The 115,343-nt window shown below is 56.8% G+C and carries 100 protein-coding genes (1 of these 100 running past the window's edge); 43 read left to right on the top strand and 57 right to left on the bottom strand.

Annotated elements, in window-relative coordinates; genetic code table 11:
- Nucleotides 1-10: 10 nt before the first annotated feature.
- The 24 genes from C5Y96_RS05400 to C5Y96_RS05280 all read right to left on the bottom strand — a co-directional run bounded on the left by C5Y96_RS05400 (nt 11) and on the right by C5Y96_RS05280 (nt 29,982).
- The gene (locus C5Y96_RS05400; protein ID WP_146115523.1) at nt 11-307 is read right to left on the bottom strand and encodes a hypothetical protein; all 297 of its coding nucleotides are present in this window, start codon (nt 305-307) and stop codon (nt 11-13) included.
- Nucleotides 308-327: 20 nt separating this feature from the next.
- A complete protein-coding gene (locus tag C5Y96_RS05395) occupies nt 328-1,530 on the bottom strand; it encodes an NPCBM/NEW2 domain-containing protein (RefSeq protein ID WP_105350645.1) in 1,203 nt (400 codons plus the stop codon).
- Between the two features lie 5 nt (nt 1,531-1,535).
- Entirely contained in the window at nt 1,536-2,603 is a 1,068-nt protein-coding gene (locus C5Y96_RS05390; RefSeq protein ID WP_105350643.1) for a prenyltransferase/squalene oxidase repeat-containing protein, read from the bottom strand.
- A gap of 13 nt (nt 2,604-2,616) precedes the next feature.
- A complete protein-coding gene (locus tag C5Y96_RS27245; RefSeq protein ID WP_158261102.1) occupies nt 2,617-3,567 on the bottom strand; it encodes a hypothetical protein in 951 nt (316 codons plus the stop codon).
- Nucleotides 3,560-7,531, bottom strand: a complete 3,972-nt coding sequence (locus C5Y96_RS05375; RefSeq protein WP_105350637.1) for a hypothetical protein — start codon at nt 7,529-7,531, stop codon at nt 3,560-3,562. The genes C5Y96_RS27245 and C5Y96_RS05375 overlap by 8 nt, the downstream gene beginning before the upstream one ends.
- 22 nt (nt 7,532-7,553) lie before the next feature.
- Nucleotides 7,554-9,956: a hypothetical protein gene (locus tag C5Y96_RS05370; protein WP_105350635.1), complete on the bottom strand. Its 2,403-nt coding sequence runs from the start codon at nt 9,954-9,956 to the stop codon at nt 7,554-7,556.
- Complete coding sequence (locus tag C5Y96_RS05365; RefSeq protein WP_146115522.1) at nt 9,953-12,142, bottom strand: BatA domain-containing protein; 2,190 nt, start codon at nt 12,140-12,142, stop codon at nt 9,953-9,955. The genes C5Y96_RS05370 and C5Y96_RS05365 overlap by 4 nt, the downstream gene beginning before the upstream one ends.
- 58 nt (nt 12,143-12,200) lie before the next feature.
- Nucleotides 12,201-13,094 (bottom strand): DUF58 domain-containing protein, encoded by an 894-nt coding sequence (locus tag C5Y96_RS05360; protein WP_105350944.1) that lies wholly within the window; start codon nt 13,092-13,094, stop codon nt 12,201-12,203.
- The gene (locus C5Y96_RS05355) at nt 13,060-14,100 is read right to left on the bottom strand and encodes an AAA family ATPase (RefSeq protein WP_105350633.1); all 1,041 of its coding nucleotides are present in this window, start codon (nt 14,098-14,100) and stop codon (nt 13,060-13,062) included. Before C5Y96_RS05355 ends, C5Y96_RS05360 begins: the two co-directional genes overlap by 35 nt.
- A gap of 52 nt (nt 14,101-14,152) precedes the next feature.
- Nucleotides 14,153-16,639: a PQQ-binding-like beta-propeller repeat protein gene (locus tag C5Y96_RS05350; protein ID WP_105350632.1), complete on the bottom strand. Its 2,487-nt coding sequence runs from the start codon at nt 16,637-16,639 to the stop codon at nt 14,153-14,155.
- Nucleotides 16,640-16,809: 170 nt separating this feature from the next.
- Complete coding sequence (locus C5Y96_RS05345; protein WP_105350630.1) at nt 16,810-17,133, bottom strand: hypothetical protein; 324 nt, start codon at nt 17,131-17,133, stop codon at nt 16,810-16,812.
- 4 nt (nt 17,134-17,137) lie between these two features.
- Nucleotides 17,138-17,587, bottom strand: coding sequence for a DUF420 domain-containing protein (locus C5Y96_RS05340; protein ID WP_105350629.1), 450 nt, complete (start codon nt 17,585-17,587; stop codon nt 17,138-17,140).
- A 3-nt stretch (nt 17,588-17,590) separates the two neighbouring features.
- Nucleotides 17,591-18,775, bottom strand: a complete 1,185-nt coding sequence (locus tag C5Y96_RS05335) for an SCO family protein (protein WP_105350628.1) — start codon at nt 18,773-18,775, stop codon at nt 17,591-17,593.
- Nucleotides 18,772-19,629: an ABC transporter permease gene (locus C5Y96_RS05330; protein WP_105350627.1), complete on the bottom strand. Its 858-nt coding sequence runs from the start codon at nt 19,627-19,629 to the stop codon at nt 18,772-18,774. Before C5Y96_RS05330 ends, C5Y96_RS05335 begins: the two co-directional genes overlap by 4 nt.
- Nucleotides 19,626-20,564 (bottom strand): ABC transporter ATP-binding protein, encoded by a 939-nt coding sequence (locus tag C5Y96_RS05325; protein ID WP_233198789.1) that lies wholly within the window; start codon nt 20,562-20,564, stop codon nt 19,626-19,628. The genes C5Y96_RS05330 and C5Y96_RS05325 overlap by 4 nt, the downstream gene beginning before the upstream one ends.
- 12 nt (nt 20,565-20,576) lie before the next feature.
- A complete protein-coding gene (locus C5Y96_RS05320) occupies nt 20,577-21,020 on the bottom strand; it encodes a cytochrome C oxidase subunit IV family protein (protein ID WP_105350626.1) in 444 nt (147 codons plus the stop codon).
- 12 nt (nt 21,021-21,032) lie between these two features.
- Nucleotides 21,033-22,250, bottom strand: coding sequence for a heme-copper oxidase subunit III (locus tag C5Y96_RS27595; RefSeq protein WP_199188631.1), 1,218 nt, complete (start codon nt 22,248-22,250; stop codon nt 21,033-21,035).
- A gap of 33 nt (nt 22,251-22,283) precedes the next feature.
- Nucleotides 22,284-23,195, bottom strand: a complete 912-nt coding sequence (gene cyoE, locus C5Y96_RS05310) for a heme o synthase (RefSeq protein ID WP_105350625.1) — start codon at nt 23,193-23,195, stop codon at nt 22,284-22,286.
- Entirely contained in the window at nt 23,192-24,214 is a 1,023-nt protein-coding gene (locus tag C5Y96_RS05305) for a COX15/CtaA family protein (protein WP_105350624.1), read from the bottom strand. Before C5Y96_RS05305 ends, cyoE begins: the two co-directional genes overlap by 4 nt.
- Before the next feature lie 3 nt (nt 24,215-24,217).
- Entirely contained in the window at nt 24,218-26,032 is a 1,815-nt protein-coding gene (locus C5Y96_RS05300; RefSeq protein WP_105350622.1) for a cbb3-type cytochrome c oxidase subunit I, read from the bottom strand.
- A 6-nt stretch (nt 26,033-26,038) separates the two neighbouring features.
- The gene (coxB, locus tag C5Y96_RS05295; protein WP_233198788.1) at nt 26,039-26,722 is read right to left on the bottom strand and encodes a cytochrome c oxidase subunit II; all 684 of its coding nucleotides are present in this window, start codon (nt 26,720-26,722) and stop codon (nt 26,039-26,041) included.
- A gap of 197 nt (nt 26,723-26,919) precedes the next feature.
- Complete coding sequence (locus tag C5Y96_RS05290) at nt 26,920-28,218, bottom strand: c-type cytochrome (RefSeq protein ID WP_105350617.1); 1,299 nt, start codon at nt 28,216-28,218, stop codon at nt 26,920-26,922.
- 175 nt (nt 28,219-28,393) lie between these two features.
- Nucleotides 28,394-29,176 carry a carboxypeptidase regulatory-like domain-containing protein gene (locus C5Y96_RS05285; RefSeq protein WP_105350614.1) on the bottom strand — a complete coding sequence of 261 codons (783 nt, stop codon included), beginning with the start codon at nt 29,174-29,176 and terminating at the stop codon, nt 28,394-28,396.
- A 26-nt stretch (nt 29,177-29,202) separates the two neighbouring features.
- Complete coding sequence (locus tag C5Y96_RS05280; RefSeq protein ID WP_105350612.1) at nt 29,203-29,982, bottom strand: hypothetical protein; 780 nt, start codon at nt 29,980-29,982, stop codon at nt 29,203-29,205.
- Between the two features lie 534 nt (nt 29,983-30,516).
- Here C5Y96_RS05280 and purD point away from each other — a divergent pair.
- Nucleotides 30,517-31,812: a phosphoribosylamine--glycine ligase gene (gene purD / locus C5Y96_RS05275; protein WP_105350610.1), complete on the top strand. Its 1,296-nt coding sequence runs from the start codon at nt 30,517-30,519 to the stop codon at nt 31,810-31,812.
- Nucleotides 31,813-31,880: 68 nt separating this feature from the next.
- Here the strand turns inward: purD and C5Y96_RS05270 are convergent, their stop codons facing one another.
- From C5Y96_RS05270 to C5Y96_RS05250, 5 genes are all read right to left on the bottom strand, one after another.
- Nucleotides 31,881-33,926, bottom strand: coding sequence for a hypothetical protein (locus C5Y96_RS05270; protein WP_105350608.1), 2,046 nt, complete (start codon nt 33,924-33,926; stop codon nt 31,881-31,883).
- Between the two features lie 468 nt (nt 33,927-34,394).
- The gene (locus tag C5Y96_RS05265) at nt 34,395-35,096 is read right to left on the bottom strand and encodes an NYN domain-containing protein (RefSeq protein ID WP_146115521.1); all 702 of its coding nucleotides are present in this window, start codon (nt 35,094-35,096) and stop codon (nt 34,395-34,397) included.
- Nucleotides 35,097-35,152: 56 nt separating this feature from the next.
- Entirely contained in the window at nt 35,153-36,436 is a 1,284-nt protein-coding gene (locus C5Y96_RS05260) for a dihydroorotase (RefSeq protein ID WP_105350602.1), read from the bottom strand.
- Between the two features lie 71 nt (nt 36,437-36,507).
- Nucleotides 36,508-37,467 carry an aspartate carbamoyltransferase catalytic subunit gene (locus C5Y96_RS05255; RefSeq protein ID WP_105350600.1) on the bottom strand — a complete coding sequence of 320 codons (960 nt, stop codon included), beginning with the start codon at nt 37,465-37,467 and terminating at the stop codon, nt 36,508-36,510.
- A gap of 160 nt (nt 37,468-37,627) precedes the next feature.
- The gene (locus C5Y96_RS05250; RefSeq protein ID WP_158261100.1) at nt 37,628-39,271 is read right to left on the bottom strand and encodes an efflux transporter outer membrane subunit; all 1,644 of its coding nucleotides are present in this window, start codon (nt 39,269-39,271) and stop codon (nt 37,628-37,630) included.
- Nucleotides 39,272-39,660: 389 nt separating this feature from the next.
- Between C5Y96_RS05250 and C5Y96_RS05245 the strand changes: the two genes are divergently transcribed.
- Complete coding sequence (locus tag C5Y96_RS05245; protein ID WP_105350596.1) at nt 39,661-40,155, top strand: hypothetical protein; 495 nt, start codon at nt 39,661-39,663, stop codon at nt 40,153-40,155.
- Between the two features lie 69 nt (nt 40,156-40,224).
- On the opposite strand, the gene C5Y96_RS05240 is transcribed toward C5Y96_RS05245, so the two are convergent.
- A complete protein-coding gene (locus C5Y96_RS05240) occupies nt 40,225-41,916 on the bottom strand; it encodes an ABC transporter permease (protein ID WP_105350594.1) in 1,692 nt (563 codons plus the stop codon).
- Nucleotides 41,917-42,534: 618 nt separating this feature from the next.
- On the opposite strand from C5Y96_RS05240, the gene C5Y96_RS05235 reads away from it, so the two are divergent.
- The 3 genes from C5Y96_RS05235 to C5Y96_RS05225 all read left to right on the top strand — a co-directional run bounded on the left by C5Y96_RS05235 (nt 42,535) and on the right by C5Y96_RS05225 (nt 44,310).
- On the top strand, nt 42,535-43,539 hold the full coding sequence (locus C5Y96_RS05235; RefSeq protein WP_105350593.1) for a DUF1559 domain-containing protein: 1,005 nt from the start codon (nt 42,535-42,537) through the stop codon (nt 43,537-43,539).
- 2 nt (nt 43,540-43,541) lie between these two features.
- On the top strand, nt 43,542-43,991 hold the full coding sequence (locus C5Y96_RS05230; protein WP_105350592.1) for a carboxypeptidase-like regulatory domain-containing protein: 450 nt from the start codon (nt 43,542-43,544) through the stop codon (nt 43,989-43,991).
- Between the two features lie 127 nt (nt 43,992-44,118).
- Nucleotides 44,119-44,310 carry a hypothetical protein gene (locus tag C5Y96_RS05225; RefSeq protein ID WP_105350591.1) on the top strand — a complete coding sequence of 64 codons (192 nt, stop codon included), beginning with the start codon at nt 44,119-44,121 and terminating at the stop codon, nt 44,308-44,310.
- Nucleotides 44,311-44,369: 59 nt separating this feature from the next.
- Here the strand turns inward: C5Y96_RS05225 and C5Y96_RS05220 are convergent, their stop codons facing one another.
- On the bottom strand, nt 44,370-45,203 hold the full coding sequence (locus C5Y96_RS05220; protein WP_105350590.1) for an ATP-grasp domain-containing protein: 834 nt from the start codon (nt 45,201-45,203) through the stop codon (nt 44,370-44,372).
- A 159-nt stretch (nt 45,204-45,362) separates the two neighbouring features.
- Between C5Y96_RS05220 and C5Y96_RS05215 the strand changes: the two genes are divergently transcribed.
- The 3 genes from C5Y96_RS05215 to C5Y96_RS05205 all read left to right on the top strand — a co-directional run bounded on the left by C5Y96_RS05215 (nt 45,363) and on the right by C5Y96_RS05205 (nt 47,488).
- Nucleotides 45,363-45,722, top strand: coding sequence for a hypothetical protein (locus C5Y96_RS05215; protein WP_105350589.1), 360 nt, complete (start codon nt 45,363-45,365; stop codon nt 45,720-45,722).
- A gap of 72 nt (nt 45,723-45,794) precedes the next feature.
- Nucleotides 45,795-46,214, top strand: coding sequence for a hypothetical protein (locus tag C5Y96_RS05210; protein WP_105350586.1), 420 nt, complete (start codon nt 45,795-45,797; stop codon nt 46,212-46,214).
- Between the two features lie 92 nt (nt 46,215-46,306).
- On the top strand, nt 46,307-47,488 hold the full coding sequence (locus C5Y96_RS05205) for a Gfo/Idh/MocA family protein (RefSeq protein WP_105350583.1): 1,182 nt from the start codon (nt 46,307-46,309) through the stop codon (nt 47,486-47,488).
- Here C5Y96_RS05205 and C5Y96_RS05200 read toward each other — a convergent pair.
- The gene (locus tag C5Y96_RS05200) at nt 47,485-48,621 is read right to left on the bottom strand and encodes a GNAT family N-acetyltransferase (RefSeq protein WP_158261099.1); all 1,137 of its coding nucleotides are present in this window, start codon (nt 48,619-48,621) and stop codon (nt 47,485-47,487) included. The two genes, C5Y96_RS05205 and C5Y96_RS05200, sit on opposite strands and share 4 nt — an antisense overlap.
- A gap of 419 nt (nt 48,622-49,040) precedes the next feature.
- On the opposite strand from C5Y96_RS05200, the gene C5Y96_RS05195 reads away from it, so the two are divergent.
- Nucleotides 49,041-50,732 (top strand): leucine-rich repeat domain-containing protein, encoded by a 1,692-nt coding sequence (locus C5Y96_RS05195; protein WP_105350578.1) that lies wholly within the window; start codon nt 49,041-49,043, stop codon nt 50,730-50,732.
- Nucleotides 50,733-50,742: 10 nt separating this feature from the next.
- On the opposite strand, the gene C5Y96_RS05190 is transcribed toward C5Y96_RS05195, so the two are convergent.
- From C5Y96_RS05190 to C5Y96_RS05175, 4 genes are all read right to left on the bottom strand, one after another.
- Nucleotides 50,743-52,248 (bottom strand): sulfatase-like hydrolase/transferase, encoded by a 1,506-nt coding sequence (locus C5Y96_RS05190; RefSeq protein ID WP_105350576.1) that lies wholly within the window; start codon nt 52,246-52,248, stop codon nt 50,743-50,745.
- Nucleotides 52,249-52,558: 310 nt separating this feature from the next.
- Complete coding sequence (locus C5Y96_RS05185) at nt 52,559-54,019, bottom strand: sulfatase family protein (protein ID WP_105350573.1); 1,461 nt, start codon at nt 54,017-54,019, stop codon at nt 52,559-52,561.
- 17 nt (nt 54,020-54,036) lie between these two features.
- Nucleotides 54,037-55,611, bottom strand: coding sequence for a sulfatase family protein (locus C5Y96_RS05180; RefSeq protein WP_233198787.1), 1,575 nt, complete (start codon nt 55,609-55,611; stop codon nt 54,037-54,039).
- A gap of 84 nt (nt 55,612-55,695) precedes the next feature.
- Nucleotides 55,696-57,213, bottom strand: a complete 1,518-nt coding sequence (locus C5Y96_RS05175; RefSeq protein ID WP_158261098.1) for a sialate O-acetylesterase — start codon at nt 57,211-57,213, stop codon at nt 55,696-55,698.
- Nucleotides 57,214-57,494: 281 nt separating this feature from the next.
- On the opposite strand from C5Y96_RS05175, the gene C5Y96_RS05170 reads away from it, so the two are divergent.
- Both C5Y96_RS05170 and C5Y96_RS05165 read left to right on the top strand, forming a co-directional pair.
- Nucleotides 57,495-58,691: a substrate-binding domain-containing protein gene (locus C5Y96_RS05170; protein WP_105350570.1), complete on the top strand. Its 1,197-nt coding sequence runs from the start codon at nt 57,495-57,497 to the stop codon at nt 58,689-58,691.
- Nucleotides 58,692-58,850: 159 nt separating this feature from the next.
- Nucleotides 58,851-59,549 (top strand): CHAP domain-containing protein, encoded by a 699-nt coding sequence (locus tag C5Y96_RS05165; RefSeq protein ID WP_105350568.1) that lies wholly within the window; start codon nt 58,851-58,853, stop codon nt 59,547-59,549.
- Between the two features lie 67 nt (nt 59,550-59,616).
- Here the strand turns inward: C5Y96_RS05165 and C5Y96_RS05160 are convergent, their stop codons facing one another.
- Entirely contained in the window at nt 59,617-59,979 is a 363-nt protein-coding gene (locus tag C5Y96_RS05160; protein ID WP_146115520.1) for a hypothetical protein, read from the bottom strand.
- A 476-nt stretch (nt 59,980-60,455) separates the two neighbouring features.
- On the opposite strand from C5Y96_RS05160, the gene C5Y96_RS05155 reads away from it, so the two are divergent.
- Nucleotides 60,456-61,322, top strand: a complete 867-nt coding sequence (locus C5Y96_RS05155; RefSeq protein WP_105350564.1) for a neutral zinc metallopeptidase — start codon at nt 60,456-60,458, stop codon at nt 61,320-61,322.
- Nucleotides 61,323-61,393: 71 nt separating this feature from the next.
- Nucleotides 61,394-62,215, top strand: a complete 822-nt coding sequence (locus C5Y96_RS05150; protein WP_199188630.1) for an alpha/beta hydrolase — start codon at nt 61,394-61,396, stop codon at nt 62,213-62,215.
- Here C5Y96_RS05150 and C5Y96_RS05145 read toward each other — a convergent pair.
- A complete protein-coding gene (locus tag C5Y96_RS05145) occupies nt 62,212-63,675 on the bottom strand; it encodes a hypothetical protein (RefSeq protein ID WP_105350562.1) in 1,464 nt (487 codons plus the stop codon). The genes C5Y96_RS05150 and C5Y96_RS05145 overlap by 4 nt on opposite strands.
- Nucleotides 63,676-63,710: 35 nt before the next feature.
- Nucleotides 63,711-64,607 carry an alpha/beta hydrolase gene (locus C5Y96_RS05140; RefSeq protein WP_105350560.1) on the bottom strand — a complete coding sequence of 299 codons (897 nt, stop codon included), beginning with the start codon at nt 64,605-64,607 and terminating at the stop codon, nt 63,711-63,713.
- Between the two features lie 183 nt (nt 64,608-64,790).
- Between C5Y96_RS05140 and C5Y96_RS05135 the strand changes: the two genes are divergently transcribed.
- Nucleotides 64,791-65,753, top strand: coding sequence for a YHYH protein (locus C5Y96_RS05135; protein ID WP_105350558.1), 963 nt, complete (start codon nt 64,791-64,793; stop codon nt 65,751-65,753).
- Between the two features lie 23 nt (nt 65,754-65,776).
- Entirely contained in the window at nt 65,777-66,124 is a 348-nt protein-coding gene (locus C5Y96_RS05130; RefSeq protein WP_105350556.1) for a low molecular weight protein tyrosine phosphatase family protein, read from the top strand.
- A gap of 106 nt (nt 66,125-66,230) precedes the next feature.
- Here the strand turns inward: C5Y96_RS05130 and C5Y96_RS05125 are convergent, their stop codons facing one another.
- Nucleotides 66,231-66,731 (bottom strand): RDD family protein, encoded by a 501-nt coding sequence (locus C5Y96_RS05125; protein WP_105350554.1) that lies wholly within the window; start codon nt 66,729-66,731, stop codon nt 66,231-66,233.
- 105 nt (nt 66,732-66,836) lie between these two features.
- Between C5Y96_RS05125 and C5Y96_RS05120 the strand changes: the two genes are divergently transcribed.
- Nucleotides 66,837-67,586, top strand: coding sequence for a phytanoyl-CoA dioxygenase family protein (locus C5Y96_RS05120; RefSeq protein WP_105350552.1), 750 nt, complete (start codon nt 66,837-66,839; stop codon nt 67,584-67,586).
- A gap of 256 nt (nt 67,587-67,842) precedes the next feature.
- Here the strand turns inward: C5Y96_RS05120 and C5Y96_RS05115 are convergent, their stop codons facing one another.
- The 3 genes from C5Y96_RS05115 to C5Y96_RS05105 form a co-directional block, all read right to left on the bottom strand.
- A complete protein-coding gene (locus C5Y96_RS05115) occupies nt 67,843-68,565 on the bottom strand; it encodes a hypothetical protein (protein ID WP_105350550.1) in 723 nt (240 codons plus the stop codon).
- Between the two features lie 31 nt (nt 68,566-68,596).
- Nucleotides 68,597-69,418 (bottom strand): amidohydrolase family protein, encoded by an 822-nt coding sequence (locus C5Y96_RS05110; protein WP_105350548.1) that lies wholly within the window; start codon nt 69,416-69,418, stop codon nt 68,597-68,599.
- An 85-nt stretch (nt 69,419-69,503) separates the two neighbouring features.
- Complete coding sequence (locus C5Y96_RS05105; RefSeq protein WP_105350545.1) at nt 69,504-69,884, bottom strand: YkvA family protein; 381 nt, start codon at nt 69,882-69,884, stop codon at nt 69,504-69,506.
- Between the two features lie 244 nt (nt 69,885-70,128).
- On the opposite strand from C5Y96_RS05105, the gene C5Y96_RS05100 reads away from it, so the two are divergent.
- A complete protein-coding gene (locus tag C5Y96_RS05100; protein ID WP_146115519.1) occupies nt 70,129-72,435 on the top strand; it encodes a sulfatase-like hydrolase/transferase in 2,307 nt (768 codons plus the stop codon).
- Nucleotides 72,436-72,465: 30 nt separating this feature from the next.
- Nucleotides 72,466-73,029, top strand: coding sequence for a hypothetical protein (locus C5Y96_RS05095; protein ID WP_105350539.1), 564 nt, complete (start codon nt 72,466-72,468; stop codon nt 73,027-73,029).
- A gap of 548 nt (nt 73,030-73,577) precedes the next feature.
- Here C5Y96_RS05095 and C5Y96_RS05090 read toward each other — a convergent pair.
- The 3 genes from C5Y96_RS05090 to C5Y96_RS05075 form a co-directional block, all read right to left on the bottom strand.
- Nucleotides 73,578-74,258: a hypothetical protein gene (locus tag C5Y96_RS05090; RefSeq protein ID WP_105350537.1), complete on the bottom strand. Its 681-nt coding sequence runs from the start codon at nt 74,256-74,258 to the stop codon at nt 73,578-73,580.
- Nucleotides 74,259-74,385: 127 nt separating this feature from the next.
- A complete protein-coding gene (locus C5Y96_RS05085; protein WP_105350534.1) occupies nt 74,386-74,859 on the bottom strand; it encodes a hypothetical protein in 474 nt (157 codons plus the stop codon).
- 352 nt (nt 74,860-75,211) lie between these two features.
- Complete coding sequence (locus C5Y96_RS05075) at nt 75,212-76,426, bottom strand: argininosuccinate synthase (RefSeq protein WP_105350529.1); 1,215 nt, start codon at nt 76,424-76,426, stop codon at nt 75,212-75,214.
- A gap of 286 nt (nt 76,427-76,712) precedes the next feature.
- Here C5Y96_RS05075 and C5Y96_RS05070 point away from each other — a divergent pair, with 286 nt between their 5' ends.
- Both C5Y96_RS05070 and C5Y96_RS27970 read left to right on the top strand, forming a co-directional pair.
- Complete coding sequence (locus C5Y96_RS05070) at nt 76,713-77,522, top strand: hypothetical protein (RefSeq protein ID WP_105350527.1); 810 nt, start codon at nt 76,713-76,715, stop codon at nt 77,520-77,522.
- Between the two features lie 9 nt (nt 77,523-77,531).
- Nucleotides 77,532-77,654 (top strand): hypothetical protein, encoded by a 123-nt coding sequence (locus C5Y96_RS27970; RefSeq protein WP_261341380.1) that lies wholly within the window; start codon nt 77,532-77,534, stop codon nt 77,652-77,654.
- 13 nt (nt 77,655-77,667) lie between these two features.
- On the opposite strand, the gene C5Y96_RS05065 is transcribed toward C5Y96_RS27970, so the two are convergent.
- Nucleotides 77,668-78,792: a hypothetical protein gene (locus C5Y96_RS05065; protein ID WP_146115518.1), complete on the bottom strand. Its 1,125-nt coding sequence runs from the start codon at nt 78,790-78,792 to the stop codon at nt 77,668-77,670.
- A 134-nt stretch (nt 78,793-78,926) separates the two neighbouring features.
- Here C5Y96_RS05065 and C5Y96_RS05060 point away from each other — a divergent pair, with 134 nt between their 5' ends.
- Together C5Y96_RS05060 and C5Y96_RS05055 are read left to right on the top strand one after the other, a co-directional pair.
- Nucleotides 78,927-79,733, top strand: a complete 807-nt coding sequence (locus C5Y96_RS05060; RefSeq protein ID WP_105350523.1) for a hypothetical protein — start codon at nt 78,927-78,929, stop codon at nt 79,731-79,733.
- On the top strand, nt 79,730-80,461 hold the full coding sequence (locus C5Y96_RS05055) for a hypothetical protein (RefSeq protein WP_105350521.1): 732 nt from the start codon (nt 79,730-79,732) through the stop codon (nt 80,459-80,461). The genes C5Y96_RS05060 and C5Y96_RS05055 overlap by 4 nt, the downstream gene beginning before the upstream one ends.
- A 622-nt stretch (nt 80,462-81,083) precedes the next feature.
- Here the strand turns inward: C5Y96_RS05055 and C5Y96_RS05050 are convergent.
- The gene (locus C5Y96_RS05050) at nt 81,084-81,440 is read right to left on the bottom strand and encodes a hypothetical protein (RefSeq protein WP_105350518.1); all 357 of its coding nucleotides are present in this window, start codon (nt 81,438-81,440) and stop codon (nt 81,084-81,086) included.
- A 458-nt stretch (nt 81,441-81,898) separates the two neighbouring features.
- The gene (locus tag C5Y96_RS05045) at nt 81,899-83,326 is read right to left on the bottom strand and encodes a sulfatase (protein WP_105350516.1); all 1,428 of its coding nucleotides are present in this window, start codon (nt 83,324-83,326) and stop codon (nt 81,899-81,901) included.
- A 192-nt stretch (nt 83,327-83,518) separates the two neighbouring features.
- Here C5Y96_RS05045 and C5Y96_RS05040 point away from each other — a divergent pair, with 192 nt between their 5' ends.
- Nucleotides 83,519-84,325, top strand: coding sequence for a hypothetical protein (locus C5Y96_RS05040; RefSeq protein ID WP_105350513.1), 807 nt, complete (start codon nt 83,519-83,521; stop codon nt 84,323-84,325).
- 26 nt (nt 84,326-84,351) lie between these two features.
- Here the strand turns inward: C5Y96_RS05040 and C5Y96_RS05035 are convergent, their stop codons facing one another.
- A complete protein-coding gene (locus C5Y96_RS05035) occupies nt 84,352-85,230 on the bottom strand; it encodes an SDR family oxidoreductase (RefSeq protein ID WP_146115517.1) in 879 nt (292 codons plus the stop codon).
- A gap of 287 nt (nt 85,231-85,517) precedes the next feature.
- On the opposite strand from C5Y96_RS05035, the gene C5Y96_RS05030 reads away from it, so the two are divergent.
- The 3 genes from C5Y96_RS05030 to C5Y96_RS05020 all read left to right on the top strand — a co-directional run bounded on the left by C5Y96_RS05030 (nt 85,518) and on the right by C5Y96_RS05020 (nt 88,281).
- A complete protein-coding gene (locus C5Y96_RS05030; protein WP_105350508.1) occupies nt 85,518-86,585 on the top strand; it encodes a S1C family serine protease in 1,068 nt (355 codons plus the stop codon).
- A gap of 123 nt (nt 86,586-86,708) precedes the next feature.
- Nucleotides 86,709-87,887: a trypsin-like peptidase domain-containing protein gene (locus C5Y96_RS05025; protein ID WP_105350505.1), complete on the top strand. Its 1,179-nt coding sequence runs from the start codon at nt 86,709-86,711 to the stop codon at nt 87,885-87,887.
- Between the two features lie 115 nt (nt 87,888-88,002).
- Nucleotides 88,003-88,281, top strand: a complete 279-nt coding sequence (locus C5Y96_RS05020) for a DUF4404 family protein (protein ID WP_105350503.1) — start codon at nt 88,003-88,005, stop codon at nt 88,279-88,281.
- A 186-nt stretch (nt 88,282-88,467) separates the two neighbouring features.
- Here the strand turns inward: C5Y96_RS05020 and C5Y96_RS05015 are convergent, their stop codons facing one another.
- From C5Y96_RS05015 to C5Y96_RS05000, 4 genes are all read right to left on the bottom strand, one after another.
- Nucleotides 88,468-89,253: a hypothetical protein gene (locus C5Y96_RS05015; protein ID WP_105350501.1), complete on the bottom strand. Its 786-nt coding sequence runs from the start codon at nt 89,251-89,253 to the stop codon at nt 88,468-88,470.
- A 66-nt stretch (nt 89,254-89,319) separates the two neighbouring features.
- Nucleotides 89,320-90,573 (bottom strand): PQQ-binding-like beta-propeller repeat protein, encoded by a 1,254-nt coding sequence (locus tag C5Y96_RS05010; RefSeq protein ID WP_105350499.1) that lies wholly within the window; start codon nt 90,571-90,573, stop codon nt 89,320-89,322.
- A gap of 166 nt (nt 90,574-90,739) precedes the next feature.
- Entirely contained in the window at nt 90,740-91,765 is a 1,026-nt protein-coding gene (locus C5Y96_RS05005) for a YheT family hydrolase (protein WP_105350498.1), read from the bottom strand.
- A gap of 46 nt (nt 91,766-91,811) precedes the next feature.
- The gene (locus tag C5Y96_RS05000) at nt 91,812-93,650 is read right to left on the bottom strand and encodes a sigma 54-interacting transcriptional regulator (protein WP_105350496.1); all 1,839 of its coding nucleotides are present in this window, start codon (nt 93,648-93,650) and stop codon (nt 91,812-91,814) included.
- Nucleotides 93,651-93,990: 340 nt separating this feature from the next.
- Between C5Y96_RS05000 and C5Y96_RS04995 the strand changes: the two genes are divergently transcribed.
- The 9 genes from C5Y96_RS04995 to C5Y96_RS04955 all read left to right on the top strand — a co-directional run bounded on the left by C5Y96_RS04995 (nt 93,991) and on the right by C5Y96_RS04955 (nt 101,701).
- On the top strand, nt 93,991-96,120 hold the full coding sequence (locus tag C5Y96_RS04995) for a carboxy terminal-processing peptidase (RefSeq protein ID WP_105350494.1): 2,130 nt from the start codon (nt 93,991-93,993) through the stop codon (nt 96,118-96,120).
- A gap of 159 nt (nt 96,121-96,279) precedes the next feature.
- Nucleotides 96,280-96,651 carry a zinc ribbon domain-containing protein gene (locus C5Y96_RS04990; protein ID WP_105350492.1) on the top strand — a complete coding sequence of 124 codons (372 nt, stop codon included), beginning with the start codon at nt 96,280-96,282 and terminating at the stop codon, nt 96,649-96,651.
- Nucleotides 96,652-96,780: 129 nt separating this feature from the next.
- Entirely contained in the window at nt 96,781-97,530 is a 750-nt protein-coding gene (locus C5Y96_RS04985; RefSeq protein ID WP_315850640.1) for a PIG-L family deacetylase, read from the top strand.
- 48 nt (nt 97,531-97,578) lie between these two features.
- Complete coding sequence (locus C5Y96_RS04980; protein WP_105350490.1) at nt 97,579-98,517, top strand: glucosamine-6-phosphate isomerase; 939 nt, start codon at nt 97,579-97,581, stop codon at nt 98,515-98,517.
- A complete protein-coding gene (locus C5Y96_RS04975) occupies nt 98,518-98,955 on the top strand; it encodes a hypothetical protein (protein ID WP_105350488.1) in 438 nt (145 codons plus the stop codon).
- A 27-nt stretch (nt 98,956-98,982) separates the two neighbouring features.
- Nucleotides 98,983-99,399, top strand: a complete 417-nt coding sequence (locus tag C5Y96_RS04970) for a hypothetical protein (protein WP_105350486.1) — start codon at nt 98,983-98,985, stop codon at nt 99,397-99,399.
- Nucleotides 99,400-99,509: 110 nt separating this feature from the next.
- A complete protein-coding gene (gene mscL / locus C5Y96_RS04965; protein WP_105350483.1) occupies nt 99,510-100,016 on the top strand; it encodes a large conductance mechanosensitive channel protein MscL in 507 nt (168 codons plus the stop codon).
- Nucleotides 100,017-100,049: 33 nt separating this feature from the next.
- On the top strand, nt 100,050-100,706 hold the full coding sequence (locus C5Y96_RS04960; RefSeq protein WP_105350481.1) for a hypothetical protein: 657 nt from the start codon (nt 100,050-100,052) through the stop codon (nt 100,704-100,706).
- Nucleotides 100,703-101,701 carry an alpha/beta hydrolase gene (locus C5Y96_RS04955; protein WP_105350479.1) on the top strand — a complete coding sequence of 333 codons (999 nt, stop codon included), beginning with the start codon at nt 100,703-100,705 and terminating at the stop codon, nt 101,699-101,701. The genes C5Y96_RS04960 and C5Y96_RS04955 overlap by 4 nt, the downstream gene beginning before the upstream one ends.
- Here C5Y96_RS04955 and C5Y96_RS04950 read toward each other — a convergent pair.
- Nucleotides 101,638-102,267 carry a TetR/AcrR family transcriptional regulator gene (locus C5Y96_RS04950; RefSeq protein WP_105350477.1) on the bottom strand — a complete coding sequence of 210 codons (630 nt, stop codon included), beginning with the start codon at nt 102,265-102,267 and terminating at the stop codon, nt 101,638-101,640. The genes C5Y96_RS04955 and C5Y96_RS04950 overlap by 64 nt on opposite strands.
- A 175-nt stretch (nt 102,268-102,442) precedes the next feature.
- Between C5Y96_RS04950 and mddA the strand changes: the two genes are divergently transcribed.
- Both mddA and C5Y96_RS04940 read left to right on the top strand, forming a co-directional pair.
- Complete coding sequence (gene mddA / locus C5Y96_RS04945; protein ID WP_105350475.1) at nt 102,443-103,207, top strand: methanethiol S-methyltransferase; 765 nt, start codon at nt 102,443-102,445, stop codon at nt 103,205-103,207.
- Nucleotides 103,208-103,285: 78 nt separating this feature from the next.
- Complete coding sequence (locus C5Y96_RS04940) at nt 103,286-103,708, top strand: GNAT family N-acetyltransferase (RefSeq protein WP_233198786.1); 423 nt, start codon at nt 103,286-103,288, stop codon at nt 103,706-103,708.
- A 9-nt stretch (nt 103,709-103,717) separates the two neighbouring features.
- Here the strand turns inward: C5Y96_RS04940 and C5Y96_RS04935 are convergent, their stop codons facing one another.
- A complete protein-coding gene (locus C5Y96_RS04935; RefSeq protein WP_233198817.1) occupies nt 103,718-104,458 on the bottom strand; it encodes an MBL fold metallo-hydrolase in 741 nt (246 codons plus the stop codon).
- Nucleotides 104,459-104,995: 537 nt separating this feature from the next.
- Here C5Y96_RS04935 and C5Y96_RS04930 point away from each other — a divergent pair.
- From C5Y96_RS04930 to C5Y96_RS04915, 4 genes are all read left to right on the top strand, one after another.
- Nucleotides 104,996-108,703, top strand: a complete 3,708-nt coding sequence (locus tag C5Y96_RS04930) for a preprotein translocase subunit SecA (RefSeq protein WP_105350471.1) — start codon at nt 104,996-104,998, stop codon at nt 108,701-108,703.
- 72 nt (nt 108,704-108,775) lie between these two features.
- A complete protein-coding gene (locus C5Y96_RS04925) occupies nt 108,776-110,089 on the top strand; it encodes a 3-deoxy-D-manno-octulosonic acid transferase (RefSeq protein WP_158261097.1) in 1,314 nt (437 codons plus the stop codon).
- 268 nt (nt 110,090-110,357) lie between these two features.
- Nucleotides 110,358-111,491 carry a methionine adenosyltransferase gene (gene metK / locus C5Y96_RS04920; protein ID WP_233198816.1) on the top strand — a complete coding sequence of 378 codons (1,134 nt, stop codon included), beginning with the start codon at nt 110,358-110,360 and terminating at the stop codon, nt 111,489-111,491.
- A gap of 101 nt (nt 111,492-111,592) precedes the next feature.
- Entirely contained in the window at nt 111,593-112,459 is an 867-nt protein-coding gene (locus C5Y96_RS04915; RefSeq protein WP_105350466.1) for a hypothetical protein, read from the top strand.
- A 12-nt stretch (nt 112,460-112,471) separates the two neighbouring features.
- On the opposite strand, the gene C5Y96_RS04910 is transcribed toward C5Y96_RS04915, so the two are convergent.
- Nucleotides 112,472-112,975 carry a hypothetical protein gene (locus C5Y96_RS04910; protein ID WP_105350465.1) on the bottom strand — a complete coding sequence of 168 codons (504 nt, stop codon included), beginning with the start codon at nt 112,973-112,975 and terminating at the stop codon, nt 112,472-112,474.
- 269 nt (nt 112,976-113,244) lie between these two features.
- Here C5Y96_RS04910 and C5Y96_RS04905 point away from each other — a divergent pair, with 269 nt between their 5' ends.
- Both C5Y96_RS04905 and C5Y96_RS04900 read left to right on the top strand, forming a co-directional pair.
- On the top strand, nt 113,245-114,642 hold the full coding sequence (locus C5Y96_RS04905; protein WP_105350464.1) for a UTP--glucose-1-phosphate uridylyltransferase: 1,398 nt from the start codon (nt 113,245-113,247) through the stop codon (nt 114,640-114,642).
- A gap of 10 nt (nt 114,643-114,652) precedes the next feature.
- Nucleotides 114,653-115,343 carry the 5' portion of a mannose-1-phosphate guanylyltransferase gene (locus C5Y96_RS04900; protein WP_105350463.1) on the top strand. 386 nt of this gene lie beyond the right edge of the window, so the window shows 691 of its 1,077 coding nt (coding positions 1-691); the start codon lies at nt 114,653-114,655; the stop codon falls past the right edge of the window.

Genomic DNA, 115,343 nt, shown 5'->3' with positions numbered 1-115,343 from the left:
TGGGGCGAGGTTATCCTTGCCCCAGCTTTTTTGCGCAGTAGGTCAACACTTCCAGCAGAATCTCGTCTGGGCACTGCGGGTCATCAACGAAGAACCACCACTCGCTACACTGGGTGTTGGCAGAGAACCTGTGACCGCGATATCGGAAATCAAGCCACGCCTCGGTCACTCGATCGGAAACAAAACCGGTAACCTTCGCACCTGGCAGCCTGGCGATGTGATCGCGGAGCTGTTCGAAGGGGTAGCACTCTGGCAAAGCCCCGAAGTCACGCGAGCCATCATGCATGATGATATTGGTAAGCTTCATCGTATGCACCTCGCTGCGGTTCACTCCATCTCGAACCGGGCATCCATCCAGTTCGCATGGTCCAGGACGTCGGCTCCGTCGGCATACTCAACGACCAGGGCGACCCCTTTCATGCCTTGTACAGAAACATCGACATCCAACGGTGCCTGACCACCCCGAACGATCGGGCTCTCGTAGATCGTTTCCCACGACTTTCCTGTTTCACTGACAAAGACTTTAAAGATCACGCTGCCGGCACCATCGGTGTCGTCGTCGATGCCGACCTTCGCTTTCAGGCGGGCCGCTTGATTCTCGACCTTGTAAGCCAGACGCGAAGTCGCGTGCAAGCCAAGACCTTTCTGGCTGACGTAACCGTCGGACTTGAGTGTTCCCCCTTGGACGTTGCGGTCTTGGCGGTAGTCCCAGTTCGTATTCAAGAAGCCCAGGCTCTTGAAACCGATCGCTTCCAGATCACTTAAATAACGGACATCGGTCTCAATCGGGCGCAAGTAAGCCACGTAGACAAACGGGTTTTCCAGGGTGGAAGATCGCAGAGCAATGCCTTGGCTAAGACGCATCCGCAGGATGTCATCGGCCAGGGACAGTTCGGTGGCTAAAACCATCGAGCCATCGCGAAGTCCCACCCAAACCCCCTGCTCTACCGTCGGCAACTTGCCGGCCGATCGAGCGAAGTGAATCTCCGAGATCCGCTTGCGATCCAGTTTCAAAGCCTTATCGCCGATTTGAAACTCGACCGACAATGGAGTTAGCCGGCGAAACGTGCCGTCGATGTAATCGCCATTGGCCAGTAGCAACCGATCGCGTGTGCCATCGTAGGCATGAATACGATCGAGCGAGATTTGCGTTTTGTCGGGATCCAAGTAGGAACGAAGCAGGATTCCCCGCAACGGACGCATGGGAAACGTGAGTTCGTCCCACAAGCGGTTGTAGGCGTGCAGTTGCGTCCCTTCGGTACGAAGTTCCTTGGCCACGATACGAGAACCATCCTCGAACACCACAACGCCATCGTCACGAATCAAATGCGGGTTGCCAAACCGAACAACGCTGGTGGCGTTGATGTCACCGTCGCTGGTTTTCCAACGATCGATCGACGGGATCTCGGTGATTGCAACGTTCGCCTCTCGTTTACCGATGGCAATCAGAGGACCGTCAAGACGTGTCTGACCATAGGCGACGCCCGCAGCGAGTGCGATCCAAGCAAAGATGAAACTACGAGCAAGCAAAATGATTACTTCTGGAAGATAGGAAGATAGTTATTGGGAAGTTGCAGTACGATGCAAGCCATCGCAGTGCCGTATTCAGGACAGATAAAGTCGGTCCAGAAACCTTGGGCCGTCTGTCGTTCGGTCAGCACTTCGCGGATCATGCGGTAGTATCGATCCCACCGCTGTGTGCCCACGTGCCAAAACGCTTGAGCCGCATAATACTGGCCGTAGAAGAAATGGTTATTCCCACGGAACGTGCTTTCCTGGGGAAGGTTGTCGTCCAGATACTTCAGGGCCCGCTCGATCACTTCCCCTTCGTACATACCGGCGCTGTATAGTGCGACAACGCCAGCGGCCGAACGCGGAAACGCACTAGGGCCGCCACTTAGCATATAGCTGAAGCCCCCATCGGCGTTCTGACTGCGGGTAACGTAATCGATGCAGCGATCAACCGTTTCATTCGGGACGAAGATGCCGGCATTCCTGGCCGCACGCAAAGCCATCATCTGACAGACCGTTACCGAAATATCGGCTTCGCTACGGACCGGCTGATAACGCCAGCCTCCGTCGGCATTCTGCGTGTCGACAATCAGCTTGATGGCTGCTCGAACCGTATCGCGAAGCTCCGGAGCGTTGGTCATTCCGTAAACTTCCGCCAGGAACAGTGTCGCGAACCCGTGTCCGTACATGGGTCCATGCGTGCGCGCGTTGGGTAGCGCAACGAACCCGCCGCTTTGCGTGTTGGCCAGCAGATAGTCGAGGCAAGCGGAGATGTTCGCTCCATACGGTCCGCGATTGGGCGAACTACCGGCGGCCATGAATGCCAGGCCGGCCAGGCCGACGACCGCCGTATTCGCGCGGTAGCCATCGGCACCAAACGCGCCGCGTTGACTGCCATCCATCGTTTGCCGCTCGACCAGGTACTGCAGCCCCTGATCGATGCTCGATTGCACTTCGCGCGTGATCAGCCCGCGTGAGTTGCGCCGAGACGTGCCGCGCCACTCTTGTGCGGGCAACAGCGACCCCACACCGCAGCTTCCGGCGGCGGCTAAGGCAGACTTCAATAAAGTTCGGCGAGAATAATGGCTCATACGGCTTCGCTGCTTATTCTTCGATTTCGGCCAGCTTGCGGAAATACTCTTGGGTCAGTCGCTCGTACTTCGGCAGAAACCGCTCCATCGAGCTGTTGGAAATCTGCTTCCGCAAGTGCGGCGGCAAATTGCCCCAGGCCTTTTTGATCAATGCGTCTTGTTCCTCGGGCGAGATCGCCAGGACCTTGCCGTCGCGTACTTTGTCGCTGCTGTTTTGGGAGTCTTCGCTAGTCTTCCCTTCTTGCATCTGAGCCTGGCTGGGCTGCGAGTCCCCTCCTTGCTGCTGTTGTTGCTGCGACTGGCTTTCCCCTTGCTGTTGCTGCTGCGACTGCTGCTGACCTGATTGTTGCTGCTGTTGCTGTTGGCCGCCCTGCTGCTGATTCTGTTGTTGGTTTTGTTGCTGCTGGCTTTGCGACTGATTTTGCTGTTGCTGCTGTTGTTGATTCTGCTGCTGATTCTGATTTTGGGAGTTGCTATTGGATTGGTTTTGATTGTTCTGGTTGTTTTGCTGTTCCAGAAGCTTTTCGATCTCTTCGATGATCTCTTGCTGCATCGCAACCGTTTTCGATTCGGCCTGACCACCAGCGATTCGTTTTTGTACTTCTCGCATCAGTCCCCCGATTTTGGTCAGGGGATCTTCTCCTTGAATCTGTTCGGTCTGATCGGTTCCAAAGCCGCGTGGTCCTTCCGGTTTGGCCTTGGCCCCCCCTTCGCCGACATCTTTACCATCGGTCGGCGTGCCAGCATCAACGGGGGGCTTCGAGTCGTCCGGTGCCGCTTTGGCTTCGGCCGGAAGATCAAGATCGTCGAACAGATCGCTCCCCAGGTCGTTGAACAGTTCTTCGTCCAGCGAAGACATTCCGGCCCCGTCATCCTTCGCTTCCTGGGCGCGAACGGGGACCGTCATCATCGCGATCAACAGGCTGGCGATGATCCAACTGGTGGTGACAAATCGATTAGACATCGTTCTCTTCCTCCTGATCGGCGTCGGCAGGCTCGGTCGGTTCGATATCGGGCAGATTCTCAGGATCGAAGATCTCTTCTTCGGTGTTCTTGATCAAATTGAGCGTCATCTCGGAGAGTCGTCCCTGTTCCGCGGCAAGCCGCGACAGTTCGGCCTGGTCTGCCTCGTTGGCCTTTTTCTCAATTCTCTCGCCCAGTGTCTGGGTGCGTGACTTGAGGGCCTCTTGCATCATCTTCAACAGCCGTAACTGAGCCGTCTGGCTGATTCCATCCTGGCTACCTTGTTGCTGTTGCTGCTGGTCTCCTTGGTCTTGTTGCTGCTGGTCGTCCTGTTGCTGATCTTGGGAACCTTGCTGTTTCTCTTCTTCCTCCATGGCAGCGATCAACTGCTCGAGTCGCTGCACTGCTTCGTCGGCCAGTGAAAGCATTCTTGCGTCGATCTCGCCGGTGTCCAGCAACCGCGAAAGATCGGTCGTTACCTCGGCAGTCAATTGCAGTGAAAGGTGATACACTTCGGCCTTGGCAATCGACTCGGCGAAAGAGCGGATCTCGTCGGTCAGGGTCGCTTGTTCGAGCGAGATCCCTTCGAGCGTTTGTTTCTGGGCTTGAGAAAGTTGCCCGCTCTTCTTTTTGATCTCGTCCAAGCGAACCAGTTCATCTCGAATGCGTGTTTGGCGGATAATAAGCTGCTCGATCGACTGCTTCAGCTTGGCGGCCTGCTCTTGGGCCAGGTCTTGCTCGACCTGCTCTTGGCGATCCTCGAGCTCCTGCTGAGCTTCTTCCAGGTCTTTCTGTGCCTGGTCGATCTCGTCTTGAAGCTGCTGCGTGTCCATGTTCTGGGCATTCTTGGCGGCTTCCTCCAATCGCTCCGCCGCATCACGAACCTTTTCGGCCGCTTTCTGAGCGGTTAGTCGTTCGAGCTTGCGAGCCAGACGTTCAGCTTGTTCCTTTAACTGGTTAGCCTGTTGCTTCAGATTCTCGAGCTTTCGCTGTTGCGATTGTGGCGACTGCTGGTTCCCCATATCGCCAGACTGCATTTGGGCTTCCTCCGCTTTGCGCTGGAGTTCCTTCTGGCGATCTTGCAACTCTTCCAGTTCTTGTTGAGCTTCGTCCAGTTTCCGCTTCAATTCTTTCTTGTCGGTCTCGCGACGGTTTTGTAGCGTGTCGAGCACGTCCTCAAGCGACTTTTCAACCTGCTGCTGCGACTCTTTGGCGGAAGAGAGTTGGTTCTGTTCGATACGCTGCCCTGCTTGCCGCATTCGCTGCGAGACAGCCGCATCTCGGTTCTCGTTGATGGCGTCTTTGAGGGTGTTCGCGACCTCTTCGCTTTCCGGATCGTTCTGCATCATGTCTCGCATACGCGATTGAATGCGATCGAGTTCGCCGGCCAGGTCCGTTTGCTCTTCGGCCATCTGCTTCAAGTCGGCGCGGTCTTCCGGGGACATCCGTTCGACATCCTGCCCAATCGTCTCGGCTTGTTTTTCTTCCGTTCGCTTCTCAAGATCTTTCTGACGATTGGCCAAATCGCGCACATCCATCGCGAAGCGGCGGAAGGTATCCCACTTGTTCAGATCGTTCTGCCAGTCCTGCAGTTGCCCCGCGACCTTCTCTTGCCGCTTGCCAATCTGGTCTAGCTGCTGCTGGGTACGCTTGGGGTCCTGCTCGTTCGATTCCGACGAACCCTCGGTTGCCGGTGTCGCGGTCATCGGCTGGTCCGAAGGTTCTTCCCCTCCGGTCGGAGTCGTATCGCGATCGTCAGGCGTACCACTGTCTGGCTTTGCGGCGTTCTCTTCCGGGTTAGGTTGATTCTTATCGGCCCTCGTTGGCGTGGAATCAGAACCTGATTCATTGTCTGGGGTGTTTTCGTCCGAGTTGTTCTCGCCAGAGCGTTCCCCCATGGCGGTTTCCGCCGGAGTATTCTTGCCGGAAGGCTTGTCGGCAGATTCGCTTCCGCGTGGTGTCTGACGACGGAGCTGAGTGATTTCCGATTCGATGGGTGTCAATTCAGAATCAGCGATCGACTGAATCTTCTCTTGCAGATCCTGCAAAATCTCCGAGGCATCGTGATCGGTTTGGCGATTCTGCTTCAGCTCATCCAATAACTGGTCAATCAGCTTGGCGGCACTGTCGCGTCCGGCAACCAGCTTCTCGCGAACGTTCTTTTGGTTCTGTTCGCCGTTCTGCAGGTTAGCCAACTCCGCCGGTCCCAGTTGTGAGCCTTCTTCGAGCTTGATTTCCACGCTGCGCGTCTGCTGCCGGGCATCTTGCTGCAATCGGCGGGCCTCGGCAATCTTCGAGATGATCTCGCGCTGCTGCCGATTCACACGCTGGTCGAGTTGCTCCTGCGAAATGATCGTGATGATCCGTGGCAGGCTCGTTCCGGTTTGCGGGCGGTAGTCGGTGGCGGTGATCGTCAACTCCAGGATTGTCCCAGGCGTCAGACCTTCCAGCTGGGAGAAATCGAGGGAGTGGGTGATCTCTAAATCTTCCGAGAGCCCCATCGCCAGGTTGCTGGGTGCCGATTCGAAGGGACGTTCTTCCGGACCGGTAAAAAGCGACTGCTCGATGAGGACGGTGCTGTCGGCCTGCTTCTTGACGATCAACTTCACGTCCTGTGTCTGCAAGTCATCACGAACGCCTGCGGAAAGATCCAACAGGGCCGACAGCGTGAGCGACATATTGCGATCGGGCTGAACCCACGAAACGATGGGAGGCTTGTCGGCGATTACACGCACGGGGAAACGCCGCCCTTCGGCCTTCTTCAAGCCAGATTCAACCGTCACTTCGATCCAATAATTTCCACTAGCCGCCAGAATCGGCCCCTGGGCTGGCTCATTGTCCGCACCTTCCGGCGGTGTCGAAAAGCTGTAGCCATCTTCGCCAATCACCAACGGGAAGACTTCCGATTTGCCATTGGCCTCGAAGACAAACTCGGCCTGGGTGATCTTCTGATCCACTTTGCCAAATAGCTGCGTGGTCGTTCCTTCCAGGGCGATGATCGATCGCGGCGACTGGCTGGGTAGCCACCGTGTATATTCCGGTGGAACCAGCGTGACCTGCACGTCCGAGAACTTCGGCGGCTTAACCACATCGACCGCATGCCAGGTCATCGTGTCGTCGTCGCCACCTTCCACGCGAAACTCGAAAGCCCGCTGAATGCCATCTAACTGGTAAACCATCCGGTTGGCTTGCAGGTCTAGTTGCATGGGGTGCGTCATCGGTTGGCCATCCGATTCGTAGCGAACCTGAAGCTCGACCATCGCAGGCAGATTGTGATTGAGGTCTTCCACCTCGATCACCGCGCGGCCCCCTAACGGAACAATTTTCGGCGGGTCAATCAGGGCCAGGTTATTTTGTCGCGGCCACTCGATCGTGCTCCACGGCATTGCCAGCCGCGACACGGCGGTGCCGAACTGTTGTGGCGAAAAGAGCAAGACGGACAAAAACACGAAGACCACACCGCCAAGCGCATAAATAGCTTTGGTAGCAAGATGACGATTGAGGGCGACCGACAAATCGGTGTAGGTTAACGTATCGGCCATCTCAGCAATGTGCTTGCGGCGGAAATACGCCGAACTGCCGGCGGCGTCTTCCTCGTCCTGTTCCAGGAAGAACAAGGCGCTCGAAATCTTATCGCGCAGTTCGGGAAAGAACTGTTCAATCCGCTGGGCAATCTGCTGTAGCGAAGGGGCCCACTTCCACGCAGGGATAATCCACCAGACGACCGCGAACACCAGGCCGCCAAGCGTTACCAGCGAGAGAAACCAGCGAGTTCCGAAATCGTCTTGCCGCAACAGATAATCGAACAGGGCCATGCCCAACAGCAACAGCAGCCCGGCGGCGAGTCCCCACGCCGTGCCGCGCAGACGAACCCGCCGCATCGCACCACGGCGTGCTTCTTCGACCCGCTGGACCACCAGGTGGTGTACGGAGCGACTGTTCGATTTTTGTGCGTCGGATGCCATCCGTTCCGATCCTCGGGAAAAACTATACCAGGCCCATGCGTTTTCGCAGAACCCACTCACCAATTAATAGTGTGACGAACAATAGGGCAAGTTTCCAGGAATTCCAGAGCGGCTCAGGGGGCAACGTCTGAATTCTTACCTGTCGTCCTCGTGGTAGGGCTTCTAACAACGAGTCTGCTTCCAAAAACGAAAAATACTGCCCCCGGGTCGACGAGGCCGTTTGACGGAGTTCGGACAAGTCCATGTCCAAGCGGGTCATTTCTCCGGCGATCGGATCGACGGAGAAAAAGGTCGACGGGGGTTCGGTTGCCCCAGAATCGCCTCGCAGCAGTGGCTGCACAATCCACAACCGATGGTCGCCGGCGGTCAGCCCTGGAATGGTCGCTTCAAATAAATCTCGATTACCGGCTACGCGCGACATGGTGATCGTTCGTGTTCTTCCATCCGGCTTCTCGAGCGTCAGCTGTACGCCGTCGTCTTCAGGAGGTGCTTCGCTCTCGTCGAAAAATCGCACCCGAGCTGTCGCGGACTCGCCGGTTCGGTAGTTGGAACGATCAACCGTGATCTCGACGGAACCGTCCGAATCGAGCAAGCTGGAGCGTGCCAGGTAGCGGATTGTCTGCATCCAGAATTCGTCGTGATAGTCCCACCGCCACAGATCGTCACTCCCCAGGAACATCACCTTGCCGCGGCCGATAAACTGCTGCGTGAGGAAAGGCTGCTTCGATCCATCCGTCCTTGTCGCCGTAGCGAGTGTCTGGGCTCCTGGCTTGAGATGCTCGATCGGCACGTGCCAGTAAACCTGGTTCATGCCCCGCCATGCGGCGATCGTATCGGCCGGCATCTGGGTGACCTGCAGCGGCAACGTATTGAGCCCCAAGTCCGACAGTTCGACCGGTATAGGCTGGACGTAGGCCTGATCGGGGTCGGACCGCCGGGCATCATCCAACGAAAACGGCAGCAAGGCGGCCAGCGGTGTCGAGCGATAGTCCCACGGCATATAGAACTGCCCACCGACGAAGATCAAACCACCCCCTTTTACCTGCACGAAATCTTGCAGGTTCTGTAGTTGCTCGCGGCTGAGAAACGCCGGATTGACGTCTCCCATGATTACAACATCGTAGTCGAACAACTCTTCGCGCGTGCCGGGGAATGCTACCTGGGCGGTCTCGTCCTGGTCGGCATACGATTGATCGGCATCTTGCAGAATGGTAGTCAGCTCAAACGCTTTTTCATCCGCCCCAGATACCGGGCTACGTTTCAACTGCCGCTCGAGAAGCATCTTCAGAAAGCGGAACTGAAACCGCGGATACGCTTGAACGTACAGCACGCGAATGGTCGCATCGAGCACTTTCACTTTGCGCGTGACCGAGATATTGTCCTCTTCCGCGTCGCTCCCTTCGCGTTCGGCCTTCACGACGTAATTGAAGTCACCCACTTCTTCCGGACGGAATTGCAAGCGAATCTCGCGGGTAACGCGCGCGGCCGGCAGCGTTACGTTTTGCTCGTCGAGCGTTAGCTCCGGTTTTTCGCGATCGGCAACCGAAAGCCGAACCGATTCCCCTTCCATCCCTTGGGCGGAAAGACGTATCACGAACGAGAGCGTATCCCCCACAAACGCGATCGGATCGACCACCACTTCTTCAATGTGCAAGTCGCGGGAAAGCTGCTGACTGCCGATTCCAATCGGGAAGATCGGTACGCCACGCAGCGCCGCTTGCTGGGCACCTTCGGAAAGGTTCGGTCCTTCAATCGTTACACCGTCACTCAAAAGCACGATCGCTGCCGTGGGTCGGCCACGCTGCTGCTCTAAGATCTGCGACAAGCTGGTCCCCAGTCGACTGACCTGCCCTTCAGGTTTGGCCGATCGCAGTAAGTCGGTGAACTGATCGTCCGGCACGGTCAATGCTCGGCCTGATTCTCCCATCCAGTAGGTTCGCACGTTATAGCGATCGCGGAGCTTGGCCATCAACGATTCGTTGTTTTCCAAGAGTAGCGTGCGAGCCTGATTCCAGCGGGTCGGCTCGCCCAGGTTGGCGGCTTCCACGCGCGAACGAATCAGCGACTCGTCGCCAGGCGCAAACGTATCGAGATGCGACATACTTTCCGTATCGTCAACCGCAATCACCAGGTCGGGTGCGTCGGTCTGAAACGGCTGCTGCTGAAGGCCATACAGCATGAACAGCACAATGCCGACCAGTGTCAGGCGGGCAATCAACAGCACGGCCCACTTGGGAATGGCCCGCTGGATGTTCTCTTTGTGGTAGATCCAACCGAAGAAGAGGATCGCCGCGATGACCAGTACCAACGTAACCCAAGCCGCCCACGGCGGTGCCCACTGCAGGGTCACTTCCATGGTAGAATCGGCTGCCGGACTGTCATCCGCCAAGGTCCACCGAACGAATTGTCGCCATGCGTCGTTCATCGTGCGGCGGCCCCAAATCGATAGGCCAGAAAACTCTCGAAGAATAACAAACCCAATACCAGCACCAAGGCATAGCGGAACAGTTCAACCGATGCCGGCACTCCGGCCACCTGACCGGCGGCACTTGGGTCGAACCCACGATCCCCTGGCTGTAGCGATGGAGGTACGTTTTCCATCGCTACGCGGCTCAAATCACTTTCGCGCGTGTCGGCATTGACCGCGAACTCGACCTTTTCGTTCGCGCGATCAGAAAGGGACTTCGAGCGATAGATGCCAATCTGATCGGTTCCGTCAAACGCCCAGAACAAGCGGTCATCGCGTGCGACTGCTTCAATGCGACTGGTCTGATCATCGGGTAAAATGACCTCGATCAAGTTCGCCCCGGGATCTCCTTCAATCACCCCCTCAAACATGTCGCCAAGCTCTCGATTGCGGCGATCAAACTGCGAGGCGACGGCGAGCGAGAGAGACTCTTGCACCAGTGGCGGGAAACTGGGCCACGTCGGAAAAACAGTCCAGGCTTCGGGCGGATCAAGTGAACGATCGACCGAATCGGTACTAGCCGGCAAACAGAACACAATCACATTGCCACCCAACCGAGTCGCGACGGCATCATCTTTCTTGGGCGAAAGCGTTTGATAACGCGACGTCACAATGGCCGGATCGCCGGTCCCAAACCAAAGAGCCGTTTGCGCAGTTGAACCTGCTCCGACAGTAACCTTGAAATAATTCCACACCGGCGTGGTCAACAACCCACCGGCTTGCTGGCCACGAAAGGGTTCCAGGATAGGACTCTCGTATTGCCGTGGATCTAAAAAGTACTCGCCACGCGGAGACGGAAAATCCAGCTTGATATCAATCAACGGCAGCGCCCCATCTTTCCCCTTGGCAAGAGCCCCGTTGTAGCTGGCTGCCTGGACGCGGTCTCCGAGGAACATCACCAGCCCGCCACCTCGTTCGACAAACGTGCGAAGTATGGCGGCCTCGTCGGGGGCGATCTGGGCCACGTTGGATAGATAAACCGCATCGTACGAGAGGAGATCGATATCCATCAGGGCCGAAGCACTCATCGTCTCGACCTTGACAGGAGACTGGATCGAATCGGAGGGATCGAGGGCCAACTTCAAAAACTTGAGTGACGGGACATCGTCGGCCAGGCACAAAATCCGCAGCTGAGGTTTTACTTCCACCACAAGGTACCGGCGATTATCGGTAAGCAGCAGATCCTCTTCCAAACGAAACTCAACCGAGTGCGTACCTGCCTGGCTGAAGACTGTATTCATCTCGACCGAGACGACCTGGTTATCGACAAACGGCACCACCTTCTGCGAGACGAGCCGCCCATCGACCAGCATCTGCACGACCTGGCTGGGAAGCTCTGAGGCATTATCGCACGAAACGTCCACGCGAAACCGGGCCGACTGGTCAGGCGTCAAGTAGGGGGTCAACTGCGTCGCACCAATGATCGCACTGTTGGTTGTTTGCGGTTGTCCGACATCGAATGTTCGCACGACGGCCAGTTCTTCGATCTTGGCCAGTAGCTGTTCGTTGGTTTGCGTGGCCGCCTCCTTCCAGGTCACGTCGCCGTAGTCGGTCAGGATGCATACCTGGGCACGACGCAGGCGAGGAAAATCACGGGCAGCGATACGCAGCGTCCCTTCGATCTCGGCCAGGGCAAGGTCGAGCACGGCGACGCCTGGGTCGATCTCGATTTGCTCAAGTTCCCGCAGCACGTCACTCGGATCGAACGCTGGCTCGGAAATGATTCCTTTCGACGTGCGTCCCATCGCCAGCAGCGTGAACCCGTCTCCTTCGCCGGCTTCGCTGATGATCCGCCGAGCAAGTTCCTTGGCTTGATCCAATCGCGTCTGCCCTTGTTCGCCGTAGGCCATACTGTACGACTGATCGATCACCAGAACCGTATGCGTGGCCGATCCGGGACCGCCGAAGCCACTGATGCCGGAAGCGCCCGTGCAGGAAATATCCGCCAGGGCAATCGCAAAGAACAAGAGGATCGCGCAGCGGACCAGCAACAGCAACAACTGCTCGACTTGAATGCGGCGGCGGTTCTTCTTCATGGCCGCCAGCAGAAACTTCATCGCAGCCCAATCCGTTTCGCGATACCGACGACGATTCCACAGATGGATGAGAATTGGTGCCACGGCGGCCAATCCCCATAACAGCATCGTCGCACTGGATAAAGCGAAAGGGTTCACAGGCTAATAAACGTTTCGTTGAAGTGGGCTACACGAGCCGGGCATTGCGATGATTGAAAAAGTTCCGCAGCACGGCGTCGAACGGCTGGTCGGTTCGGATCTGAACGTAATCCATCTGGTTGGCAAGCGACTGGCTGCGCAAATCGTTGATGAAGGCCTCGATCTCTTCGCGATACGCTTTGCGAACCGAGACAGGGTCGGCCAACAACTCAGGAAAGGCTTCTAGTCCGTTAAACATGGTCGGGCGGTCGAAAGGGAAATCGAGTTCGGCCGGATCGAGTACTTGCATCAAAATGATGTCGTGCTTGCGAAACCGCAGGTGCTTCAGTCCGGCCATGATCGAGTCGACTTCGTCGAAGAAATCGCTCAACACGATCACTAAGCCTCGACGATTCAGCCGCCCGGATAGCTCGTGCAAAAGAGGACCGATCTGGGTTTTCTCTTTCGACTCGACCGATTGCAGCACGTCGATTACCTGCTGTAGCTGAACGGGGCTACCGCTAGGTGGGACCAGTGAACGAACTTGTTCGTCGAAGGTAACCAACCCAACAGCGTCTTGCTGCTGCAGAATCAGCCAGGCCAGCGTCGCCCCAATGCACTGGGCATACTCGAGCTTGCTCAGCGCGGTGCCGGTACTCTTGTAGCGCATACTCTCGCTGACATCGACCACCAGGTTGCAGATCAAGTTCGTTTCGTCTTCGAACTGCTTGATGTAGTACTTATCGGTGCGGCCGAGAACTTTCCAGTCGAGGTAGCGCAAATCATCCCCCGGCGCGTAATCGCGGTGCTCGGCGAATTCGATCGAGAACCCACGATGCGGGCTACGATGCGAGCCGGCGATCAGGCCTTCAACGATGTGCTTGGCCCGAAGCCGTAGCCCCTGGACCTTAGCCAGCGTCTGAGGATCTAAAAGCGTCGACAAATTGCTGGTCCTCTACCGTGGTAGGAATGGTTTCCAAAAGCTGCTGAACGACATGATCGGTGGTGATGCCTTCGGCGTCGGCGTTGAAACTGGTCCGAATACGGTGCCGCAGGACCGGCAAAGCAACGGCCTTCACGTCGTCGGTTGTGGCGAACTCGCGACCGTGCAAAATGGCCCGAGCCTTGGCACCTAGCACGAGGAATTGGCTGGCTCGCGGACCGGCCCCCCACTGAATGTACGGTTCCATCTTCGATGGAATGTCGTTGCCACGGCGCGTCATACGCACCAGACGAATCGCGTACTGAGCAACGGGGTCGGCCACCGGCACACGCCGCACGACTTGCGAGAGTTGAATGATCTCTTCGCCGGTCAGTAGTGGCGAGATCTCGGTGCTGATATCGGCGGTCGTCCGTTTGACGATTTCTAGCTCTTCCCGTTCTGAAGGGTAATCGATCCGCACGTTGAACATGAATCGATCGAGTTGTGCTTCCGGCAGCGGATAGGTCCCTTCCTGCTCGATCGGGTTTTGCGTGGCCAGCACGAAGAACGGCTTCGGCAACGCATGCTTCGAGCCACCAGCGGTGACTTGTTTTTCCTGCATCGATTCGAGCAAAGCGGCCTGGGTCTTGGGGGGCGTGCGGTTGATTTCGTCCGCCAGGATCACGTTGCTGAAGATCGGCCCAGGAATGAAGCGATAGGCACGCTCGCCGGTGCTGCGATTCTCTTGAATGATTTCGGTACCGGTGATATCCGACGGCATCAGGTCCGGCGTGAACTGGATCCGGTTGAACTCCAGGTGCAATGCACTGGCCAGCGAGCGGACCATCAATGTCTTCGCCAGGCCAGGAACCCCTTCCAGCAAACAGTGACCGCCAGCAAAGAGGGCGATCAACAGCTGTTCGACGACTTCTTCCTGACCGACAATCACCCGGCCGATTTCGCGTTGCAGAAGTTCGTATGCCTCGGCCAGTCGGGCGGCTGCGGCGGCATCATTTTCGCTCGTCATTCGATCGTAGTCCGTATGAATTCAATTGCGGAAATGGATAAGGCGACTCTATCTACTTATCGTTCTTGGTTGGGGCTTTTTTAAAGGAAGGTTCCGGCGGGTCGAGCAGGAGCGATGGCGAGTAAACCGTCATGCGGCTGGGAGAAGCAACGATCATCTGCCCACCGGCGACAACGATATTGCCTCCTTCTTCTCCGTATTGCAGCAGATCCACCGGCAAGGCCGCTTCTTTCACCGCGCCGCTTGAATCGAGCTGCGCCCCGAGGCGGAATATCTTATCACGCGTCGGCCAATAAACTTGATCTCCCACCAACGCTCCGCGTCCGTACCCGCGATCGCGGAACATTTGATTGACGTTGGGGAACTCGGCCCGGATCTTGCCGGAGTGCAGTTGCACCCAGAACAACTGTTCGCCGCTGACTAGCACGTCATCTTTCGTCGCTCCCAAAAGATGTAACGGCTCAAGACCACCAGGCACCGTCTGCCAGACCAACTGCCCCGTGGCCGCATCGAGAGCCAGTAAACGCTCGCAGTCGAGGGGCATCGTGACCACAAGCCCGCGGGTAACAATGCAGGGGTTCACGTTTCGCTGCACAAGCGAATGTGCCAACTCCAACCGATCGGGAATCAACCTCCGACGTGGATACCGCGTTAGCCATAGCATGTCGCCACGATCGGCTTCCAACGCCGCAATGACACCGTGATTGGTGTTGTAATACAGAACCCCATCTTTCAGTGTCAGCAAGTTGTGCGAGCGAAAGCCATACTCACCGTCGGCAACCAGGCCGCTTCCGTAGGGCTGTGTCAAACAGATCGTTCGACGCCATAGCATCTGCGAGGTGGTCCAGTCGAAACAGGCCACCGCCGACTCGTCGCGTACGCCCGACTTGATCATGCCGCAGTACAGGCGGTTCCCTTGCAGGATTGCCGTACCTTCAAACGACCATGGGCCGGAAAGCTCGGTCACCGGTGGAATTCGGGCTTCGAGCTTTCCTTCCTTCCGCATATCGAATACGACCATATCGGCCGGATCTTGAAACTGCGACTGCACGTAAGGGACACCGATGGCAGTTGTTCCCAACCGCGCGACCAGCTTGGTATCGTCCGACGAAAGGGTGAAGCGATCGGGGCCGAGGGCAGGCAATAGCTTCAGCGACATGGCCGACAAAGGGGAACCACGCCGGCGGCCACGCATGTTGAAATCGAAGTCGAGTCGTCGACCGCTGGTATGAAACGCGCCATAGTCGAGTTCATCTTGATCGAAAAACTGCGAGCCTTCCGTGGGAAACGCCGGGAGGCCACTCTCAAGCTGAAACGCACGAACGCGTTCTTCATCGGCGACGATAACGTTACCATCCAGCACGACAGGATACGTACTGAGCAAGCCCTCTGAGGATTCGGCCACCAAGGGGATACGCTGCGTTTCCTTCTCTTCACCAAAGCTGTTACGCCCTGACGGACGCGACAACGAATGGGTCTCTAACGAAACGCTCCAATTGGGTTTGTACGTCTTGGCCTGCTTCGGCAAGTCGGCCTTAGCCGTACGTGCATACGAGCCGGCAAATGTCAGCCAACCTTTAGAATACTGCGATGCATGTTCTCCGGGCGACGAAGTCAACAGCTTGGCAAGAAACTGAGCGTAGTTAACGTCGCGTCCCCCCAGGTACCCTTGGGCATCGGGATTCAGTTGCCGTAGCAGCTCGAGTTCGACCGCTGCGCGATCGCTGCTTCCCTCCAGCCACGAGGCCAGGCACAGCCGAGCCCAGACAGCAGCAGGGGCGACGTCGCTATCGGGAATGGTCGCCAGGGAACTGGAGGCCTGGTTTGCATCCAACAGGCTTTCGATGTAATCGCGGTGCTTGCCCCAGTCGACACCATCCACGGCCACCCAAATCGGCTGCCCTGGCATGGCCAGCAAAACACCTTGGGGGTCGTCTGGAGTTCGATAACGCGGAGAGATTCGTTCCCAGGCCGTCCGGGCTTCGTTAAATCGACCTTGTTCGAGAAGCAGATCTCCCAGTTGCAGCAGCGCCTCGTCGGCGTGACGACTGAGAAAGTACGTATTGATTGCAGCGGAAAGCTCGGCCGGGTCGCGAGAGGCCATCGCAGCGTCCAGGTCATCTTTGGCCAAGGAATCGATCCGCGTGCGGTACGCCTCGAGGAACTCAGGTATCTGCCGCGAATACTCCGAGATGCGGCGACGCAGGTACGTCTTCAGTTCGACGTAGTAGACATACTCGCTTCCCAGATCTACCTGGTCGCTACCCTGGGCAATGAGTTCATTCCCGTGGCTGCTGATAAGGCGTTCGAGGGTGTCGATCGCGTCCTGCCATTTTTGCTGCTGCAGTTGCTGATCGACCTGGGCCAGCAGGTTCTTGGTGTCATTCTTGGTTTCGGGAAGCTCGACGGTCAGTGAGAATTCGGCCCGCGCGAATACATCCTGAACCTGGCCCAAGGCATGTGTCGCGCCCAGGAGCAAGAAGGGAAGGACCCAAACAAGTCCTGCAGATCGCGATGTCAGCGTTGGCCTAGGTCTCATGCACTCGCTATTCCTGACGAAAATTGCCTTCGCCTTACAGTATAGAAGCCGCCACAGTCCCGGAAAAGCAAAGCGTCAGCCTGGAACTTGCGATTCCACCAACTATTGGGGGAAAGGGTGCCAGTTAGAACGGCTGATTTCTAGAGAAAAGACACGAAGAACCCGCCGGACTAGTCAAACGCAGGGGGCTGGGTAGGAATACCCTGCTTTGCTTTTTTCAGTGCGATCTCGCTCAGTTCGTCGGCGGACAGTTCCTTTCGCTCGGTCGCGGGCCTACGCAGGTAGCAAACCACAATGTACGAGAAAAAGCTTGCCAGCAGTACATAGGGCACGATCATCATGAACAAGATACTGAACGCATACGCGCTGACGTAGTTATCGCTCAGGCCATTTTTGCACGTAGGACACGCCCAGGCCCACGAAGGGGCTCCCAGCACCAACAGCAAAGCTGCGGCGTATATCGGTTTGACGAAGATGGCTTTCAGGGCGTTCATGATCCTAAGCCGCGACCTCAGGCGGGAAGAACTGATACAAACAAAGATAAACCAAGACGCCGGTAATGGAAACATAAAGCCAGATCGGAAAGGTCCATATGGCAATTTTACGGTGCGCTTCCCGGCGATCTTTGAGGCCCAGGTAGATGGTAATGACGGCCAGAAAGGGGACGACCGCTGCCAGCACCACATGGGTCAGCAGCATCCCGTAGTAGCTGTAGCGAATCCAACTGGCCGGATACTCGGGAAACGTCTTGCTGTGACCTTCCATCAGCGCATGATAGACCAGGTAACACACCAGAAACACGACCGACACGCCGAAGCAGCCCAGCATCGTCCATTTGTGTGCATTGACTTTACCCATCTTGATCAGCACGAAACCGACCACCAGCAGCAATGTGGCCAGGCCGTTGAGCGATGCGTTCACATGGGGTAACAGCGATACCAGGTCCACGCGTTAATCCTTCTTCTCGGTTTCAGTTGTGGAAGCATCTTCCTTGGCTGGCGGCAGTATTTCCTCCAGCGTCTTATGCAACGACTCCATCTGATCTTTCTGGCTGGTGCGGAACGAGTCGATCACCTTGCCATCACGCCCCACCAAAAAGACGCGGTCGCTGTGATACTGTGGCTCGACCTTGATGTCGAAGAACTCGTTGCCGATCTTCTGGATGTCATCAAACTTGCCGGTGCAAAAGTACCAATTATCGGGATCGGCCTGGAAGCGTTCGCCATAGCCAGCCAAAGCGGCCGGCGTATCGTTATCGGGATCGCACGTGATGCTGACCAGCTTCAAACCGCGATCTTTGAATTCGTTTCGCAGCTTGGCCTTTTCCATATTCTGCATGATGCAGCTGCCGGGGCACGACGTGTAAAAGAAGCTACCCAGCCAGATATCCCCTTCAAGCGACTTGCTATCAAACGGCTGGTCCAGGCTGTCGGTCAACTGAAAGCTTTCCATCGTCTGCTTGCGTGGCTCTTCTTTCGCAGCGACTTCTTTCGTGGGTTCCTCTTTGGCCTCGGGCTCGTAGGGCTCGGCCAGCAGCTGCTTCAGTAATTTCTTCGCGCGGAGGAAGTCGGTGGCATCGGTGGCTCGGAAGGTCCCGCGCAGCTTTCCCTGCTTATCGATCACCATCAGGCGATCACTGTGCGTTTGCGTCTCGAAGGCAACCTGGAACGACCCTTCGGTGATCTCTTTCAGTTGATCCATATCGCCGGTCAGAAAGGTCCACACCCCAGGCTCGGCCTGAAACGACTCGGCGTATTGTCGCAGCACGGCTGGCGTGTCGTTATCGGGATCACAGGTGATGCTGACAAACTTGACGCCATCGTCGGCGAACTCTTCCTGCAAGATCGCGATCTGCTGATTTTGCATCTTGCAGATCGATGGACACATCGTGAAAAAGAAACTGGCGATCCAGACATCCCCGTCCAGAGATGCCGTATCGAACGTTTCTTCCTGGGCCGACATCAACTTGAAAGGAGCGATCTCTCGGTTCAACTCCAGCTCAGGCCCTTCGGCCGCGTGATCGTCGACCGGCATGCTGCCGCCGCCAGGAGCCCGATTGTAAGCTGCCCAGAACATGGTCAACCCCAACAGGATCAACAGTACGGCTGAAACAAAGATTCCAGTGGTGGGTTTCATATCCAATCTCCTCGCCTCGTTTTTCCTGCCGCACGACAGGCCAAGGCGAACATGACAATGGCAAAAACTATGGTAATCGTTACCCCAAGCCCCACGCTGGGCAACCAAAATTGCCCAGTCGTCTGCCCACCCAAAAAGCTTGGAGCGGTTTCCGCATGCAGAATTTGTCGAATGGCCCCCAGGGCATAGGTCACTGGATTGAGCGTCATCACCCAGCTTAACGCCCACTGCCCGAGCGAAGAGGTGTTGGTGGGAATCGGAAAGAACGCTCCCGACAACAGCCACATCGGCATCAGCAGCAAGTTCATCACCGCATGAAATCCCTGCGTCGAGTCCATCCGCCATGCCAGCCAGAACCCCAGCGACGTCAGCCCGATGCCGGCGACCACCAAGATTCCAAAGATAGAAACAAGCTGCACGGCATTCATGTGGATACCCACGAAGTAACCCAACAGCAGAAAGATCATGGCCTGGCCGACGGCGAGAATCGTTCCACCGAGAACCTTTCCCAACACCATCGACCATCGCGGTACGGGAGAGACCAGCACCGATTGCAGGAAGCCTTCGTTGCGGTCTTCGATGATCGAAATCGTGGCGAAGATCGCCGTGAACAGCACGATCAGCAGCAGCGTGCCAGGGAAGAAGTAGACGGTAAAGCTTTCGTCGGCACCTCCCTGCCCTGACGCCCGAAAGACACCGGTCAGCCCGGTACCAAACAACAGCCAGAAAATAATCGGCTGACCAATCGCCCCGATAATTCGGTTGCGCTGCCGCAAAAACCGCACGATCTCGCGGCGACAGAGCGACCACGCAGCGGCAAACGGCATAGGGGTAGCGGTAGCTTCGGAGGTCATGACTTTACCTCCTCGGTAAACTGCCGGCCGGTCATAGCGATAAACACATCTTCCAGCGAAGGCTTGGCCAGCGTGATCGCATCGACCAGGTCGCTCGCCGTTTGCATGATCATGCGAATGGTCGCGGGACCATCTTCCGTTTCCAAACGAACCAGTTCACTGACTTCCGTAGCACTCAGATTCAGCTCGTCACGCAGTTTTTCAATGAGTGCTTCGGGCTGACGCGAACGGATCGTGATCGTAGCTCCGCCGATCTTGTCCTTCAAAGCATCAGGCGTATCGAGTGCGACGAGCTGGCCTTGATCGAGGATCGCAATTCGATCGGCTTTCTCGGCTTCTTCCAATAGGTGCGAGGTAAGAATGACCGTAACGCCTTGGTCGGTACGCAGGAACTCAAGGTACCGCCACATCGCCTGCCGGGCAGCCGGATCGAGGCCTGTGCTGGGTTCATCCAGTAGCAAGACCTTCGGCGAATGCAGCATCCCCTTGGCTAGTTCGACACGACGTCGGAGACCGCCTGACAGGTCCTCGACGATGTCCTTCTTACGGTCTTCCAGTTCCAGCTTATCGAGCAGCAATGCCGTTCGTTCTTTGAGCAGCGCACCGGTGATTCCGTACAAAGCGGCCTGCTGATGGATGTTCTCCAGCACGGTCAGTTTTTTATCGAGGCTGGGCATCTGAAAGACGACCCCAATCTGCTGACGGACCTCGTGCTGATGCGTACGAACGGATCGGCTCAGGATATTGATCTCGCCATGCGACAGCGGCATTAACGTGGAAAGCAGGCGAAACAAAGTCGACTTACCACCGCCGTTAGGACCGAGAAAGACGAAGATTTCACCGGGATCGATCGACAGGGTGACCTCGTTGAGCGCTTGCCGCTTCCCATAGAAATGGGAGACGTTCTCGATCGATACGGCGCGCGGGGAGATCATTCGCAGTTCAACTTAGTGAGCGGCAGGTGCATGGTCTAACGCGGCGGCATCGTCCACCTGGACATGCGGCACCGGGGCATGCAGCCAGCGGCTCTGCGAGTACTTTTCCGTTCGCAAGCCGATATCGGGAATCAGCATACAAGCCAGGAAGATAGCCATCATGCCAGCCGGAACAGTCAGCACCCATTTCCAATTGGCTTCCCACAAAAGGTGCATGAAGAACAGCATCACCAGCAGGGCCTTGCCGCACGAAACGGCCATCATGAAGGCCATGCTCACATGAGGCGGAATGGCCGTACGCCACCAATCGAAATACGTTAGAAACGAGCACGTCGTCAGCAGGCACAGCGCCACGAAGACCACCCAGTACTTCAAGTTCCCGGTGGTGGCGTGCAGCTCTTCATCGTTATGCAAATGCTGGTCGTGCGCCGGCGGATGGGTGTTCGGATCGCTCACGGATTCACTTCTTTAAAACAGGTACAACAGCGGAAAGAGGAAAATCCACACCAGGTCGACGAAGTGCCAATACAAGCCTGCGTTTTCCAGGTAATGCGACTTGCTGATATCCAGCGTGCTGAACAGGACCAAGGCGAAAATGATCAAACCCACCACCACGTGCAGGGCATGAAAACCGGTCAGCAGAAAATAGGTGCTGGCCCACATGTTGCCGCTCGGTAACACGAAGGGAAGCTTCATCCATTCCATTTCATGCCCAATACCATGGTTCAGCAGATGGGCATCGTCGGCAAGCAGCAGATCGAGAAACGCAATCCGCTCGCGCATCGGCTTGGCATCTTGTTCCAGTTTGGCGATCTCTTGCATCAAACCACCCAGTTCGACACGCATCTCGCGCAGCTGGTCCTCGGGGGGTGCTTCTTCTCCATCCGCCGGCGGCTTGAGCTTTTCCGATATCTCGGTCTTGCGGGCATCCTTGGCCTTCAAGTCTTCTTCGACCTTGGCCAATGGGCCTGCGATGGATGCTTTTTCGTTACGCATCCGCGTGGCCTGATAGTCGGACACTTCGTGATGCTGCACGGCATAAGCCAGCGATTCAAGAATGGCATGGGCCTCGATTGGATTGTCGGTTTGCGTGGCCGTTCGCGCGGCATGAGCGACACCGCCGGTCAGCATCGTATCGATGAAGTCCACACGAGTAACCCCTTCGAGAACTTCTTCGCTCTTCTGCTCGTCGGAGAGGCCTGACTTGAGGTTCTCGAGCCGCACTTTAAGTGCGGATACGTAGTAGACGTCTGGTTGATCGTAAAGCCGGCGGTTTTCTTTGGTCGGAAAAATCCCGTGGGCGAACTTCTCTTTGTATTCGTACGCCTTGACGCCCAAAAAGACACAGCCAAGCACGAACGTCACCAGCAGCCACTTCTTGGCTGCGCCGCTTTGATTCTTGCGAGCGGCTTCCAGGCTGAGCACAATCGACAAGCTACTGCAGATCAGCACAAACGTGTTGAACGCGCCGATCGGCTCGCTCAGGTACACGTCGTGCTGTGTCGGCCAGGAACCGGTCGGGGCACCAAATCGCAGCACCACGTACGCGCCGATCAGGCCGGCGAAGAACATGATTTCTGTCGACAAAAACAGCCACAGACAAAGCTTGCCAAGCGACAGCGGCAACGCCGGGTGGTATTCCAGCTGAATGTGACCGTGATGATCTTCAGGTTGAGAATCGGACATGCGGGGTCAGTCTATCTGAGGTTCTTTTTTCCGTTAGACGCTGCTGGGCAAAATCACCAGCAATGCCAGTTGGCAGGGCAAATAGATCAACGAGGCAAACAACAACTGCCGAGCCGTCTTGTCGTCGCGCGAGGTGAAAAAACGCCACGAGGCGACCAACATAAAGACGCCCCCCAGCAGCGAAAGCAGCATGTAGAAAACGTTGGGCGTCGCGATCTGACCGATACCAGGCACCACGCTAACCAGCAGCAAGGCCATCGCACCGGAGACGGCCTGAATACCGGCCTTCGTGCCGCTGCCGTCGACAACGGACCACATCTTCATGCCCCCTTGGGCGTAATCTTCGCGATACAGCCAGGCAATGGCCATAAAATGCGGGAACTGCCAGAAGAACAGAATCGCAAACAGGGCAACCGCTCTCAGGTCGAGCACCGGGTTCACGGCCAGCCAACCCATCAGCATCGGCAACGCCCCGGCAATAGCGCCCACCGTGGTGTTCCACGGCGTCACCTGCTTCATCGGCGTGTAAATGAACACGTACAAAATCCAAGTCAGCGCCCCGATCAGGGCCGGCATGACACCCACCGTTGCCAGCAAGTAAGAGATACCCACCGAACCGAGCAAGGTGCCAAACAAGGCACTCGCGTAACGCGACAAACGACCACTGGGAATCGGACGCTGGGCGGTGCGATTCATGCGTCGATCGGCATGCACTTCCAGGCATTGATTCCAAACGCAGCTACTGGCCGCCACCAAGGCCGTTCCCACGATTACATGAATCAACCGCGCGACGTCGGGCTGGCCGTTGCTGGCACAGTAGGCGGCAATCGCCACGCATACCAACAACAGTACGGCGATCTTGGGCTTGGTCAGCTCCAGATAGTCGCTCATTTGCTGCTTTACGCGGGCCTTACGATCGGTCAACGTGGCAGGACCACTACTCATGCCATCACCTCTTTGCCCGGGTTTCGGGTGTGCTTGGCGGGGGAGGAATTCGCTTGTGAGGAAGCGATGGAATAACACCGCAGACAATAGGCGACCAGCATCACGCTACACGCCAGAATTAACGATCCAACCGCGACGTGCCCCGTCACGATCATCGACTGCAACGCACTTTCCCACTGCACGACAAAGCTACCGAAGTAGGCCCCGCCTGGCAGGAAGGTCGGCCAGCCGTATTTGACGGTATAGGCGGCGATGCCGAGCACGATCTGCCCAACAATCAGCAGCACTGCGAAAGTCGAAGTGAAACGAATGCTGCGCTGTCCCTGTGAATCTCGCCAGGCGGTAAAGCAAATCGCAATCGCACTGACCACCACCAAAAACGCCGTGATCACATGAAACAACAGCGCCGCACGAAACGCACCGTGAGTCATTGAAAGAGGGACATGTCGAATCAGCGAACCGAGCACGATCTGCAGAAACGCCACGACCATAAAGCCGATAGAAAGCCGCAAGTAGCTTCCGCTCCGCGACGAATCGAGCGGGGACATCAACCGTAGCCGCTTCGAGGTGAAGCATTCCAGATAAACCAGGAAGCCAAAAAACAGCGGCCCCACGCAGCCATGCACGCGAGCAATGGTGGTTTTATCCCATACCACGCGCAGTCCACCGAGTACGCCTTGCGAAAGGACCAACACCAGGGCAATCACCCCCAGCCAGATCAGCGACTTGTCTTTTCGCCAGATGGCCAGCACCAAAAAGGCAATGCACAGCATGCCAACCGTCGAAGCCAACAACCGGTGACCATGTTCCAGAAACAGGTCATACGGCCCGAATACCCACGTCTGCCACGGATACAAAAACATGTTGTATCCATAGGTCGACGGCCAATCCGGCACGGCCATGCCGCTTTTGGTCGTGGTTACCAGACCACCGATCCAGATCAGTGGAAAGGTCGCACAGACCAACAGCATCGCCAGGCGATGTGGCCAAGGGGACTCGGATTGAACAGGAGTGGGCATAAGTTAGTGATTCACCATCGTCGCAGGCTCGTCCGTATCGCCGCGTTGGTTTGGTGGTTGGGTTTGTGGGTAGTAGTCTTCATCCACTTCCGGCGAGTTGTACTCGTACGGGCCGCGGTAGACGATCGGCTGGAAGTCGAAGTTGCCATGGCCAGGAGGACTCGGTGCTTGCCATTCCAGGCCGTTGGCATGCCAAGGATTTCGGCCTGCTTTGGGGCCGAAGAAGATGCTGTAGAAGAAGTTCACGATGAAGAAGATCTGACAAGCAACCATCAAGATGGCACAGATCGTCATGAACTGGTTCATCGGCAGCAAGTGCCGGAAGGTCTCGTAGTGGTACGGATCGGCCAGACGCCGTGGGAACCCGACCGCTCCCAGAATGTGCATCGTAAAGAACGTGCCGTTCATAAACAGGAACGTCAGCAGGAAGTGAACTTTCCCCAGCGGTTCGTTCATCATCCGGCCGAACATCTTCGGGAACCAGAAGTAAATCGCCCCGAACACGGCCATTGCCGTGCCACCGAACAGCACGTAATGGAAGTGAGCGACGATGAAGTAGGTGTCGTGGATGAAAATATCAACCGGCGTGGCGGCCATGAAGATGCCTGATAAACCACCGATGACGAACATCAATACAAATGACAACGCGAACAGCATTGGCGTGGTGAACTGGATCTTGCCGCCGTAGATGGTGCCGAGCCAGTTGAACGTCTTCACGGCGCTCGGCAACGCGATCATCATCGTGGCGACCATAAAGGTCATGCCCAGTCCGGGGTTCATGCCAGAGACAAACATATGATGTCCCCAGACAATAAAGCCCAGGCCGGCAATCCCGCAAATCGCGTACACCATCGGTTTGTAACCAAACAATGGTTTGCGAGCAAAACAAGCCAGGATATCCGAGACCATACCCATCGCCGGCAGAATCATGATGTACACCGCCGGGTGCGAGTAAAACCAGAACAAGTGCTGCCACAACAGCGGCTGACCACCACCGGCGGCCATTTCCGAGTTGTTCACGATCAGCCCTTCCGGCACAAAGAAGCCGGTTCCGAACATACGATCGGCCAGTTGCATGAAGCCAGCGGCCGTCAGCACCGGCAGAGCGAATGCCTGAAGCAGGGCCGTGATGAACATGCCCCAGATCGTCATCGGCAGACGCATCATCGTCATGCCAGGAGCACGCATCTGAATGATGGTCGTCATGTAATTGACCGAGCCCATCATCGAACTGATACCCACGCACGTGAGCGCGATCAGCCACATCGTCTGGGCGAGCCCGCTACCGGGTGCCGCTTCGCTAATCGATGACAGAGGCGGGTAACTCGTCCAACCACTGGAAGCCCCGTTGCCGGCTACGAAAAAGCTCCCCCCAAAGAACAAGAACGCTGGCCACATCACCCAGTAGCTCAGCATGTTGAGCGTGGGGAAGGCCATATCGTCCGCACCGATCATCAGCGGAATCAGGTAATTGCCAAACGCACCGGCCAAAATCGGGATGATCACCAGGAACGTCATCACCGTGGCATGCATGGTGAAGAGCATCGTGTAGAACTCTGGCGAAATCTGTCCCCCTTCCGCCGAAAAGAGCATCGGCCCGATCACCGGCATATCGCTCCAAGGCCAGGCCAATTGCCAGCGAATACCAATCGCCAGCAGGCCGCCGATCAGGAACCACAGCAAAGTGGAAAACAGGAACTGCAGCCCGATCACTTTATGATCGCGCGAGAAAACATACGTGGTAATGAACTCGCCAACGCCGAATTCGTTTGATGTGTGGGCGTGAGTCGCTTGCCCATCCGCGGTGATGCTGCTCATCGTTTCTTACTCTGCCTCAGCCAGCGAATACTCGGACAATTCTTGTTCGTCATAGGCCTTCTGGAGCCACGCGCGGAAGTCGCTTGCCGACTCGACGGTGATTCGGCCTTTCATCTTGTAGTGTCCCCAGCCGCACAGTTCAGCACAAACGATGTCGTACTTCCCGTCCTTCACCGGCTTGAACCATAGGAACTGCTTCATACCAGGGACCACGTCCTGCTTCTCTCGGAAGTTCGGCAGGAAGAAGCTATGCAGCACGTCTTCGCTGGTGATCTCAAGCACCACTTCTTCGTCGCGAGGAACGTGCAGGTCATTCGTCGTATAAAGATCGTCTGGCGTATCGAACTGCTTGTCGTCGCCAGGATATTGAATCTTCCATTCAAATTGACGACCGATAACCCGTGCCATCGCCGGCTTCGGTTGGCCGTTCTCGAGCATGGGCCGTCGCATGCGTGCCCCGGCCCAGGCATCCATCTGGTAGATCGCCAAAAACAAAATCACCACGGCCGGAATCACCGACCAGATGATTTCCAGCAGGTGACTTCCATGCGAGTACCACACAGGCCCATCGTTCTTCTTCTCGTCGTATTTCCATAGGAACCAGAACATGGCCAGGCCGGTGCCGATAAAGACCAGGCCGGTCATCCACAGAATCACGTAGAACAAGTGATCGATGCTATTATCCGCCACGACCAATTCAGGAAACCAATGGCCTTCCAACGGATACAACCCCATGGCCGACCATACAAATATGGCGACCCCCAGGATTGGGACGCTAAGAAAAAGCAGACTCCAGAATCTTCCCACCAGGGACTCTCCTACTTCCAGCCTTGGCTGTTTTATTCAACAGGCAAACCAGGTTGCCTGGCTGTGTATCACGGTATGAACTAATTGCGGACGCGAACGTTTTCTTGCTCGTGCTCAGGAGGTTTACTCAAGGTGTCGTACGGCAAGCCTTTGCGGACATAGTCGACGACATGCCAGATCTCTTCCTCGGAAAGCTGCTGGGCCGCCGGCATCTTGGCCCCTTCAATTCCGTTGCGAATCCGCCAGTACACATCGACCGGACGACGACCACCCCGGAAATTACCCATCCGCAAGTTGCGCGGATCAAGCTTTCGCGGCGGCAAAGCGCCCAAGGCCAAAAACTCTTCCAAATGCTCAGGAGCTTTCGGATCGAAATATTCTTCCGTCCAGTCGTCGTAGAACATCTCAGCCGTTTGACCATCCCCCAGGCCCGATTGACCGTGGCAGGTCGCACAGCCACCTTTGTTGAAGAACAAATCTCGCCCGGCAGCTATCGATGCCGCAAGTTCCGACTCAGGCTTCTCAGGGACTTCGGTCACGTTGTCGATGGCGAATGCCCACCCTTCGACGATCGGCTCAAGAAACTCTTCCAGCACTACTTCCGGATCGGTCAGTTCCTGGATCGCCCCTTCCAGATCTTCTTTCTCTTCCTGAAGATCTTCCGGCGAGAGACTGGCGACGTATTCCTGTTCTTCCTTGCTGCGCTTCTCGGCCGGCTTCACCACCGCCGTATCGAGGTCGGAAAACTCCAGCAGCATGTTCCGCTCGAGTTCACCTCGCAGGGAAAGGTATTTCACGTACTGCACGAGAGCTTCGACCTCGTCTTCCGGCAGCAGGGCAAAGCTCGGCATCGCCGTGCCTGGCACGCCGTTGACCAGCACGCGTTTCAGATCGTCGTGTGTCGGTGGCGAGCCGGTCTTGGTCGACTTCCACTTGTACTTGCCGCTCAGGAAGTTGCGTGGATAAGGATTCAGAAACGCGGCCGTGGGGCCAGCGCCGTTACCGGTGATCCCATGACAATGGACGCAGTGCTGACGGTAGAGACCGCGCGGGCTGCCATCTTCATCGCTGCCGTAGGGGCCAGCGGCCATTTTCAGATGTTCGAGGTCCATCACCTCTTCAATATCGGCGACGTCCGGGACTTTGGGATCGTCAGGCGTGCCGAACGTTTCGTCAAGGATCTTGGCGATCGGATCGATCTGATACGTTTCATCCAAGTTCGCACCCAGCGAAACCTCGGACTTGTGCATCGCGATCCGGTTCAACTCGAATTGGGCTGGCTCCGAAGAGCATCCGACGATTGCCCCAACCAGAGCGGCCAAGACCAGGCCTCCCGCCCAGTGTCGCCCGCCAAACTCAGGGGCCTGGCTGATTCGCATTGTGTGTTCCAGTTTGCCGACACCTACATGGGTGACGGTCTGCTGCCTACGGAAACGATATTGGAAAACGGTCTCTTCCCGCCTTCTCCCAACATGGAGAACCGATCGCTCGGTCCCAAAATAAACAAGCGCGGGTCCGTGAAGACGCCACGCTCAAAGTGGATTTGGTTTGGCGTTATTTTAGCAAGTTGGCATCGATCATGATGTCTCCCAGGTCGTTCTGCCCTGGTTTGACCTCGATTTCGATAACCCCCTTGCGGTCTTTGACGACCTTGCCACCCAGGTTCATCTCTTTGATGTTCCCTGGTTTTTCATGCCAGACTTGGAACTTGTGGGTTCCCACTGGCAGATTCTCGATCGTGAATTTGCCGTCGTCGCCAGAGACCGCCATGTAAGGGGATTCTCGAATGACGATCTTGGCCGCCATCCAAGGGTGAATCGCACAACTGGCGTTCATTGGATAGCGTTCTTCGGCTTGGAATACGTGGGGCTGCATGCCGTTAATGGGAACCAGGAAATTGATCCCTGGATTCGCAAAGCCTTCCACTTTGAAATTGTGTGGAATGGGATCAGCATTGACAAACTGAACCGTTTGCCCTGGCTGGACCATCGCGACATGCGGTTCGTATAGACAGCCTCGGTTGGCTACCTGAACCGGCAGCTTCCGCAGCGGAGCGTACATGGGGTGCGGTACCGGGGCTTGCTGACCACGATCCAAGTACAGCCAAAGAGCGACGTCTTGCAGCTCACCCTTCGGACCAACACGCAGTTGCGGATTGGCCAGGGGACCAGCACAAACGACAGCCACCGCAGGCGGCATCGCAAACGGTGCCGGAAGAGCCACGGCCCCCTTAACGACAAAACGGCCCGTGACTGTTCCCCACTGCTGCGCAAACAAATCCTGGGCAAAGATGCCCAGGACCGTCAATGTCAAAATTACAGCAATGGATCGTCGCATCGGATTGGTTCCGAGAAGGTTTCAGCTTACTTCAGGTCGCCGGCGTCGATGGCGATATCACCCAGGTCGTTGTCGCCTGCTTTGACGGTGATTTCCAGCAGACCCTTACGATCTTTGACCTTCTTACCACCAATGGTCATTTCCTTGATGGTACCGGGAACTTCGTGCCAGACTTGCAGCTTGTGCTCGCCGACCGGCAGGTTCTTGATCTCAAACGAACCATCTTCGCCGGTCACGGCCATGTAAGGCAGTTCGCGAACGACGATCTTGGCCGACATCCAAGGGTGGATCGAGCAGCTGGCGTTCATCGGGTAACGTTCTTCGCTGTCGAACTTGTGTTCGAAGACGCCGCCAACGGGAACCAGGTTGTTCATGCCAGCGTTGGCGAAACCTTCCACCTTGAAGTTGTGCGGAATGGGGTCCGAGTTCGTGAACTCGACCGGCTGACCAACCACGACCATTGCGACGTGGGGGTCGTACAAACAGGCCTTGTTATCTACCACAACGGGTGCTTTCGCGGCAGCGGCGTAGTCAGGGTGAACGGGCGGGGCCTTGTCGCCACGATCCAGGTACAACCACAGAGCCACGTTTTGCAGGCCGTTCTTTTCGCCAACCAGGATCGACGGATCTGGCAGTTTAGGACCGCAGAATTCGGCGTCCTTGGTTACTTCCATCGCCGGCAAAGCAGCAACGTCGCCAGAGACCACGAAACGTCCTTTGACCGTGCCCCATTCCTGAGCGACGGCACTTTGTGCACAAATGCCGACAACAGCCAGCAGCATCAATCCAAGTTGTGTCAATTTCATAAGTTACTCCTTAGTTGGACTCTTCTCTGGAGGTGGAAGGTTAATTAGCGGCCACGAGATGCGAGAAAGTCCAACGCCCGGGGGGACGTATCGCTGCATCTCACATTATATGTATTCATGTTTCTCGTGCCCGAGTTTTCTGTCGCACCCGAATGAGGGGAGCGCATTCCGTTTAATTTACGGCAGTTACAGCGCCAGTTCCACCCCCTTGGAGATGGTTTCAGACGACTGCAAAAGTTCACAAAAACAGGGAGATCTGCTAACAGCAGAGGGAGGCAGGCTGCGGAAAAAGCGGTCAGGCAGGATGCTTTTGCATATTGCCTGTTTTACCAGACCTTAATCCGGAAACAAGCACGATGATCTAACACTTACCGTCACTTTTTGCCGGAACCTGCCCCCAATTTTGACAATTACGTCTGATTTCGCCCAAGATGACCGATTTGCCCTAGGTGGTGAGCGACAAGGCGTAAATTTGCTACACTGCGAGATTGCTTACCCCGGTTGTTTTAGCGCCTTCACAGCGGCAACGATGCTATGAACGTATTGGTCCTCGGTTCTGGCGGACGCGAACACGCGTTGGCCTGGAAGTTGTCACAAAGCTCACGCGTCCGAAATGTGTTTGTTGCCCCTGGCAACGCCGGCACCCAGATCGACGCCGAGAACGTCCCCATCGCGGAAACCGATTTCGCCGCCCTCGCTGCGTTTGCCAAGCGCAACGAAGTCGGCCTGACCATCGTTGGCCCTGAAGCACCGCTGGTTGCCGGCGCGGTCGACTACTTCCGCGAGCAAGGCCTGAAGATCTTCGGCCCCAACAAAGCCGCCGCCCAGCTCGAAGGAAGCAAGTCGTTCTGCAAGCAAACCCTCCGCAGCGCCGACGTCCCCACCGCCGACTACCGCGTCTTTCGCGAAGCCGACGCAGCCGCTCGCTACATCAAAGACCGCTTCCCACACGAGGGGGAAGACGTCAACGTGGTGATCAAGGCCGACGGCCTGGCCGCTGGCAAAGGGGTAACCGTTTGCGATACGGCCGAAGAAGCCCTAGAAGCGATCGATCAAATCGGCCGTCAGCGCGTGTTTGGCGATGCCGGCGCCCAGATCATCATCGAAGAACGTCTCGATGGCGAAGAAGCCAGCGTTCTGGCCATCACCGACGGTAAAACCATCCTCACGCTGCCACCAGCCCAAGACCACAAGCCTGCCTACGACGACGACCAAGGCCCCAACACCGGCGGCATGGGGGCCTACTCCCCTACCCCGCTGGTCACACCGCAAGTCATGGCCATGGTCGAAGAAAAGGTTCTGGTGCCGACCGTCCATGCGATGAAGCGTGCTCGGAATCCTTTCCAAGGGGTGCTTTATGCCGGCCTGATGATGACCAACCAAGGTCCCAAGGTCCTGGAATACAACGTTCGCTTCGGCGACCCCGAATGCCAGCCGATTCTGATGCGGTTGAAGTCCGACCTGGTCGACATCCTGGAGGCGTGTGCCGTTGGCGATCTCGAATCGATCGACCCGCCCGAGTGGGACACACGTCCTGCGGTATGCGTCGTGATGGCCTCGGAAGGGTACCCAGGTAGCTACGAAAAGGGGAAACCGATTCGCGGCCTGGAAGATGCCGCCAAGCTGGAAGACGTGAAGGTCTTCCATGCCGGCAACACGATGAAGGGGGACCAGGTCGTCACCAACGGCGGCCGCGTGCTGGGCGTCACTGCGATCGGCGACACCATCTCAGCCGCCAAGCTGAAGGCCTACACCGCCGTTAAATGCATTCGCTGGGACGGTGCCTGGTGCCGCAAAGACATTTCCGACAAGGCCCTGCGTCACTCGTAAGCGAGCAAGTCCTTTTCAGCGATCAAAAGAAAAAGGGGGGCGTATCACATGCGTCCCCCTTTTTCGTATTACCATCCCCACCAAGGATTAAACGGGAACCACTTGCTGGGCCCGAATCCGCGGAAACCAAACCGCGGGTGGAAGAACTCGGGGTTTTCGGGAGGACCGATCAGCGGCGTCTTCACCGGGGTCGCCACGCCAATGGCCTGCACCAGGCCATCACCACCAATGATGTCGGTCTTGGTTGAATCCAACTGCCAATTATTGCAGGTCCAGACATTTCCCGAAGCATCGATCTGCAGACCGGTGATGTGCTGGAACGAGGGATTCGAGTAGCTGAACAACACGTCGCCGCGATCGGTGCCACTTCCTTGCATCACGGTAATCGTCGGAGGCACACTCTGATCCGGCATTCCCCCAGGCGGATTGGTGAAGCTGGCAATCCAGATCTGGTTGCTACCATCGACCGCCAGGCCCCAGCCATGGGTCGTGGGATCGGCTTCATAATCGGTAGCCTGAAAGGTTTGTCCATCGATGAACGTGATCAAGTTCGATTCAAAATTGCTGATCCAACCGTTGCCACCCTGGTCGACAGCAATCGTTTTCGGCGAAGAGAAATCGCCGTGCTTTCGCAGCAACGACAGGTCAGGCGTCTGCCCCAGCCCCGGCGAATCGATCTGGGCAACCACCCGAATTCGGTTGCGACGATCCAGTTCCAGCACGCACACGTTCCCCACACCAACCGGAGCAAAACCGGAGTTGGCCACCCAGGCTCTTCCCTGGGCATCGATCGCCACGCTGAACGGCTTACGGACAATCAGCCCGTCGTTCTTTTTCTTAGGGAAGGTAATCGCCCGATTGCGATTGGCACCCAAAAACACGGTGATCGAACCATTGGAGAGAGGGTCGGACGAGTCCCCCATGTTCGTCACCCACAAGTTACCACGCTGATCGAACGCGATCCCCATCGACTTCACTGGTGGATCTTCGTCGAACAGGGTCGAAGGGAAATAGCGACGCAGCATCCCGCGTGGCGAGAACGAGACGACATCGCCGTTACCGAAGTTGGCGATCCAGCCGTTGTCGAAGCGATCGACCGCGGTACCATACCCGGAACCATTCACCAGCGGACTGACGATCGGGCTCCCGAGAATCGGCTGCCCCAAAGGACTCAGCACGGTGACCTGCTGGCCAGGATCGACATCGGGTGGCGAGTTGTTGAAGTTGTTGTTGACCCACACATTCCCCTTGGAATCGAAGGCCGTGCGTCCCGGCGCATTGAATCCACCTTCCGTGAAATGCAGCATCAAAATCCAGGCCATCGGCGGCTCGATTAACAGCGGAGCATACAGCGGCGACGACTGCGCCAGGGCCAACAGCGAACTGTTATCGAACGAAGCCGGGTTGCGGGCAATGTTGTGAATGGCCTCGAAGGTGTTGGTCGGTGCCGGCGAACCTACTGGCGTGGTAAGCGCGAACAACGTATCGCAAGCGGTGCCGGTATTGTCGGTAGCACAAGCGACAATCATATCGGCCAGTGCGTTCATCGTGACCAAAGCCTGGGTCGTTCGTGGATACTCGAGCAACGTACTGCCGTTGTTCTGATTCGAGACGACGGCCGCAGCCTCGCCGGTCTGCACGTCGACCAGGTTGGTCGTCGTGCCGAACGCGTTATCGAGCCCCGGCGAGAAACCGTAGATTTTGTGCCCGTCGATAAACTGGGCACAAGCAAACGCCGTGGCCACCGTCGTCAGTTCGTTCACTTGAACGGCGATCGAAAGGTTCTTTCCGACCTGCCCCAGCGCCGCGACCAGCACTAGCTCGCTATCGCCTGGCTCTCCAGCAGAGACCACGACATACAGCAGGTCGCCATGACTGGCCCCGCGATAGTTGACGCTGAACAAACCGTTCTCGTCGGTGGTACTCGTATCGAGCAAATGCGCACTTCCCCAGCCCGCTGAATACAACTCGACTGTGGCACTATCCAGTGGCAACGCACCTGCCGTCGCAAACCCGGTAATCTTGCGACCACCCCCTTTAGCCAGCGACACCTCAGGCAGTGCCAAACAGAATGCGGCGACAAGGATCATCGCGATCCCGAAAGAACGAATCATGGAAGCACCTCGCTGAAGCAATGCTAAACGGAGAGAGATTAAGTCATTGCAGCGAGCTTCCCTTCCCGCCTGGAGAAGACCGCGATACGGCAAACCACACCACGACCACTCATGGGGGATAGCCTAACTACGCCATCTAGCGATTTCAAATTCCTGCGTCTGTTTTTTCCGCGAACGAGAGGCTGGAACAAATGATCAATTGCGCCCGTTTTTTCATTTCACACCAGAGATCTGATGCGGGTGATCCGCTTACTGTAGACGGCAAACGCCTACGTTTTCCGTTGTTTCGCTCTACCTACGTTGCCGACAGGTGCGGACTTGCCGCAGCCAATCCTGAGAGGCCAGTTGCCGTATCGCGCGAAATTGGATCGACACATACCAATCGAAAGAGTGAACTCTTCACCGAATAGATGCCATGGTAGCGCATTCACGGCCTGATCAATTCAACGCCGGGACAACAGTACCTGCTTACGATTCGCCGAAGAATTCCTCGGCGATCTTTTTCAGATAGTCGTCTGAAAAGACGTTCGGCGCGGGCTTCTCCGATCGCTTCGCACCTGGCGAGTTCTTCTTGCCAGGCGTTGCCTTCGGCTCTGATGGTGGCTCGGCTACAGGAGAAACGCGTGCTGTCTCTTCCCGAGGTGCCAGCGCGTCAATATCGATCTTGCCGAAGAACTCGACCCACTGGTTCACCTCCGACTCAGGTATCGCCGGAGTACTTGGCTGCTTGGAAGGGGGTGGCTTCTGGGCTTCTGCTTCGCGGCGACGGGCACGTGTCTGCCGCATCAAGCGGTACCAGCTATCGCTATCAATCGCCTTGGCCTTCCGGCGACGGGCCGCACGCTGCACGCGATGATCGCTAGAGACAACCGTCAGCCGTTTGGGTGCGTGATGCTCTTGAATCAACTCTTCGATCATCTCGTCGGCGTCGGCATAGCCGCTGGCAAACCGCACGGTGATCTGGTGGTAGTTGTATACTCGCGGCAAACCTGGCGGAGCCTTGGCCGAGTCGAAAACAACGACCGTTTGCGTGAGTTCCTTCGGATCGATCACCGCCAGCAGAGCATCGAGCAGGGCCCTGCGTTCCCCTTCAAAAGAACCTTCGCCATCGACAGAACCGACCAGACCAGCCGCGAAAAGCAAATTGTATCCATCAATGATCAGCGGCATGGCTGCGCCATCTTCTCGGCTGCGAAAGGAACGTTCACGCAAGCACGATGCGCGGATTAGCTTTCATCGTAGCGGAACTTGGTCAAACCGCCTACGATCGTTTCCACGGCACGCCCGGTCAGTTGGACACCACCGAAGGGAGAGTTGAAACTCTTCGAGCGGAAGTTCGACGTATCGACCGTCCAGTTGGCATCGGGATCGATGATGGTCACGTCAGCATCGGCACCTGGCTTGAGGGTCCCCTTTTCCACACCCAGTACCTGGGCAACGTTGGTGGACATAGCCCGAATGATGGTCGGCCAGTCGACGTGCCCGGCATGGACCAGGTGCGTGCTGACCAGCCCCAAAGCGGTCTCCAAGCCAACCATGCCAAACGGTGCTTCGGTAATCGCACACATCTTCTTTTCGGAAGATCGCGGAGCATGCCCGCTGGCGATCACGTCGATCGTGCCATCTTTCAGCCCGGCAATGCAGGCATCGATATGATCTTGCGAACGCAGCGGCGGGTTGAGCTTCAAACTGGTGTGAAAGCCGCGCATGGCGAGGTCGGTCAGTGCGAACTGATATGCACAGATGCTGGCCGTGACCCCCACGTTGCGATCTTTGGCCCGCCGCAGGATATCGACCGTCCCGCTGCACGAAATGGCCAGCAAATGCAGCTTTCCGCCGGTGGCTTCACAAATGCGAATATCGCGAGCCGCCATCACATCTTCGGCCTCGGCCGGCATCGGCGCAAGCCCCAGCACCGTGCTTACAGAGCCATCGTGCATCACACCGTCGCGCGAAAGCTCGACCATCTCGGGGCGGTTGAGTACCGGACGACCAAACATCAGCGTGTATTCCAAGGCCCGGCGAAGCAGTTCCGGATTGGAAACAGGACGCTGCCCATCACTAAACGCAATCGCTCCGGCATTGTGCAGAATGCCGATCTCGGCCATCTCTTCCCCTTGGCGTCCACTACTGACGCAGGCAACCGGAAAGACGTTGCAGTGATCGGCCTCGGATGCCTGGCGACCGAGGTACGTCACCGCGGCGGCACTATCGACCGGTGGATTCGTTTCGGAAATGGCCGCGATGGAAGTGAACCCGCCGGCCAGCGCCGCGTAGGCTGCCGATTCAATCGTTTCATCTTCCTCGAAACCAGGCTCACGAATCTGCACATGCAGATCGATCAGCCCCGGCACAACCAGCTTGCCGGTCGCATCGATCACCTTCATATCGGACTGAGGTTCGACGTCGATCGCGGCGATGCGTCCCTCTTCGATCAACAGGTTGGTGACGCGGTCGATGTTTTGGCTGGGGTCGATGACTCGCCCGTTTTGTATCAGCGTTTTCAGCATGGTTTCACGTCCAGTCCCTTCCCCCTTCACCGGCACAGGAAGGTGTGGTTCTTTCTTAGATTCAGCCCAAATCAACTGGCGCGGCCGGCACTAAGCAGCCACATGGCCGCCATGCGAACCGCCAAACCGTTATTCACCTGATGCAGGATCACCGAATGCTCGCCGTCGGCAACCTCCGGGGTAATCTCGACACCGCGGTTGATCGGCCCGGGGGCCATGATCAAGATGTCTGGCTTGGCCCGCTGCATCCGCTTTTGGTCCATGGCATACAGCAGTGCGTACTCGCGAACCGATGGAAACGGACGCGTGTATTGCCGCTCGAACTGGATACGCAGCAGGTTCAACACATCGCAACGCGGCAGGATGGCATCCAGATCGTGCGAAACTTCCACCCCGTATTCTTCCCAGCGGCGGGAAACGAGGGTTGAAGGACCACACACGATAACCTTGGCTCCCAGCTTTTGCAGACCCCAGATATTCGACCTGGCGGTCCGGCTGTGGGCGATATCCCCGACCAGGGCCACGGTCTTGCCGCTCAAGTCACCACGATGCTGACGGATGGTGAGGATATCGAGCAGGCCCTGGGTGGGATGCTCGTGAGGACCGTCACCGGCGTTGATCACCGAAACATCCAGGTTCTCGGCCAGCATCTGCGGCGTACCGGGGGCTTTGTGCCGGCAGACGAGCGTGTCGATGCACATCGATTGAATTGTCTTGGCTGTGTCCAGCAACGTTTCCCCTTTGGAGAGACTGCTGCTGGATGCCGAGAACTCGATGACATCGGCTCCCAGTCGTCGGGCAGCCAGCGAGAAGCTGGTGCGAGTACGTGTCGAGTCTTCAAAGAATAGATTGACGCTCGTGCGACCGGTTAACAGCGGCAGCTTATGGCGGCAATCTTGGGTGGATTCTTTGAACGCTTGAGCAACGTCGAGAAGAAGGTTGATTTCGTCTGACGTTAAACTTTCCAAATCGAGCAGATGCCGCTTTGTCCAGCGGCCCACGAAGGGCTCGAGAAAACCAGGCGTCTCCATGGAATCCCAGATAATATAAGCGTAAGGGGCCGGTTTGCGTTGGGGCAAATTCTACGGATTCCGCAGCTTACTCACAACCTGGGGCGCGCGAAAAAGGACGGCTGAAGCAAAATTCGCACCAGCCGTCCTTGGATTTAGCATTCCACTGAAGTCATACGACTTAGTTACCCCCTGCCGCCGGCGGTGGCAAAGCATCCGCAGGCAGCAAAGCGTCCTTCGGCACGGGAATGTTTGGGATCAGGTTGTCATCCAGTGGGATGTCCTGGTCGTTGTTCCCATTGGGGTTGGCCGGGGTCGGCTCGATGATTTCCCCAGCCGGCACAGCGGTCGGATCAGGTGCGACCGCGAATGGATCGACCCAACCACCACCCAGGGCCTTGTACAACGAGACCACGGCCAGGTAGATATCCCCCTCTGCGGCGGCTGCCTGGTCGTCCAGTTCTGCCTGGAAACGCTGAGCGTCTAACAGCGTCTGGAACGGGATGATCCCCCCCTTGTACTGTTCTTCGGAAATCTCGGCCGCGGCACGAGCCGCCAAAGCTGCTTCGCGAAGGCTCTTTGCCCTTTGAATGCTATAGCGGTACTGCGATAGCGAGTCTTCCACTTCCTGAGCGGCCGTGATGACCTCGTTCTGATAGTAATAAACCAGCCCACGCCAGCGAGCTCGCTGAGCTTCGATGTCGCTGCGGACACGTCCGAAGTCCAGAAGTCGCCATCGCATGGCAGGACCAGCCGCATAGGCGATACTGTCGGTCGTAAACCAGCGGTTGAACCTGGTCGAGTCGACGGTGAACGTACCGGTGATCGTGAAGCGTGGATACAACTCCGAAACCGCCACGCCAATACGTGCCGCTTGAGCCGCCAGTTGACGTTCGGCCGAGCGAATATCAGGACGCTGACGAATCAGTTCGATCGGCAGACCCACGGCAATATCTTGCGGCAGCATCGGGAACTGCTGCTGTGGCGTGATCTGTTTCGACAAGTCGGACGGTGGTTCTCCCATCAGCACCGAAAGGCGATGGTAGGCCAGTTCCATTTCCTGACGCAGAAGCGGAAGGCCCGCTTCGGTGCTGTACAAGTTAGACTTCGCCTGTTCGACGTCGAGCTGGCTCACCGTGCCTGCCGCGAAACGGTCTTCGGTGATCTTCAACGACTGACGCTGCAACTCGATATTGCGTTCGACGAATTCAACACGACGCTGCAAGGTGCGGACCTGGATGTAGTTGGCCCCGACTTCTCCCTGCAAGCTGACCAGCAAGGCGTTGTGGTCTTCGATCGCCACGTCGACGTCGGCCGTGGTCGCTTGAACTCGACGACGCACGCCACCGAAGATATCGATTTCCCAAGACGCATCGAAACCAGCCGACCAGAAGTTAAACGGAGGCGGATTGAAGTTCGCCAGACCAAAGCTATTACCACTGCCAGAGGTCTTACGACGGGCGTAGCTGGCCGTGCCGTCGATATCGGGAAACAGCCCGCCGACTGCGATCCCACGCAAAGCACGGGCTTCGGCAATTCGTTCGGCCGCTTGTCCCAGCGTGAGGTTTTGTTGAGCGGTTCGCACGATCATGCTGGTCAGAATCGGATCGTTGAACTTCGTCCACCAGGCAACAGAGTCGTTGGGCGACTGACTGACCCCAGGAGGTAGCGGCGGAATCCATTCGCATTGGAAAGGCGCGCCGGGATCGATATGGTCCGGCCCGACCAGGCATCCGCTAAGCCCGATAGAAACCGTCGCGACGGCACCGAGCACAAGCTTGCCAATGATCACTGCCGCCTTGCTCGTCGATTTTGATTTTCGCATAACCATTCGCAAGCTAACCTTTTCGTTTCGAGATAGTCTATCTCCCAAGGAGATATCCGCCAGAAACGTTATCGGTGGAATAATTGCGCCAGGTTGCACAGGAACTTTGACGGTCGTACGAGTCACTCAACCGTTAATCTTGACGATAGTACCGATAGCACCTTTTGGCGCAATTGCCCGTGCCTGCAACCCATTTGGGGATACGCGAATGCCCTGGACATGAGACTGCTAGCAAGCTTTTGCTTTCCCAGGTTAACTAATCCGAAATTCCTGCGAATTCGATTCAACCGGACTGCGACTGCTGGCCGATGCCAAACAATGAGTCTGTGCGCAAGGATGTGCTGCAGGCCACTCCCCCCAGAAAACTCACTTCGCAAGGGATTGTGAGGATGAACCGACAACTTCCTCTATTCACACTTCCAGTGCTGGCCATCCTTATTTTGGGCAGCGGTTGCAGCATGGTGCCTCAATCCGATGCCGTGAGCACCCAAGACCAGGCCATGATTCCACAGAATCAACCCATGATCATGGTCGAGATGCAGTCGCCGGAAACTGGCAACCAGACGCAAAAGATTCCTCTCGCGTCTGCCCCTACTTTGCAGGCCGCCATCACGCAGGTAAAAGCCAACAAGAAATTCGATCGCTTCCACATCGCCGTGTCGCGGCTACCAGATCGCCCCGGCATGCCTCCGCAGAAGCTGATCTCGAAGTACGATCATCACAACGAACAGATTCCGTTTGAGTACGACTATCAGCTGCGTCCCGGCGACCGCGTTGTGATCGTTAAAGATCCGACCGATACCATGGACGACCTGCTGGGCAAGATCATCGGCCCCATGCGAATGGCCGCCGGTCGCGAACCGATCGACAAGTCGCCATTCTAAGCAGGCGATTCAATCCAACCGAACACGAAGAGCGTACCTTTCCGGTACGCTCTTTTCGTTTTGCCAGCATTAGTAAGAAACACGCCAGCGGGTGCGGAAGAGCCAGACCATGACGCCAAACATGATCGCGTTCATCCCGATGGTCAGTCCCATGAACGTCGAGAAACGGAACCAGTCGCCTGGGTTGTCGGTCGCTCCGTCCAAGTCGACTTTCAGCGGTACATCCCACAACGCGGAAAAGGGACTGATGAGGGTCAACTGACGCGAAACTTCAGCCACCGCAGTAATCGGTGGAGGCTCTGGCTCGGTGTTGGAAGAGGACGTGTAATCGACCACGGCGGTCTCGGCCGCCGGCGTGAAGGCCAACTGGGTGAAGTAGTCGAACGCGATCGTCCCACAAAACAGGGCGATGATCACCAGGTAGGTACACATCAAGCTGTGCGATGTCTTGCGAAACAGTACCGAGCAAAACAAGGCCAGCATCGAGGTTGTCACGCATGTAATCAATATTACCGAAAGGTACGCCAGCACCGACGTCCAGTTCGTCCAGTAGTACGGCACCATCACGCACGCCAGCAGCAGCGGCCACAGCAAAAAGCCGGTCAGCACGCTCGAGACACGAAAGCCGGCAACCAGCTTGCCTGAGAGGATCATCCACGGCGAGATCTCGGTGGTCAAAAGCAAATCAAGCGTTTCACGTTCCCGCTCAGAGGTAATACTTCCGGCCGAAAACACCGGCCCCACCAGGATGTTGAACAGAATCACGTACGCCATATAAAAAGGAGCGTACTGCGGTTTGAAGTACAAGCAAACCGCCATCAAGGGAATCGCCAGGAACATGCTGATCTGAATCACCAGACGCAGCATCAACGTCCCTTGGGCGAAGATTTCGCTATGGATCTCTTTGTCGTAAACCGGGTTCTTATGGTCGTCCAGTAGCTGCGTTCGCTTCGGTGGAGCGAACAACCGGTCGGGGAACTGGTCGCGCTGGATCACCAGGCCGACCGCCTCGCGGGCCTCTTTCTCCAAGTCGACCACATCCTTCCCTTCGCTCCCTACGTCGTGCGGATATAGCAAAGTACGAGCCGTATAAAGCGAAAGCAGAAGGATCGTCGCCGCAGCCGCCGCAGGGACGGTAATCAACAGCACAATCAGACGCAGGCCACCATTCTGACCGAGCATCTGCCACACGAACGCACCCGCCAGCGCGATCGGTAGAATTAATAGGTACGAAACCACCAGCGACGACGAGGTCCGCGCAAAGAAACTACTGCACGCGACGCTGATCATGCCAAACGTCGCCACCGCGACCATCAAAATCGCGTACGCCGCGAGGAGTTCATACAGCGAAACACCCCCCAGCGGCAAACACAGCATCACGATCGGTAACGATGTAAAGATCAGCAGCGCCAAGTGAGCCAGGGAAGCTAACAACTTCCCCACCACAATCGCCCCCGGTTTAAGCGGGCTGGCCAAGAGCATCTCGTACGTCTTCCGCTCTTTCTCGCCGGTCAGCGTGCCGGAAGCGAAGCTGGGTGCCATCAACGAAGCGAGCACGAATTGCCCCAGAAAGAACAAATCGAACAATCGCCGGGCCGCTTCCTGATCGGCCGAAAGATCGAGACGTTCGACCTGGGGCCAGGCAAAATAAACGATCGCCGCCAGAAGCATCTGGTAAGCCAACAGCAGCAAAAAGGCCCTTGCGGTCCGCAAGTTGACCAGCAGTTCGCGCTGTAAGACCGGATTCTCAAGCAGATACATTCGTGGCAAATCCTTACCAGGCAAGGCGATGAGCATCTCGTTGTCCGACGAGGCTTGCCTATTCTAAACGTCTGCTTCTGGCCAAAGCTACCCTTGGGACAAGATTCCGCGTGACTCCCCTCGATCCCCCAAAACCAACCAACACATCTTTCGCAGTCTGCGCCCTCTTCCAAACCTCCCAAATTGCCGGTAGCCAATGACCAAGCTGCTGCGTGCCGTAAGTTTTTTTACGACGTCATTTCCCAAATTGCCTCTATAACAGGTTTGATTTTCCTACGTTTCCTAACGCTTCGCGCGCACACTAAGCAGATCGAGGCGAAGCCGCCTAAGGAGACAGCACTCCCCTTTAGCCAAGGGAGGTAACTATGAAATTGGCAGAAAGAAAACGCTTAATATCGCAGGAAACCACCTCCCAACTTAGGGAAAGGATAAGACCTTGTAGGGAGATTTAAGGGACGATAACCACACTTGTTCTATTTAGCGCAAACCCCTTCGGCTATCCGTTATGGCTGTGAGCAGAGAATGAACACCATTTGGAACGCCGTTTGAGTATTCTATACCCCAGGAAGTTCTTTGAGTTTTTTTCCTGCCAGACAGACCCTCCTGGAGCTGTAGAACATGACCACGAAACATACCGCACGAAGTGGTTTCTCCCTGGTCGAACTGTTGGTCGTATTGGCCGTCATTGGTGTCTTGGTGGCCTTGCTGCTGCCGGCCGTACAACAGGCCCGCGAGACCTCGCGCCGCATGGCCTGCACCAATAACATGAAACAACTCAGTCTCGCCCTGCATGTCTATCACGACACGTTCAACGTCTTTCCTTATCGCGAAGGGGGAAGCGGCCAGCATCAACACAACGGCGGAACCCTGGCTCCGTATCAACGTCAAAGCGGGTTCGTCGGTTTGCTTCCCTACATCGAACAATCAGCCGCCGCCAACGAAGTCCGCGCCCATGGCAACACCAAGACTCCCTGGGATGATTTTCAACCTTGGACAATCACGTTCAACACGCTGCTCTGCCCCTCGAGCCCGCAGCATGTCTCCAATGACGTGATCGCCGATGCCAACTACACCTTCTGCGCCGGCGACTCGTACGATACCGAAACCCTTGAGCCGCGCGGTATCTTCGGCCTGGTCAAACACACGAGCATGGCCGACATCACCGACGGCACCAGCAACACGCTTGCCCTATCCGAACACGGGTTTCCGACCAGTCCTACCGATCGCTTCAATGTGAACTACGGCAGCGACCCGTCCACGCCAGCCGAGTGTGCGTTGACCTACGATTCGATCAGCGGGTACAGCAATCCGATCAGTGCCCCCGGCAGCCGCTGGACCGACGGCGGTTCAGCCTTCTCGGCCATGAATACCTGCCTTCCGCCGAACAGCCCGCAGTGTGCTTACTCGAATCACGACGCCCAGGACGGGTTCTACACCGCCTCGAGCTACCATCCCGGTGGTGTGATGGCAACCTTCGCCGACGGTTCGATTCGTTTCATCACCGAAACGATCGACGCCGGCAATCAGGGAGCCGCCTCGGTCGCCAGCGGCCCGAGCCCGTATGGCGTGTGGGGAGCGATGGGCAGCAAGAGTGGTGGGGAATACACCCCAGGCAGCGAGTGATCATGTCCCGCATTCCTTCCATGTTTCTGTTGATCGTGGCCGCGGCATTCCTGGGATGCAGTTCAGGCCAGCCGACCTTGATCCCAGGCCGAAATCCCACGATTCCTGTCCGCGGCCAGATCACCCTCGACGGAACGCCCATCGAGGGAGCCACCGTGATGTTCTTCTGCGAAAAACTGATGATCACCTCGTACGGCAAGACCGACAAAGCAGGCCAATACGAGCTAACCACTTACGAACCAGGCGACGGTGCTCCGGCCGGGCGGTACCAGGTCTCGGTGAAGAAAATCGAACAAACAATCGTCCAGCCGAGTGACCATCCCGCCATTCCACCGAAGTCGAAGACCGTGCAGCATCTGCCGCCGCAATATTCCGACTATAAGTCGTCCGAGCTGAAAGCGGTGGTTGCCGAAGGGGGCAACAACGCGTTCCAGTTCAATCTCAGCAAGTAACACCAGCCGTAAAACGCAACCTTCCCCCTCGAACTGGTGCGACGCTTATCACGTGCGTTGCCAGCACGCTTGGCGTAGAATCTCTCTGTCGACCCCCGAACAATCATGCAGCGACGGAGAGAATTCAATGGGACCTCTGAAAGGTCTATGGCGCGATACCTGGTGGCTATGGTTCGTCTTTGCCGCACTCATCGTAGGCGTGTCGTACGCCGTCACGCCATTCTTCGTCATTCTGATTCCGATCTTCGCCGTCGTATTTGTTTACTTCAGCTACATGCGTTACGACGATCAGGGACGCAACAAGGGTGACCTGATGTAGCGAGAAGGAAACACATCGAGATCAAATGGGGTACCAGCAGGTTTCGGCGGCCTTGTTCGTCATCCAAAGTGGTTAGCTTTCCACGCGTCTTGTGCGGTCGCACTTGCAGCCCGAATCACCGCGGCTAGATCGCAAGCGTACAATCCCGAGCAACTGAAGCTATTCAGTTCCAGTAGATAGAGTTCGTCGTTCGATTCGCAAATATCCATCATGAAGGCCTTGTCAGGACGCCAGGGCACTTCGTGCAACATCTCGTCGGCAAATCGTAATACGCTCTCCGGACAGCCTCGCGATATTGCCATGGTACCGTTATCTCGATATTGCGTTGACGCAACGACTTCATCGTCGACGATAACGAGCCGCCATTCTCGGCCGATTTCCTTCGCAGATGAAACGACAATCCGAGTTGTCGGATCATATCGCGATGCAGCGATGGCATCGCGAAAATCATCTTTGTACGCGACTCTGCCGGCGAACAGTTTATGCACGCTACTTGGTCGAACAAAGACTTCGTCACCATCACCAAATTCAGCGAACAGCTGCTCTTGCAGGCAGATCGCCTCGACGCCGGGCAGAATCGTGTGATGATCGTTGAGCAAGTACGCTCCGAAATAGGAGTAATAGGTGGCGCACGCCAGATTCTCAGTATTGCACCATCCACCTGGAACCCACGATCGGCGAAGCTGAATCTGTTGCATCAGCGGCAGAGTGCCCCACAGCACCACACACGCTTCCTCCGTAAGCAACTCAGCACCCAGGATGTCATGCGGCGGTTGCTTGCCGGGTGCATAATCGACCTCTATGCAGATCATGCCTTGGCGTTCGACCTCACGCTGGAAGGGCACCGCATGTTCTCTGTAGACGCCGTGTTCGATCAGCCAGAGTGGTTTCATGGGTGGTACAGGGTTAGACTACCTTCATCGTCAGTGAAGACAAATGGATTGGAAATCCATCCAACCATCAAATGATTACTTGGAAGATTTCATCGTTTCCTGCGTATAGACTAGCAGTACTTCTTCGGTCTATCAAAAGCCTATTAGAAAAGCAGAATCTTGTCGCTGGAACCTGGTGATATCATTGTCTTGGTGATTGCTGCCTTCGCCCTGGTGGTTGGTATCTGCCTACGACTCTTGTCAGGCAAACTCGATCGCCGGCGGGTCGAGTATTTCGTCAACGGTCGCGGAGACAAGCTGCTGTCGATCCAGTGGGCCCCCTTCGGACCGTGGGCTTTGGGAGAGCGTTCGGGTGTGTACCAGATTCGGTACCTCGATAAGGAGGGCTGCGAACACCAGGCTTACGTGAAAACCTCTCTCATAAACGGTGTTTGGTTTTCGGAAGATCGCATCATCCGCCGCCCCTCGCCAGGCACCCTACCTGGAAACACCCCGAATCCAGAATCGCAGGCCCAATAATCTGCAAAACGTAGCGAATACCCCTTCAATTCAAAACGTGGTTATTATCTATTTCGGAGGTAAGTCTCAGCGATGAACGGCGGGGAATTCGTCTTTATCGTGATCGGTGTCTCGATTGCTGCCAGCATCCTATTTCGCCTGTTGGCCGATTCCATGGACCGCGAGCGTGTTCGCAAGTATGTCACCCGAACTGGCGGGGAACTCCTGGAAACACACTGGGCTCCCTTCGGCCCTGGCTGGTTTGGCGAAAAGAGCGACCGCATCTATCGCGTCCGTTTTCGCGACCGCGCAGGGTGCATCCACAAGGCGCACGTGAAGACCTCGCTGATGACCGGCGTTTATATGACCAACGACACGATTGTCAGCTGCCCTCAAGCCAAATCGGAACCACCGCGTCCGAAGCATCTCGATACGCCTGCCCAGCAGGAAACGGTCGAACAGGAAAAGGCCCGACTGCGCAAACGACTGGCAGAACTCGAGCAGATGGACTAACCACCCACTCCGTGGCGAATCGCAGGCTGGCATGTTAGAATTCTGTCATCTAACCTGCCTTTCTTGCACACTCTTTTCTATCAATGCCTACCATGAAACGTCGAACCTTTCTCGCCGCTTCGTCCGCTGCTCTGCTGACCCCTTCACTGGCTTACGCGATTATTCCTCCGCGTCCCGTTGCCGTGATCGGCCACACAGGCCGCGGCAACTATGGGCACGGGCTCGATACCATGTGGCAGAAGATCGACACGGCGAAAGTGGTCGCCGTGGCCGATGCCGACCCACGCGGGCTGTCGCTGGCCACCAAGCGGCTGGAAGGGGCCAAAGGTTTTGCGGACTACCAGGTCATGCTCGAAGAAGTGAAGCCTGAGTTCGTTGCGGTCGGCCCACGTCATCCCGATCAACACTTCGACATGGTGCTGGCCGCGATCGAGTCAGGGGCGAAGGGGGTTTACTGCGAGAAGCCATTCGTGCGGACGCCAGCCGAAGCCGACGCCCTGATCGCCGCGGCCGAAAAGCACGGTACCAAGGTCGCCGTTGCGCACCGCAATCGCTACCACCCGGCGCTGAAACACATCGACAAGCTGATCGAGTCAGGCGAACTGGGCAAAGTCCTCGAACTGCGTGGCAAAGGAAAAGGAGACCACCGCGGCGGCAGCGAAGACCTGTGGGTGTTGGGGACGCACATCTTGAATTTGTTCTGCTACTTCGGCGGAGGCCAGCCCAAAAGTGTCTCTGGCATGCTGCTGCAAGACGGCAAGCTGGTAACCGCCCAGGACGTGAAGCCCGGCAACGAAGGGCTCGGCCCGTTGGCCGGTAACGAAGTCCATGCCCGCTACCTGATGAACAACGGCCTGGTCGCCTACTACGAATCGGTCGCTAACGACGGCACCAATCCTGACGGCTACTGCTTTCAAATCATCGGCAGCAAAGGGGTTGTTACCTGGCACATCGACCGCGATCCCGTCGCGCACTTCACGCCTGGCAACCCATACAATCCAGCCAATACGCCGCGTACCTGGATCCCGATTACCTCGCAAGGTGTCGGCCAAGAGGAAACCAAGTCGTACGACATTCAAAGCGTGCATAACCACGTCGCCGCCGGTAGAGATTTGATGAGGGCCGTGATCGCCAACCACGCGCCCAAGTGCGATATTCACGAAGCTGCCTGGACGGTCGAAATGGTCTGCGGCGTGTTCGAATCGCATCGTCAAAACGGGCAAATCATCGAGTTCCCACTCAAACAGCGCGACAACCCACTGACCAGGCTTTAAGTCACCAACCGTTTCTGGCAGCGATTATCGAAACCGGGAATGCTCGGATCGATCATCGCTCTGGTGGCCAACATCTGCGTATGCATTCCCCACGGGCTGTAGTGGGTAAAGGTCACAGCCCGCTGAATCTGGGTGGCGAAGCGTAGTTTGTAGTCCTGCGTGCCGGGGCCAAAGTTGATTTGCAGATCACCCCGGTTGTGACTGTCTTCGACAAACTCGGCCAGCAGAATCGTCCCCAGCCCCGATGCCGGGCACGACGCATCGTAGCCGCTTCGCAAACAGTAAACATTCCCGCGGCACACATAGTTGTACAGAAACGCCACCGGACGATCGTCGAGGTATAGCAGATTCATGTCGAGCATCCCGTTGAGAGCCGCTTCGACATGCAAGTCACGAATCAACGGGGCCACTCGTGAACTACAGAACGAAGCCTCTAGCGGAGAACTGGCCTGCCAGCTTCGCTGGGCAACGCTGCGAGACTGCTCGAACAGGTCCCATCGCGGGTCGATCTTGCCGGTTTCGATATCGCTACGGTACCGAACGTACTTCAGCTTACCATGCTGCCTGGCTCGCTCTTGTTCCCGCTTCATCCCCCGCCGCCAATTCTTCGACTTCGACTTGGTGAACTCTTCCCATGAGTCGGCCAGTTCGACGACCGGGGCTTCCATCCGAGGTCGCTCGAAAAACGGAATAGGCTGATCACTGATCACCTTCGCCAGCTGCGGGAAATGATCGGCCTGCTCGCACAGGTAACGAAAGTCGATCACATCCCAGTCGCGCGGCTGCGAGCGAATATACTCCAAGGCACTTTGCATCAAACCGACAGGATCTTTGCCGATCGGCCCATAGAATGTTCCCCAGTCATCCAGCGGGAACGAAAGAACACGCAGGCTACCCAAGCGAAACTTTTCCATTCGAACCGTAAAGGGGACGATACCTACCGGCTCGTCCCCTTCGCTAACCACCAAGACTCGTAGCTTCTGCTGACGCTTGAAATGTCGCAGCGTGATCGTCAGCCATTCGAGCGTTTGAAAGAAAGTCGCTCCTGGCGTGCGTCGATGCAGCCGATCCCACGCGATGGCCAGTTCACTTAATCGAGCGGGATCGTTGATCTCGCGAATCGTTCGTTGCATTGGTTTGCCCCATGAAAAAAATCGAGTGATCCAGAGTCCCAGCAGTTTGCATGAGGCATGCCAAAACCTGCGTCCAACCCCAGAGACTACTCGCAACACCCCATCAGTATGGAACTTGCGCACGATGCGATTTGTCCGCAGGCCAAACGCGGCCTGTGGTGTTTTGGCAACCGTGTTTCCAAGCGGCATCACGGGAGCCCAATCGAGGGGACGACCAACCACGACGATCGCCGCAATCGGAACCGATTCTTGCACCTTTCGCGCACACGAAATCGATTGTTCGCTCTGGGAATGCGTCGCCCCGCTAAACCACGCTCTTTCCTGCATCTTTCGCGCAGCGTTACCTGTATGTGGTTGTGATTTGGAAACACGCCTAAAATGGGGCCTCATCTAAATGGAACCGAAATCGGAGAAGCCTCATGCTGATAGATTTCCGCTGCGTCATCACGAACAGCGTTCTCGCTTTGGTCACTGCTGTGCTTCTGGCAGCCCCGTCGCCTCTGCCGGCCCAGCAAAATACGGCCAACGATCTGATGCCAAAGTGGGAGGATTTGAAGCCGCAACCGGCGCAGCTCCCCGAGAAGTACGTCGGCCAGAAGTTTCAGCCGGTCGATCTGTCGAAGTACGGCCTGCCGGTTACGGTCGACCTGCTATCGACGATGGAAGTGGAGCAGTCGTTCTCCCTTCCCCAGGTCGAGATCACCGACACCAACAATGACCGCTTTCTGCTGAAGATCGAATTCGGCAAGCCCACGTTTCGCTTCCTATTGCGGCGAGCAAGTCAGGCATTCGAGTTGGGCGCGTCGATGTCAGGCAAAACCGCAGCACAGTACATGCAAGACAAAGAGTTCCTCCGCTTTGCAGACCCATCGGTGCTGGCCATCAGCAGCCCAGACCCATGGGGCGAACCGGGCAAGGCCTACATGGCCTGGGGTACCCGCGCGGTCGGCAAGTTCGACTACAAGATGACCATCGGCGAAAGTGCACTCGACACGCCGAAGATGGACGAGCTGCAACTCGCGATGCACATCTTCCAATCGCTCAAGGCCAACCCCAGCGAGCCCAAGACGATCCTCGAGGAACTCGCCGCGCGGGGTGTCGATGTCGAAGATGTCGACGACCCGGCTGAAATCGATACCCTGAAGTTCGACGTCGTCGAGCGTTTCACCGAGGCCGGCTACGAGTTTATCGCCCCGCTGAAGAATCTCGAAATCGTAAGACATGGCTTTTCGCCTGCGACCGACAAGCTACTCGAAGCGCTTCAGGATAAACAGAAACTAGCTCGCTTGGATGTCTCAAGTGGAGACATCACCGACGCCGGTCTAGCCTATCTGAAAGACAAAACCGAGCTAACTTCGCTTGATCTGGCCGGCACGTTGATCACCGATGAAGGGCTGGCGAACCTAGCCGACCTGAAGAACCTGAGAACCCTATCGTTGGGCGAAACACAAATCACCGGCGAAGGGCTGGCATACCTGGCGAACCTTCCTGAATTGTCGAACCTTGACCTTCACTCGACGCCCCTTACCGATGACAACTTTCGTCACTTGGCCAAGCTCAAACACCTTAAGCAGTTGAATCTCTACGACAACCAACTCACCGGCGAGGGACTTCAGCATCTGGCCGAGCTGGGCGAACTCAACTACATCAATCTATCGAAGAGCCCACACCTCTCGCCGGCTACCCTGGCAGCCCTGGGAGCGTTGCCCAATCTCGAACGTCTGGCCGCGATCGAAACCCAGATCACGCCTAACGCGCTGACCGCGATCAATGTCGATACGCTCGAGTCACTCGAGCTCGGCGAAACCCCCACCACCGACGCGCAGCTGGAAAAGCTACAGCGTTTTACCAAGCTTAAGAGACTGGGCATCAGCGATTGCGATCAGATCGACGGCTCCGGCTTCGTCTATTTGAAAGAAATGCCGGCACTTGAGTCCCTTAGCCTACCGCGGACGATCTCCGCCGAAGCACTGCTCAAACTGAAAGACATGCCCAACATCAAGAGCGTGAACCTCGACACATTCGCCACGCTCCCGGCAGAGCACAGCTACTACCAAAAGAGCGACGTCGAGGCGCTCAAACAGGCACGCCCCGACTTGAAGTTATGGTAGCCGGGGGGAGCTACTTGGCTTGATCCCATAGTACGAACGGATCGTCCAGGCGTTTCATTTCTGCTTGCAGCAAGGCCTCCAGCTCTTTCCGCTGGGCGGCGTACTTGGGGTCGTCGGCCAGGTTTGTTTGGTGCTTCTCGGGGGTGATGCCGGTCATGGCGATCACTTCCTTGGTGTGGTGCTGCGGCAGGAACTCGTGCGGGTTCTCGGCCAGGTTGAACAGCTGCGTCTCTTGCACGCCGGCACTGGGCACGTCGTACTTCAGCAGCTTCCAATCTCCCTTCTTGACGCATCGCATGCCAGGCTTCTCGCCGCCGCAGTACACGCCGTACAGCACGTCGCGAACGGTCTGCTGCTGGCCTGTCAGTACCGGCTTGAAGCTGGTTCCTTCGCTGGTTTCAGGAGCATCGACCCCGGTCAGATCGCACAGCGTCGCCAGCACGTCGAGCAGGTAGATGTTCCCTTCGGCCCGCGTGCCAGGCTTAATGCCAGGGCCTTTCACCACCATCGGCACGCGCCAGGTGTGCTGGTACAAATTCTGTTTCCCTTGCAAACCATGCCGGCCGATCGCCATTCCGTGATCCGAGGTGTAGAAGATGTAGGTGTTATCGAGTTCCCCCATCGCTTCCAGCTTGGCCAGTACCTTGCCGATCTGGATATCGATGTTTTCGCTGCACGCGAACTCGCGTCCCAGTTCGTTGCGAATGGTCGCTTCGTCGCGGTTGGTCCACACACCACTGACCGCCACTTCATCGCGCACGTTCAAGTGACTGTTCTCGAAGGGATGCTTCGGCAGCCAGTTGGGCGGCATCTGCGGCTGCTTGTCGTTTGGCTGGGGCAGCGTGGTCTGTTTCGTGTGATTGATTGAACCGTACTTTTCCAAAAGCTCTGGCGTACCATCGCGGGTATCGTGCGGATGCGAGAATCCAAAGTAAATCAGAAACGGATCTTCGTCCTGCGACTTCTCGCGCTGGTCCAAATACTGGAGAACCTGCTTGGCATGCCAGGCACTGCCGGTCTCTGCGGTCCCGCCCCGCTTCATGGCATCTTTGACGACGGTGAACTTTTTGTTCGCCGCGTCGTAACTGTTGCCGGTTTTGCAGGTTCGCATCGTATCGTACCCGGCACGATTGAAGACCGCACCCATCGTGTAATCAGGCAGGTTCTCCGGCACGAGTTCACCATCTCCTTCATTCGGATTTCGCTTGCGATTGAGTCGGCTGGGAATGTGCCACACGGTCCGGCCGCTCATCACCATATGTCGAGACGGCGTGCAAACCGCCCCCGACCACGAGCCCATCTGGTACGCCGCATCGAACACCATGCCGTCTTTGGCCAACTGGTCGATCACTGGCGTATCGAGCTTGGAATCCGGGTTGTAAAGCTTCAAGTCGAACGGCGACTGATCGTCGACGATGATAAACAAGATGTTCGGTCGCTCGGCCGCCGAAGCGGTAGCGCCAAAGCACACGGCGAGAAGCAGACATGCGAGGATGGTTCGAGTCGCAATGATCATGGAAAGTCCTAACACGGGGAGCAGATAAGTGCCGCAGCAGGATGCTGAAATTAACCTCTGCATCCGCCTCTACAGCCAATGGGATTACTCTTCAGGCCTGGAAGGCCGACCGAATATAGCCAGGGGCGTGAGCCCCTGGTATCCGATCGAAAAACCTTCTAAGCCCTGGAAGGGCGACCGAAAAGAAGCATCGAGTTTTCGGTCGCCCTTCCAGGGCTTGTCATCTTTTGCGTTCCCTTTCCAGGGGCTCACGCCCCTGGCTACATTCGGCCGGGCCTCCGGCCCTTGGGATGAAACGAAGGGACTTTGCTTAGTTCTTCTCACTCTTCCAAAGGTTAATCTTTTTCGTATCGTTTTCCGACTTAGGGCCATCGGTGCTGCGGCCGCGCTCGATGTCGGCTTGCAGTTGCTGAAGCAGTTGCTCGGCAATCGAGGTTTCGCTCAGGTAGCGATTGTCCTGTTCGCCGATGTCGTCGGTCATGTGGTAAAGCTGCGCCTGGGGTCCCTTTTTACCAGCTTGCTTCTCGTTGGGCGAACTCCAACCGCCGGAACCGCGGGCCAGGGCCAGCTTCCAGGGACCTTGCCGATAGGCGAAGTGCCCGCTCACCGAATGATGCACGACGCCAGCCCGGGTGGACGTGATGGTCTCTCCGGAAAGTGCCGGTAGAAAGCTGACGCTGTCTTCGCACGAACCGGCTGGCACTTCGGTCCCAATCAGATCGGCCGCGGTGGCGAACCAGTCGGTCAGGCAAATCAACTGGTCGCACGTCGAGCCGGCGGCGACCTTGCCTGGCCAACGCACCAGAAACGGCACGCGATGCCCGCCGTCCCAGATGTCGGCCTTCGACCCGCGCAGATGGGCGCTGACGATGTGCCCCTTTTCGGCCAGTTTCTCAATGCCGGCCGCTTTGCTGCACCCGTTATCGCTGGTGAAAATGACCAACGTGTTGTCGGTCAGGCCGTTGCGTTCCAACGCCTTGTTCACCTCGACAACAACATGGTCGGTCTCCATCACGAAGTCGCCGTAATCCCCCAGGCCACTTTTCCCCTGCCAGGCCTGGGTCGGCAAAATCGGCGTATGGGGCGAGCCGAGCGGAATGTACAAGAAGAACGGCTGCTTGCCACCAGCGTGCTGGTCGATGTACTCGACACTCTTACGCGTCAGCCGAGGCAGCATGTTGATCGGTTCCGAGTGCTCGATGACCGTGTCGTTCTCGATCACCGTCTGCATATCGCGGGCATGGTGAAAGCCGTGGTAATAATCGAACCCGCGAGCCACGGGGCCATCGGGAATCTTCGATCCCACCGGCGGCGACTTGAACTGCTTCGCCGAGTAAGGCTGCCCGCTGTCGGGGTTGCAGTACTGAAAGTTCAGATGCCACTTGCCGATGATTGCCGTCTGGTACCCCTGCTCTTTCAGAAAGCTGGCCACCGTCGGACGATTCTCATCAATCAAGCACGGGGCGAAGCCAGTCACCACGCCACTTTGCAGTTTCGTCCGCCAACTGTACCGCCCCGTCAGCAGGCCATAACGAGTCGGCGTGCAAACCGACGATCCGCTGTGAGCATCGGTAAAGGTCATCCCTTGCTTTGCCAACGCATCGGCACCCGGCGTGGCGATCTTGCCGTGCTTGGGGTTCAAGCAGTGGACGTCCCCATAGCCGAGATCGTCGCACATGATAAAGACGATGTTCGGCTTTTCCGCCGCCATTAACGCTTGCGGAATCAATAACAGAAAAGCCAGGCAGAACCAGGTTGCTCGATCGTTCATATCCGTGCTCCTAATCGCTACTTCGCCAGGCGAGGTGCCGAGTGTCCTTGCTCTTGAATCTTGGCCAACAGCTTCTGCATCTCTTCGACCTTCTCAGGGTGATCGGCGGCCACGTTGTGACGCTGGCCGATATCCTGCTTCAGGTTGTACAACTCGACCGGCTGCTTGTCGTCGCCTGGGTAATTGTGCCGCGGTTCCCAGGCCTGCCAACCTTTCGAGCGATAGCCGGTCTTGGCATTGACCAGCAGCCAATCGCCCTCGCGAATCGCGTACTGCCCGGCGAATGTATTATGCACGTGCGACGCACGCACGTCTTCCGTTTTCCCTTGCAGATGGGGCAACATATTGTGCGAGTCTTCGGCCGCATCGGCAGGCAGTTGAAAATCGAGTGCGGCGGCGAACGTTCCCATCAAGTCGATCTGCGAAACCAACGCGTCACTCACCGTGCCAGGCGTGGTCACGCCGGGCCAGCGAACGATGAACGGCACGTGATGGCCCCCTTCATAGATGTCTCGCTTCAAACCGCGGAAGGGCTCTGGCGACCAGTGACCATACTTCGCATCGCGAGCATACGCGTAATGCTCTGGCCCATTGTCGGCGGTAAAGACCACGATCGTGTTGTCGGCCTGGCCGGAAGCTTCCAGCGCGGCCAGCAGCCGGCCCACCATCGCATCGGTTTCGACCACGAAGTCACCAAACGGACCAGCACCACTCTTGCCGTCGTAGGCATCGTTGGGAATGATCGGAGCGTGCGGGCACGGGAACGCAAAGTAGAGGAAGAACGGCTTCTTCTCGTCCTTACGAGATTCCAGATATGCCACCCCTTTATCGGTCAGGGTGGGCAGCACGGCGTACGGATCCCAGCCGGTAACCATCGGACCGGGGCGACATTCCCAACTCCCTTCCTTGATCTTCTTCCACTTCGACTCGTCTTTCATCGTGTCGGGGATCTGGGCCAACTTGTCATCTTCAATCCACGCATACGGCGGGAAGTTAATGACCGTGTCGCCGAAGTAATGATCGAAGCCATGGGCCAGCGGTCCGTCGGGAATCGACTTCGTCCAGTCGAAGCTGTCAGGCTGAATTCCCTTGTTGTTGCGAATCGCGTCCCAGTCCCAGCCGAGGTGCCACTTGCCGATGCACGCGGTGGCGTAACCTTGCTCCTTCAGCATCTCCGGCATGGTCAAACGCTCTGGCTGGAAGACCGAACTGCCGAACGCATTGACGATCCCATGAAAGTCGCGCCAGTGATGTCGCCCGGTCAGCAGCGCGTAACGGCTGGGGGTGCAAATGCCTGAAGAAGAATGTCCGTCGGTGAAGCGTGTGCCCGAAGCGGCCAGCTTATCGAGATTGGGCGTGGGGATTTTTCCCTTGGCGTTGTAGCACGAAAGGTCGCCGAACCCGAGGTCGTCGGCGTACAGAATCAGAATGTTGGGACGATCTTTTTCAGCGGCAGCCAGCACGCCGGTCGCGGTATGAACGAACAGCAGCAGCGCAGCAACCAACAAGATAGGGCGTTTCATAAGCTCAGGCTCGATAAGCAGTTGAGGCGGGATCAAGCAAACGGAAATAAAGCGAGCAGCGGGCATCATGGCCCCTGCTCATCAGTAAACAGCCGCGTGACAGCAATTCTGTCGCGCTAAATTGAATGTTTCCCCAAGTTTCCTGGAATCAAGTTACGGGGCGTAGTCGTCCGTTCGGAACGGCACCGCAGGCAAATCCCAGTCGTTGATCAGATTCACCTGCGGGAACGAGGCAAATGCATAACGCACCGCCACCGGGGCAGGCACCTCTTTGCTCGTCAACCGAACCGTCTCGCCGTCGATCTTAGCCACCGCCCGCTTCCACTGGCGATCCTTGCCGCAAATCCAGAATCCTTTTGGGTCGTTGCCATCGGTGGTCTTCAGACCTCGGGCATGGCTCAAGGAGACAACGGCGGTCGCGCCATCGATCTCCAACTTCTTCAACTGTGGTCCCGATGGGTCGACTCGGCCCGGCTCAAGAAAGTTCACGGCGATCATCGACAACCGCTTACCGATCGGGCGTTTGTCCGTAGGGTGAATATTGGTGAGATGCCCTAGATCGATCGTGTTGGCCAGCCCGGTGTTGGGCAGTTGTAAGAGTTTTGCCTGCGACTGGCGCATCCAGGCCCAGCCGTGCGCCGTAGGGGACTCGACATCCTTGGTCGGCGACGAGGCAGCCATCCGGCCGAAGCGTGGCAACATGACGGCCAGCATCATGAAGTCTTCGTTTTGAAAACGCTCGCGCAGCAGCGTGGTCCATGCCGAGAGCGTGTCGCCATACTGCTGCATCGACTCGATCGACTTGGAGTTGGCTTCCCCCTGATACCACACCATCCCGCGAACACTCAGCGGCTCGAGCGGGTGCAGCATCGCGTTGTACAAAATGTTGGGGCGAGTTCGCAGGTAAATGTTTTCATCACGCGTCCAGCGCGTTCCGCCTGCTTGCTTGGCGATCAAGCTGGCGACGCGGTCGTGTTCTTCCGTATCCAACTGCTTGAGTGCCGCTTGAAAGTGAGGCAGATCCTTGGCCATGCTTCGCGGCATCCACCCTTCAAGGGACGAACTTCCCCACGACGTTTCAATGACGGCAATCGGCACTTTCAACGATTCATACATGTCGTACGCGAACGTGGTGGCCACAGCGCTATTGCCGGGACCGACGATCCACTTGGCCGTGCAGCGGTCTTGCTCTTCGAAGGAAACGTCCTGGGTGATCTGCAGGCAGCGAACCGGAGCCCCCGTCAATTGATCTGCCAACTTCTTAATTTCGGGGATCCCCTGGTACCCCATCTGCATGTTCGATTGTCCGCTGCAGATCCACACTTCACCCAATAGCACGCTCTTCGCGATGAGTTTCTGTTTGCCGCTGGTGGCGACGAGATCGTAGAAACTCTTGCTGTACGGCATGGGCTCCAGCGCGACGCTCCAACTTCCGTCGGCGGCAACCGTGGCGCTGGCCTGTGGGTCTTTAGTGATGGTCTCGGCGTCAGCCAACTTCACGGTGACCTTCTCGCCTGGCGTCCCCCAGCCCCAGACCCGAATCGGCATATCGCGCTGCAGAATCATGTGATCGCCGAAGGGAGAAGCCCACTGAAACGGCTCGGCAACGGCTCGTCCCTGCGCAAAAAGACACATTAAGACGGCTAACAGAAACGAAAAATTTCGGAGCATGAGAGAATTCTTTCCGCCCCACCACGGCACCTGAAAGAGCCGGGGGACAATCAGCGTAAATACCAATATCAAGCACACATACGACATCCAGCATACCGACTATCGCGGGCCATATCTGCCACCTTTTTCTGCGAAATGCGGCATTTTCTTGTTCGTCAGCCACCCCCTGGACTATTGCCAAAACGACCGTTTGCACGTAAAACCTTGCGCAATACACCATACAAGATCGCGCACGTCGACGTCCTCTCCCTTGACGGGCCAACCTGACCTCCTGGACGCATATGAGTGAAAAAATAACGATCGGCATCCATTCCGCTTCTTGGACCGAGCATTCGCGACGCGTGCTGCAAGGGCTGCTCAACTACGTCGAAGAATATCCCAACATTCAAGTTCGCGACTTCCGCTTTTCCAGCAACGACCCCAACCTGATCGGCAATCCTCCGTGGACTGGCAAGGTCGATGGAGCCATTGTTTCTGCTGGCCGCAACGCTGGTATCACCACTTGGCTCAAACGCGGCAAAGTCCCGGTGGTGTTGGCCAGTGGCGACTTGATCGACTCCGGCTTCGTCTCGGTCTTCACCGATGTCCATTCGGTTGGGCGCCTGGCCGCGGCCCACTTAACGGAAGCGGGCTTCGAGCACATCGCGTTCGTGGGATATCAGAAGTCAGACGGATCGAAGCGACGTCGCGACGGGCTGGCCGACGAACTCACCAAGCGGGGCATCAAGCTTAAAGCCGTGGCGCTCAAGGAGATTCCGGTCGATACGGTCGAAGAAGACAAGGAGATTTCCGAGTCGACTGTCGAGAAGATCCAGCAGCTGCTGGAGAAGTCCCCCAAGCCCCTGGCGATTGTCGCTCTGAATGATGCCGTGGCCGAGTTTGTCGCCAAGATCGCCCTCGACATGGGACTCTCGATTCCCGATGAAGTCGGCGTGCTGGGGGTGGGAGACTCGGAACGGGCTCGGATGACCGATCCGCCCCTATCCAGCGTGCACACACCCGGCGTAGAAATTGGCTACCGCTGTGCGTCGCTGCTGCACTCGATGATCCTGGGGAACCCACCCAAGGAAACGGTCTTCGAGATCCCAGTCGAGCAGGTTTCTGTCCGGCGCTCGACCACCGGCTGGAAGCGGGCCGCCGTGACCGATATCGACCGGGCTGTGAGCTACATTCGCGAGCATGCCTGCGACGGTATTCGCCTGAAGGATGTTTCCAGCTACGTCCGAATTCCGATTCGCACGCTCGAGATCGAATTCAAAAAACAGATCGGACGCTCGATGGGGGAAGTCATCCGCGAGGTTCGCCTGGAACGGGTCAAACACTTGCTCGAATCGACCAATCTTTCGACGCAGCGAATCGCGGCGATGGTGGGCTACAGCCATTATTCGTATTTGAACAAGCTGCTGCGTGACGAATTGAACGTCACCCCCAGCCAATACCGCAAACAGCAGCGTCATTCGAAATCCGAGGGGGAATAGTCCGTCTCGGGATTCCCGCTGGTCGAATGTATTCCAGCCACAATCTCTCAGAATTGTGGCAACCCTCTCCGAAATGTGTCGTTAATCGGGAAGACGCCAGGCTCTGCGCGGCGTCTGTCGCTTTTCTTACGCACAAATCTTATCGGGGAGGGAACAGCAATGCCGGCCTGGACCGTAAAAAATGCGTGGACTGCCAACACCATTCAAACCTACCGCAATTACGCGGGCACCAATGGCCCCCACCGGGCAGGCAACCTGCGTTCGACCTGCGAAGATCTTTCGATTCGCATGGTGGTCGACTTTGCCGAGCAGCACGGGCTACCGGTCTTCTTCGGCAATAACTCCAATCCGCAGGGCCTCGATCCGGCCAAGTACAACTCGAAAGCGGCCTACCTGGATGCGGTGCTTCCATCGACCGGGGCCAGCGATCTTCTGACCTACAATACCGTCGTGATGGTGAAAGGAGCCCAGAAGGGTAACGCCAACGTGAGCCTTCCTTTGGCCAAGCCAGGGGACCTGATCATCTTGTACGCCGGAGGCGGCCACGTCCAAGTGGTGACCTCGGTCAGCCCCGGCAAGGTGAATATCGTGCAGGGAAACTTTCGCCCTAGTTCGGAACGCTGTAACGTCTTGAAACGCAAATGGTACGGCTTAGACCAAAACGATCCTTCCTCAAGCTGCTACATCGGAGCGATCGTGGCCCAGGTTTCATACGTCCGATCTGGTACGCCGCCGAAATGGCTCTTTGGTGGCAACCGCGACGTATTCTCGGACGAGGGACGGCTGTGTATCTGGGACTTCAACAGTTGGAATAACTTCGTCCCCAACTTCAACCCAGCCAAGGCCACCACCCCTTAGCCGCTGCACTGCTGCATTGGGTTAAGCCAGCACGCCGAGCCCTGCCCGGCGTCCTGGTTCGTAGTGCCTACAACTCGGGAACGGCGAAATCGATGACCGTGTTCGCGTGCTTGATTTCGGCCAGAGTCGGATACTCTTTGAAGAGGTTCGTTTCCTCCATCACCGTCTTGCCATCTTCGTTGACGACCTCGAGAGGAATCCCGTCGAAGCCGCAGATCGAGACCTTGACCGGCCCGGCACAAATGCCTTCTGCGGTGCAAAACTCGCCATCTTTGATCGGCGCGTAGCCACCGGGGCCGTAGCCTCCCTTTTCGACATCGGGCTGAAACTTAACCAGCCCCGACGGTACCGGCTTTCCGTCGTAAGTTACCGTTCCGGATACTTGATACCGCGGTTCAAAGCTTGCTCGGGTACAGCCGGAAATCGACATGGCCCCGCCCGCGACCAAAAGAATTACGCACGAAATAACACATTGACTGCGGCATTTCCCTCTGCAGTTAACCATAGCGCATACTCCTAGAATATCGCCTGCTGCGTCTGCCCCGTCGCATTAGAAAAGAAGATGAATAGAGTGCTCCTCGCTGATAATACTCATCGCGAAGATGATAGGTTTATATCAAGTTGCTTCCACATTGAAAAAGGGATGCAACATTTTCCGAATAACATTCTTCACTTGCGGGGCACCACCGAGCGTTCACATCATTTTACGAAGCAATTCATGTCAAAATTGCGATCAAAGCGGCGTGTAATGATGCGGCGATCACCCCAACTTCGTTTGGCAAAGCTTTTCTGAATTTCAGCGTTTTGGTGTCCCATTTGCTCTTCCGCTAAGGGACAATCAATGGCAGGCACCTGGACTGCCAGCGGGGAATATTGGGGATGCAGAAATGCTCAGGAGATTGAAGCATGCGATGGCGAGGACGACGCGGCAGCGAGAACGTTGAGGATCGGCGATCTTCCCGAGGACCGGCAATGGCCGGCGGCGGAAGTATCTTAGGAATTCTGCTCATCATGCTGCTGGTATGGTTGCTCGGGGGCGATCCCCTGGCGATCTTGCGTGGGCTGCCGGCTCCGCAGCCAGGGGGCGGTGGTGGTGGTGCTCCGGCGGCCGTCAATCCCCAAGATGACGAGCGAGCCGAGTTCGTCTCAGTCGTGCTGGCCGACACCGAGGATGTCTGGAGCCAGCAGTTTCAAGAGGTTGGCAAGCGGTACGAAGACCCCACGCTGGTCATGTTTCGCGGTACCGTTCAGTCGGCGTGTGGCTTTCAGCAAGCCGCCACCGGCCCCTTCTACTGCCCCTTGGATCAGAAGGTATACATCGACCTCAGCTTCTTCGACGAGATGAACGACAGCCTCGGTGCCGGTGGCGACTTCGCCCAGGCCTATGTCATCGCCCACGAAGTGGGCCACCACGTGCAGAACCTGTTGGGCATCAGCGAGGAAGTCCATCGCCGGCGAACGCGGGTCAGCGAGGAAAAAGCCAACGAGCTTTCCGTGCGGCAGGAACTTCAGGCTGACTTCCTGGCCGGCGTCTGGGCCCATCATGCCCAGCAAAACTGGAACATCCTGGAAGAAGGAGACATCGAAGAAGCCTTGAACGCGGCGACCGCCATCGGCGACGATCGCCTGCAAAAACAATCACGCGGGTTCGTCGTGCCCGAGTCCTTCACCCACGGTACGTCCAAGCAGCGGGCCAAGTGGTTCTACAAAGGTCTTCAGACCGGCGACATGGATCAGGGAGATACCTTCAGCCTCCCCTACAACCAGCTTTAGCACGCACGGCCTGCTTGTGTTACCATAGAGATTCACCCCGTTTTGCTCGACACCTACCACCGAACGACATCATGATGACTCGCCTGAACTTGCTTCTCACGCTTTTACTTCTCGCGGTGCCTACACTGCTGCATGCCCAAGATGCGGCCTCGAAGTTGGAAACCGATATTCCCTATCGCACCGAAGCAGGGCTCGACGATTACGCCCAAAAACAGTGCCGACTCGATGTGCACACTCCAGCGAAAAAAGGGTTTGCCACCGTCGTCTGGTTTCATGGTGGCGGCCTGGAAGCTGGCGACAAGAAGATCCCCAAGTACTTGCTCGATAACGGCTACGCGGTCGTCTCGGCTAACTATCGCCACAGCCCCCAGGTGAAAGCTCCCGTCTATTTGGAAGATGCCGCCGCGGCCGTGGCCTGGACCTTCGCCAACATCGAGAAGTACGGCGGCGACCCGAGCAAGATCTTCATCAGCGGCCACTCGGCAGGTGGCTACCTGACCAGCATGCTCGTGCTCGATAAGCGTTGGCTCAAGCCGCACGGAATCGATCCCAGCGACCTGGCCGGTGCCATCCCGCACAGCGGTCAAACGCTGACGCACTTCACCATCCGCAAAGAACGCGGCATCGGCCGCGAGACAGGCGTCGCCGACGACCTGGCACCACTGTATCACGTTCGCGCGGATACGCCGCCGCTGCTCTTGACCACCGGCGATCGCAACCTGGAATTCCCTTTCCGCTACGAAGAGAACGCCCTGCTCTTCAAGATGCTGGAAGCAGCCAAGCACCCCGACGTGCAGCTGTACGAACTGCAAGGCTTCACCCACGGCAACATGGTCGAGCCCGGCGTGCTGCTGATGACCCAGTTCATCAACAAGCACTCGAAGAACGACTAAGATCCCACCTTCTCGATCCACAGGACCATGCCAACGTTTCCCTTACCTGAAGAGGATTGGTTCCCTTGCGGCGGGGGTGACTTGTCTTGATTAATGAATCGTAAAAAGACGATTGGCTTGTCGACTCCGCCAGGAGCGCGACCATCCCAATCGATGTCAGAAGTTGTGCCCCACGAGAGAGAGACGTAAAACCTTTCTTGTTCGGCCGTCAGCATATGTTCGTCGGCATACAATCTTGTATTGATCTTTTCGGTCGTTGTTTGACCACGATTAATCGTAACCCGCTGCCCACCGTGCGCATTTTCCCATAGTACGTCGAGTTTGGCGGATCCATGTTGGCCGCCGTCTTCATCGATCCTTAGTGAGACACTCGACGTTCCGCCAGGAATTGGAACGGCCAGATCTGGTTCCCCTTCGGGAATTCCCTCACGGGGAATATCATTGAACTTGGCCCTTACCTCGAAAAGCCCATCTGGGGGAACATAGATTCGCCAATCCCATAACAAAGGTTCTCGATTGGGAATCATTTTTACGAATACTTGCTCCCGGTCATAGACGCGGAGTTTCTCAAGTTGCTCTCGATAAAACGCAGCCTCTTCCTGAGCTGCTGCCAGCGATTGGCTTGACTTCTGCGACGCCCGAATCAAATGGATCTGGGACGAAGCCATCCCAATGACCGTCATCAACAGGATGATCGTCCACAGCGAAAAGCGAAACGGCTTCTGCGGATCGTCCGTGCGTAATGCGTTTTCCAAAGCACTGCTCTCCTTCCCGGAAAAGTCAGGGGGCAAACCGTTGGCGGCGAAGGCCTGCTGGCGACAAAAGCTGGCGGCGAGGGAGTTCATCGCCGCGTACAGAAATACCGCCACCACAACGACCAGCCCAAATATAATCAACACACTCACAAACGAGGTCCACGAAATGTGAATCAACGCCGTGAGCCAGGGGATCAACACGACCGGAACCACATACAGGATGCGCCGAAACCGGGCTCTGCCAGCGAGCCAGCGGTTGTCTTTCGACACGGCCAGCTTGATGATCACGCCTGCCAGGCACCACAGATATAACGCGGTCATCAACGTGGTCAGCGATGCCCACTGCCCCCAGCCCCACGTCCAGTAATCCATCGAGAGAAGTTCCGGCAGGTTGAACCGCACGCCCCCACGGATCGGCGTTTCAACGAACTGAATGACATACGGCAACTGCAAAAGGATCAGGCACAACGCCAACCTTCGCAGCAATTGCAGCATCGGCGAAAGCGGTGCCACCGGCCCGAGTGCCCTGTACATCCAAAACCAACCCAGTGCCGCCGGCAACAGGCTGAACTTGACCGAGTTCAGGCGAAAGTGAAGATCCAAGCCGATGAAAAACATCGGCCAGAACATTCCCTGGAATGCCTGACTCAGCTTCAGCCAGTCTTTATTGGGCGTAAAGCAAGGCGGATCAATGACAGTTGCCAATGGGTTCTTTCCAAGTGCGATGCGACGACAAGCAACTACTTCTTCTCTTCCGCGGAATGGATCAATTGCTGCCGGAAGAACTCGATCGCGCGCTGGCGAGGCTCCCCTTTGTAGAACTCCGCTCCGCCGTGGCCCCCTCCCTGGATGACGATCAGCTCCAGCGGGAGGCCCGCTTCGCCGTACACTTCTTGAATCCGCTGTGATTGATCGAGCAGAACCGTTTTGTCTTTATCGCCGTGGATGACCAGAAACGGAGGATCATCTTTCGTCACGTGATACGCGGCCGAGGCCTGTTTGGCGAGGTCGACCTTCTCGTTCGCACCACCACCCAGCAGTTTGTAAACGACCGAGCCTTTCTCGTTGGCGCGATGCGGCTGCGTCTTCGAGCGGAGGATGAAGTCGGTCGCTCCGTAGTAATCGACTACCGCGTCGACGCGCGACGAGTACTCGAGATTCCCACCAACGTCCCCTTCCAGTTCTTTCACATCGCCCGAGGTTCCCATCAGCGCGGCCAAATGACCACCGGCACTTGAGCCAGCGACGCCGATCTTGTCGGCCGAGTAACCATACTCCTTCGCATGTGCCCGCAGCCAACGCACGGCCCCTTTGCAATCTTGAATCTGGGCGGGGAAGGTGGCCTTGTCGGTCAAGCGATACGAGATACTGGCCACCGCGATGCCATGATCGTTCAGCCACGTGATCGGGCAACCATCTTTACTGCCAGCATGCCAGCCGCCTCCATGGATGTACACCACCAGTGGTGCGTCCTTCTGCTTCGGCAAATACAGGTCGAGCTTCAAGCTATGGCCGTCGACCTTGGCGAACTCGATATTCTTGATGCTCTTCTTTTCCTGCTCGGCCTGTAGCAGGGAAGTCGTCAGCAGCAAACAAGCGGCAACACAAGCCGCGAACGTACGGCAGGCACAAATCATGGCAGGTTCCTGAAACGGCAAATCGAAATGCACGGGGGCGAGGGATGGGAAAAGTCTGCTGCCGATCTTAAAGAGACTTTCTGCCAATTTCTACCCAATGCGGCGGAACAAATCTCTCGCGTCCCGGTTTCATAACCGATATACTGCTAAACCAGTAGAAGTCAATCTACGGGAGATTTACCTATGACGCGCAAATATCACCTGGTAATCATCATGTTCCTTGCAACCGTACTTGGGGCCGGGCCGATGCTCGCGCAGCTGGCCCCGCGGATGCGGCGGCACCTGGTGAATCAAGCCCAGGCGCTGCGGCTGATACCGGCCGACAGCCAGCCCCCAGGCGAGAACCAGGTCTCGATTGAAGTGGTCGGCGATCAGCGAATCATTCGCTCGAACGGCATTCCCGATCACCGCACCGGCGCGTTCCCCAACCACGGCAATCCCAACGGAATTTCGCAGCAAAAGTATGTCTTTCGTGTGCCTGCCGAGCCGAAGCCTGCCAGTCGGATTACACCGCTGCGGATGCAAGACTTCGGCATCGGCGTCAACGGAGTTCCCTTCGATCCCGGGGCTGCCGAATGGTACAACGGCGACCCGCGCGGCGGCTGGCAGTACGAAGCGTTATCAGGTGCGGTGCCCCTGGGAATCGATGCGAACCATGCTCACGTGCAGCCGACCGGTGCCTATCACTACCACGGCCTGCCGAGCGATCTGCTGAAGAGCTTGCACGTGCAACCGGGGAAGCACTCGCCGATCGTCGGCTGGGCGGCCGATGGTTTTCCGATTTATGCGCTGTATGGCTACCAGGACCCGAACAATCCGCAAAGCGAAATTGTCCAGCTCGAAAGCTCGTATCGCTTGAAGCAGGGACGTCGCCCCAGTACCGATAACCAACCCGGCGGGCGTTACGACGGCACTTTCATTCAAGACTATGAATATGTCCCCGGGCATGGCAACCTCGACGAGTGCAACGGACGCTACGGCGTGACTCCTGAGTATCCCCAAGGAACGTATGCCTATTACCTGACCAATCATTGGCCGGTGATTCCCCGCAACTATCGCGGGACCCCGTCTGATGACTTTCGTCGCGGGCCAGGCTTTGGCCCCCCAGGTGGTCGACCGGGCTTGGGTCCGCCACCGCGGCGTTAAGTAACCCGTAGAAGGAACCGTTCGTGTCGTCCCCCACCAACGTCTTATTTGTTTGCTCGAAGAACCTTTGGCGAAGTCCAACGGCAGAGCGGGTCTATTGCAATGACCCGCGACTCGCGGTTCGCTCGCGCGGCCTTAGCCCCAAGGCCGCGCGGCGGATCTCGCCAAACGATTTGCACTGGGCAGACGTGGTCTTCGTCATGGAATACGAACAACTGGCCAAGCTGCGTTCGCTCTACCGAAGTGCCCTCGGCAAGCGTCCGGTGCATGTGCTGGAGATCCCCGACAAGTACCAATTCATGGACCCCCGGCTGATCGAGCTGATCCAGGAACGAGTTGAACCCTTCTTGAACGAGTGCTCAGCCCAGTAGTTTTTAGCGAGCCAGCGTCCTCTTGTCGAACTCAAAAAGGCGAGGCCCAGAAAAAAAATTCCGGGCCTCGCTCGTTTCTTGAAATTCAATCGCGAACGCAATCGAACTAGGTCTTCACCACGTAGGTCTTGCTGAGCGAATCGTGCCAGCCGCGGCCTGTTTGGCCGAGGAACGAGAAGACCTCGAACGGGATGTAGCGGGCAAACGAGCGTCCCACAACCTGACCGAACGAAGCATCGCCCCCTTCGGCGTTAACCACTTTCGTTCCAGTGATCAGCTTGCCGACCGTGCGTCCCAAGGCCGCTTCCATAATAATGTAGTAGGCGAGCGTGATCGGAATGTGTACGAAGTTAATCACGAGGTTGACCCATAACGGCACCCCCTCGAAATTTCCTTGCGAGTCGACTTCGTAGCCGGATGAAATCAGCATCACCCCCATCACCATTCCAATTCCAAAGGTGACAATGTTGAGGATAACGTTGTCGATGAAGAAATTGGCGAACCGCAATCCCTTGCGAGCCGGAACAGGTGCCCCTTCGTTCATCTTCGGCAGAGCCGGTGCTTCGACCATGGGAGACGAAAATGGATTGTCTTGAAGTTGACTCATTTCAACGACCTTCGAGAAGATGGAATATGGGGCTCTTATAAGGGGGGTAAGTGCTCAAAAAATATCGGATCGATCCCCAGGTGTCAATTATTTACAGTCGATCACATGAATGATTCTCAAACTTCGCCCCAAACCATGACAAACTTTCACCAATCGCTCGAAAAAGAGGGCTACGCGATGGTGCCAGGCATCTTCGCCGCTGGCGAAATGCAAGAGCTCGGCACGCGGCTGATCTCGGCCCTGGAAGCCCACCCCGGACCGGCCGTTTTAAGGAGCCGCGGACGTATTTATGGTTCGCGCAATTTGCTGGCCGCGGCTCGTTGGTTGATCGATCTGCCCCGCGTGCCGCAGCTCGCCAGCGTGCTGCGCGAAACGCTGGGACCGAATGTCGGCCTGGTGCGAGGGCTGTTCTTCGACAAGCCGCCGGAACGTAGCTGGTCCTTGCCATGGCATCGCGACCGCACGATCGCCGTGAAGGACAATCAGCTGCGAAGCGAGCAGTTCCACAACCCCACGCAGAAAGCTGGCATCGCCCACCTGGAAGCTTCCGATCAGTTACTGGCCAACATGCTGACCCTGCGGATTCACCTCGACGCGATGACCGCTGAGAACGGCCCCTTGTCGGTCATCCCCGGCTCGCACCTGTTAGACACGGCGAAGGAAGAACCGCCGATCGTCCTGAGCGCCCAGGCCGGCGACGTCCTCGCCATGCGTCCGCTCCTTTCGCACGCCAGTAGCATGTCGAAAGAAGGAGTCACCGCCCATCGCCGAATCGTCCACCTCGAATTCGCCCCGTCCCCCATGCTGCCCGATGGAGTGCGGTGGCATGATTTTATACGACTTGAACTCGATTAGGATGCGTGCGGATTGTTGGACTGATCTAAGCGGTTGAAGCTCGGTATGTCTTAGCCTCGAAGAGGCGACATGGAATAGCCAGGGGCGTGAGCCCCTGGAACGATGTCTTCAATCAGTCGTTAGCCCTGAAAGGGCGACATAGCGGATGTGTTGCGTTTTGCTATGCCGCCCCGTTGGGGCTTGGCTTCATTTCAATTCGCTACCAGGGGCTCACGCCCCTGGCTATTTCATGTCGCCCCCTTGGTGCTTCGGATGACTATTCGGCCTTGCGGGGCGAAGCTTCTTCGAACGGCTCTAACCAGAAGACAATCCCTTCGCTGGGTTGCGTGGTGTCGACTCTTTGATTGGGCTTCGTGCCGACGTACCTGCGATACCAGATGAGTCCGAATTTATCGGTTCCGCTGATGGTCTGCTGATGTTTGGTAACGGGTAAAACGCCTGAGGTGTGCGTGGCTCCTTGCTGCGTAACCCAGGCCATTTGCTCGTCGGGGATCTTCGATCTTGAATCACTGACCATTCCATCGACTTCGGTGCGAATCGTCTGCATCCACTCGCCATTAGCACTGCGTGACACATAGCAAGTGAGCTCTCGTTCGCCGGGGTGGAGCCACATCAACCGGGAGGTTTCCGGAAAATCGCCCTGAGGAAGTTCCCCGACGACCGACTTCAGTGCCTGCGTCTTTCCCTGGGGTATAAAGATCCGCCACTTCCACGTTAATTCTTGGTGGGTCTCCAACGCTATGATGTGGACGTTCTCTTGATCAGATGTATCGAGAAAACGCAACTCTCTCCGCAGCATCGCGATTTCCATCTGCTGCACGCGGGTGGTCTGCTGAGCATGATACAGGTGCCACGACGTAAAAAGATTCGAGGCTACCAAGGCCAGAACAATCAAGCCAACGAACATCGTCCCTAACGAAAATCGCAGTCGAGACTTCTTCTGTGGTGGTGCCTCGGCTGCGTGCTGGTGAGCTTCCATGATCTTCTTTTACAGGAGAGGTGGTCGTCGATTAATTCACGACCTTACCATCCTTCACCTCGAGCTTGAAGAGCCGGGCCGCGTTTTGCCACATGATCAATTCTAAACTCTTCTCCGGCAGGCCCAGACCGCGGATGAATTTCAGGTAGCTCTTCATCCCGCAGATGGGCCAGTCGGTGCCGTACAGCAGGTACTTTGGTTCGCCAGCGTAGAGGATCATCTCGCGAATCTCTTGCAGCATGAACTGTTCGAAGCGGTCTTCGAAGTCCCCGAGCACCAGCCCGCTGATATCGGCGTGGGCGTTTTCGTTTTTGTAAACGACTTCCATGCAGTCGCGAATCCATGGATTGCCGACGTGGCAAATGACGATCTTCAAATCAGGAAAGTCGACCGCGACGTCATCGATATGCAGCGGATGCGAGAACCGCACTTTGCCGGTCGGGCTGTACGTATCACCGCTATGGATCATCACCGGCACGTCGAACTCGATCGCCAGGTCGTAGATGACCTGCAAACGTTTATCGTGCGGGTAGAAGGGTTCGTACCCGGGGTACAGCTTCAACCCTTTTACCAAACCATCGGCCAGGAAGTCGGCCATTTCGCGCAGGTCGCGTTCCTTGTAATGCAAATAGCTGATGCCGGCGACGACGGCGATGTTGTCGAGATCACGCGTGGCCTGTACGACGTCGCGCGTGGCCGGCCGGTGAGGCGTGATCTTGTACGAACTGAGCACCAACGCATAGTCGACACGATTGTCCGACATGTCCTTCTGCAGATGATCCAGGCACTCGGTGATCGAGCGAACTCGCTCTTCGTGATAGTTATTCAGATGCGTATGGCAATCGATGATCATCGGCTTCTCTCCTGCGTGGTGGTTCTTGTAGCGTAAAGCTTGCCACGAAGGAGAGCAAATCTTGTTCCGACGATCTCGCTACCGATTACGACGCCGCTGGAGCTGTCTTGCCGTCGACCGTGTTCGACATTTTCGCGTCGCGATACTTCTTCAGTTCAAACGCCAACGTGGCGACGGCTGCCAGAATCACGGCCGCGTCGTCGGTCAGACCGACCAGCGGTAATAGATCCGGAATACCATCCAGCGGCGAGATCAAATAAAGCACCGCTCCCATTGCGATCGCTTTCGATGTCCAACTGGCGTTGGGATCGGTGATCATCTTCCAGAGGGTCAAAACGTCGTGCCAGATTTTTTTGATGGGACCACGATTCATGTCGATCAGGTTCTCGCGAATCTTCTGCACATCTTCCGGCGACGCCTTCTGAGCGTACTCGTGCAGGCGATCGTAGGCTTCGGTTTTACTCATTCAGGGGATACCTCCAATTTCCAAGGAATCGTATCCACGATCAGGCAAATGTCCAGGCAATTGCCCAGCGGAAAAGCCCCGCGCAGACGGTTTCCTAACAGGTAATTCGCCGACGATGATTGAATCTTGGACAAAATTTCCTCAAATTTCCCGCCGCGAGCAGCCCCACTTCCGACATCCGTAGATCGAGCCGCAGAGGTAAATTATCATACGTGAACCCTACTCCCCTGCCCCGAACCACTCCTTGTTTCAGGCATCCGCCATGCACTTCTCGCGACTTATCCTTGGTATTGTTCTGCTGGCTGCCACCACGGTTCTGGCCGACGAACGTCCCAACATCATTCTGATCATGGCCGACGACCTGGGCGTCGAAGGGCTTGGCTGTTACGGCGGCACCAGTTATGCCACCCCCAATCTCGATCGCCTGGCCGGTGAAGGCCAGCTGTTCACGCATGCCTATGCCCAGCCGCTGTGCACCAATACCCGCGTGCAACTGATGACCGGCAAGTACAACAACCGCAACTGGAAGTACTTCGGCATTCTCGATCCACGCGAACGCACGATCGGCCACTTCATGCAGCAGGCCGGTTATCAAACGTGCATGGCCGGCAAGTGGCAACTGCAAAGCTACGACCCGCCAGACTACCCCGGTGCCCAGATGCGACGCGATACAGGCATGAAGGTCGAAGACGCTGGCTTCGATACGTACAACATGTATCACAGCGGCCACACCGAACTGAAGGGTTCGCGCTACGCCAACCCCACGCTCAACATCAACGGCACCCTGCACGAAGCGATCGACGGCAAGTACGGCCCCGACCTGTGGGTCCACTTCATTAACGACTTTGTTCGCGAGGCCAGCCAGAAGGACAAACCTTTCTTCGTCTACTACCCGATGGCTTTGCCCCACTGGCCGATGGTGCCAACGCCTGATAGTAAGGAGTGGAGCGACCCCAGTCGCCGCCTGGAAGAGGATACCCGCTACTTTCCCGATATGGTGGCCTACGTCGACAAGTGCGTCGGGCAGATCGTCGCCAATGTCGATGCGTTGGGCCTGAAGGATAACACGCTCATTCTCTTCTACAGCGATAACGGTACGAACACGAAGATCACTTCGCAAACCGAAAACGGACCCGTCGTCGGCGGCAAAGGACTGACGACCGATGCCGGCACGCACGTTCCGCTGATTGTGCGGTGGCCAGGTCATATTGCCCCAGGCAAAAGCGACAGCCTGGTCGACTCGACCGACTTCCTGCCGACCCTGTTGGATGCTGCCCAGCGGAAGCAGCTTACCCCTGGCGGCATCGACGGCATCAGCTTCTATTCGCAACTGATCGGTCAGGCAGCGGATGCTCGGCCATGGGTTTTCTGTCACTACGATCCACGACCTGGCTGGGACAAGGATCAATTCGCCCACGTGCGATTTGCCCGCGACAAACGCTATAAGTTGTACGACGACGGCAAGCTGTTCGACGTCCCAGCCGATCCGCTGGAACGTAGCCCGCTTGATCCGGCACACGAACCAGCCGCTGCTACGGCTGCTCGCCAAGAGCTGGGAACCGTGCTCGCTCAGATGAGCAACCCCGAGCCAGCCCCGCGTGATCCGCTGCACTTCACGGCGACCAGGCAAACCGAGTTCGTCCCGGCCGGTAGCAAACTGGAAGTGGTTTACCAAGGAGGAACATTCACCGAAGGTCCGACCGTGGCGGCGGACGGAGCGATTCTGTTTAGCGACGTGCGGGAAAGCAAGACACTGCGATACGATCCGAAGACCGGAAAGACGACCATCTTCCGAGCCGATTCGAATAACTCCAACGGCATGATGCACGATGCCCAGGGACGCCTGCTTTCGTGCGAAGGAGCCGGCGGAGGCCCGCGTCGCGTTTCGATTCGTTCGCTCGATGGGGAAGTCACCACGGTGGTCGACAACTGGCAAGGGAAGCATTTCCACAGCCCCAACGACGTGGCGATCGCCCCTAATAGCACCGTCTACTTCACCGATCCGCGTTACGGCGGGAACTCGCCGAAGGAGATCTACTTTGAAGGCGTTTATCTCGTCCGCGATGGCAAAGCGATCGTTGCCAGCGACAAGGTCGAGCGTCCCAACGGCATCTTGATCTCGCAGGATGGCAGCACGGCGTACGTGGCCGATAACAACAACGAGTTTGGCGGGGCCCGCTCGCTGCTGAAGTTTGTGATTGAAAAGGATGGCACCTTCGGCCAGTCGACCAGGCTGTTCGACTTCGGCATGGGACGCCGCGGCATCGACGGCATGGCGATGGATACCGTGGGGAACATCTACGCCACCGCCGGTAGTGGCATCGACGCTGGCGTCTATATCTTCAGCCCAACCGGCGAGCAGTTGGCCAAGATCCGCGTGCCTGACCTGCCGACGAACTGCATCTTCGGCGGACCGAGCGAGCCAGGTGCGTTGTACATCACCGCCCAGACCGAGCCAGACGCGCAAGGCAAAACAAGCTTCGGCCTGTTCCGTATTCAACTGGCGACGAAGGGTTATCAAATCTTTCCACCGGCGGCGGCAAAGGAGTGATCGACGCGGCTTCTTTCAGGAGTACGGCTCATGAGCTATTGCCACATGTTTTACGCGGTCGATCTGGATCAGCTGCGGCGGATTGCCGGATCGCAGGATCGGGAGTTGTACGACCGCATTGCGGCGGAGTGCGACTCGTTGGACGGAGCGGAAAAAAGTGCGCTGAAGCGGATTATCCAAGGCCGCTGCGAGCACAAAGAAGGGGACGAGTACCTGTATGGGTACGCGCTGAAAGCCTTGTGCGAGCACATCGGCGAGATGATCGGTGACGACGTGGCTGCCATTCGCGATCATCCTTACCAATCAAAATTGATTGCCAACGGCCCGCCGATCGACATTCCTTACACGACCGACGACTTCCCCGAAATCGGCTACCTCGCGCCGGACCAGTTGCAACAGGAATACGACCTGGCGACCAAGACCAGGCCCAAAGCGAAGTGGACGCTTGTGGGCTTCATGCTGCGTAAACTCAGCGGAGGGGTCATCGGTCGTGAACCCAACGCTGAAGAGATCGCCGAAGACATGCAGGCCTACGCCGAGACGCTGAAGGAGTGCCTGGACAAGCAGCGAGGGCTCGTTTCCTTTCGGCATTGATGCCGCTGCGGAAGCGAGCGCGCACACATCCTGTCCCCTCGCCCCTGCGCACAAGAGGGTTAGGTTGAGGGGTTTCTGCGCGAGATGAATGCACATGGCAAACACACACCCAAGAAGACTTGAGGGTGGCACCCGGAAGCTTTTTACTGATGTGCCGTAGGGTGTGAGTAGCGCAGCGAATCGCACCAAGCAGCGCCTTCACGCATACCAATCAAAATAGAGACCGCATTCGGTGCGAAACGAGAGCATCGCGTTCGTGAGAACGTAACATTCACGAACGCGTAACATTCACGAACGCGTAACATTCACGAACGCGTAACGCTCACGAACGCAATCTTCTGCCAGCCCCAACGGGGCGACCGTTAATAGCCAGGGGCGGAAGCCCCTGGTACCCGTGTCACAAACCATGAGTCCTAAGCCCCAAGGGGGCGGCCGAGTGCGCGCAGCATTTCGGCCGCCCATTCAGGGCTTAAGATGTCTTTAATTCGATCACTTTCCAGGGGTTTCCACCCCTGGCTATGAACGGTCGCTCCTTTGGATCTGACGAGTCAGGGTGGTCCGCGCTCGCTGGCTTCGGATGATATTCCCGACAACACCCCGGGGGCCACGCCCAAGTCCGCTTGGGCGTACTCTTCGATGGGTTGAACGGATGGTTTGCGCGGGTCTGCTGTGGTGGCTCCACTCGCACGCCCACGCGGACGTGGGCATGGCACCCGGATGGTTGATTCGGTTTTGCGTCGTTCGGTTTTCAGTAGCTTCTTCAGCCGTTTGAGTTCGCTCTCTTGGCGGTCGATCACCTTCAGGTGATACGTGATCCACTTGAAGGCCTGGTCGAGATGTTTGCCGGTGGGGACGGGGATTCCGTCGACTGCTTTGCCGGCCCATGTGGGAAGTGTCGGCTTCTGGGGACGTTGGGGTTGCGGCGGTCGTTTGGGCCGTTGTTGGGTCGCCGCAGGCGGCGCTGGGGTTCGTACGGGGAAGCTGAAGTCAGGCATCACGCGGACGCATCCTTGGGAGGACGCTTCGCCGGTGGCACCATCTTCGGCAGAGGGTTGCTTGGGCAACTGCTGTTCCGCCCAGCCCAGCTTCCCGACGACGTCGGCCGGGATTTCGACGAGTGTTCCGCACGACGAACACAAATAAACCTTCCCCGCGCGCACGAAGGCCTGCGGAAGGTTCTCTGGCGAGAACGTTCCGTCGGGATTCGGTTGTGCGCTGGGTGAAGACATTGGGGGAATACTCGTGATGGTGTGCGTTTCAGGGAAGCGTCCCTGCGTGAGATTTAGTTATAGATGAACACGTGAACACATGTCCAGTATTTTTCTGAAAAAGTTTTTCCGGAGCGTGTGGCACTGCCTAGATGAAGACACAAACAAACACTTCGAGTTCTTTCTCGATGGCCGTCTTACAGAGTCCTTGCAGTCGCTCGGCGGATGATTTGGTTAACAGGTCACGAGCGTACTGCGAATCGGTACCGCTGAATTCTGTACTTGCCTGAATCCATCGTTCGAGCAAGGCATCGGTTACCGTTAGCTCGGCAATGGCTTGGGTGGCCGAACTTGTATAGGTCAGGATGAACGGACCCTCTGCTTCGTCTATGGCCATGAATAGCTCGGATGCGCCCACTTCTTCGACCAGGTCGAAATCATCTCCGCTGGCACAGGCAGCCAGAAAGGAGAAGTCATCTTGGTTAAGATTCTTAAGTTTCACGATGGCAGGCATCGCCGCTTCGATGTTTTCCTGGCGTTCCTCATCCATGGTGCTGATCGCCTCGGCCAGTTCTTGTATTTGAGCCTGCGTACATGCGTAGTAGTCGAAAAGTTGCGACATCGCGGTTCCAATTGATGACAAGTAATGTTCCGTGTCGCGGGTCAAATCCCTGTCCCCGCTTCGCGAGTTACCATTTTCGGTCGAGGAGCCAATTGATAAGTAGGCCAATCGGAATCATCAACGCGAATAGAAGTATGAATCCAAAGAAGAATGCGGCGGGAATCGCAATGAAGATTGGGACCCCTTGCGATTTCATCCATAGCGTTAAGGATATCCAAATCGCCAAGTGGGCAACGTACCCGAATAGTTCTACTGGTTCGATCCTCATCTCAGATCCCGCATCACAAAAAAAGCTACCGAGCAAACTGCTCGGTAGCTTTTGTAATGTACACCGTTTCTGGTCGTCAGGCGATTAATATGCTCGTGGCGTGACGCGGCCTTGGACTCGGCTGGGCAGGCCTTGGATACGCAGGAAACCTTCGGCGTCGTCTTGGTTGTAGCTGCCGCCACCTTCCATGGTGGCGATGCCTTCGTCGTAGAGGCTGAATTCGCTGGAGCGGCTGGCGACGATAACGTTGCCTTTGTAGAGCTGCAGCGTTACTTCGCCGGTGCACTTCTGCATGGCGTTGTGGATGAAGGCCAGCATCGCGTCCATCTTGGCGTTGTACCAGAAGCCGTTGTAAACGTCTTCGGCGACGATCGGCTTCAGCTGGTCACGCAGGTGGATCAGGTCGCGGTCCAAGGTCAGCTGCTCGACGTTCAGCAAGGCATCGTACAGGATGGTCATGCCTGGGGCTTCGTACACGCCGCGGCTCTTCATGCCGACGAAGCGGTTCTCGACCATGTCGATCCGGCCGATGCCGTTACGGCCGCCGATTTCGTTCAGCTTGGTGACCACTTCCAGCGCGGTGCACTTCTCGCCGTTGACGTGGGTGGGGACCCCCTTCTCGACCTTGATGGTGACGGTCTCGGGCTTGTCCGGTGCTTCTTGAGGGCTGACAGTCATGCCGAAGTCGACCAGCTCGACACCGTTGACGTTCAGGTCTTCCAGCTCGCCAGCTTCGTAGCTGATGTGCAGGCAGTTCTCGTCGCTGCTGTAGGGCTTGGCGGTCGAAGCTTTGACCGGGATGTTCTTTTCGTTGCAGTAGGCGATCAGTTCGGTGCGGCCTGGGAAGGCGTCGCGGAACTTCTTGATACGCCAAGGAGCGATGACCTGCACGGTTGGGTCAAGGGCTTCGGCGGCCAGCTGGAAGCGGCACTGGTCGTTGCCTTTGCCGGTCGCACCGTGCGCGTAGGCGTCGGCACCGACTTCCTTGGCGACTTGCAGGCAGAGCTTCGAGATCAGCGGGCGAGCGATCGAGGTACCCAGCAGGTAGATCGATTCGTACTTGGCTTGCCACTGCAGAACGGGGAAAGCGAAGTCGCGGCACATTTCTTCACGGCCGTCGACGATGCGAGACGATACAGCGCCGCAGTCCTTGGCTTTCTGCAGAATGGCCTGACGGTCCTCGCAGGGCTGCCCCAAATCGACGTACACGGCATGCACATCGTAACCTTCGTCTTGCAGCCATCCCAAAATGACCGACGTATCGAGACCCCCAGAGTAAGCAAGAACACAGCTAGGCATTTTTGATGCTCGCAAGCGAATGGACCATGAAGTGAAGTAAAGAACGCCCCAACCTCAATTCTTGTCCCCTCGCCCCAGCAGGGAGAGAGTTACGGTGAGGGGGCGAACCAGGCATACGCTTTCCCCTAACCAAGTAGAGAAAGCCCCGGAACAAGAGGTTTATTTTCAGCTAGGGGGGCCGTGGTGACAAGGGGCCGTTTTGACGAGTTTTCACCTTGAAGAGTGCCCCCTATCTGGTATTTTTGGGCCAGCCTAGCCCCCGCTCCTCGTGCCGATATGACGACGAATGAACCAGAACCAGCCTGAGAGTCCGCAGACCGAGATCAACCCATGGGAAAGCACTGTGGTCGGCGAGACTTACGTCGATACCGGTCCTAACCCGCTGCAGCCGTCGGCCATGCTTTTGTGGACGTGCATCGTCTGTTCGATGGTGGTGAAGGGGTTTTTGATTTGGAAATCGATTGCGTCCGATCCGTTTTTCATGGTGAAGCTACTCAGCTACGGGCTGCCTGAACTGGCCATGGCCGCGCTGATGGGGCTGGGAATCGCCATGCTGGTGCATGTGATCTTTCGCCAGCGATTTGCCCAAATGATGCCGGGGCACTGGCGGTTGATCGTCTTCGGGTTGACACTGTCGCTGGAAACAGGCGTGGGGATCATCAACTCGGTGGCTGGCGGGTCGTGGGATTTAAGCACGGCCATTTCCATCCAAGCAATCACCTTAGGCGTGCTGACCATGGTTTTCTACGCGGCCGTTTTATGGACAACCAGCGAGGGGCCTAGGTGGAGGACTTACGCGGTTTTGAGTGTCCTGGCTTCGGCGTTCATGATTTCGAGAATCGTTACCCGCCTGATGGCGACAGCAGCGGATCAGGCATACGTCCACGAAACCATAGCCGGCCTGGGGATTGCGACGCTGCTGTTGCACTTTGCCCTGCTGGTTGTCCTGGTTGTGGGAGTGATTTTGGATTGGCAGCGAAAGATCCCTCGCGACATAAACCATTACCTGGGCGTTTACCTGGTGAGTATCGTGCCGTTCCTGGCCGGGTTCATCGATCGATTCGTCGAACGGCTGATGATCTACAACAGTATGTAAGAAGAATCGATGCGTGTGGCGCGCGATGCGAGGTTGCTATGGATCGGCTTGGGGATTGGCCTGTCTCAAGTCGTCGCGATTCCGCTGATCAACTTCGCCGTGCGATTGATGCCGCGGGGAGGCGCGTTTTAAAGCCTGACGCGTGTCAGGCTTTAGGTGGGTTCACCGCCGCTTCGGCCAGGTCGGCTTTCAGCCAGCGATACAGGCCCCAGATGCAGACCAGGATCACCGCGATGATGCCGAACATCCAGGCATAGTTCGCGAGCCACTGCGAGAAGCCAACGATGCCCAGCGTTGCCGTTCGCAGCAGGGGCTGTTCGTAGTACTTGCTGGCGAACTTTTGATCGAGGTCTTCGTCGGCGGCGGACCAGGCGATTTCGTCGGCCTCGATCTGGGCGAACTTCTTATCGGCCTGCTTCACGGCCACCGATAGATCTTTCTGTAGCTTCTGCAGCGTGGTGTTATGCTGAAGCTCCATCGCCTTTTCGGCTTTGGCGTAGTAAGCGGCCGCGGCCCCTTCCTGATCGCTGGCAAGGATCGTGGCGCGAAGGTAGGCCTGGGCAGCGAGCATGTTGGCATCGCGACCTTGGGTCATCAGCAGATCGCCGAGGGCTTCCAGCAGAATGGGCGAATCGTAATGACCAAACCGCATCATCCCCAGGATGCCCGTGATTGCCTTTTGGGTTTCCTCCGGCCGACTCGTGACAGACCAGTCGAGATGTTCCGCAAGAAACGTGGCGAAGTTCTGCTTGTCGTCGGTAGCCAGAGGAAGCCCTTGGTTGCCGGCGGCACGCTGCTGCAAGAGGTACTCGACCAACAGCTTCTGGTAGATCTCGCGGCCAAAGTGGGCGTCGGAATTGATCTCGATTGCCTTGTCGATGTGGACGAGCCCTTCTTCCAGATGGCCGGCATGAATGAGGAAGGTCCCCAGGTTCGCCTCCGACTCGTAGACCGACTCGCTGGAGAAGCGGCGGATCTTTTCGTAGATCGTTTCAATGGCTTTGTCCTGCTGGCCGAGCTTGTCGTAGGCGACGGCGATGTCGTCGTAGTCCATCGGAGTGCGTTCATCGACCGGCTTGGCCAGGCGGTTTTCGATTCGCCAGCGATAGTAGGCATCGCTATGCCGCACGAAATCACCCACGATCAATTCGTGGGTATCGGGAAAGCGGTAACGTTCCTGCTCGAGCGTATCGCTATCCCATAAACAAGCGCAGGTACAAGCAGGACAGAGAAGTGTCAGCAGAACGACTAAGAAAGCAGTGAGTCGCATAAATCACCTACGGCGCGAGGAGATGAGATGGGTCCAGCCTACCAGGGTGACGAAGATCAGGGGAAGAAAGATTTCGATTTGGGGAAAAGTTTCTGTTAGAGTGTTCGCTTTCTGATTCCCACTTGCCTGATGACATGATGCCCGAACCGAACAGCGAAACGCCCCCTGCCCCAGGCAATCCGTATGCTGCACCCCAGGCGGAAACTGCTGACGTGGTGACAACGGAGATCGAACCGCCGATGGTCGTCCGCTGGCAGTACCCGTGGATCGGGGCGGGCGTTGCGGTTCTGACCAAAGTGATTCTAATGGCAGTGCTCGATACGAACTTGTCGAGCATACCACTTTACGTGTTTGGAAATCTCTACCAGGCGGCCAACCTGGCGATAGGTGGCATGGGTGCCGGGATCGTCGTCGATGCCCTGCGGCAGGGGAAGTTCTCGAAGCTAATGCCGGGGCACTGGGTCATGATGATCGTGCTTGCTACGTTCACTTCGCAGTTGACCGGGGAAATCTGGCAACAGATCGAAACAGGTTCGCTGGGCAGTATCCGTTCGTCATCGTGGTACTGGGTCACGTTGTTGGTCGATTGCAGCATGATGGCCCTCTTCTTCCTGCCGGTGGCCTGGACGACGACCGAGCCACTTCGCTGGAAGATCTTCGCATGGCTGTGCCTCATCGTTTCGTTGATGACGCTGATTCAGTTACCGCTGATTCCGTTTCTCGAAAATAATCACTTCGTCAACCGAATCGCCTGGCTTGGCCATATGGCTCGTACTCTTGGCGGGCCTGGGCTGATCGTTGTTCTGCTCTTGTTGTTCATCATCGAATATGTTTTTGACAGGGCACGCGTCAGAACACGTGATGGCTACCACTGGCTGGGCATCTATGGTCCCTGCGTCCTTGTGCTGATTCTGGCCGCTATGGCGGGGGCATTTTCGTGAATTCTAATCCGTTTCAATCGCCGGTCCTTCCAGAGACCGAACCTCCTTCAAACGGTGCGCAGCCATCGCTGGCGCTGCTTGTTGTGTGCCTGGTGATTGGCAACGTGGTTAACTTCGCCACTTCGTTCTCGTTCTACTTCGATCCCGAATACTCACTGGCAGCTCGACTGGGCTGGCTTCCTGCCGATCTTTGCTATGGCCTTATCTACAGTCTTGGATTGACACTTCTAATTCATGCGTTGTATTACCAGAGACTTTTTGACTTGATGCCGGGACACTGGCGGCTGATCACCTACCTGGGAATGTTCAGCGAGTATGTCTCGGAATACCTGCCATGGATCGTTATCTCGATCTTGCTCGCAATTTTCGTACTCAACAGCCGTGAATCGGAGAACTGGAAGCTGCATACCTGGTTGTGCATTCTTGTGTATCTGGCCGACTACGGCGCACAGCACTTGTCGCTGAGTTTACAAACCATGTCGGTCGATGATGCGGTTTTGATCACTACGCAATATGCCGCACTCTGGTACGCTCTTTTAGGCGTCAACTGGGTGATTTATGTGGCGAACTTTGTGATCGTTCTCGTCATGATCATGGCAATCCGCAAGGACATTCGCCAGGAAGTGGTTCGCGATACCTATCACTATCTGGGTTTGGCTCTGATAGTGATCACACCGACATTGCATAATGCCTATACCTATGTTCTCCAAAGCCAATTGGGTGTTTGAGATTTCGCCACGACAGTAATTACCGCAGTTGCCTGGGTAATTTAGGCGCAAGAAAGAAGTCTCTAGAGCAACGAGCCCCGGTGGATTGCCGCAATGAAGGACTATTGCGAAGCCTAATTCGAAAAAGATCCCCAGGAAAACGCCGAAACTTGCTATTAATAAAACCGTTGACGGCAAGATTTCGCGCGAGACTCCGGCTCGCGTTTTTGCAGAAACATGGTCGACGTTGGCGGGAAAGTTACTTGGCCTGAAGTATCGAACGTGAGGTTCAGAAAAAAAGGCTGGCCGCATTGCTGCGGCCAACCTCCGGCCTGCCCCGAGGAAGTCGTGGGACAGATACGTACCACCTCGAAGCGGCCTAACGCATCGTGGGCAATCTCGCGATTTCTCGACAGAGATCTCGCGGGATGCTTGATCGTGATGAGAGCGCTGAATCCCATGTTCGGATCGTTCCCCTGGCACACAAGTGCCTGGGGAGCTTCTTCATTTCAATTAAATGAACTGCCCCGAAGCAAACACGGTTTGAACAACACTTCACGAGCATGTTATTCGTGAGAATCAAAACAGCAACGTGACTGCTGATCAGTTGAAAAGGGGTGGGTGTGGCGAGAATCGACATCCATTAGATGCAATTCGATAAGGTGGGAGGAGTAACGTCTCGCTGGTGAATCGGAATTTCTTCCATCAACAGCTGGGCGATAAATTGGATCGCGTTGTTGGCGTTGATCATTTCGACCGGATCGAGTTCGCGGCCGAGAGTAAGGAACGATTCAATCTTAGCCGTTACGAGTTCAGCGAACTCGTTCGAACTGGAATCGATCTCCAGAGATTGCTCAGAAAAGGCGTACTTCTTGTGGATTGCAAATCGCAATCTCAATACCGCGAGCTTGGCAGGGATAGCGCTCGCTTCTGGAAAGCCATGGAGCCCAAGCTTATCGGACAGACACTTGATGGCCTGTAGGGTGGATATGCTCTTCATCTAACATTACATCTTCCCCTGTCCCGGGATTCTGTGAATATGCCAGTCTTTTGCGTTACACAGAAGATCGGTCATCTTCCTGTCGCAGTCAAACGACCCTCAGCCAAAAAATAGGTAAAACATGTGAAAAACCCACTAAGCAAACTACGTAGCCCCGGTGAGGGGAGATTGCCGCATTATGTTTCCTTACGCTCACATTATGAGCGTTCTCGTAAGAAAAGATACGAATTGAATTTACGCAGCCCTGCTTACTTCCTGTGGAGTAAGAGTAACTATCGCGAGACACCTGCTCGCTGCTGATTCGATCGTGATACGAAACCGAGTTCCCCCCACACTATCTATGGCAACGACCAACGGCGTGAGGCTAAGGATCTTTACACGCATGGTGAATGGTCGCGCTGTTGATCAGCATACTGGCCGTAAACACCAGACCTCTGGTCATGGCCACGTTTGAGCGATTACAGGTCATTCGCCCGCAGGTCGGCGAGCTTCGCGGATAGCTTCTGCTTGAAATCGGCCACTACGTCCTGGTACTGCGGATCATTGGCCAGGTTGGTGACCTGCTTCGGGTCTTTCTCCATATCGAACAGCTCGATGCCGCCGGTGCCATCTTCCTTGTACTGAATGAACGCCCAGCGGTCGGTTCGCAGCAGGAAGCCTTGTTGTATCGGCGAGACGTTCAAGATTTCTTCGTGAACGCTGGCGCTGGGGTCTTTCAGCATCGGCGTGATGTCTTTCCCTTGCAGCCGGCCTGGTACTTCCAGTCCGCAGAGCGCGGCGGTGGTGGGGTACAGGTCCAATAGCTGCGCGAGCGAGTGGCACACGGCAGGCTTTTGCCCAGGCACTTTGATGATCAGCGGAACGCTGGCCGACTCTTCGTGCAGGCTCACCTTCGCCCAGAAGTCGTGCTCGCCCAGATGAAAGCCGTGGTCGCTGGTGAAGATGACGATCGTGTTGTCGGCCTGGCCACTTGCTTCCAATGCATCCAACACCTTACCTACCTGGGCGTCGAGAAACGCGACCGCGCCGTAGTATCCGCCGACCGCTTTCTTCTGGCGGCGAATGTCCATCTTCATGTTCTTGCTGGTCTTGTAGTTGATGCCCATCTTGGGAATGTCGTCCCAGTCGCCGGGGACTTTCTCGGGCAACTGCTGCTTCGCGTACGGCTTGTAAGGTTCCATGTATTTCGCAGGAGCCACGAACGGCACGTGCGGACGCACAAAGCCAACGGCCAGAAAGAACGGCTTGTCGGCTTTCGCGTGCTGCTGGATGAGTTCGACTGCCTTCTTGGCTGTCTTGCCATCGCTGTGGACCTCGTCGTCGCCGTCGGCCTCGACCACCACGAACGTGTTGCCGCCCACCGCAGGCTTCTTGCCGTCGGGGTTGTTCTCGAGCGTTTCGCCGTCGCCTGGGGCTTTCCATTCAGGGCCGGGGCTGTTGAAACGTTCGACCCAGCACGCGGGATCGTCGGCACCGTTACCCCCTTCTTCAATTCCGCCTGGGACACCCATGTGAAAGATCTTGCTGACGCGAGCGGTGTAGTAGCCACTGCTGCGAAAGTGCTGCGGCCACATGGCTCGCTCGCCAATCTGCGGACGAGGACTCACGTAACCAAACACGCCGGTCGCATGCGGGTAGTAGCCAGAAAGAAACGACGCTCGGCTGGGCCCGCAGTAAGTCGCATTGCAATAGGCACGCGTGAATCGTGTCCCCTGCGCTGCCAGGCGATCGATGTTCGGCGTTTGGCTGACTTGGTTTCCGTAACACGACAATGCGGTTGGCGTGAGGTCGTCGGAAATGATGAACAGCACGTTCATCGATTTGTCGGCCGCATCGCACAGCGAAACGAGGAGCAGAACAAACAGCAGCGCGTTCAGGCGAGTCATCAGCAGGCGTTCCTTGGCAGGGAGGTTTCGCGTCTTAGGGGGAGGCAGGGTCTATTGTAACCGCCATGCGCGAAATTGCACGACACTGATATTCTCTACTTCTCACTGAAAATCGCTTGAGAGGTGTGTGCCCTTCCAATAAGCTTTGCTTGCCTATCCCTACGGGACACCTGTCAGCACGCGTGATTCTTGATGAACGACTCGGCATTACCCGAAAACAATCCCTTTGCTTCTCCCAGCGTGGAAGGAAGTTCGCCTGATGAGGCAACGCAAGACCAAGGGATCCGTTCCTCAGTGCTGGCTATCGGTCTGGTCACGGCGGCTATCCTCGAGGCGACCATTGTCTACGCTCGTTACGCGAACTACGATGCCCCGGCAAGTACCAAGCTAGGTTCGATGGTACTGTTTGTTATGGAGGCAATCGCGGCCGGATTGGGGTTTGCTATCCTGCTGGACTACGTGTTCAAGAAGCGAGTCGACCAGTTTCAACCGGGACACTGGCGGCTGATGGTCTACGGCATCGGATTGATCGGCGCTTTGGTGATGCTGCCGTGGAGTGATCTCGACGAATATGGCTTAACAGAATTCGTCTGGCAGCCGGAACGATTTCGTACGAATTATGCCCGCGACATCTTGGGGGTCATACTCTTTGGCTGGATTCTTCTCACGACACGCGAGGTGGGGACATGGAAGATGTACGCGTGGCTTTCGCTGGCCAGTTTCGCGGCGTCTGTATTGATTGCTCTGGTGGGCCTCTTTTCAAGTTCGAATCAAGATATTTGGACGATGACGGCCCTGATTCTTATGCTCGCCTCGTTCGCAATTCCTGTTATCTCTCTCATTGCAATGTTCGTGGGGATCGTCCTTGATAAACAGAATGGAGTTCGACGAGATCGATACCATTGGCTCGGCATCTTGTTTCCGTTTATCGACTTCCCTTTGTTGCTGGTCGTCCAATTCGCCAAGGACATGTATTTGCTCCAGAGCTATTCGAACTAGCCGATCGGCGCAACGTGCCGGCTAGTTTACATTGCCCCCTCGCTTAAGATCGCTGCCAGCCCTTCGCGGTAGCTGGGGTACTTTGGTTGAAAGCCCAGTTCGGTGACTAGCCGTTGGTTGCTCATCTTGCGGTCGGAGCCTGCTCGGAGGGCGGCTGGGGAGTTGGGGTCTGGCTCTTCGAAGGTGGGCTCGGGGGCGTGCAGCAGCCGGGCGACTTCTCGGTAGTAGTCGCGGCGATCGACGGGACTGCCGTCGCTGACAATATATAAAGGTGAAAACGTCTCGGCGTCGGCTGCCAGGCGGATGGCCTGGACGGCGTCGTCGACGTGGATCAAGTTGAGCGCGCCTCCACCAGGGGCGGGAATGGGCTTGCCGGCCTGGATGTCGGCTGAACGCGGGATCCGCTTGGGACCGTAGATGCCAGCCATCCGCAGGATGACGCTGCGCTGCGACCACACCGGATGGCTGCGCAAATGGTGTTCGGCCTGCAGAAATGCTTTTCCGCCAGGGCGAGCCGGGTCGCACGGAGTTTCCTCGTCAACCGTTTGCCCCTCGGCATCTCCGAAAACGCCGGTCGTGCTGACGAAGATCAGCCGCCGGGTCGTTTCGGGCAGATGCTCGAGGACGCTGTTGAGACCTTCGGCATAGACATCTTCCCGCGAGGCACCACTGCCGGCATCGTAGCCGACGGCGAAAACGACGGTGTCCGCTTCTGGCAAGCTGCGTAAAGTTTCCGGGCGGGTGACGTCGGCGATTTTCGCGCGGTAGCCCTGCTGTTCAAACTGTCGGGCTCGATCCTGGGACCTTGTCGTAGGGAAAACCACATCGCCGGCAGCGTGAAAAGCGGCGGCCAAAGGGATTCCGACATAGCCACATCCAATGATCATTCTTGAGCGTGTTGGCAACGATTTTCCTTCCTAAACGGAGTAGTCCAGGCAAACGCTAAACTCTGACGGGCTTGACGTTTCTGACAATTCTAACAATTCCAAAGCGAGACTACCAAAGTGGTTCGGGGTTGACTAACATGGTGGTAGGAATGCGGTGACAGCAATGCCTACCGAAGTTGGCCCCACCTTCGGCACTAGCCACCAAGAACGTGACAAACTCTTGATCGTATTCCTAGAATAAAACCGAACCCCGATACGACCCCTACGTATTTGAGGTTATCAGTTGAAGTTCTAAAGGGCACATCATGAAACAACGGATCCTCCCCTCCTCTTATCTTTCCGGTAGCGTGGCAGCATCCTTCCGAAAATTTCTGATCGTCTGTGGTTTGATCTTGTGCATGCCGCTTTTGGCCCAAGCACAGGACAAGGGCGCTCCCCAAACTCAACGCACGGCCCACTTCGCCGAGATTCTGACCGGAGACGCTCCGGATAACGTTGCCGATCTGCGTTCGATGGAACAGCAGATTCAATCGGTGAGCAAAAAAGCATTGGCCGCGACTGTTGGTGTGATTGTCGGCCCGGCCCAAGGTTCGGGCGTGATCGTTAGCGAAGACGGACTGATCCTGACCGCTGGCCACGTGATTGGTGCCCCCAACCGCGACGTGACGATTATTCTGAACAACGGCAAGCGCGTGCAGGGGGTGACCCTGGGCACCGACCGCAGCATCGATTCCGGTGCGATTCAAATCACCACGCCTGGTAAGTACGACTACCTTCCCATTCGCCAGGCCAGCGGCCTGCGCGAAGGAGAATGGGTTTTGGTGATGGGGCACGCCGGCGGGATCGTGAAAGATCGTTTGCCGGCCCTGCGACTGGGACGAGTACTGGCTTCCAGCCGCGACGTGATTGCCACCGACGCGACCCTGGTGGGTGGCGACAGTGGCGGCCCACTGCTTGATATTCAAGGCAACGTGATCGGCATCAACAGCCGCATCGGCAACCGAATCACGGCCAACTTACACGTTCCTTCCACACGCTACCTCGAAGACATCGAACGACTGAAAAAGTCGGAAGTCTGGGGTCGACTGGGAGGAACGCAACCTTATTTAGGTGTACGTTGTGAGTCTGACCGGCAGGAAGTCGTTGTCACACACGTCACCCCGGGTTCCCCGGCAGCAGTAGCGGGAATCCAAGAAGGGGACGAGATCTTGCAGCTCAACGAGCGCAAGATCGGAACCTTCGATGATTTGAAGCTGATGGTAAATCAGTATTCTCCGAGCGATCGCATTAAGGTACGGATACGGCGCAGCTCGGGCAGCGTAATTACTCTTGAAGTTGAACTTGCAGATCGTCGCGAGTTGGACCGGAACTAGAGTAACCCTGGGAAGAAACAGGCTTACAGCCACTTATTTGCCTAGAGTATCACTAGAGTAAGCACAGCCTTGCTGCTGGCTTGCCAACCGTACCACCTTTCGACGAAACAACGGAGTGACCACATGCCCCGGTTTCGTTTGAATACTTTGCTGTCCTTTTCGGTCATGGCGACTTTGTCATTGGCGCTAGTAGCCCCGACACCGGTCATCGGCCAGGTTTTTGAAAGCGACGGCATCGCGATGCGTTTCATGAAACGCGTCCACCAGCGCAGCAGCAGCGAAGTTCTGGGTGCGTTCAACTCGGTGGTGAGCCATACCCGCCGAGCGACCGTCGAACTCAAGCGTGGCGGCGAGCGCGTTGCCATGGGTGGGATTGTCGATCCCAACGGTTTGATCGTCACCAAGGCCAGCCTGGTAAACACCTACAACAACGATGCTCCTCTGGTCGCTGAACTATCCAACGGCGATCAATACCTGACGAGCGAAGTCGCCGCGATCGATAAAGAAAACGACCTGGCTCTGCTCCGCATCGATGGGAAGAACCTGCCGGTGATGGAGATCGCCCAGACCAATAAGCTGTCGCTGGGCAGCTTGCTGGCCACGGCCGGTCTGGCCGAAGAGCCGGTCGCGATTGGCGTGTACGGTCTCGATCCGCATAAGGTCGACATGAAGAACGCCATGCTGGGCGTGATGCTCTCGCGTGAGCCTGGCCCGGCAACGGTCGACATGGTGGTCGAAAAGAGTGCCGCCGCCAACGCCGGCATCCTGGCCCAGGACATCATCGTTTCACTCAATGACCTGGTCATCGATTCTGGCAGCCAATTGATCGAAACGGTTCGGACCTTCGAGCCAGGCGATTCGCTTCGCGTGAAGCTGATGCGAGCCGACAAAGAAGTTTTGCTGAGCGTCGTGCTGGGGGAATGGGTTGCCGGTCCGAACCAGGCTCGTCACGAGTTCCAGAATCACCTGGGAGGCGAACTGAGCACGCGTCGTAGCGGCTTCCCTTCGGTCTTTCAGCACGACAGCTACTTGCAGCCTGAGCAGTGCGGTGGACCGGTCGTTAACCTCGACGGCCAGGTCGTCGGGCTGAATATCGCTCGTGCTGGCCGCGTGGCTACCTACGCGATTCCTGGCTCGGTGTTGTCGGAATCGATCGCCAAGATGCTGTCCGCAGCTGGAGCGACGAAGAATCAAGACCTCGTCCAATCGCGTCTGAGTGCCAAGCCGGTGATCTCTGAAAATGATGAATCTGCCCTGGCACCTGGCGAGACCCGCTGGATTCCACGCGAGACGTCGAAGTAGAATAGGGAAGTCCTAAGAGGATTACCCCAAACTACCAGCGAAGTTTTCAGTTAGAAGTGTTCCGCTACTACGGAAGCGGAACGCGACAAACTGAGCACCTTAGAATCAGGCTATCATGCAAGACAAACTAGCCGAGCTGCGCGAAACCCTTGCCGAACTGCAGCGAGAACTACGTGAAGTCGACCAACTAGACACCGACACCAAGTCGCGTCTGGAAGGGGTCATGGAATCGATCAACGACGCATTGCATCGTGAAGACACCGAGGCCCTGACCCACCCTTCGCTACGGGAAACGATCAACGAGCGGAACTCGCAGTTGGAAGACAACAGCTATCCTTCGCTTACTCGCATTCTGACCAACCTGGCCGATATTCTCGGCAATAGCGGCCTGTAGACATCTTGGCCTGGAAGCCACCAACCTGCGTGCTTTGACCTGGTAGGGCTTTTGCGGGACGCGCTCAAAAGTGGCTTCTGCAAGAACAGCCCAACCTGCGGCTTGCTATGCCAAGGCGATACTGCCCTGGCGGAGGCAACGAACCCGCGGATCTCCTTCTCGTGTAGCCAACACCCAGGGAGGATGCTATCCGCTAAACGGATTGTCGGAGTTGGTCGTCGGCTCAGGCATCTCCGTTCTGTCGGCCAGGCAATAGGTATGGTAAAGCACCGCGTACGAGGCACTCAGCCAGATGATGGCCGGCACGATACCAATCAAGCACAGCAGTAACCCGGCAATTCCAATCAGGATCGACATTCCCATCAAGCCGAACAAGATCCATTCGCGGCCGTCGGTTATGCGCCAGCTTTCCTTCATCGCATCGATCGCGCCCATCTTGCGATCGACAATCAGGTACTCCACGAAGGCTAGTTTCACCAACAAATAGAGCCCTGGCACAATCAACAAAAACAGGCCAATCACGACCAGGATGCCCTTCAGAAATCCTGCTCCCACTGCATTCAGATAATTGCGCGCAAACGCTCCGAAAATGTCGTTCAATGTGAATGGCTCGTACCGAGCCGCCTTAAGGAAGACCCACGACAACCCCATCGAGACCGGCGCTGCGACAAAGATAGAATAGACCTGCGAAAAGACCCACAACCCGATCGCCGTTTCTTGATCGGACGGAGATACAAAGTTATCGAGCTGATCCGCGGGAGCTCGCACGATCATACAAACCAGCGTGTACCCTAGAAACGGCCAGAAGCAAGCGGCCATCAACTCCCAGCCGACCTTGAGTGCCCCCATGCAAGTTCCATCGCACACCATCCCCGAGCGGTTACCAGGCATGACCGGGGCGCTGACGATTTCGGATTGAGGAGACGAAAAAGGGTTTTCCGGCTGCGGATCGCGGGAGAAGTCGCTTGTCAAAACTGCTTCCTTACAGGCAAACGCTCATTCTTTGAGTGTCGAAAATATTGTGACAACCAATACCGGCTACTTCCCGCCCAGCGAAATCAAGTGCGAGTAGGTTCGCAGGTACATCACGCCATCGGAAACCGAAGGCGTTGATTCGCTTCCTTCACCGAGGTTCGTTTCACCGAGAACTTCCAGGTTTGTATCGGCCGAGACAACCATCAGGTTCCCTTCTTCCGAAAGACAGAACAATCGGTTGCCGACGCGAATGGGTGACCCATAGTAGTTGCCGCCGATACGTTTCTGACCGAGCACCTTGCCGGTCTTGGCATCCAGGCAGCTAACAATGCCCTTGTCGTACCAGACAAAGACTTTGTCGTCGTAGGTAACAGGAGTCGGTACGTAGCTGGCCTGGCGCGAGAGACGCCACGCCAGTTTGGGTTGGCCACCGTTGGGATCGACCGCGCTGACGGTGTTGCCGCCCCCGCCTGAACCGCTGGAGCCGAGAATGAAGTCTCCTGCGATCACCGGCGACGAAACACTGCGCATGTTGAAGACCTGCTCGGCCCACAGTTGTTCGCCCGTTTCTGGATCGTGTGCGGCGATGCCATGAGCACTGCTGTTGGCGATCAGCACCTTCTTGCCATCTTTCATCTGGTAAACGCAAGGAACCGAGTAAGCGGCAACGTCGCTGTCTCGCTTGGTCTCCCACAGCTTCTCGCCGGTCTTGCGATCGAACGCCACCAGGCGACTGATTCCGATCGGTCGATCTTTCACCTTACGTTCGTCCCCTAATTGCATCAGAGAAATGACCAGCTTGTCTTCGAAGATCATAGGAGACGTGCCGAAGCCATGCTGGCTGACCCATGGTCCCAGGTCGACTTGCCAGGAAGGTTCGCCGTCGTGGTTCAACGCCACCAGTTGCGTGTGATCGTCATCGGCCCAGGCCACGTAGACATGCACTTCGTCCACGGCCGGGCTGCACGAGGCATAGCTGCTCTTGGTATGCAGATGACTGGCCGCGGCGGCGAACTCTTTCTGCCAGATGGTCTTGCCGGTCTTGGCGTCGAGACATTGAACGTACCGCAGCCCCGTATCGGGATCGGCGCTCATCAAAAAGACACGGTTGCCCCAGATTGTTGGGGATGAATGGCCAATGCCAGGCAACTTAACCTTCCAATTGAAGTCGGCCTCGGTCGGTGCCGAAGGAATGTTCGCGTCCGGCGCGATGCCTTCTCCGTTAGGCCCACGGAAACGTGTCCACTCTTGGGCGACGACGGAAGAAGCAACGACACTCGTCAAAACAACGGCGAGCATTAAGCGACATGTCGACATGGTTTTCTACCGAATAGAAAAAGGCAGGAATTCAGGAAGGAGCAATCGCCTTCGATGGTAATCGGTTTTTCGGCGTATTTCCACGGAGGAAGCGCGGAATGACGGGTAAAACGACCGATTACTGGGCGTGCGGCGATAGAAGCGCGAGATTTAGGACCCGCGGCACTTATTCAGAACTTACCTTGCGCGAGTCGAGGCTGGCGATCCATTGCACGACGCGGTGGTCCATCCAGCGGCGATCGGGCACGATGCTCTTCGGGGCGATGAAGCCCAGGTGGCCGCCGCCGCGAGTGATTTCGAGTTCGACACTGCCGCTGCGTGGGTGCTTGTCGAAGATCTCGACCGGGACGACGCTGTCGTCATCGGCGGTGAGAATGAGTCCCGGGATGTTGATGTTGGGTAGTACGCTGGCCGAACTCGCTTTGGCGTAGTAATCTTCGGCCGATTCAAAGCCGCACTGCGGAGCCGTGAAAATCGAATCGAACTCGATGATACGCCCAGGCTTCTCGGTGAAGCGGAAACCGTCGTAGAAGTTTTCGTCCTTGGCCAGACGTCCTTCGACCAGGTTGACCAGTCTTCGCGAGAAGTCCCAATCGTACAGACGATTGAAACCGCGGTTCATATTCCGGCAACAGTAGGCCAGGTCGATCGGTGGTGCGACGGCGATCACGCTGTCGACCCCGCCGATGCGTCCGCTACCCATCTCGCCGGAGAGCTTGAGGACGATGTTGGCCCCCATGCTGAAGCCGCACAAGGTCAGGGGTGAACCGAGACACAGTGCACTGATGGTCTGCACGCAGTGGGCGATATCGTCGCTGCATCCGGCGTGGAAAGGACGTTTGGCCAGGTGATGCCCTGCCCCGCATCCTCGCAGATCGACCCGGAAAGTACGGATGCCAAGAGAGTTTAGCTTATGAGAGATTCGCACCAGGTAACCGCTGCTGTGGCAGCCCCCCAGGCCGTGAATCATCAGGACGGTGCGATCTCCTGGCTTCCAGTCTTTTGGGCAGTCATCGTGCAGGACAATTTGGTCACCGTCTTCAAAAAGGACCAAGTGCTGCCGCGCGGTGTACGGAATATTGTGGCCATACCAGTACGCACCGAGGATGGTCTGCGCGTGGGAATTCCGCAGCAGTGGATGAGGCTTGAAGGGCCTCACCGAGGTCAGAACGTAAGGAGATCGGGCCAACATCGTTCAGCTACAGGCGTTTAACCTGCCATCCATGCATTGCGTCTAACTAGCGCTGAATTTGGTACTCTTCGATCTTGCGATACAGGGTCGCACGGCTCGTACCGAGTAATTTTACGGCTTCCGGGATGTTCCCTCCAGTTCTTGAGAGGGCTTCTTCAATCAATTTCTTTTCCCAGAAGTCAAACCTTAACGACTCTGGCTCATTCAGACCAGCGTCTCGTAAGCCCAAATCATGTGGTTGTATCGACTCGCCATCGGCCAATACCACGCTGCTGTCGATCACGTTGCGAAGCTGTCGGACATTGCCAGGCCAGTTATAGTCGGCCAATTTCTGTTTGGCACTGTCCGAAAGAGTTAGCAGGGGTCGCCCGTGCGTCTTGCGAAAGTGCTCCAGAAAATGCTCGGCAAGCAGAGTAACATCCCCCCCGCGATCTCGAAGCGGAGGAATGTATAACTCAAAAACACTCAAACGGTAATAGAGATCTTCCCGGAAACGCTTCTCGCGAACGAACTCGGCCAGATCTCGATTGGTGGCGGCGATCACGCGAACGTCGACACTTACTTCCTTAGTAGCCCCTAAGGGAAGAAACGGATGCCCTTCCAAGATTCTGAGCAGTTTGGCCTGGCCATCGAGCGTCAGTTCTCCGACTTCGTCTAAAAACAAAGTTCCTGTATCGGCTTGCTGGAAAAAGCCAATATGGTCGGAGTCCGCCCCGGTAAACGCACCCTTCTTATGGCCGAAAAGTTGGCTCTCGATCAGATTCTCGGGCAAGGCCGCGCAGTTGACACTGAGCATCGGTCGATCGGCTCGGTTAGAAGCCTTATGCAGGGCCCTGGCAACCAGTTCCTTACCGCTACCACTTTCACCGCGAACCAGGACACATCCGCCTGCTTTCGAGATTCGCGCAATCTTTTGCTTCAATTCGCCCATGGCCGGGCTTTCGCCGATCAACTCGTCGAAGGCCGCTGATTTATCAACCAGTTGTTGATAACTGGCTTGAAGTTGGGTGACCTTCCAGGCCCGAAGCAGTGCAATGGTCAGGATATTACCGACCGAAATCGCAAAATCGAGCTCGTTATGCCAGAAGCGTTCCTGCTTGCGATACAGGTGCAAGGCCCCGAAGGCCTTCTTTTTGTGAATCAGCGGCACGCAGATCGCATCGGCAAAGTGGGTCAGCTTCTTGCTGGTGTCCCCTTGGGCCTCGTTGGCAATCCAGACGGCGTTCCCTTTCTGGGTGACGATCTCGGTCAATGCCTCGCTCAGCGGGGCTGGGCCTTCGGTGTCTTCGGGGAAAACACGCTTGGCACGCAACTGTCCATCGTCGCTGAGCCACAAAAATCCGACAACGACGGCCTTCGTTTGTTCTTTCACCATTTCCAAGGTGACTTGGATGATGGTATTGGGGTCTTCTTCTCCCAGCAGCCGGATGGCGAATTGGTGCAGAAGGAGCAGCCGCTGGGCCTGCTGGTAGTCCTTTAGCTCCTTAAGTGCTATCAGGTTCGTATCTTGCGGATTGACCGGCATGTTGCGGACGATCGTCTGCGTGATGCTCGGTGGCAGTTCGTCGTGCGAAGTGGGAGGCTGGGCACTATTGTTGAAGCTGAACTCGGTGTCGCCGATCTTCAGACGGCAACCATCCTTGAGTTCTGCCTCGTCGATCGGCTGATCGTCGAGAAAACTACCGTTGCGGCTTTCGCGGTCTTTCACAAACCACTTGCCATTCCGCAGAAAAATGGCAGCGTGTACCCGCGAACAGAGGGGGTCGGTCAGGGTGACATCGCATTCCAGGCCGCGCCCGATGAGGTTGTCGCGCGAGTCATCTAAGGGAAAGTTCTTCCCCGGACCGTTGCCTGAGATCGTCTTAAGGTAGCTGTAAATTGCCATTAGCTCGGCCGAAATCCCCCCTGGGTTCCCTCTTGGTGGCCAACATCGTGGGTGGTCCGCGTTAAATTCAGCACTTGTCATATCTTACGGAATTTACGCTTCGACCTGCCAGTCGGGTCATGAAAAACGAGCAGGAAAAGATGGAATTGCTTCGCCAGCGAACCAACTATCGTGAACGAACCCACGTATTAGATAGAGGCCCGCTGATCCGTTGTGGTTGCAAGCATTCGCCTTGAGTCGAGTTGCCGACCTCGATAGGATTACACGTGCCCTTCCTGCATACCCCCAAATCTGCTATTCGCTACATATTCACGCACACATCTTGCGATAAGGATTCATCATGGCAAACGTTCGAGGGACTTGGACTAACTTGCGCCATCCCATTTTCTTCCTATTTACCGTAGCCGCTACCTTTGCCACGCTTGTGGTAGCATCCTTGATTCCCAAGGACGCACCTGCCCAAGGCCCACTTGCGGGCCCAGACCGTCATCTTCCCGAGCGACACATTTCGCGAATGGTCTCTCGACTCTTACTTCGCGATCACCTTTCGAGTGCTCCGCTGGACGACACCATCTCGCAGCGAGCGTTCGATAAGTTCCTGAAATTCTGGGACCCGCTGAAACTGTACTTCACCGAGGCCGATATCGCCGAGTTCTCGGCCAATCGTAACCTGCTGGACGATCAGATCCGTAGCGGCAACACCGAGTTCGCCCACAAGGTCTTTGAACGCTTCATCCAGCGGACATTGGAACGCGTGCAGACCGTGGACGACCTGCTGGCCAACCACGAGTTCAACTTCGAAGAAGACGAAGTCTTTGTCACCGACGGCGATAAGGTTAAGTATCCGGCCAATGCCGCCGAAGCGACCGATCGTTGGCGCAAGCGTCTGAAGTACGACCTGCTGACTCAGCTGGCCGACGGCAAGACCTTGGAAGAAGCCAAGGAACGCATCGGCAAGCGTTACCACAGCTATGCTCGCCGTATCGGCCAGACCAGCGAAGACGAACTGCTGGAAGTCTACCTGACCTCGGTCACTTCGGCTTACGATCCTCACACCACCTACATGTCCCCAGGCACGCTCGAGAATTTCAACATTCAAATGCGTTTGAACCTGGAAGGCATCGGGGCGGCCCTGATGTCGGAAGATGGCTTCTGCAAGGTTTCCAAGGTGATTCCTGGCGGTGCCGCCGATAAGCAAGGCAAGAAGAACGCCGAAGAAAAGCTGGAAGCTGGCGACTTCATCGTCAGTGTCGGCCAAGGCACCGATGGCGAAATGGTCGACGTGGTCGACATGAAGCTGAACGATGTCGTCGACATGATCCGCGGCAAGGCCAACACGGTCGTTCGCCTGGGCGTAAAGAAGAAGGGCAAAGGGGAAACCAAGATCTTCAACATTACCCGCGCCAAGGTCGAACTGAAGGATAGCGAAGCCCGCGGCGAGATCGTCGAACAGACCACCGCCGATGGGCAGAAGATGAAGATCGGCTGGATCGACCTGCCGTCGTTCTACCTGGACATGGAAGCCGCTCGCTCTGGCAACCCAAATGTCAAGCGAAGCACGATCGACGTCGCTCGCCTTTTAGAGGATTTCCGCCAAAAGGGTGTCGAAGCAGTCGTGCTCGATCTGCGTCGTAACGGTGGCGGTAGCTTGACCGAAGCGATCGACCTGACCGGTCTGTTCATCGACCAAGGCCCGGTCGTTCAGGTGAAGGACGCCGACAACAACGTGCATCCTTACGAGGACATGAACCGCGGCATGCTGTGGGACGGCCCCCTGGTCGTGCTCACCAGCAAGATGAGCGCCAGTGCCAGTGAAATTCTGGCGGGTGCCATCCAGGACTACGGCCGCGGAATCGTGGTCGGTGACGAACAGACCCACGGCAAAGGTACCGTGCAAACGCTGCTGGACCTGGGCCGCGAAGAGTTGATGGGTGCCAACCCGGTCAATCCACCTTCGCTGGGTGCTTTGAAGATCACGCTGCAGAAGTTCTATCGCCCCAGCGGCAAGAGCACGCAGCTCAAGGGTGTGGAAGCGGACGTGTCCCTGCCGGCTCTGACCGCCAACATGGACATCGCCGAAGGGGACCTCGATTACCCGGTTCCATTCGACACCGTTCAGACCACTCGCTACCCGGTTAGTAACGCCAACGCCGCACCACTGGTTGCCGAACTGAACCGTCTGTCGGGCCAGCGCGTTCAATCGTCCGAAGGCTTCTCGAAGCTGAACAAGATGATTGCGACCTACCTGGAACAGAAAGACAAGAAGCAGGTCGATCTCAACAAGCAGAAGTTCATGGCCGAATATGAAGCTCTGAGCGAACGCGAAAAGGAAATCGAAAGCCTGGTCGGTGAAGCGGATGAAGATCCGAACGAAGTGGTTGACCGCGATTACTACTTCGACGAAGTGATCAACATCACCAAAGACTACGTTCGCCTGCTGGAACAGCAAAAGGTCGCCTCGAACAACTAAGTTCGCTGGTCGATCGAAACGATAACCACAGAAAAGGGTCTGCTTCGGCAGACCCTTTTTTTGTGGAATGAGCGGGACAAGTTGCGTTAAGATCTGGGCTTCGCGGACGAATAAATGGTGCCGCCGTAATCATGTAAAAGACGATAGGGAATACATTTCATGGAATGCCCTGCCTGTAAAGCAGATGTCGATGACAAACGCCACCGATGCCCCCTTTGCAATTATGGAATTCGCCCCGTCGCTGCCCCTACCGGTCGTCGCCCGCCCAGATATATCGGTGACAAAGGAGAGGACAGCTTCGACACCAAACTTGCACGCTCCTATCGCTGCGTTAATTGTCGATCTTATGGTGCGGACGTCAGGCGGATAGCGACGACCGGAACAGGATATTCACGGATCATGAATTGGCAGCTCCATGAGTTCATTGTGGCCAGTTGCCACTATTGTGGTCTTATTCAGCAATTCGATCCGCGAGTGGTCGACCAAACACATGGAGGCTGGAAGACGCTCGACTTTCTGTTTGAGATTTAGTAAGACACGAATTCACCTGATCGAAAAATTTCCTTCGGCAAACGTCTACTCTTCTGGTAAACTTTCCTCGCACCCTCCCCTGCCCCTCCTACCTGCAAACTATTCACCCTCTTGAATCGGGAGCGATCCTTGAGCGACGCGAAGAACGTTGTTCTGTGTTTCATGGCCCACCCAGACGACGCGGAAATATTGTGTGGTGGCGTGCTCATTCGCCTGGCGCAGTTGGGCTGGGACGTACACATTGCCACCGCGGCTGCCGGTGACTGTGGTTCCGAGAAGCTGCCACGAGAAGAGATCGCCGCGATTCGTAAGAACGAAGGAATTGCCGCGGCCAAGCTGATTGGCGGCACCTATCACACCCTGGCCGAGCCGGATGTGAACGTCATCTTTGAGAAATCGACCAACCGCAAAGCGATCGACTTGTTTCGTGAGGTTTGCCCGACGCTGGTCATCACCCATCCGCGTGAAGACTACATGCTCGATCACGAGCAAACGCATTTGCTGGCGCGAAGTGCGGCGTTCAGTTTTGCGATCCCTAACGCTTCGAGCCTGCCGCTGAAGCCTGGCGTTCACATTCCGCATTTGTATTACGCCGACCCTATCGAAGGCCGCAATCCGTATACTGGCGAGCCGGTCATGCCAACGGTTACCATTGACATCAGCGATGTGATCGAGACCAAGGCCCAGATGCTGGCCTGCCATGCTTCGCAGCGCGAGTGGCTGCGGGCACATCACGGCATGGACGAATACCTGGACGCGATGAAGCGGCACAGTGCCGAACGCGGCACGCTCATTGGTACCAACTACGGCGAATCGTTTCGCCAACACTTGGGACACGCGTTTCCCCAAAACGATCTCCTCGCTGAACTCCTCCCCTGATTGCGCACCAAGTGCGAACCTCCCTCCTAGACGCAAGGACAAGTCAGAATGGCCCGACCGATTAGTAAAGTGGCACCGCAGTGGTGGGACTACACAACGCTCGACGAAGAACTGCTGGCCGATGCCGCCAAGCTGACTCCGGAAGATCTGCTTCAGCTCTCTCGCCCAGGGTTTGAAGTCCGCATCTTCGACACGCTCGAAGAACTGTACTGCGCGGAAGCCCTGGAATACATCGAAGCCTGGCAGCAGAGTACGCCGGACAATCCGTGCGGAATCTGCGGACCGATCGGTCCTACCGAACAGTTGCCACTGGTCGCCCGCATGGTCAACGCCCTGGGCATCGACCTGAAGAAGCTCGACGCTCACTTCTGGGGCATGGACGAATGGGTCGACGCGGAAGACAAGCCGGTACCGGTCGAGTTCCCTCTTTCGTTTGCCAAGGCCGACAAAGACCTGTGCTTCGATCGGATCGATCCGAAGTATTCGATGCCTAGCGCCAATCTGCACTTCCCCACCGGCGACCTCCAGGCGTATTCGAAGTCGTACGACGAAATCCGCTGCCTGGTTATGCAAGGGGGCCAAGGCGAAGTGAAGCACTGGGCTTTCAACGATCCACCCAAGCGTGAAGGAGAATACGTCGACGCACCACCACCGCCAGAAGTTTACCGAGCGCTGGGTACCCGCGTGACCGACCTGCACCCGATGACGGTGATTCAAAACGCACGCACCAGTGGTGGTGGCTACGTGCCAATGGTTCCCACCAGGGCATGTACCGTCGGGCCGAAAGAAACCTGGAAAGCCGAACGCGTTTCGATCTGGCATCCCGGCCATCACGACAACCCCTTCGGCATGCGGTTATCGGCCCTGATGATTAGCAAAGGGATTGCCGATACGAGCGTTCCGATGTCGCTGCTGGCCGATCACCCCAGCGTGACCTTCAGTTACTACCGCGGCGGCATCGGCACCGTCACCACGGAAATGCATTAAATGTCGACCGAGGTAGAAGCCAACACGCCCGGCAGTGAAGACGCTTACCACTTGGATCTGCTGGGCACGTTTCATTGGGTGCTTGCAGGCATCTGCGCCGTCGCAGGCTTCTTCCCGATCCTGCATGTCGTGTTTGGCTTCATCGCCATTGCGGCCAGTATCGCCGGTGCCACTCCCGAGCCAGAAGCCCGCGGCATGGGCGTGCTAGTAGGCGTTCTGTTCATCATGGTTGGCACCGCGATCATCATCACGTTTTGGGTGATCGCGTTCTGCCTATACTTAAGCGGCAGCTATTTGAAGGCGCACAAGAATCACATGTTCTGCCTGGTGATGTCGGTCATCATGTGCGTCTCGTTTCCCCTGGGAACGACGCTAGGTGTGTTCAGTATTATTGTGCTGGTTCGCCCCAGCGTGAAGCGGCTGTTTGGCGTCGATTGATCGATCAGTCCAACTAAGTGCAGCAACATGAACGACTCTCCCTCCGATCAAGATTCCACGAAGCAAACCCTGTCGAATCTATCGATCTACCACTACGTCCTGGCAGGGGTCGTCATGCTGTATGCCGGGGGAACGTATTTTCAAGTCTGGCTTCTTCAAGACATGCTGGACCAGCCGCAACTCGGAGAGTTAGCCTCGTCCGACATGAAACAGATGTCGGCCAACATCACGAGATTCATCATCGCCGTGGGAGTCATGTACCTACTTCAAGCATTACTGTTGGTCATCACCGCCAGGTCGCTGGCCACGTGCCGCCGCTGGAGATTCTGCATGTTGGTGTCGCACATCAACCTTCTTATCTTCCCGTTTGGGACCATCCTGGGCGTGCTGACGATTGTCGTTCTTCTCAAGCCATCGGCGAAACGACTGTTTCTCCCTGCGTAACCTCTCCCCCTAATTGCTACTAGATCGTGGCTGCGGTGAATGCCAAAATGGCATGAGAGTTGCACCTTCGCAACTTACAACAACCGCACGCTGAGATAGGAATGCGCACCATGGGTATCATTGGCGACTTTCAGAAGTTTGCGCTTCGTGGCAACCTGATCGACATGGCCGTTGGCTTTACGGTGGGGGCTGCTTTTACTTCGGTAGCAAAGTCGCTGGTGAGCGACATTATCATGCCGCCGCTGGGGTTTCTGCTGGGCAAGAGTGACTTCTCCGACTTGTTTATCGTGCTGAATTCCCCTGATCCCGAGAAGACCTACACCACCTTGGCCCAGGCCCAGGCAGCTGGTCTCACAACGATCAACTACGGCGTGTTCATCAACAACATCATTGCGTTTTTGTTGGTGGCTTTCGCGATGTTCCTGATCATCCGTTTGATCAACCAGTTGGATAAGCGGCTGGAAGATACCTTCGGCGGAGACAAGCCGCAGCCAGGCGATCCCGAGAACAAGAAGTGCCCTTACTGCCTATCGACAATTCCCTATCGCGCCACGCGTTGTGCCCACTGCACGGCGGAACTTCCCGCGAATGAGCAAACACCGACCACGGAAAGTTAACAATCACACCACTTTTTACTTCAACATAGGACCATGGCTCCCATCAAGATTTTCAACACAACCCCGGCAACGTATGGCGAAGACTACGAGCGTGGTTGGATTGGTTTCAACCACGCCGGTAGTTGGTTTTCCCAAGGAATCGCCCAGGTAGAACAGTGGAAACAAATCTCGGACGTGACGGTCTCGCACGTATTCGTGGTGACCGGCGAAGATGAGTGCGTGGAAGCGGCCTACCCGAAAGGAGTCGTGCGTTCGAGGTTGAGTGTCGAATATTGGCCAAAGGATGACCGGTACGTCATCTTTCGGAAACCGAAGGGCCTCACGCCTGAGCTTGCCGATCGTATTGCCGAAACAGCCGAAGCCGAACTGGGTACCGAGTTCGACTTCCACACGACGGCGAACCTGGCGCTGCAAAAGAACTTCTTCGGCTGGATCATCAACTGGCTGACTTCCGACGAAGTGAACCGCGCGGCTGATTCCCTGGTCGAAGACGACAGCCGCTGGCTATGCAGCGCCCTGGGGGCTTATTGCTTGAAGTCTCAGCCAGAGTTCGACGGAATCGGTGTGCTCGAGCAGCAGCCGGGGATGATCACCCCTCAGGAACTGTTCGAGTCGGATGAGATCTTTGAACCGGTACAGCGAACCGATGGCAGCCGGGCACCGGTCAAGAACGTCAGCAATGGATCATGAACGGTATTTGGGTTACGCTTCCCTTACTGCTAGTCGCCCTGATTGGGTTGGTGTTGGGGCTGCGTGTCCTCGTCCGGAAACTGCTTAGTGGAACGTACAAAGCCGGCGAGGTGGTCGATCCGTATCGCCCGAAGAACTTCTCGATCCCGGATCCCGTAAAAGTCGAGTTCGAAGGGGAGAAGCAAACCATCCTTCGCGGGCGTTATTGGAAAGGAGCGAGCGATAAGGCCATCATCGTCGTGCATGGCATCGATGGCCCTTCGATCGAAATGCTGCCACATGTGTCGTACCTGTACCGGGCTGGGTACAGTGTGCTTCTCTATGACAACCGCGGCCGAGGCGATAGCGACGGCGGTTTCTCGACGCTCGGCTTTCTCGAATGGCGCGACGTTCTGCATGCCATCGGCTGGGTGCGCAGCCAGCCTGGTATCGCCGACGACAAGATCGGCTTGCACGGACTTTCTCTGGGGGCGGCCTGCGTGATCATGGCCGCCGCGAAAGACGAGCAGGTGCGTGGTGTGCTGGCCGAGAGTCCTTTCGTATCGATGCCGATCATGCTGGCTCACGTGGCCAACAAGACGACGCGGCTACCGAAGTTTTTGATCGGACGCGTGATCGAGACGCTGTTGGATTGGTCTCTCGAAGCCAAACTGCGCCTGGTCGAACCACACGCGGCAGTGAAGAACATCGCCCCTCGGCCGATCTATATCATCGATGCCGAGGAGGATCAGCTCTTTCCGGTCGATACCTCGCAAACGGTTTTCGATGCCGCCGGCGAGCCGAAACGCTTTTGGAAGGTGCGTGGTGCGGCGCATGCCAACTGTTGGCATGTGATGCCGCAAGAGTACGAACAGCGGGCCTTGAACTTCTGGGAGGAGGTCTTTGCCGACCAACGATCCTCCCACGCGATTATCAACCCCGATCGCCCCGTCTACGAATCGGACAGTGGAGCAGCTTCCCCGGCGGATGAACCTTCGGCTTCCTCGCGAACCTGACGCAGGGCCTCGTCGATAGCCATGTCGGCCAGTTCTCTGGCAATGTCGATCGTGCGCGGATTCTGCGTCACGTGCTTGGTGACATAGGCCCCTTCGATGATCAGGCAAAGCTTGCGTGCCAGTTCGTCCGGTGCTTTCACCTGGCAATTCTTCGCCAGCACGGTGACGAACTCGATGAACTTGTGCTTATTTTGCGCAGCGACCTGAAAGACCGGTTCGCTGGGCATAGGGAACTCCATGGCTGCCCGCACGAAAAAACATCCATGAAAATCTTCTTGCACGAGAAACATTTCGACCAGGTCGAAAACAGAACGCAACTGCCCTTCCGGCGTCCCTCCGCCCCGCTCCCAGATCACCTGTTTGCATATCCCGGTCAGCCAGTCTCCCTTGCCATCCAAGGCGGCCAGAAGCAGGTCGTCCTTCGACTCGAAGTGCTTATAGAATGCGGTCTTACTGATTCCGACATCGGTAAGAATCTGATCGATCCCGACGTTACGAAATCCATCGCGGTAGAACCGACTGCTGGCCGCTTCGATCAATCGCTCGCGCGTAGGTACTTTGACCATATTGTCCCCCGAAAGTGCTTCCCCGACTTGTTAGGTGTACCACAAGTCAACCCAGAGTGTACCACAAGTAAACGCAACTCTTGGGGACTGAACACGATAATGTTGTAACGGTGCCCAACGAGCACCATTCGTAGAAGCACAACACCCCCTAGGTCACTGAGAAAGGCCCCCTATCATGCTCCGAGCTTTATCCTTCCTGTACGCTGTGGCGGCCTACCTGGGCTTCCTGGCCGTTGTCACCTATTTCATCGCGTTCCTGGCCGGAGCCTTCGTTCCAGTGACCGTTGATACACCTACCAGTCTGCCATTGGGGGCGGCGATCGCTATCAATATTGGGCTCGTTTTGCTCTTCGCTGCCCAGCATTCGATCATGGCGCGGCCAGCGTTTAAGCAGGCCTGGACAAAAATTGTCCCAGTGCCAATCGAGCGAGCCACGTACATTTGGGCCTCGAACATCGTCCTGGCGATCGTTCTGCTCTGCTGGCAAGGGATCGACGTGGTGATCTGGGACATCCAACAGCCGGCCCTGCGGATGACGCTGTGGGCTTTGTACGTGATCGGGTTTCTGATGGTGCCGGCGGTGAGCCTGATGATCAATCACTTCGACCTGTTCGGTCTACGTCAGGCATGGCTGCACCTCCAAGACAAGGAATACCACCCGCTGCCATTCCGCACGCCGCTGTTATATGCGTTGGTTCGTCACCCACTGTACGTTGCCTGGGCGGCTGCGTTCTGGGTTACCCCAACGATGACCGCTGGGCACCTGTTGTTCGCCATCGGCATGACCGTTTACATGGGCCTGGCAGCGATCGTAGAAGAACGAGACCTGGTCAACATCTACGGAGAGCAGTACCGGGAATATCAACGCACCGTGGGGATGTTCGTTCCCAAGTTCGCTGATCGGACATCGGCACCACCTACCGAATCGGTCACAACGTAACCCTGTTGGGAGGTTGCTCTGCGAAAGATTATGATGAACCGCTGGCAAGCACGCGTGTCCTTGCCAGCGGTTTTATTTTTGAGCACCCTAATCAAGACGCCGATGATCGAGTACCAAGTCGAGCCAAATCTTTCTGTCGATGAATACCTGGAAGTCTTAGTTCGCTCGGAACTGGCCGAGCGTCGTCCGGTCGACGACCGCGAGAAGCTGACCAAGATGGTCCGCAACGCGGATATTCTTTGCACGGCTCGTAGTGAAGGGCGCTTAGTAGGCATTGCCCGCAGCATGAGCGACTTCGCCCACGCAACGTACCTGGCCGACCTGGCCGTTGACCAAGCGTTTCAGAAACAAGGGATCGGCCGCGAACTGATTGCCCGCACGCACCTGGCCGCTGGGAAACACACGGTCCTGTTACTGTTGGCGGCACCCAAAGCGGTCAGCTACTATCCGCACATCGGGATGGAGAAGCATGACTCTTGCTGGATTATTCCACGGGAGTGACAAGCGCACCTACGTCAGCGGCAACTCCAGCCCGTCGTACGCCAGTTCCATTCCATCGGGCAGCCAGGCGTTGGTTCGTTCGTGCTCCATCTTACAGGCAATGTGTGTGAAGTACGTCTGCTTGGCACCAACCTTCTGGGCGACCTCGACGGCCTCTTCGATCGAGAAGTGAGTCGGGTGGGGTTCTGGCCTTAGGGCATCCAAAACCAGCACGTCTAACCCCTGGAGCCTGGCCCAGCTTTCGTCGGGAATGTGATTCACATCGGTGCAGTAAGCGACGTTGCCGACACGGAAGCCCAGCACTTCAAAGCGGGGGCCGTGCTGCAGGCGGATCGGTGTGACCTTCGCTCCCAGCACCTCGAACGGGTCGAGCCCAATCTGACGCATGTCGAGAGCAGGCCGCGAGCCGACGTGCGTTTGTACCTCGGTGCTGAACGCATAGTCGTATACCCGGCGGATCTTGGCGTCGACGTTCGCCTCGCAGTAAATCGGAACCGCGTGACCGATATAGAACTGAAAGAGGCGGATGTCATCCAGCCCGAACAGGTGATCGGCGTGGCTGTGCGTGAACGCGACCGCATGAATGATGCCGATCCCATTGGCCAGCAGTTGCGTTCGCAGGTCTGGCGGCGTGTCGATCAGCAGGTTCCCCTCGGGCAGGCCGAAGATAACACTACACCGGGTTCGCTTGTTCTTAGGATTGGTGCTTTGACAGACATCGCAGCCGCACCCCACCACTGGCACCCCCATCGAGGTACCTGTCCCCAAAAAGAGAAGCCGCCCGCGAATGTCTCGCGTGACGATATTCTTCTTGGGTGGTGCAGACTGGGGGGGCTGGCTCATTCTTCCTCTTTCTGGTCTCTTTTTCCTGGTCTGAGAATCGCAAATGGGGGCAGTCGATGCAACCCCGCAGGCCCGAACCCGGCAACTTGGGCGTAACCTGTTCGCCTCGTTATGCTTCTAACCAGAGGATGTACGGCAACGGCGTAAACTTAGAAGCTACGCAATCTTGTCCCATCCAGCGTGCAGGCCTGGTCATTGCGAGAATCTTCACGGAATCTACGCTAGCTGGGCAAGGGAAACGGTCGTGGGATCGAATACCATGATAGCGGAGCCGACGATCGGTGCGTGCTCAAGCGCGGTTGACCCCTTTGAGCAATCCCTATAATCTACGATATGGGAAGGGTTTGCGCGCACGCTTAAGTTGTGGCGGTGTCTACAAATAAGGTCTTGTTTCGCCGCAACTAGTGCTTTCGATACGCCCCCACCCCCAGGTGATATTCAGCGATGGAGAAACTGGAACAGATTTGGGAAAAGATCGGCCTCTTTTTTGGCGGTCTTTTAGGCGGCTTTGAACGACTGATCACGTCGATGTTCGGTTCGTCCAACGCCCGATATATCAAGAAGCTGCAAAGCACCGTTGACGCAATCAACGAGCTGGAATCGAAGTACGAAGCGTTCTCTGACGAAGAACTTCGCGACCAGACCCGCATCTTCAAGCAACGACTTGCCTCCGGCGAAACGCTGGATGACATATTGGTCGAGGCCTTCGCCGTCGGCCGTGAAGCAGGCAAACGCTATCTCGGCATGCGGCATTACGATGTCCAGCTGATCGGTGGTATCGTTCTGCATCGCGGTAACGTGGCCGAAATGGTTACCGGTGAAGGTAAAACGCTTGTGGCCACGCTGCCGGCCTACCTCAATGCCCTGGAAGGCAAAGGGGTGTACGTGATCACGGTGAACGACTACCTCGCTCGCCGCGACATGGAATGGATGGCACCGCTCTATCGCGGGCTCGGCCTGACCGTAAACGCGATCCAGAATGACATGTCGGTCCGCGATCGACAACAGGCGTACAGCTGCGACATCACCTACGGTACCAACAACGAGTTCGGCTTCGACTACCTGCGTGACAACATGCGTCCCGCCGCGCGCGGCGACAGTCGCTTCCCGAAGGAATACCAGCAATCGCAAGGGCGTTTGCACTACGCGATCATCGACGAAGTCGACAACATTCTGATCGACGAAGCCCGGACCCCGCTCATCATCAGCGGCCCGGCCAACATGAGCAAAGAGAAGTACGGCGACGCCGACAAGATCGCTCGCACGCTGAAGAAGGACATTCACTTCGTCGTCAACGAAAAAGACCGCACCACCAACCTGACCGAAGATGGTGTGCGCGAAGCAGAACGCCTGGCAGGCGTCGAAAGCTTCTATACCTCGGGCAACATGGAATGGCCGCACCTGATCGATAACGCGCTGCGTGCCCATTACCTGTACCAGTTGGATGTCGACTACGTGGTGGAAGACGGCAAGATCGTGATCATCGATGTTCACACCGGCCGTAAGATGGAAGGCCGCCAGTGGAGCGACGGCATGCACCAGGCCGTCGAAGCGAAGGAAGGGGTCAAGATCAAGGAAGAGACTCAGACCTTGGCCACCGTCACTCTGCAGAACTTCTTTAAGCTGTTCGACAAGCTTTCGGGTATGACCGGTACGGCCATGACCGAAGCAGGCGAACTCTGGAAGATCTACAAGCTGGACGTGATCGCCATTCCCACCAACCGGGCCATGCAGCGTATCACGTACACCGACGTGATCTTCATGACCGAAAACGAAAAATACGAAGCGGTCGCCGACGAGATCGAACGCACCGTCAAATGGGACGTCGTTACCTTCAAAAACGGCGACGAAATGTGGGGCGACATCCTCAAAGAGAACGAGGACTCGATCGAAATCCACCCCAAGGGGCAGAAGCAGCCCACCAAGATCGAACGCGGCAAGATCAAGGCCATCCAGTACAAAGGTCGACCCGTGCTGGTCGGTACGGTCAGTATCGAGAAGAGCGAACGCCTTTCGCGACTGCTCGACAAACGCGGCATCAAGCACGACCTGTTGAACGCCAAGCAGCACAAGCGCGAAGCGGACATTGTGGCCCAGGCAGGCCGCATCGGAGCCGTCACCATCGCCACTAACATGGCCGGTCGCGGTACCGACATCATCATGGGGGGCAACCCCGAAACGATGGCCTGGGCGCAGCTGCAGCACAAGTACGCCACGCGTTTGGATGTCCCGCAAGACGAATGGGACCAGCTGGTCAACGAGATCGAGCAGCGCGAACAGATGAAAGCGATGGGCAAGAAGGTCAAGGAACTGGGCGGCCTGCACGTGATCGGTACCGAGCGGCACGAGTCGCGTCGTATCGACCTTCAGTTGCGTGGTCGTTGTGGTCGTCAAGGCGACCCAGGTAGCTCGCGGTTCTTCCTCTCGCTGCAAGATGACCTGATGCGAATCTACTTCGGCGACTGGGCAGCCAACTTCATTAACCGGATGCCAGCCGCGATGCGGCCGCAGCCAGGCGACGCGATCGAAAGCAAGATGATCATGCGTCGTATCGAAGGTGCCCAGAAGAAGCGTGAAGAACAAAACTTCGAGGCTCGTAAGAACCTGCTCGAATACGACGAAGTGATGGACGAGCAGCGTAAACGCGTGTACGGCTTCCGCCAGCAGATCCTGGAAGGTGGCGACAGCCGCGATCTGATCATGGATATGGTCCGCGAGCAGATCGACTACCACGTTCGCATGTTCCTCGAGAAGGACTTCGGCATCGAAACCTTCGCCAAGTGGGCCGGCAGTGAACTGTCGTGCGAGCTAAACACGCGCGACCTGCGTGGCCTGGATTTCGCCGCAGCAGAAACGTACGCCAAAGACATGGCCGAACGAGCCGCCGCATCGAACATCATGGCTTCGATCGACGAGAACCTGCCTGACAGCGAAGATGAAAGCGAATGGAACTGGGGCGCGATGGCCCGCTTCGCAAACAGCTTGTGGAAGCTGAACCTGAACGACCGTGACCTGCGCAAGGTCGGTCGCGATCAGGTCGATGAGTTCCTGATCACTAAGGCTCGCGAAGCGATCGAAAAGGTCGACCTCAGCGAAGGCGAGAAGTTCCTCGACAAAGACTTCGGCCTTAACACGCTGAACCATTGGTGCAAATACAAGTTCGGCTTCAACGTCGACGTCGAGAAGCTGCAAGACAAGCCGGCCAAGGCCGTGATCGAACAAGTCAATGAAAAGGCGATCGCCGTCTACGACCAGAAGGAAGCCGAGTACCCCGTGCTGACCGGACTCTATCGCTTCAGCGACAAGAGCGGCGGGCATGCTCGCTTGAACCGCGACGGCCTTCTGGAATGGGCAGCCAACCGCTTTGAAACGCCATTAGATCCCGAGCAATACAAGAGCAAGCAGCGGGAAGAAATCCAACAGATGCTTATTCCGCTGAGCGAGAAGCACAAGAAGATTGCCCTCGAAAAGATGAAAGCCGTCCACGACAAGGTCGAGCAGCTTTACGAGGACAACCAGGAAACCCAAACCCTTTCGGTCATCAGCGGCGGCAATGGCCAGATGGGATCGCTCAACGCGTGGATCCAGCAATACATCGAGGCCGAGATCCCCGAGGCCGAACTGGAACAGTTCGACAAGGCCCAGTTGGAAGCACGACTGATCCGCGAAGTCTACGAGCGTTACCGCCCGGAAATGACCCGCATGGAACGCAGCGTCTTGCTGGAACTGATCGATAACGCCTGGAAAGACCACCTCCTGGCGATGGATCATCTTCGCAGTGCCGTCAGCTTTGTGGGGTATGCCCAGGTCGACTCCAAGGTCGAATTCAAGCGGGAAGGGATGCGTATCTTTGAACAGATGTGGCGCAGCGTCGGCGAACGCGTGACCGATCTGGTTTACAAGATCGAAAATCTGAACGAAGAGTTCGTCAGTTCCACCTGGAAGGAATCGGAAGCTCGACACGACTCCGCTTCCAGCATGACCGACATGGCTCGTCAGCAGGAAGAAGCCATCAACAACTCGCAGGGAGACACCGAGGTCACCGCACCGATTCGTAATGTCGGCGAAAAGATCCGCCGCAACGATCCGTGCCCTTGCGGCAGCGGCAAGAAGTACAAATCCTGCTGCATGAAGCAGGAACAAGCGAACTAGTCACGTAGCCTTCCCTCGTGTCGCAAACCGCGAGGGAAGCTGCCGACAAGTCGCCACACCGGGATGGATCCCATGCTCACTTGGCTACTCAATTTCGTCTACCTGGCGCTGGTTATCGTTGCCAGTCCGTACCTGCTGTGGGCTGCCGTGACCAAGGGCAAGTACCGCGAAGGTTTCGCCGAAAAGTTCCTGGGGCACGTTGCCTGCCGCCCTGAAGGGACATCGCAGCATCTCTGGCTGCACGCCGTGAGCGTGGGGGAAGTGAATCTCCTGGCTCCCCTGATCGGCGAGCTTCAGCAGATCTACCCTGGCATTACCTTTCACATCACCACCACCACCAAGGCTGGCCACGAACTGGCAAAGACCAAGTACGCCCAGCACACAGTCAGCTACGCCCCGCTCGATTTCTCGTGGGCCGTTGACCGGGCCTATCGGAACATCCAGCCTGATGCCGTATTGCTGGCCGAACTGGAACTGTGGCCGAACCTGATTCGTTTCGCCGATCGCCACGATGCCAAGATCGCCGTGGTCAATGGTCGCTTGAGCGAGAAGAGCCATCGCGGGTACAGTCGCATTCGCTTCCTGGTGGGCCCTCTGCTACAGCAGCTAGACTGGATCGGAGCGCAGGACGATTCGTACGCACGCCGCTTCACCGACCTGGGAGCCGATCCCAGCAAAGTTCAAGTGACCGGTTCGATCAAGTTCGACGGCATCACGCCAGATCGTCAGAACTCGCAAACGCAAGCCTTCCGCGAACTGGCTGGCCTGAACGATGAGGAGATCGTCTGGCTCGCCGGTAGCACGCAAAATGGTGAAGAGCCAATCATTCTCGAAGCCTTCCAAGCCGCTCAGCAGCAGATTCCTGGGCTGAAGCTCTTGCTCGTGCCGCGTCATCCGCATCGCTTCGATGAAGTAGCAACCTACCTTCAATCACAGAACGTCCCCTTTCAGCGTCGCAGTCAGTTCACCAGCGAAAGTCGCGGTACCAGCAGCATCTTGCTGATCGATAGTGTCGGCGAACTTTCCGCATGGTGGGGAACCGCAGATATCGCGTTCGTGGGGGGGAGCCTGGGCAATCGTGGTGGGCAGAACATGATCGAACCAGCGGCCTATGGTGCGGCGGTTGCCGTTGGGCCAAATACCTGGAACTTCAAAGATGTGGTCGAGCGGCTTCGCGCGGCGGATGCCTTGACCGTTGTTCGAGACGCTGAGAGCTTGGCAGCGTTTGTCGTAAAGGCTTCCCTCGACACCACTTGGCGGGAACAACAAGGCCAGCAGGCCAAAGAAGTGGTCCTCGCCCAGCAAGGAGCCACCAGGCGAACGATCGAAAGCCTGAAGCCTCTTTTAGATCCGCCGAAGATCGTTAAATTCCGCACGGCGGCCTGACCTTGCGCGGCCCCAGGCAGACTGTAACCCTGCGTGCTGCGGCAATCTGATCCCGCAGGGGCAGAATTCCGCTCTGTAAAGTCAATTTCGACTGATTTACCCGGTTGTTCGTCTTCTTCTCTTGTCTCTATAATGCCCTATTCGCCAACAGGCTGAGGCCGTGTGTTGGTGCAACCATTCCTCCCCCGCGCACCAGTGCGGCACTGTATCTCAGGAGAATCTATCGGTGGCTTCTGGAAAGTATTTGTTCACTAGCGAATCGGTCAGCATGGGTCACCCCGATAAGATGGCCGACCAAATTTCGGACGGCATCTTGGACGCACTGCTCGCTCAAGATCCTTACAGCCGCGTTGCTTGCGAAACGATGGTTACCACCGGCGTTGCCATCGTCGCTGGTGAAATCACCACCAAGGCAACGATCGACTATCAAGACGTGATTCGCCAGGTGATTCGCGACATCGGTTACACCAGCGATGGCATGGGCTTCAACGCCGATACGTGTGCCGTCATGGTGACCCTGGACCGTCAAAGCCCTGACATCGCTCAAGGCGTCAACGACGACTCGTCCAAGGGGAAGGAAATCGGTGCTGGCGACCAGGGTTTGATGTTTGGCTACGCCTGTAACCACACCCCGGAACTGATGCCGCTGCCGATCGCTCTGTCGCACCGCATCCTGAACCGATTGACCGAAGCTCGCCAGAACGGCGAAGTCGATTGGCTGCGTCCCGACAGCAAGAGCCAGGTTACCGTCGAGTTCGACGGCGATCGCCCTGTCGGTATTCACACCGTCGTTGTCTCGACCCAGCACGCTGACACCGTCGACAACGAAACGATTCGTAATTTCGTCATCAACGAAGTCATCAAGCCGGTACTGCCGGAAGAATTCGTCGACGACGATATCATCTTCCACATCAACCCAACCGGCAAGTTTGTCGTCGGTGGCCCAATGGGCGACTGCGGTCTGACTGGCCGCAAGATCATCGTCGACACCTACGGCGGCTGGGGTCGTCACGGTGGTGGGGCGTTCAGCGGCAAGGACTCGACCAAGGTCGACCGCAGCGCTGCCTACATGGGCCGCCACGTTGCCAAGAACATCGTTGCCGCCGGCCTGGCCGATCGCTGCGAAGTTCAGTTGGCCTACGCGATTGGCGTGACCGATCCTGTTTCGGTTCACATCGACACGTTCGGCACCGGCAAGGTCGACGACGAGAAGATCGCCGACATCGTCAAGGACGTCTTCCCACTGAGCCCTGGGGGCATCATCAATTACCTCGACCTGCGTCGTCCGATCTTCCGCGCTACCGCGGCAGGCGGTCACTTCGGTCGTGATGAATTCCCTTGGGAATCGACCGACAAAGCGGAAGAACTGGCCAAGCTGGCCGGCGTGACGGTCTCGGCGTAGGCTCGCCCCCGCTCATATCCGCATTGCGAGAATTCAGGGTTCCTGTCACACTTCGTGGCAGGAACCCTTTTGTTTGCGCCCCGCATGCAGGATGTGTTGGCATGGATCGCCAAAGCCCCTCAATTTCGCCCGAACTCCGTGGAATTTGCCTCTCTCTGGCAACCGGAGGAACCGCGCTGCTAGCGACCGCGGCGGTGATTGCCTGCGGCTTGCGTCTCTCGATAAGTGAGTTCGCACCTATCTCTGCCGGAACATCGCTGGCAATCACTTTGCTGGCTGCGGCCTGGTGTGCTTCGATTCGCGCGGCGTGGCTGGCTGCTTCGCCGAAAGAGTTGAGTGGCCGCCTACACGGCGTGATCGCCATCGCACCGTTCGTCTCGGCGATCTTGATTGCCCGAGCGGTAACCTTCGCCCCGCCAACCGAGTTCGCTACGTTTCTGCTATGGTTTGCCATTTTGACGCAGGAAGGACTCACCCTTTCTCTGTTCGTAACGACCATTTTTGGCGATCGCATCGACCAGCTACTCAGTCGCCTGGAAACCAAGCCCGCCGCACCGCTACTTACGCCGGCGCTGAAAATCGAACTCGAAGAAAGTCCAAGCATCGCCGACGAGCCGATCGAAGAAGAGTCATTCGATCTGCCCCCTGGCGTCACCCAACAACTCACTCGGGCAACCGAAGCCGGCCAGGAACAAATTCACGGCCTGGTCCGCGCAAAGTTTGTCAGCGGACAGCGACATGTCTATTTGCATGTTGGCTTCTGCCCTCCCCTGCCCAGCATTCCCCATGTCGAGCTTCATCAACTGGAAGGCCCCGACGTGCAGATCAAGCCGGGCCAGATTCTCACCAACGGCGTTCGCTTCGACTTGAAGCTCCGCGAAGCCCCAACCGTCGATGCGCTGCCGGTGTTCGAGTTTCTCGCGACTTGCCCAAGCATGGACAGCGAAGGCCTTCGTGAAGCCTGCTAGGGAACGATCGATCTATTTGAACGCCCTGGCATTATCTGAATTCAACAACACGATCAGCGTGAAGATCGAATAGCCGGCAAAGAACAGTCCCAGTGGGTTCAGCCCCAACAGAAACATGACCGCCATCAGCGCAGAGATGCCAGCCAGAACGATCGTGAGTATGCGTCCCCATTCTTTTTGGCACTGCACGCCATAGCCAGCCAAGACAGTAGGCAGTCCGCATAGGGCAAACACCACCCCCATGCCAATGAACACAGCCGTCATGATTCCCAGTGCCGCTTGATCTTCAGGGGTCATGCTTCGATCCTGCTCGATGAGGCCACCCATCATCTGCGTGAACGTAGCACCGAAAATCGCCAGACAGGCACCACAACCCACCTGAAGTCCACCAAACACGTAGTTAATAATCGCAACCGCGATGATTAACCCCGTATTCGCCTGACCTGCAGGGGGACGATACCCAGGCTGCTGAGTTGGCATTGGCGAGCGAAACGGATCGTCTTCAAAATTTGACACGAAAGCGTCCTTCGATACGAGCGCTGAGCGCCCAAGTAAAGCACCGTAGATGGGAGGGATTCTAGCACTTCGCTTACTAAGTGGCCAGATTTCCCCATTCACTCCAGCAATGGAGGATTTTTTTAAGAAGTTTTCGCCGAAGATGCATTCCCTTGGTGGTTTCGGCGCAGGGAATGCCCAGCTTGGCTTGTAAGTATTAGCACGTTTCCAATAATGACGTGCAGCCACAACCACCACGCTAGAGAACTAACGTGAATTCGGAGAGAAGAATGTCGTCAGAGCAGGAACTTGTCAAACAGCTCAACGAAGCCGGCCAAACAGAAATGGCCCAATATTTAGCGGCCTGTGAAGAAGGTATCGCTAAAAAACTGGCCGCTCAACTCGAACAAATCGATCTAAAAGAGCTGGCCGAACTGGCTGGCGAACAGGCTTCCGAAGAGGCCCCGCGAGACTACACCAAACTGCAGCCCCCCCAAGCCGTTCGCCTAAAAGACCAGGACGATCCCAACAAGATTGCTACCGCACGCGAAGTGGGCGAGAAGCTTCTCATGGAAGGCAAGGTCGCTGCGCTGCTGGTCGCCGGCGGGCAAGGCTCTCGATTGGGATTCGATCATCCGAAAGGGATGTTCCCTGTCGGGCCGGTCTCTGGCAACACACTCTTTCAGATTCACTTGGAAAAGATCGTTGCCCGGAGTCGTCGTTATGGCAAGGCCATTCCGCTGTATCTCATGACCAGCCCGGCCACGCATGACGAGACGATCGAGTTTCTCGACAAGCACGACCGTTTCGGCATGGCCCAGGAAGATCTACACATCTTCTGCCAAGGCACCATGCCGGCGATCGATCTGGAAACGAAACAACTGCTGCTCGCCGAACCCGATCAACTCGCCCTGAGCCCCGATGGCCACGGTGGGATGCTGGCCGCCTTGGTGAAGAGCGGCTGCCTGGAAGACATGACTCGCCGCGGCATCGAGCAGATCTACTACTTCCAAGTCGACAATCCGTTGGCCGATGTCTGCGAACCAGAGTTTCTTGGCCTGCATCATCAGGCCGAAAGCGAGATGTCGACGCAGGTTGTCGCCAAGAAGCTGCCGGAGGAAAAGCTCGGCATCCTGGCCGAACTCGATGGACAATTGCAACTGGTCGAGTACAGCGAACTCCCCGCTGAGCAAGCCGCCGAAACGATTGAAGACGGAACCTTAAAACACTGGGCCGGCAATATCGCCGTGCATGGGGTGAAGATGTCGTTCCTGCAGCGAATGTCCTCGCAAGCTGGCAGCTTGCCGTGGCACAAAGCGATCAAGAAGGTTCCCTACGTCAGTCCAGCCGGCGATGTTATCACTCCGGAAACGCCCAACGCCATCAAGTTCGAGAGGTTCATCTTCGATCTTCTCCCTCAGGCCCAGAACCCGATGGTCGTGGAAGTCGATCCTGCTCTGCGATTCGCACCGGTGAAGAATGCCGACGGCGCACCGTCGGATACTCCGCAAGCCGCCAAAGATGCCCTCTGTGCGATTCACCGCTTGTGGCTCAAGCAATGTGGCGTCGAGTGTGCCGATGACCGTAAGATAGAGATCAGCCCGCTAACTGCCCTCGATGCTGGACAACTCAAGGAAAAGCTGGACGCCAAGCCAGAACTTGCCAAGGCCGACTACATCAACGACTAAGGAGAGCACCATGTTACACGCGATCATCATGGCCGGAGGATCCGGTACGCGTTTCTGGCCTGCCAGTCGAAACCAACATCCCAAGCAATTGCTCCGGATGACCGGCGAAACTTCCATGATTCAGGCAACCTGTAATCGGCTAGGTGACCTGGTGCCAAGCGAGCATCTGTACATCTTCACGGCCAAGCATCTCGTCGACCCTATCGCCGAGCAGTTGCCCAAGGTGCCGAGAAACTCGATCGTCGGCGAACCTCATAAACGAGACACGGCACCTTGTATCGGACTGGCAGCGATGCTGGTGCAAAAGAACGATCCCGATGGCACGATGGTAGTCATGCCGTCGGATCACGTGATCTCGCCTGAGTCCGTTTTTCGTGATTCGATCGAAGCCGCCGTTGCGTTGGTCGAAGAAAACCCGGAGAGGATCGTCACGTTCGGTATTCCACCAACCTATGCGGCCGAAACGTTCGGCTATATCGAACGTGGCACGCCGCTCAAAGCAACTTCCATCAAGGCCTTCGAGGTCGCTCGCTTCCGCGAGAAACCCAAAGGTAAGGTTGCCCAAGAGTATTTCGAGTCTGGCAACTTCTACTGGAATGCAGGCATCTTCATCTGGAAGGCCAAAACCGTTCTCGATGCAATCAAGAAGAACGAACCGAAGATGTTCGCGCACTTGCAAGCGATCGCCGACAACTGGGGAA

Source organism: Blastopirellula marina, assembly GCF_002967715.1.
Lineage (GTDB): Bacteria > Planctomycetota > Planctomycetia > Pirellulales > Pirellulaceae > Bremerella > Bremerella marina_B.
Note: the sequence above shows the minus strand (reverse complement) of the source record. Positions and strands in the feature narration are given on the sequence as shown.

Coding starts and splice junctions, on each gene's coding strand:
- C5Y96_RS05400 (WP_146115523.1), bottom strand. CDS start 307: ATGAAGCTTACCAATATCATCATGCATGATGGCTCGCGTGACTTCGGG.
- C5Y96_RS05390 (WP_105350643.1), bottom strand. CDS start 2,603: ATGAGCCATTATTCTCGCCGAACTTTATTGAAGTCTGCCTTAGCCGCC.
- C5Y96_RS27245 (WP_158261102.1), bottom strand. CDS start 3,567: ATGTCTAATCGATTTGTCACCACCAGTTGGATCATCGCCAGCCTGTTG.
- C5Y96_RS05375 (WP_105350637.1), bottom strand. CDS start 7,531: ATGGCATCCGACGCACAAAAATCGAACAGTCGCTCCGTACACCACCTG.
- C5Y96_RS05370 (WP_105350635.1), bottom strand. CDS start 9,956: ATGAACGACGCATGGCGACAATTCGTTCGGTGGACCTTGGCGGATGAC.
- C5Y96_RS05365 (WP_146115522.1), bottom strand. CDS start 12,142: ATGCTGTTATGGGGATTGGCCGCCGTGGCACCAATTCTCATCCATCTG.
- C5Y96_RS05355 (WP_105350633.1), bottom strand. CDS start 14,100: ATGACGAGCGAAAATGATGCCGCCGCAGCCGCCCGACTGGCCGAGGCA.
- C5Y96_RS05350 (WP_105350632.1), bottom strand. CDS start 16,639: ATGAGACCTAGGCCAACGCTGACATCGCGATCTGCAGGACTTGTTTGG.
- C5Y96_RS05345 (WP_105350630.1), bottom strand. CDS start 17,133: ATGAACGCCCTGAAAGCCATCTTCGTCAAACCGATATACGCCGCAGCT.
- C5Y96_RS05335 (WP_105350628.1), bottom strand. CDS start 18,775: ATGAAACCCACCACTGGAATCTTTGTTTCAGCCGTACTGTTGATCCTG.
- C5Y96_RS05330 (WP_105350627.1), bottom strand. CDS start 19,629: ATGACCTCCGAAGCTACCGCTACCCCTATGCCGTTTGCCGCTGCGTGG.
- C5Y96_RS05325 (WP_233198789.1), bottom strand. CDS start 20,564: ATGATCTCCCCGCGCGCCGTATCGATCGAGAACGTCTCCCATTTCTAT.
- C5Y96_RS27595 (WP_199188631.1), bottom strand. CDS start 22,250: ATGTCCGATTCTCAACCTGAAGATCATCACGGTCACATTCAGCTGGAA.
- cyoE (WP_105350625.1), bottom strand. CDS start 23,195: ATGAGTAGTGGTCCTGCCACGTTGACCGATCGTAAGGCCCGCGTAAAG.
- C5Y96_RS05305 (WP_105350624.1), bottom strand. CDS start 24,214: ATGCCCACTCCTGTTCAATCCGAGTCCCCTTGGCCACATCGCCTGGCG.
- C5Y96_RS05300 (WP_105350622.1), bottom strand. CDS start 26,032: ATGAGCAGCATCACCGCGGATGGGCAAGCGACTCACGCCCACACATCA.
- C5Y96_RS05290 (WP_105350617.1), bottom strand. CDS start 28,218: ATGCGAATCAGCCAGGCCCCTGAGTTTGGCGGGCGACACTGGGCGGGA.
- C5Y96_RS05285 (WP_105350614.1), bottom strand. CDS start 29,176: ATGCGACGATCCATTGCTGTAATTTTGACATTGACGGTCCTGGGCATC.
- C5Y96_RS05280 (WP_105350612.1), bottom strand. CDS start 29,982: ATGAAATTGACACAACTTGGATTGATGCTGCTGGCTGTTGTCGGCATT.
- purD (WP_105350610.1), top strand. CDS start 30,517: ATGAACGTATTGGTCCTCGGTTCTGGCGGACGCGAACACGCGTTGGCC.
- C5Y96_RS05270 (WP_105350608.1), bottom strand. CDS start 33,926: ATGATTCGTTCTTTCGGGATCGCGATGATCCTTGTCGCCGCATTCTGT.
- C5Y96_RS05265 (WP_146115521.1), bottom strand. CDS start 35,096: ATGCCGCTGATCATTGATGGATACAATTTGCTTTTCGCGGCTGGTCTG.
- C5Y96_RS05260 (WP_105350602.1), bottom strand. CDS start 36,436: ATGCTGAAAACGCTGATACAAAACGGGCGAGTCATCGACCCCAGCCAA.
- C5Y96_RS05255 (WP_105350600.1), bottom strand. CDS start 37,467: ATGGAGACGCCTGGTTTTCTCGAGCCCTTCGTGGGCCGCTGGACAAAG.
- C5Y96_RS05250 (WP_158261100.1), bottom strand. CDS start 39,271: ATGCGAAAATCAAAATCGACGAGCAAGGCGGCAGTGATCATTGGCAAG.
- C5Y96_RS05245 (WP_105350596.1), top strand. CDS start 39,661: ATGAACCGACAACTTCCTCTATTCACACTTCCAGTGCTGGCCATCCTT.
- C5Y96_RS05240 (WP_105350594.1), bottom strand. CDS start 41,916: ATGTATCTGCTTGAGAATCCGGTCTTACAGCGCGAACTGCTGGTCAAC.
- C5Y96_RS05235 (WP_105350593.1), top strand. CDS start 42,535: ATGACCACGAAACATACCGCACGAAGTGGTTTCTCCCTGGTCGAACTG.
- C5Y96_RS05230 (WP_105350592.1), top strand. CDS start 43,542: ATGTCCCGCATTCCTTCCATGTTTCTGTTGATCGTGGCCGCGGCATTC.
- C5Y96_RS05225 (WP_105350591.1), top strand. CDS start 44,119: ATGGGACCTCTGAAAGGTCTATGGCGCGATACCTGGTGGCTATGGTTC.
- C5Y96_RS05220 (WP_105350590.1), bottom strand. CDS start 45,203: ATGAAACCACTCTGGCTGATCGAACACGGCGTCTACAGAGAACATGCG.
- C5Y96_RS05210 (WP_105350586.1), top strand. CDS start 45,795: ATGAACGGCGGGGAATTCGTCTTTATCGTGATCGGTGTCTCGATTGCT.
- C5Y96_RS05205 (WP_105350583.1), top strand. CDS start 46,307: ATGAAACGTCGAACCTTTCTCGCCGCTTCGTCCGCTGCTCTGCTGACC.
- C5Y96_RS05200 (WP_158261099.1), bottom strand. CDS start 48,621: ATGCAACGAACGATTCGCGAGATCAACGATCCCGCTCGATTAAGTGAA.
- C5Y96_RS05195 (WP_105350578.1), top strand. CDS start 49,041: ATGCTGATAGATTTCCGCTGCGTCATCACGAACAGCGTTCTCGCTTTG.
- C5Y96_RS05190 (WP_105350576.1), bottom strand. CDS start 52,248: ATGATCATTGCGACTCGAACCATCCTCGCATGTCTGCTTCTCGCCGTG.
- C5Y96_RS05185 (WP_105350573.1), bottom strand. CDS start 54,019: ATGAACGATCGAGCAACCTGGTTCTGCCTGGCTTTTCTGTTATTGATT.
- C5Y96_RS05180 (WP_233198787.1), bottom strand. CDS start 55,611: ATGATGCCCGCTGCTCGCTTTATTTCCGTTTGCTTGATCCCGCCTCAA.
- C5Y96_RS05175 (WP_158261098.1), bottom strand. CDS start 57,213: ATGCTCCGAAATTTTTCGTTTCTGTTAGCCGTCTTAATGTGTCTTTTT.
- C5Y96_RS05170 (WP_105350570.1), top strand. CDS start 57,495: ATGAGTGAAAAAATAACGATCGGCATCCATTCCGCTTCTTGGACCGAG.
- C5Y96_RS05165 (WP_105350568.1), top strand. CDS start 58,851: ATGCCGGCCTGGACCGTAAAAAATGCGTGGACTGCCAACACCATTCAA.
- C5Y96_RS05160 (WP_146115520.1), bottom strand. CDS start 59,979: ATGTCGATTTCCGGCTGTACCCGAGCAAGCTTTGAACCGCGGTATCAA.
- C5Y96_RS05155 (WP_105350564.1), top strand. CDS start 60,456: ATGCGATGGCGAGGACGACGCGGCAGCGAGAACGTTGAGGATCGGCGA.
- C5Y96_RS05150 (WP_199188630.1), top strand. CDS start 61,394: ATGATGACTCGCCTGAACTTGCTTCTCACGCTTTTACTTCTCGCGGTG.
- C5Y96_RS05140 (WP_105350560.1), bottom strand. CDS start 64,607: ATGATTTGTGCCTGCCGTACGTTCGCGGCTTGTGTTGCCGCTTGTTTG.
- C5Y96_RS05135 (WP_105350558.1), top strand. CDS start 64,791: ATGACGCGCAAATATCACCTGGTAATCATCATGTTCCTTGCAACCGTA.
- C5Y96_RS05125 (WP_105350554.1), bottom strand. CDS start 66,731: ATGAGTCAACTTCAAGACAATCCATTTTCGTCTCCCATGGTCGAAGCA.
- C5Y96_RS05120 (WP_105350552.1), top strand. CDS start 66,837: ATGAATGATTCTCAAACTTCGCCCCAAACCATGACAAACTTTCACCAA.
- C5Y96_RS05115 (WP_105350550.1), bottom strand. CDS start 68,565: ATGGAAGCTCACCAGCACGCAGCCGAGGCACCACCACAGAAGAAGTCT.
- C5Y96_RS05110 (WP_105350548.1), bottom strand. CDS start 69,418: ATGATCATCGATTGCCATACGCATCTGAATAACTATCACGAAGAGCGA.
- C5Y96_RS05105 (WP_105350545.1), bottom strand. CDS start 69,884: ATGAGTAAAACCGAAGCCTACGATCGCCTGCACGAGTACGCTCAGAAG.
- C5Y96_RS05095 (WP_105350539.1), top strand. CDS start 72,466: ATGAGCTATTGCCACATGTTTTACGCGGTCGATCTGGATCAGCTGCGG.
- C5Y96_RS05090 (WP_105350537.1), bottom strand. CDS start 74,258: ATGTCTTCACCCAGCGCACAACCGAATCCCGACGGAACGTTCTCGCCA.
- C5Y96_RS05085 (WP_105350534.1), bottom strand. CDS start 74,859: ATGTCGCAACTTTTCGACTACTACGCATGTACGCAGGCTCAAATACAA.
- C5Y96_RS05075 (WP_105350529.1), bottom strand. CDS start 76,426: ATGCCTAGCTGTGTTCTTGCTTACTCTGGGGGTCTCGATACGTCGGTC.
- C5Y96_RS05070 (WP_105350527.1), top strand. CDS start 76,713: ATGAACCAGAACCAGCCTGAGAGTCCGCAGACCGAGATCAACCCATGG.
- C5Y96_RS27970 (WP_261341380.1), top strand. CDS start 77,532: ATGCGTGTGGCGCGCGATGCGAGGTTGCTATGGATCGGCTTGGGGATT.
- C5Y96_RS05065 (WP_146115518.1), bottom strand. CDS start 78,792: ATGCGACTCACTGCTTTCTTAGTCGTTCTGCTGACACTTCTCTGTCCT.
- C5Y96_RS05060 (WP_105350523.1), top strand. CDS start 78,927: ATGATGCCCGAACCGAACAGCGAAACGCCCCCTGCCCCAGGCAATCCG.
- C5Y96_RS05050 (WP_105350518.1), bottom strand. CDS start 81,440: ATGAAGAGCATATCCACCCTACAGGCCATCAAGTGTCTGTCCGATAAG.
- C5Y96_RS05045 (WP_105350516.1), bottom strand. CDS start 83,326: ATGACTCGCCTGAACGCGCTGCTGTTTGTTCTGCTCCTCGTTTCGCTG.
- C5Y96_RS05040 (WP_105350513.1), top strand. CDS start 83,519: ATGAACGACTCGGCATTACCCGAAAACAATCCCTTTGCTTCTCCCAGC.
- C5Y96_RS05030 (WP_105350508.1), top strand. CDS start 85,518: ATGAAACAACGGATCCTCCCCTCCTCTTATCTTTCCGGTAGCGTGGCA.
- C5Y96_RS05025 (WP_105350505.1), top strand. CDS start 86,709: ATGCCCCGGTTTCGTTTGAATACTTTGCTGTCCTTTTCGGTCATGGCG.
- C5Y96_RS05020 (WP_105350503.1), top strand. CDS start 88,003: ATGCAAGACAAACTAGCCGAGCTGCGCGAAACCCTTGCCGAACTGCAG.
- C5Y96_RS05010 (WP_105350499.1), bottom strand. CDS start 90,573: ATGTCGACATGTCGCTTAATGCTCGCCGTTGTTTTGACGAGTGTCGTT.
- C5Y96_RS05005 (WP_105350498.1), bottom strand. CDS start 91,765: ATGTTGGCCCGATCTCCTTACGTTCTGACCTCGGTGAGGCCCTTCAAG.
- C5Y96_RS05000 (WP_105350496.1), bottom strand. CDS start 93,650: ATGGCAATTTACAGCTACCTTAAGACGATCTCAGGCAACGGTCCGGGG.
- C5Y96_RS04995 (WP_105350494.1), top strand. CDS start 93,991: ATGGCAAACGTTCGAGGGACTTGGACTAACTTGCGCCATCCCATTTTC.
- C5Y96_RS04990 (WP_105350492.1), top strand. CDS start 96,280: ATGGAATGCCCTGCCTGTAAAGCAGATGTCGATGACAAACGCCACCGA.
- C5Y96_RS04980 (WP_105350490.1), top strand. CDS start 97,579: ATGGCCCGACCGATTAGTAAAGTGGCACCGCAGTGGTGGGACTACACA.
- C5Y96_RS04975 (WP_105350488.1), top strand. CDS start 98,518: ATGTCGACCGAGGTAGAAGCCAACACGCCCGGCAGTGAAGACGCTTAC.
- C5Y96_RS04970 (WP_105350486.1), top strand. CDS start 98,983: ATGAACGACTCTCCCTCCGATCAAGATTCCACGAAGCAAACCCTGTCG.
- mscL (WP_105350483.1), top strand. CDS start 99,510: ATGGGTATCATTGGCGACTTTCAGAAGTTTGCGCTTCGTGGCAACCTG.
- C5Y96_RS04960 (WP_105350481.1), top strand. CDS start 100,050: ATGGCTCCCATCAAGATTTTCAACACAACCCCGGCAACGTATGGCGAA.
- C5Y96_RS04955 (WP_105350479.1), top strand. CDS start 100,703: ATGAACGGTATTTGGGTTACGCTTCCCTTACTGCTAGTCGCCCTGATT.
- C5Y96_RS04950 (WP_105350477.1), bottom strand. CDS start 102,267: ATGGTCAAAGTACCTACGCGCGAGCGATTGATCGAAGCGGCCAGCAGT.
- mddA (WP_105350475.1), top strand. CDS start 102,443: ATGCTCCGAGCTTTATCCTTCCTGTACGCTGTGGCGGCCTACCTGGGC.
- C5Y96_RS04935 (WP_233198817.1), bottom strand. CDS start 104,458: ATGGGGGTGCCAGTGGTGGGGTGCGGCTGCGATGTCTGTCAAAGCACC.
- C5Y96_RS04930 (WP_105350471.1), top strand. CDS start 104,996: ATGGAGAAACTGGAACAGATTTGGGAAAAGATCGGCCTCTTTTTTGGC.
- C5Y96_RS04925 (WP_158261097.1), top strand. CDS start 108,776: ATGCTCACTTGGCTACTCAATTTCGTCTACCTGGCGCTGGTTATCGTT.
- metK (WP_233198816.1), top strand. CDS start 110,358: ATGGGTCACCCCGATAAGATGGCCGACCAAATTTCGGACGGCATCTTG.
- C5Y96_RS04915 (WP_105350466.1), top strand. CDS start 111,593: ATGGATCGCCAAAGCCCCTCAATTTCGCCCGAACTCCGTGGAATTTGC.
- C5Y96_RS04905 (WP_105350464.1), top strand. CDS start 113,245: ATGTCGTCAGAGCAGGAACTTGTCAAACAGCTCAACGAAGCCGGCCAA.